This is a genomic window from Fluviicoccus keumensis, from assembly GCF_004217445.1.
Classification (GTDB): Bacteria; Pseudomonadota; Gammaproteobacteria; order Pseudomonadales; family Moraxellaceae; genus Fluviicoccus; species Fluviicoccus keumensis.
Window position 1 is genome coordinate 1 of the sequence record NZ_SHKX01000011.1, and the last position, 113,663, is coordinate 113,663.

104 protein-coding genes, 1 tRNA gene, 1 other RNA gene and 1 pseudogene (1 of these 107 running past the window's edge) are annotated in these 113,663 nt (G+C 61.0%); 45 read left to right on the plus strand and 62 right to left on the minus strand.

Annotation, left to right across the window (positions count from 1 at the left end; translation table 11 throughout):
• The 3 genes from EV700_RS16780 to EV700_RS05395 form a co-directional block, all read left to right on the plus strand.
• On the plus strand, positions 1-230 hold a 230-nt coding region (locus EV700_RS16780), incomplete at its 5' end, for a hypothetical protein (protein WP_165391344.1).
• 152 nt (positions 231-382) lie between these two features.
• On the plus strand, positions 383-2,611 hold the full coding sequence (parC, locus tag EV700_RS05390) for a DNA topoisomerase IV subunit A (RefSeq protein ID WP_130411543.1): 2,229 nt from the start codon (positions 383-385) through the stop codon (positions 2,609-2,611).
• A 134-nt stretch (positions 2,612-2,745) separates the two neighbouring features.
• Positions 2,746-3,267, plus strand: coding sequence for a hypothetical protein (locus EV700_RS05395; protein ID WP_130411545.1), 522 nt, complete (start codon positions 2,746-2,748; stop codon positions 3,265-3,267).
• A gap of 9 nt (positions 3,268-3,276) precedes the next feature.
• On the opposite strand, the gene EV700_RS05400 is transcribed toward EV700_RS05395, so the two are convergent.
• The gene (locus EV700_RS05400) at positions 3,277-4,572 is read right to left on the minus strand and encodes a hypothetical protein (protein WP_130411547.1); all 1,296 of its coding nucleotides are present in this window, start codon (positions 4,570-4,572) and stop codon (positions 3,277-3,279) included.
• A 137-nt stretch (positions 4,573-4,709) separates the two neighbouring features.
• On the opposite strand from EV700_RS05400, the gene serB reads away from it, so the two are divergent.
• Positions 4,710-5,927: a phosphoserine phosphatase SerB gene (gene serB, locus EV700_RS05405; RefSeq protein WP_130411549.1), complete on the plus strand. Its 1,218-nt coding sequence runs from the start codon at positions 4,710-4,712 to the stop codon at positions 5,925-5,927.
• A 6-nt stretch (positions 5,928-5,933) separates the two neighbouring features.
• Here serB and EV700_RS05410 read toward each other — a convergent pair whose 3' ends face one another.
• From EV700_RS05410 to EV700_RS05440, 7 genes are all read right to left on the minus strand, one after another.
• Positions 5,934-6,434, minus strand: coding sequence for an META domain-containing protein (locus EV700_RS05410; RefSeq protein ID WP_165391345.1), 501 nt, complete (start codon positions 6,432-6,434; stop codon positions 5,934-5,936).
• A 14-nt stretch (positions 6,435-6,448) separates the two neighbouring features.
• The gene (locus EV700_RS05415) at positions 6,449-7,660 is read right to left on the minus strand and encodes a pyridoxal-phosphate-dependent aminotransferase family protein (RefSeq protein WP_207224590.1); all 1,212 of its coding nucleotides are present in this window, start codon (positions 7,658-7,660) and stop codon (positions 6,449-6,451) included.
• Between the two features lie 166 nt (positions 7,661-7,826).
• Positions 7,827-9,911 carry a GGDEF/EAL domain-containing response regulator gene (locus tag EV700_RS05420; RefSeq protein WP_130411553.1) on the minus strand — a complete coding sequence of 695 codons (2,085 nt, stop codon included), beginning with the start codon at positions 9,909-9,911 and terminating at the stop codon, positions 7,827-7,829.
• A gap of 70 nt (positions 9,912-9,981) precedes the next feature.
• Positions 9,982-11,844, minus strand: coding sequence for a hypothetical protein (locus EV700_RS05425; protein WP_130411555.1), 1,863 nt, complete (start codon positions 11,842-11,844; stop codon positions 9,982-9,984).
• A 666-nt stretch (positions 11,845-12,510) separates the two neighbouring features.
• A complete protein-coding gene (locus EV700_RS05430; RefSeq protein ID WP_130411557.1) occupies positions 12,511-13,395 on the minus strand; it encodes a LysR family transcriptional regulator in 885 nt (294 codons plus the stop codon).
• Between the two features lie 2 nt (positions 13,396-13,397).
• Positions 13,398-14,246, minus strand: coding sequence for an archaetidylserine decarboxylase (gene asd / locus EV700_RS05435; protein ID WP_130411559.1), 849 nt, complete (start codon positions 14,244-14,246; stop codon positions 13,398-13,400).
• Between the two features lie 57 nt (positions 14,247-14,303).
• Positions 14,304-15,119: a sulfurtransferase gene (locus EV700_RS05440; protein WP_130411561.1), complete on the minus strand. Its 816-nt coding sequence runs from the start codon at positions 15,117-15,119 to the stop codon at positions 14,304-14,306.
• A gap of 108 nt (positions 15,120-15,227) precedes the next feature.
• On the opposite strand from EV700_RS05440, the gene pip reads away from it, so the two are divergent.
• Together pip and dtd are read left to right on the plus strand one after the other, a co-directional pair.
• Positions 15,228-16,178 carry a prolyl aminopeptidase gene (gene pip / locus EV700_RS05445; RefSeq protein ID WP_130411563.1) on the plus strand — a complete coding sequence of 317 codons (951 nt, stop codon included), beginning with the start codon at positions 15,228-15,230 and terminating at the stop codon, positions 16,176-16,178.
• Positions 16,178-16,615 (plus strand): D-aminoacyl-tRNA deacylase, encoded by a 438-nt coding sequence (dtd, locus tag EV700_RS05450; protein WP_130411565.1) that lies wholly within the window; start codon positions 16,178-16,180, stop codon positions 16,613-16,615. The genes pip and dtd overlap by 1 nt, the downstream gene beginning before the upstream one ends.
• Here the strand turns inward: dtd and tatC are convergent.
• The 17 genes and pseudogenes from tatC to EV700_RS05535 all read right to left on the minus strand — a co-directional run bounded on the left by tatC (position 16,612) and on the right by EV700_RS05535 (position 33,035).
• Positions 16,612-17,361 (minus strand): twin-arginine translocase subunit TatC, encoded by a 750-nt coding sequence (gene tatC, locus EV700_RS05455; protein ID WP_130411567.1) that lies wholly within the window; start codon positions 17,359-17,361, stop codon positions 16,612-16,614. The genes dtd and tatC overlap by 4 nt on opposite strands.
• On the minus strand, positions 17,358-17,768 hold the full coding sequence (gene tatB / locus EV700_RS05460; protein WP_130411569.1) for a Sec-independent protein translocase protein TatB: 411 nt from the start codon (positions 17,766-17,768) through the stop codon (positions 17,358-17,360). Before tatB ends, tatC begins: the two co-directional genes overlap by 4 nt.
• Positions 17,768-18,010, minus strand: coding sequence for a Sec-independent protein translocase subunit TatA (tatA, locus tag EV700_RS05465; RefSeq protein WP_130411571.1), 243 nt, complete (start codon positions 18,008-18,010; stop codon positions 17,768-17,770). The genes tatB and tatA overlap by 1 nt, the downstream gene beginning before the upstream one ends.
• A 6-nt stretch (positions 18,011-18,016) precedes the next feature.
• Positions 18,017-18,752, minus strand: a pseudogene (hisIE, locus tag EV700_RS17320) (bifunctional phosphoribosyl-AMP cyclohydrolase/phosphoribosyl-ATP diphosphatase HisIE).
• 75 nt (positions 18,753-18,827) lie between these two features.
• Positions 18,828-20,942 (minus strand): AAA family ATPase, encoded by a 2,115-nt coding sequence (locus tag EV700_RS05475; protein ID WP_130411573.1) that lies wholly within the window; start codon positions 20,940-20,942, stop codon positions 18,828-18,830.
• A gap of 340 nt (positions 20,943-21,282) precedes the next feature.
• Positions 21,283-22,923, minus strand: a complete 1,641-nt coding sequence (locus EV700_RS05480; protein WP_130411575.1) for an AarF/UbiB family protein — start codon at positions 22,921-22,923, stop codon at positions 21,283-21,285.
• On the minus strand, positions 22,923-23,582 hold the full coding sequence (locus EV700_RS05485) for a ubiquinone biosynthesis accessory factor UbiJ (protein ID WP_130411577.1): 660 nt from the start codon (positions 23,580-23,582) through the stop codon (positions 22,923-22,925). The genes EV700_RS05480 and EV700_RS05485 overlap by 1 nt, the downstream gene beginning before the upstream one ends.
• Positions 23,582-24,412: a bifunctional demethylmenaquinone methyltransferase/2-methoxy-6-polyprenyl-1,4-benzoquinol methylase UbiE gene (gene ubiE / locus EV700_RS05490; protein ID WP_341272939.1), complete on the minus strand. Its 831-nt coding sequence runs from the start codon at positions 24,410-24,412 to the stop codon at positions 23,582-23,584. Before ubiE ends, EV700_RS05485 begins: the two co-directional genes overlap by 1 nt.
• A 56-nt stretch (positions 24,413-24,468) precedes the next feature.
• Positions 24,469-25,239, minus strand: coding sequence for a DUF8198 family protein (locus EV700_RS05495; RefSeq protein WP_130411581.1), 771 nt, complete (start codon positions 25,237-25,239; stop codon positions 24,469-24,471).
• Positions 25,240-25,369: 130 nt separating this feature from the next.
• Positions 25,370-25,630, minus strand: coding sequence for a hypothetical protein (locus EV700_RS05500; RefSeq protein ID WP_130411582.1), 261 nt, complete (start codon positions 25,628-25,630; stop codon positions 25,370-25,372).
• 142 nt (positions 25,631-25,772) lie between these two features.
• The gene (locus EV700_RS05505) at positions 25,773-26,297 is read right to left on the minus strand and encodes a hypothetical protein (protein ID WP_130411584.1); all 525 of its coding nucleotides are present in this window, start codon (positions 26,295-26,297) and stop codon (positions 25,773-25,775) included.
• A 121-nt stretch (positions 26,298-26,418) separates the two neighbouring features.
• Entirely contained in the window at positions 26,419-27,771 is a 1,353-nt protein-coding gene (hslU, locus tag EV700_RS05510; RefSeq protein ID WP_130411586.1) for an ATP-dependent protease ATPase subunit HslU, read from the minus strand.
• Between the two features lie 10 nt (positions 27,772-27,781).
• A complete protein-coding gene (hslV, locus tag EV700_RS05515) occupies positions 27,782-28,306 on the minus strand; it encodes an ATP-dependent protease subunit HslV (protein WP_130411588.1) in 525 nt (174 codons plus the stop codon).
• A 127-nt stretch (positions 28,307-28,433) separates the two neighbouring features.
• Complete coding sequence (locus EV700_RS05520; RefSeq protein WP_130411590.1) at positions 28,434-29,213, minus strand: SPOR domain-containing protein; 780 nt, start codon at positions 29,211-29,213, stop codon at positions 28,434-28,436.
• An 11-nt stretch (positions 29,214-29,224) separates the two neighbouring features.
• Positions 29,225-31,006: an arginine--tRNA ligase gene (argS, locus tag EV700_RS05525; RefSeq protein WP_130411592.1), complete on the minus strand. Its 1,782-nt coding sequence runs from the start codon at positions 31,004-31,006 to the stop codon at positions 29,225-29,227.
• A 110-nt stretch (positions 31,007-31,116) separates the two neighbouring features.
• On the minus strand, positions 31,117-31,707 hold the full coding sequence (locus tag EV700_RS05530) for a GbsR/MarR family transcriptional regulator (RefSeq protein WP_130411594.1): 591 nt from the start codon (positions 31,705-31,707) through the stop codon (positions 31,117-31,119).
• A gap of 95 nt (positions 31,708-31,802) precedes the next feature.
• Positions 31,803-33,035, minus strand: coding sequence for a TIGR03862 family flavoprotein (locus EV700_RS05535; protein WP_130411596.1), 1,233 nt, complete (start codon positions 33,033-33,035; stop codon positions 31,803-31,805).
• A 150-nt stretch (positions 33,036-33,185) separates the two neighbouring features.
• Between EV700_RS05535 and EV700_RS05540 the strand changes: the two genes are divergently transcribed.
• Complete coding sequence (locus EV700_RS05540; RefSeq protein ID WP_130411598.1) at positions 33,186-33,779, plus strand: TetR/AcrR family transcriptional regulator; 594 nt, start codon at positions 33,186-33,188, stop codon at positions 33,777-33,779.
• A gap of 6 nt (positions 33,780-33,785) precedes the next feature.
• Here the strand turns inward: EV700_RS05540 and gap are convergent, their stop codons facing one another.
• Positions 33,786-34,784 carry a type I glyceraldehyde-3-phosphate dehydrogenase gene (gene gap, locus EV700_RS05545; protein ID WP_130411600.1) on the minus strand — a complete coding sequence of 333 codons (999 nt, stop codon included), beginning with the start codon at positions 34,782-34,784 and terminating at the stop codon, positions 33,786-33,788.
• Between the two features lie 125 nt (positions 34,785-34,909).
• On the opposite strand from gap, the gene EV700_RS05550 reads away from it, so the two are divergent.
• On the plus strand, positions 34,910-35,866 hold the full coding sequence (locus tag EV700_RS05550) for a hypothetical protein (RefSeq protein ID WP_130411602.1): 957 nt from the start codon (positions 34,910-34,912) through the stop codon (positions 35,864-35,866).
• A gap of 85 nt (positions 35,867-35,951) precedes the next feature.
• Here the strand turns inward: EV700_RS05550 and EV700_RS05555 are convergent, their stop codons facing one another.
• The gene (locus EV700_RS05555; RefSeq protein ID WP_130411604.1) at positions 35,952-36,965 is read right to left on the minus strand and encodes an AraC family transcriptional regulator; all 1,014 of its coding nucleotides are present in this window, start codon (positions 36,963-36,965) and stop codon (positions 35,952-35,954) included.
• A gap of 121 nt (positions 36,966-37,086) precedes the next feature.
• On the opposite strand from EV700_RS05555, the gene EV700_RS05560 reads away from it, so the two are divergent.
• Positions 37,087-38,622, plus strand: a complete 1,536-nt coding sequence (locus EV700_RS05560) for a flavin-containing monooxygenase (RefSeq protein ID WP_130411606.1) — start codon at positions 37,087-37,089, stop codon at positions 38,620-38,622.
• Between the two features lie 111 nt (positions 38,623-38,733).
• Positions 38,734-39,081, plus strand: coding sequence for a hypothetical protein (locus EV700_RS05565; RefSeq protein ID WP_130411608.1), 348 nt, complete (start codon positions 38,734-38,736; stop codon positions 39,079-39,081).
• Between the two features lie 70 nt (positions 39,082-39,151).
• On the opposite strand, the gene EV700_RS05570 is transcribed toward EV700_RS05565, so the two are convergent.
• Entirely contained in the window at positions 39,152-41,131 is a 1,980-nt protein-coding gene (locus tag EV700_RS05570) for a PhoX family protein (RefSeq protein ID WP_130411610.1), read from the minus strand.
• 101 nt (positions 41,132-41,232) lie between these two features.
• Complete coding sequence (locus EV700_RS05575; RefSeq protein WP_130411612.1) at positions 41,233-41,718, minus strand: universal stress protein; 486 nt, start codon at positions 41,716-41,718, stop codon at positions 41,233-41,235.
• Positions 41,719-41,969: 251 nt separating this feature from the next.
• On the opposite strand from EV700_RS05575, the gene EV700_RS05580 reads away from it, so the two are divergent.
• Positions 41,970-42,977, plus strand: a complete 1,008-nt coding sequence (locus EV700_RS05580) for an AraC family transcriptional regulator (protein WP_165391347.1) — start codon at positions 41,970-41,972, stop codon at positions 42,975-42,977.
• A 14-nt stretch (positions 42,978-42,991) separates the two neighbouring features.
• Positions 42,992-43,573: a chalcone isomerase family protein gene (locus EV700_RS05585; RefSeq protein WP_130411617.1), complete on the plus strand. Its 582-nt coding sequence runs from the start codon at positions 42,992-42,994 to the stop codon at positions 43,571-43,573.
• Positions 43,574-43,587: 14 nt separating this feature from the next.
• On the opposite strand, the gene EV700_RS05590 is transcribed toward EV700_RS05585, so the two are convergent.
• From EV700_RS05590 to EV700_RS05615, 6 genes are all read right to left on the minus strand, one after another.
• On the minus strand, positions 43,588-45,345 hold the full coding sequence (locus EV700_RS05590) for a DEAD/DEAH box helicase (protein ID WP_130411619.1): 1,758 nt from the start codon (positions 45,343-45,345) through the stop codon (positions 43,588-43,590).
• Positions 45,346-45,786: 441 nt separating this feature from the next.
• Positions 45,787-47,214: an HlyD family type I secretion periplasmic adaptor subunit gene (locus tag EV700_RS05595; RefSeq protein ID WP_130411621.1), complete on the minus strand. Its 1,428-nt coding sequence runs from the start codon at positions 47,212-47,214 to the stop codon at positions 45,787-45,789.
• A gap of 6 nt (positions 47,215-47,220) precedes the next feature.
• A complete protein-coding gene (locus tag EV700_RS05600; protein WP_130411623.1) occupies positions 47,221-49,389 on the minus strand; it encodes a type I secretion system permease/ATPase in 2,169 nt (722 codons plus the stop codon).
• Between the two features lie 130 nt (positions 49,390-49,519).
• The gene (locus tag EV700_RS05605; RefSeq protein WP_130411625.1) at positions 49,520-50,212 is read right to left on the minus strand and encodes a cytochrome b/b6 domain-containing protein; all 693 of its coding nucleotides are present in this window, start codon (positions 50,210-50,212) and stop codon (positions 49,520-49,522) included.
• A 15-nt stretch (positions 50,213-50,227) separates the two neighbouring features.
• Positions 50,228-50,695 carry a diheme cytochrome c gene (locus tag EV700_RS05610; protein WP_207224592.1) on the minus strand — a complete coding sequence of 156 codons (468 nt, stop codon included), beginning with the start codon at positions 50,693-50,695 and terminating at the stop codon, positions 50,228-50,230.
• A 10-nt stretch (positions 50,696-50,705) separates the two neighbouring features.
• Positions 50,706-51,107, minus strand: coding sequence for a DUF1924 domain-containing protein (locus EV700_RS05615; protein ID WP_130411629.1), 402 nt, complete (start codon positions 51,105-51,107; stop codon positions 50,706-50,708).
• A gap of 187 nt (positions 51,108-51,294) precedes the next feature.
• On the opposite strand from EV700_RS05615, the gene EV700_RS05620 reads away from it, so the two are divergent.
• From EV700_RS05620 to EV700_RS05635, 4 genes are all read left to right on the plus strand, one after another.
• Entirely contained in the window at positions 51,295-52,521 is a 1,227-nt protein-coding gene (locus EV700_RS05620) for an efflux RND transporter periplasmic adaptor subunit (RefSeq protein WP_130411631.1), read from the plus strand.
• Positions 52,522-52,536: 15 nt separating this feature from the next.
• The gene (locus EV700_RS05625) at positions 52,537-55,704 is read left to right on the plus strand and encodes an efflux RND transporter permease subunit (protein WP_130411633.1); all 3,168 of its coding nucleotides are present in this window, start codon (positions 52,537-52,539) and stop codon (positions 55,702-55,704) included.
• A gap of 153 nt (positions 55,705-55,857) precedes the next feature.
• Entirely contained in the window at positions 55,858-56,301 is a 444-nt protein-coding gene (locus tag EV700_RS05630) for a hypothetical protein (RefSeq protein ID WP_130411635.1), read from the plus strand.
• A 76-nt stretch (positions 56,302-56,377) separates the two neighbouring features.
• Positions 56,378-56,671 carry a YkgJ family cysteine cluster protein gene (locus tag EV700_RS05635; protein WP_130411637.1) on the plus strand — a complete coding sequence of 98 codons (294 nt, stop codon included), beginning with the start codon at positions 56,378-56,380 and terminating at the stop codon, positions 56,669-56,671.
• On the opposite strand, the gene EV700_RS05640 is transcribed toward EV700_RS05635, so the two are convergent.
• On the minus strand, positions 56,668-57,552 hold the full coding sequence (locus tag EV700_RS05640) for an aldose 1-epimerase family protein (protein ID WP_165391348.1): 885 nt from the start codon (positions 57,550-57,552) through the stop codon (positions 56,668-56,670). The two genes, EV700_RS05635 and EV700_RS05640, sit on opposite strands and share 4 nt — an antisense overlap.
• Positions 57,553-57,622: 70 nt before the next feature.
• Positions 57,623-58,843, minus strand: coding sequence for a lipase family alpha/beta hydrolase (locus tag EV700_RS05645; protein ID WP_130411641.1), 1,221 nt, complete (start codon positions 58,841-58,843; stop codon positions 57,623-57,625).
• 160 nt (positions 58,844-59,003) lie between these two features.
• On the opposite strand from EV700_RS05645, the gene EV700_RS05650 reads away from it, so the two are divergent.
• The gene (locus EV700_RS05650) at positions 59,004-59,588 is read left to right on the plus strand and encodes a DUF805 domain-containing protein (RefSeq protein ID WP_130411643.1); all 585 of its coding nucleotides are present in this window, start codon (positions 59,004-59,006) and stop codon (positions 59,586-59,588) included.
• A gap of 41 nt (positions 59,589-59,629) precedes the next feature.
• Here the strand turns inward: EV700_RS05650 and EV700_RS05655 are convergent, their stop codons facing one another.
• The 3 genes from EV700_RS05655 to EV700_RS16795 all read right to left on the minus strand — a co-directional run bounded on the left by EV700_RS05655 (position 59,630) and on the right by EV700_RS16795 (position 62,389).
• Complete coding sequence (locus EV700_RS05655; protein ID WP_130411645.1) at positions 59,630-61,234, minus strand: GMC family oxidoreductase; 1,605 nt, start codon at positions 61,232-61,234, stop codon at positions 59,630-59,632.
• Positions 61,235-61,246: 12 nt separating this feature from the next.
• Positions 61,247-61,840, minus strand: a complete 594-nt coding sequence (locus EV700_RS05660) for a hypothetical protein (RefSeq protein ID WP_130411647.1) — start codon at positions 61,838-61,840, stop codon at positions 61,247-61,249.
• A 111-nt stretch (positions 61,841-61,951) separates the two neighbouring features.
• A complete protein-coding gene (locus EV700_RS16795; RefSeq protein WP_165391349.1) occupies positions 61,952-62,389 on the minus strand; it encodes a MarR family winged helix-turn-helix transcriptional regulator in 438 nt (145 codons plus the stop codon).
• 264 nt (positions 62,390-62,653) lie between these two features.
• Here EV700_RS16795 and EV700_RS05670 point away from each other — a divergent pair, with 264 nt between their 5' ends.
• The 3 genes from EV700_RS05670 (at position 62,654) to EV700_RS05680 (ending at position 65,518) form a co-directional block, all read left to right on the plus strand.
• Complete coding sequence (locus EV700_RS05670) at positions 62,654-63,724, plus strand: PAS domain-containing protein (protein ID WP_130411651.1); 1,071 nt, start codon at positions 62,654-62,656, stop codon at positions 63,722-63,724.
• 97 nt (positions 63,725-63,821) lie between these two features.
• On the plus strand, positions 63,822-64,463 hold the full coding sequence (locus tag EV700_RS05675; protein ID WP_130411653.1) for a DUF47 domain-containing protein: 642 nt from the start codon (positions 63,822-63,824) through the stop codon (positions 64,461-64,463).
• A gap of 17 nt (positions 64,464-64,480) precedes the next feature.
• Positions 64,481-65,518, plus strand: coding sequence for an inorganic phosphate transporter (locus tag EV700_RS05680; protein ID WP_130411655.1), 1,038 nt, complete (start codon positions 64,481-64,483; stop codon positions 65,516-65,518).
• A gap of 63 nt (positions 65,519-65,581) precedes the next feature.
• Here the strand turns inward: EV700_RS05680 and EV700_RS05685 are convergent, their stop codons facing one another.
• The 5 genes from EV700_RS05685 to nifJ form a co-directional block, all read right to left on the minus strand.
• Complete coding sequence (locus EV700_RS05685) at positions 65,582-66,916, minus strand: DEAD/DEAH box helicase (protein WP_130411657.1); 1,335 nt, start codon at positions 66,914-66,916, stop codon at positions 65,582-65,584.
• Positions 66,917-66,991: 75 nt separating this feature from the next.
• On the minus strand, positions 66,992-67,552 hold the full coding sequence (locus tag EV700_RS05690) for an HD domain-containing protein (protein ID WP_130411659.1): 561 nt from the start codon (positions 67,550-67,552) through the stop codon (positions 66,992-66,994).
• 15 nt (positions 67,553-67,567) lie between these two features.
• Complete coding sequence (locus tag EV700_RS05695) at positions 67,568-68,569, minus strand: cation diffusion facilitator family transporter (RefSeq protein WP_130411661.1); 1,002 nt, start codon at positions 68,567-68,569, stop codon at positions 67,568-67,570.
• Between the two features lie 30 nt (positions 68,570-68,599).
• Positions 68,600-69,610, minus strand: a complete 1,011-nt coding sequence (locus tag EV700_RS05700) for a dihydroorotate dehydrogenase-like protein (protein WP_130411663.1) — start codon at positions 69,608-69,610, stop codon at positions 68,600-68,602.
• Positions 69,603-73,184, minus strand: coding sequence for a pyruvate:ferredoxin (flavodoxin) oxidoreductase (gene nifJ / locus EV700_RS05705; RefSeq protein ID WP_130411665.1), 3,582 nt, complete (start codon positions 73,182-73,184; stop codon positions 69,603-69,605). Before nifJ ends, EV700_RS05700 begins: the two co-directional genes overlap by 8 nt.
• Before the next feature lie 139 nt (positions 73,185-73,323).
• Here nifJ and EV700_RS05710 point away from each other — a divergent pair, with 139 nt between their 5' ends.
• The gene (locus EV700_RS05710) at positions 73,324-74,196 is read left to right on the plus strand and encodes an SPFH domain-containing protein (protein ID WP_130411667.1); all 873 of its coding nucleotides are present in this window, start codon (positions 73,324-73,326) and stop codon (positions 74,194-74,196) included.
• Between the two features lie 12 nt (positions 74,197-74,208).
• Here the strand turns inward: EV700_RS05710 and EV700_RS05715 are convergent, their stop codons facing one another.
• Positions 74,209-75,912, minus strand: a complete 1,704-nt coding sequence (locus EV700_RS05715) for a cation:proton antiporter domain-containing protein (protein ID WP_130411669.1) — start codon at positions 75,910-75,912, stop codon at positions 74,209-74,211.
• A gap of 198 nt (positions 75,913-76,110) precedes the next feature.
• On the opposite strand from EV700_RS05715, the gene bamJ reads away from it, so the two are divergent.
• On the plus strand, positions 76,111-76,824 hold the full coding sequence (bamJ, locus tag EV700_RS05720; protein WP_130411671.1) for a BamJ family beta-barrel-assembly machinery protein: 714 nt from the start codon (positions 76,111-76,113) through the stop codon (positions 76,822-76,824).
• Positions 76,825-76,900: 76 nt separating this feature from the next.
• The gene (locus EV700_RS05725) at positions 76,901-78,538 is read left to right on the plus strand and encodes a phosphoethanolamine transferase (protein WP_130411673.1); all 1,638 of its coding nucleotides are present in this window, start codon (positions 76,901-76,903) and stop codon (positions 78,536-78,538) included.
• 54 nt (positions 78,539-78,592) lie between these two features.
• Here the strand turns inward: EV700_RS05725 and ssrA are convergent.
• Positions 78,593-78,943: a transfer-messenger RNA gene (gene ssrA / locus EV700_RS05730) on the minus strand.
• Between the two features lie 66 nt (positions 78,944-79,009).
• The gene (gene smpB, locus EV700_RS05735; RefSeq protein ID WP_130411675.1) at positions 79,010-79,486 is read right to left on the minus strand and encodes an SsrA-binding protein SmpB; all 477 of its coding nucleotides are present in this window, start codon (positions 79,484-79,486) and stop codon (positions 79,010-79,012) included.
• Between the two features lie 208 nt (positions 79,487-79,694).
• On the opposite strand from smpB, the gene EV700_RS05740 reads away from it, so the two are divergent.
• The 3 genes from EV700_RS05740 (at position 79,695) to EV700_RS05750 (ending at position 81,146) form a co-directional block, all read left to right on the plus strand.
• Positions 79,695-80,324, plus strand: a complete 630-nt coding sequence (locus EV700_RS05740) for a FecR family protein (RefSeq protein ID WP_165391350.1) — start codon at positions 79,695-79,697, stop codon at positions 80,322-80,324.
• A 66-nt stretch (positions 80,325-80,390) separates the two neighbouring features.
• Complete coding sequence (coaD, locus tag EV700_RS05745; protein ID WP_130411679.1) at positions 80,391-80,885, plus strand: pantetheine-phosphate adenylyltransferase; 495 nt, start codon at positions 80,391-80,393, stop codon at positions 80,883-80,885.
• 3 nt (positions 80,886-80,888) lie between these two features.
• Entirely contained in the window at positions 80,889-81,146 is a 258-nt protein-coding gene (locus EV700_RS05750; protein ID WP_130411681.1) for a YfhL family 4Fe-4S dicluster ferredoxin, read from the plus strand.
• 36 nt (positions 81,147-81,182) lie between these two features.
• Here EV700_RS05750 and EV700_RS05755 read toward each other — a convergent pair whose 3' ends face one another.
• From EV700_RS05755 to EV700_RS05780, 6 genes are all read right to left on the minus strand, one after another.
• Positions 81,183-81,692, minus strand: a complete 510-nt coding sequence (locus EV700_RS05755; protein ID WP_130411683.1) for a TerB family tellurite resistance protein — start codon at positions 81,690-81,692, stop codon at positions 81,183-81,185.
• Positions 81,693-81,772: 80 nt separating this feature from the next.
• Entirely contained in the window at positions 81,773-82,123 is a 351-nt protein-coding gene (locus EV700_RS05760) for a hypothetical protein (protein ID WP_130411685.1), read from the minus strand.
• A gap of 125 nt (positions 82,124-82,248) precedes the next feature.
• Positions 82,249-83,067, minus strand: coding sequence for a bifunctional DNA-formamidopyrimidine glycosylase/DNA-(apurinic or apyrimidinic site) lyase (mutM, locus tag EV700_RS05765; protein WP_130411687.1), 819 nt, complete (start codon positions 83,065-83,067; stop codon positions 82,249-82,251).
• A 70-nt stretch (positions 83,068-83,137) separates the two neighbouring features.
• Positions 83,138-83,293, minus strand: coding sequence for a 50S ribosomal protein L33 (rpmG, locus tag EV700_RS05770; protein ID WP_130411689.1), 156 nt, complete (start codon positions 83,291-83,293; stop codon positions 83,138-83,140).
• 28 nt (positions 83,294-83,321) lie between these two features.
• Complete coding sequence (gene rpmB / locus EV700_RS05775; RefSeq protein WP_130411691.1) at positions 83,322-83,558, minus strand: 50S ribosomal protein L28; 237 nt, start codon at positions 83,556-83,558, stop codon at positions 83,322-83,324.
• 97 nt (positions 83,559-83,655) lie between these two features.
• A complete protein-coding gene (locus EV700_RS05780; RefSeq protein WP_130411693.1) occupies positions 83,656-85,098 on the minus strand; it encodes a coniferyl aldehyde dehydrogenase in 1,443 nt (480 codons plus the stop codon).
• Between the two features lie 122 nt (positions 85,099-85,220).
• On the opposite strand from EV700_RS05780, the gene EV700_RS05785 reads away from it, so the two are divergent.
• Positions 85,221-85,922 carry a TetR/AcrR family transcriptional regulator gene (locus tag EV700_RS05785; protein WP_207224593.1) on the plus strand — a complete coding sequence of 234 codons (702 nt, stop codon included), beginning with the start codon at positions 85,221-85,223 and terminating at the stop codon, positions 85,920-85,922.
• A 164-nt stretch (positions 85,923-86,086) separates the two neighbouring features.
• Positions 86,087-88,702 (plus strand): Ig-like domain-containing protein, encoded by a 2,616-nt coding sequence (locus EV700_RS05790; RefSeq protein WP_165391351.1) that lies wholly within the window; start codon positions 86,087-86,089, stop codon positions 88,700-88,702.
• Between the two features lie 205 nt (positions 88,703-88,907).
• Here EV700_RS05790 and EV700_RS05795 read toward each other — a convergent pair whose 3' ends face one another.
• A complete protein-coding gene (locus tag EV700_RS05795) occupies positions 88,908-89,435 on the minus strand; it encodes a porin family protein (protein WP_130411697.1) in 528 nt (175 codons plus the stop codon).
• A 188-nt stretch (positions 89,436-89,623) separates the two neighbouring features.
• On the opposite strand from EV700_RS05795, the gene purU reads away from it, so the two are divergent.
• Genes purU through tusA form a run of 3 tightly spaced genes read left to right on the plus strand, consistent with a single transcriptional unit; the run spans position 89,624 to position 92,001 of the window.
• Complete coding sequence (gene purU / locus EV700_RS05800) at positions 89,624-90,481, plus strand: formyltetrahydrofolate deformylase (RefSeq protein ID WP_130411699.1); 858 nt, start codon at positions 89,624-89,626, stop codon at positions 90,479-90,481.
• Entirely contained in the window at positions 90,478-91,725 is a 1,248-nt protein-coding gene (locus tag EV700_RS05805) for an MFS transporter (protein ID WP_130411701.1), read from the plus strand. The genes purU and EV700_RS05805 overlap by 4 nt, the downstream gene beginning before the upstream one ends.
• A 33-nt stretch (positions 91,726-91,758) precedes the next feature.
• Positions 91,759-92,001 (plus strand): sulfurtransferase TusA, encoded by a 243-nt coding sequence (tusA, locus tag EV700_RS05810; RefSeq protein WP_130411703.1) that lies wholly within the window; start codon positions 91,759-91,761, stop codon positions 91,999-92,001.
• A 1-nt stretch (position 92,002) separates the two neighbouring features.
• On the opposite strand, the gene EV700_RS05815 is transcribed toward tusA, so the two are convergent.
• Positions 92,003-93,361, minus strand: a complete 1,359-nt coding sequence (locus tag EV700_RS05815) for an MATE family efflux transporter (protein ID WP_130411705.1) — start codon at positions 93,359-93,361, stop codon at positions 92,003-92,005.
• Positions 93,362-93,488: 127 nt separating this feature from the next.
• Here EV700_RS05815 and EV700_RS05820 point away from each other — a divergent pair, with 127 nt between their 5' ends.
• The 3 genes from EV700_RS05820 (at position 93,489) to EV700_RS05830 (ending at position 96,718) form a co-directional block, all read left to right on the plus strand.
• The gene (locus EV700_RS05820) at positions 93,489-94,670 is read left to right on the plus strand and encodes an acyl-CoA dehydrogenase (RefSeq protein ID WP_130411707.1); all 1,182 of its coding nucleotides are present in this window, start codon (positions 93,489-93,491) and stop codon (positions 94,668-94,670) included.
• A gap of 88 nt (positions 94,671-94,758) precedes the next feature.
• Entirely contained in the window at positions 94,759-95,217 is a 459-nt protein-coding gene (locus EV700_RS05825) for a MaoC/PaaZ C-terminal domain-containing protein (RefSeq protein WP_130411709.1), read from the plus strand.
• 151 nt (positions 95,218-95,368) lie between these two features.
• Positions 95,369-96,718 carry a DUF3422 family protein gene (locus EV700_RS05830; RefSeq protein WP_165391352.1) on the plus strand — a complete coding sequence of 450 codons (1,350 nt, stop codon included), beginning with the start codon at positions 95,369-95,371 and terminating at the stop codon, positions 96,716-96,718.
• A 109-nt stretch (positions 96,719-96,827) separates the two neighbouring features.
• Here EV700_RS05830 and EV700_RS05835 read toward each other — a convergent pair.
• The 3 genes from EV700_RS05835 to EV700_RS05845 all read right to left on the minus strand — a co-directional run bounded on the left by EV700_RS05835 (position 96,828) and on the right by EV700_RS05845 (position 99,318).
• Positions 96,828-96,903 (minus strand) — tRNA-Asn (locus EV700_RS05835).
• A gap of 159 nt (positions 96,904-97,062) precedes the next feature.
• Complete coding sequence (locus EV700_RS05840; protein WP_130411713.1) at positions 97,063-97,980, minus strand: glutathione S-transferase family protein; 918 nt, start codon at positions 97,978-97,980, stop codon at positions 97,063-97,065.
• 153 nt (positions 97,981-98,133) lie between these two features.
• A complete protein-coding gene (locus EV700_RS05845) occupies positions 98,134-99,318 on the minus strand; it encodes a pyridoxal phosphate-dependent aminotransferase (protein WP_130411715.1) in 1,185 nt (394 codons plus the stop codon).
• A gap of 79 nt (positions 99,319-99,397) precedes the next feature.
• Between EV700_RS05845 and uvrB the strand changes: the two genes are divergently transcribed.
• Positions 99,398-101,416, plus strand: coding sequence for an excinuclease ABC subunit UvrB (uvrB, locus tag EV700_RS05850; protein ID WP_130411717.1), 2,019 nt, complete (start codon positions 99,398-99,400; stop codon positions 101,414-101,416).
• Here the strand turns inward: uvrB and EV700_RS05855 are convergent.
• On the minus strand, positions 101,413-102,834 hold the full coding sequence (locus tag EV700_RS05855; RefSeq protein ID WP_130411719.1) for a sensor domain-containing diguanylate cyclase: 1,422 nt from the start codon (positions 102,832-102,834) through the stop codon (positions 101,413-101,415). The genes uvrB and EV700_RS05855 overlap by 4 nt on opposite strands.
• A 256-nt stretch (positions 102,835-103,090) precedes the next feature.
• On the opposite strand from EV700_RS05855, the gene EV700_RS05860 reads away from it, so the two are divergent.
• Both EV700_RS05860 and EV700_RS05865 read left to right on the plus strand, forming a co-directional pair.
• Positions 103,091-103,876 (plus strand): GNAT family N-acetyltransferase, encoded by a 786-nt coding sequence (locus EV700_RS05860; RefSeq protein WP_130411721.1) that lies wholly within the window; start codon positions 103,091-103,093, stop codon positions 103,874-103,876.
• 56 nt (positions 103,877-103,932) lie between these two features.
• Complete coding sequence (locus EV700_RS05865) at positions 103,933-104,718, plus strand: lysophospholipid acyltransferase family protein (protein ID WP_165391353.1); 786 nt, start codon at positions 103,933-103,935, stop codon at positions 104,716-104,718.
• Between the two features lie 15 nt (positions 104,719-104,733).
• On the opposite strand, the gene EV700_RS05870 is transcribed toward EV700_RS05865, so the two are convergent.
• Complete coding sequence (locus EV700_RS05870) at positions 104,734-105,555, minus strand: MBL fold metallo-hydrolase (protein WP_130411725.1); 822 nt, start codon at positions 105,553-105,555, stop codon at positions 104,734-104,736.
• 111 nt (positions 105,556-105,666) lie between these two features.
• On the opposite strand from EV700_RS05870, the gene EV700_RS05875 reads away from it, so the two are divergent.
• On the plus strand, positions 105,667-106,479 hold the full coding sequence (locus EV700_RS05875) for an SDR family oxidoreductase (protein ID WP_130411727.1): 813 nt from the start codon (positions 105,667-105,669) through the stop codon (positions 106,477-106,479).
• Positions 106,480-106,527: 48 nt separating this feature from the next.
• Positions 106,528-107,946 (plus strand): DUF945 family protein, encoded by a 1,419-nt coding sequence (locus tag EV700_RS05880; RefSeq protein WP_130411729.1) that lies wholly within the window; start codon positions 106,528-106,530, stop codon positions 107,944-107,946.
• 1 nt (position 107,947) lies between these two features.
• Here the strand turns inward: EV700_RS05880 and dapE are convergent, their stop codons facing one another.
• Positions 107,948-109,081 carry a succinyl-diaminopimelate desuccinylase gene (gene dapE, locus EV700_RS05885; protein WP_207224609.1) on the minus strand — a complete coding sequence of 378 codons (1,134 nt, stop codon included), beginning with the start codon at positions 109,079-109,081 and terminating at the stop codon, positions 107,948-107,950.
• 158 nt (positions 109,082-109,239) lie between these two features.
• On the opposite strand from dapE, the gene EV700_RS05890 reads away from it, so the two are divergent.
• From EV700_RS05890 to EV700_RS05915, 6 genes are all read left to right on the plus strand, one after another.
• The gene (locus EV700_RS05890; protein WP_130411741.1) at positions 109,240-110,421 is read left to right on the plus strand and encodes a branched-chain amino acid ABC transporter substrate-binding protein; all 1,182 of its coding nucleotides are present in this window, start codon (positions 109,240-109,242) and stop codon (positions 110,419-110,421) included.
• A gap of 64 nt (positions 110,422-110,485) precedes the next feature.
• On the plus strand, positions 110,486-110,854 hold the full coding sequence (locus tag EV700_RS05895; RefSeq protein WP_130411743.1) for a hypothetical protein: 369 nt from the start codon (positions 110,486-110,488) through the stop codon (positions 110,852-110,854).
• A 59-nt stretch (positions 110,855-110,913) separates the two neighbouring features.
• Positions 110,914-111,843, plus strand: a complete 930-nt coding sequence (locus tag EV700_RS05900; protein WP_130411745.1) for a branched-chain amino acid ABC transporter permease — start codon at positions 110,914-110,916, stop codon at positions 111,841-111,843.
• Positions 111,843-112,883, plus strand: coding sequence for an ABC transporter permease subunit (locus EV700_RS05905; RefSeq protein ID WP_130411747.1), 1,041 nt, complete (start codon positions 111,843-111,845; stop codon positions 112,881-112,883). The genes EV700_RS05900 and EV700_RS05905 overlap by 1 nt, the downstream gene beginning before the upstream one ends.
• Entirely contained in the window at positions 112,876-113,643 is a 768-nt protein-coding gene (locus EV700_RS05910; RefSeq protein WP_130411749.1) for an ABC transporter ATP-binding protein, read from the plus strand. The genes EV700_RS05905 and EV700_RS05910 overlap by 8 nt, the downstream gene beginning before the upstream one ends.
• Positions 113,640-113,663, plus strand: the 5' portion of a protein-coding gene (locus EV700_RS05915) for an ABC transporter ATP-binding protein (protein ID WP_130411751.1). Its footprint extends 678 nt past the window's final position; only the first 24 of its 702 coding nucleotides appear in the window; its start codon is at positions 113,640-113,642; the stop codon falls past the right edge of the window. Before EV700_RS05910 ends, EV700_RS05915 begins: the two co-directional genes overlap by 4 nt.

The window sequence follows — 113,663 nt, forward strand, 5'->3', positions numbered from 1 at the left end:
TGAAGGACGTGGTCATCAACGATGCCACGCCGCCGTTCACGCTCTTCCACAGCGCGTCCTGCACCAGCACCCCGTCGTCGCTGCTGTGCCAGACGTCGTCCGCCGGCACCGGCACCGCACCGTCGTCAGGAAGCACGGGGAACATCCGCTGGCAGTTCAGCAACAACCCGGTCGGACTGGGTGGCGGGCAGTCCGGGGAGGTTCGCTTCTGCGTCCAGGTCGAACAGTAAGCGCGGTACCGTAACAGGCGAGGGGCGACAAGCGTAACAACTTGTCGCCCCTCGTTTTTTCAGCGCTGGTCATTGCCGGGAGGTGTCGCTACACTTCTGCACCAATGATGATGCGGACACACCGTTCGCCCCTTCCCGAACCAGCCAGATCCATGACTACGACGACCCTGACCGACTTTAGCGAAGCACGCCCCCTGGCCGATTTCACCGAGCAGGCCTACCTCAATTATTCCATGTACGTCATCATGGACCGCGCCCTGCCGTTTATTGGTGACGGACTGAAGCCGGTTCAGCGCCGCATTGTCTACGCCATGAGCGAACTGGGCCTCCGCAACTCCGCCAAGCACAAGAAATCCGCGCGCACCGTCGGCGACGTACTGGGCAAATACCATCCGCACGGCGACTCCGCCTGCTATGAAGCCATGGTGCTGATGGCGCAGCCGTTCAGCTACCGTTATCCGCTGGTGGACGGTCAGGGCAACTGGGGGTCGCCGGATGATCCCAAGTCCTTCGCCGCCATGCGTTACACCGAGGCGCGCCTGTCTCCGTATGCCGACGTATTGTTGAGCGAACTGGGGCAGGGCACGGTTGACTGGGGGCCCAATTTCGACGGCACCATGGAAGAACCGCTAACCTTGCCGTCACGCCTGCCCAATCTGCTGCTCAACGGCACCACCGGCATTGCCGTCGGTATGGCAACGGATGTTCCGCCGCACAACCTGCGTGAAGTCGCCAAGGCTTGCATCGCCCTGATCCGCGAGCCGGGCTTGACGCTTTCCGAACTGCTGGAGTTCGTGCCCGGCCCGGATTACCCCACGCGCGCCGAAATCATCACGCCGCGCAGTGAACTGATGAATCTCTACGCCACCGGTCGCGGCAGCCTCAAGATGCGCGCCGTCTATGAAATGGAAGACGGTGATATCGTCATCACCGCCTTGCCGCACCAGGTATCCGGCGCCAAGGTGCTGACCCAGATCGCCGACCAGATGAATGCCAAGAAACTGCCGCTGGTGGCGGACTTGCGCGATGAGTCCGATCATGAAAACCCGACCCGGCTGGTCATTGTTCCCCGCTCCAACCGCGTCGATGTTGAACAATTAATGGGCCACCTGTTCGCCACGACCGATCTGGAATACAGCTACCGCGCCAACTTCAATGTCATCGGCCTGGATGGCCGCCCGCAGGTCAAGGACTTGCGTTCCTTGCTCAGTGAATGGCTTGTCTTCCGCCGCAACACGGTACGCCGCCGCCTGCAGCACCGCCTGGACAAGGTCATGGCGCGGCTGCACATTCTGGGCGGCTTGCTGATCGCCTACCTGAACATCGATGAAGTCATCGCCATTATCCGTTACGAGGACCATCCCAAGGCCGAGCTGATGAAACGCTTCGGTCTCAGCGACGTGCAGGCGGAGGCCATCCTTGACCTCAAGTTGCGTCATCTGGCCAAACTGGAAGAAATCGAGATCCGGCGTGAGCAGGATGAGCTGGAAAAGGAACGCCAGTCGCTCGAGGCGGTTTTGGGGTCGGAAGAAGCGATGAGCGACCTGCTGGTGAGCGAACTTGAGGCGGATCTGGCCAAGTACGGCGATGACCGCCGTTCACCCCTGGTGCAGCGCGGCGAGGCCCAGGCCCTGAAGGAAAGCGACCTGACCCCGGCCGAGCCGGTGACCGTGGTCTTGTCCGAGAAGGGGTGGGTCCGGGCGGCCAAGGGCCATGATGTCGACGCCGCCGGACTGAGCTACAAGGCCGGGGATGCTTACCTGACGCGCGCCCAGGGACGCAGCAACCAGCCGGCCTATTTCCTGGACACGAGCGGTCGCAGTTATTCGCTGCCCGCCAACAGCCTGCCGTCCGCCCGTGGCCAGGGGGAACCGTTGACCACCCGGTTGAATCCGCCGTCAGGCGCCGCCTTTATCCAGGTCCTGATGGGGGAGCCGACTCAACCGATCATCCTGGCCACCAATATCAGTTACGGCTTCCTGTCCACGCTGGGGGATCTGGATGCGGGCAACAAGAACGGCAAGGCTGTGGTAACCGTTCCGGAAGGGGCGGGCCTGATGCCGGTGCTGACGGTGCAGAATCCGCAGGAAGACTGGCTGGTGGTGCTGAGTTCGGAAGGCCGGTTGCTCATGTTCCCGGTCAAGGACCTGCCGGTGCTGAGCAAGGGCAAAGGCAACAAGCTGCTGGGGCTGGATGAGGGGGAATCCCTCAAGGCCATGGCGGTTTGCCGTACCGGCGACAAGCTGGTGGTGCATACCAGCAACCGCCACCTGACCCTGAAGTGGACCGACCTGGAGCATTACCGGGGTGAGCGCGGCCGTCGCGGCGCCAAGCTGCCGCGCGGCTTCCAGCGAGTCGAATCACTGTCCATCGGTGAGTAAGCGAGGCAGGGTGGTCATCCGCCCGTCCGTAACGCCTCGTTGCAACTTGCCGGTGCTTTTGGTTGAGACAGGTATCCGGCAAGCCTAGTCTTGAAACGATTACAACAATAATGACTCCAGTGAGGAGAACTACCATGACTGCCGCCCCATTGCTGGCAGGCTGCACGCTGGAGGATCTGGCCCGCCGCAGCTTTGCCGAACTGGAAGAAGTCTATCTCGGCGCTCCCGAACCCGTCTCGGTGGTGTCACTCAACGGCAGCCCCAAAGGGCGTATGCTGGCGGTTCGTTATCTGGACAACGGTTTGCCGCACAGCTTTATTGCCGCCATTGCGCGTTTGGGCGTGTTTCCGTGGGAGGGCAAGAGTTTTGAGGCGACGGCGGACCATGCCGGGCAAGGCTCCAATCGCATCAAACTGCTGAAACCTACCCTGAATCTGTTTACCTTCGCCAGCCGCATCGACACTTCGGCGATCGATGGCCGACGCTGCATCGTGCTTGATTATGACCTGCCGGGTAACCCCTGGGTGGTACAGCGCATCAGGGATGAATTGCGGGAAGTGTCGCCGGGCCTTTTTCTGGGACCGGCGATGGTGAAAGTGCGGCGTGGCGCGGCCGAAACCATTCTCTGGTTCGGTATCGACAGCAAGCCTGAATAGGCGGGCCGGTCAGGCGGCGTCCGCCGCCGGTTTCTTGCGTTCCAGAATGTGCTGCTTTTGTTCAAGCACGCGGGCTTCATCCAATTCCGACAGACCGATCACGCGCCACGGATAGATCTCTGAGGGCGGTTCCGGGTTTGTGGCTGCCGGGGTTTCTGCTGCCGAAGGCGCTTCGGCATCCGGCGATTCGGACGGGGAGGCGATATCCGCTGGCGTTGTTTCGTCAGCGGCCGCTTCGCCTTCAACCGGCGCGGACTCAGGGGCCGGAGCGGGCGGCGGAGCCATCGACTCCAGCCGGTGCGCTGCTTTCAGGGTATCCAGGCCGGTCAGGTTACCGGGCAGCAACAGGGACTGGACATCGCCGCGACGGGCCAGTTGCATCACTTCATCCAGCACCACGCCTTCCTCGCGATCGCCCAGCGGGCAAATCGCCGCCTTCACCGGCAGGGCGAACAGCTTGGCGCTGCGACGCTGTTGGTAAGCGGTATCGGCAAGCATCAGAAACAGGCGGCCGCAGGACAGGGCTTGTTGCAGGCAGGCGGCTTCATCATCACCCTCGAAGCGCACGGAAGCCCCTTCCGGACCAAAGGTGTGCTGGACCTTGCCCTGGTAGAGGCGAGCGGCGCGCAACAGCAGTTTTTCCAGAATCACCAGCATCTGGTCGGCGGTGCTGGCGTTGACGCGTTGCAGCAGGCCCTTGCTGTCCTCCAGAACGACTTGCAGGAAAACCGTGGCGGCAGGCGGGACTTCTTCGACGGGGGCGGGTATTTCAAGCGTTGGAGCCGGAGAACGGCGCAGAAGCGGCGGCAAGGGTTGCAGGATCGGCACCTTCACGTTGCGGAACCGTTCCGGCCAGATCAGCCACGAACCCAGCAGTAGGTGCAGCACCAAGGAGCCTAGCAATTCCAGGCCGCTGCCGCGCAGGATCTCGCCGCGGGCGGGGCTGGCCAGCACGACTTCGACATTGCCCAGCGATTTGTCATCCAGCTTGACCGGGGCCTTGAAGGTCAATCCCGACAGGGTTGGCGCATTGCCGCCGGAGGCCACGGCCCGGGCATCCGTCCCCATGACCTTCAGGCTCAGCACTCCCGGAGTCTGTCCGAAGCGGTCAGCCATCAGGCCAAGGCCGACGGAGTCCTGGTTCATCATCAGCGGCGCGGCGTTCGTGGCCAGTTGCGAGGCGAGCAGTTCTCCCACCGGTTGCTGGGCGTGATCCACCTCATGTTTGGCGCTGCTGACCATCAGTGTCGCATGAACAAGAAAACTCACCGCAAGCACGATGACAAGACTGCGTGACTGGATCAATTGGACCCCCTCGCCGAATGGAAGACAGTTAAGGCAAAAAACAAATTATAATCGAGCGCTTGTTGCGGGGAGCATAGCCGATTGTCGGGCAATTCACTATCATCCCCGCCCAATTCGCCGGTTAATTGCGGGACTTTATGCGCGAAATCATTCTGATGTCATTTGCCGGGCCGGATCGTCCCAGCCTGAGCGCCAGCCTGATGCAGGTACTGGCCAGTCATTCCGTGAATATCCTTGATGTCGGCCAGGCGGTCATCCACGACCAGCTGTCGCTGGGGGTGGTGGTGGAGTCGCCGTCGCCCATGGAGTCCGCGTTGCTGATGAAGGCGGTGCTGTTCCGGGCGCATGATCTCGGGTTGCAGGTCCGGTTCACGCCGATTACCCAGGACAGCTATCACCAGTGGGTGGGCGGTCAGGGCAAATCCCGCTATATCGTGACCCTGCTGGCGCGCAAGATTACCGCCGAGCATCTGGCGGAAGTCTCGCGCATCGTGGCGGAGAACGGTCTCAATATCGACGGTCTGGCGCGCCTGTCCGGACGAGTGATGCTGGAAGGCGAGAACAACGGCCCCGGCAAGGCCTGCGTCGAATTCTCCGTGCGCGGCGAACCGGCGAATATCAATCAGATGCGCGCGGATTTCCTGCGTCTTGCGAATGAACTCAGTGTCGATATCGCCTTCCAGCGTGATGACGCGTATCGCCGCAACCGCCGCGTGGTCTGTTTTGACATGGACTCGACACTGATTGAGCATGAAGTCATTGATGAGCTGGCCAAGGCCGCCGGAGTCGGCGAACAGGTCGCCGCCATTACCGAACGGGCCATGCAGGGCGAACTGGATTTCAAGCAGAGCTTCGAGGCACGCGTGGCTCTGCTGCAGGGCCTGAACGCGAATGTGCTGGCCGACATTGCGGCGCGACTGAAATTGAGCGAAGGCGCGGAGCATCTTGTGCGCACCCTGAAAGCCCTGGGTTACAAGACAGCCATTCTCTCCGGCGGCTTCACCTATTTCGGGCAATACCTGCAAAGCAAGCTGGGCATTGATTACGTTTACGCGAACGATCTGGAAATTGTCGACGGCAAGGTGACCGGCCGGGTGGTGGGGCAGGTGGTGGATGGCCAGCGCAAGGCGGAATTGCTGCGCGAAATAGCCTCGCGCGAGGGGGTGCGGCTGGAACAGGTGATTGCGGTGGGGGACGGCGCCAATGACCTGCCGATGTTGTCGATCGCCGGTCTGGGTATCGCTTTCCGCGCCAAGCCGCTGGTGCGCCAGAATGCGCGTCAGGCCATTTCCACGCTGGGTCTGGACGGGATTCTGTACCTGCTGGGAGTGCGCGATCGCGATCTGGAGCGTTAAAACGCCTTAGTTGTCCTTCGGCGGCATTGGCAGCAGTTCGGCCAGGATGGCCTTGTTTTCATCCAGCAACAGCAAATAACCGTTGGCCTTGGCGATCATGCCGAAACGGGTGCGTGACAGTACGTCCAGCATCCGTTTTTCCTGATCGGCCAATTCGGTGCAGAAGCGCCGCGAAATCCCCGCCCCGGTAAACTGTATCCGGGTGTTCTCGCGCTGATAACTGCCGAATACCCCGTTGCAGCCGGTATAGCCGGACATTTGCCCGTCGTTCAGTTCCAGTCGCGCCGGTGCTACTTTGGCGGAGCGGATCGCAGGCACGGTTTCAAGCTGGGCGAACAGCCAGGCGGAACGGTCGAAGTCCTTCGGCAGGTGATTGAACACTTCCACTTGCGAGGTCACGGTGGGGACCGTCGGCACGATTGTCCGCGCGCCTCCGGCCGGGGTGACAGGGGTTTGGCTGCAGCCGGCCAGCGCGACGATCAGGGGCAGCCCGTGAATCAGGCGCATGCCGGCGGCATCCATCAGCGTGCAGTCGCCTGGGCGGCATAAGCCCGGTAGGCGGCAGCAACGGCCGAACCCGGCTCGGCCTTCACTCCCTGCGCCATCAGCACCGACTCCATGGCGTTGAGGCAAGCGATCACGTTCTCGACCCGGCTGGAATAGCCCATCAGTCCAATCCGCCAGATCTTCCCTGCCAGCGCGCCCAGCCCGGCGCCGATCTCGATGCCGTGCTGTTGCAGTAATGCGCCACGCACCTGTTTGTCATCCAGTCCGCCGGGAATGTGGATGGAGTTCACTTGCGGCAGGCGGGCGTCTTCCGCCACCACAAACTCGATGCCCAGTTCGGCCAGACCCGCCTTCAGCGCCAGATGGTTGCTGCGATGGCGCGCCCAGGCGTTTTCCAGCCCCTCTTGCTGCAGGACCCGCAGCGCCTCATGCAGCGCATACAGGCTGTTCGTGGGCGCGGTGTGATGATAGGTGCGAGTGGTTTCACCCCAATAGCCCAGCAGCAGGTTCAGGTCCAGAAACCAGCTTTGGCTCTTGCGATTGCGTCCCTTGACGGTGTCGACGGCGCGTTCGCTGAAGGTGATTGGTGACAGCCCCGGCGTGCAGGACAGACACTTCTGGCTGCCGGAATACACCGCATCCGCCCGCCACTGGTCGACCAGCACCGGGACGCCGCCCAGCGAGGTGACGGTATCGACAATGGTTAGCGCGTCGTGCTCACGCGCAATACGGCACAGCGTATCGGCATCGGAGAGGGCGCCGGTGGATGTTTCGGCATGGACAAAGGCCAGCACGCACGCATCCGGGTGCTGGCGGAAGGCATCGGCAACTTTCTGCGGGTCCACCGGGGTTCCCCAAACATCATCGACGATGACCGGAATGCCGCCGCAACGTTCCACGTTTTCAACCATTCGCCCGCCGAAGACGCCGTTACGGCAGACAATCACCTTGTCACCGGGGTTCACGAGGTTGACGAAGCACATCTCCATGCCGGCTGAGCCGGGGCCGGAAACCGGGAAGGTCAGGGCGTTGCGGGTCTGGAAACTGTAGCGCAGCAGCGCCTTCAGTTCCTCCATCATACCGACGAAGCTGGGGTCCAGATAGCCGATCGTGGGTTTGGCCAGTGCCTGCAGTACGCGTGTGGAAATATCGGACGGGCCGGGGCCCAGCAGGCGGCGTTCGGGAGGGGTATAGCCGCCGGGGGTGATTTCGGGAGACATCAGCATGGTGCGTATTATTCCTGGAGCGGGTTATTGTCGTTGTCGTCCAAGCCTAGCGAGCCGGGACGCAACATGCAATTGCCCTAACCGGCGCATCGTGCGGTTTTTGTGAGTGAGTTTGACGGGCGGGAACTGAAGCACGGAGCGGGCCTTCCGGCCCGCTATTCCCGTGTCAGCTTTGACTTTCGTAGGTCAGGTTTTCTGACGGCGGCTGCAGATAATAGCCCTGGAGATAACGTACGCCCATCGTCCAGAGCTTGGAAACGGTGTTGGCGTTTTCCACGTACGAAACGATCAGCCGTTTGTTCAGGGCATTAACGTCGCCGGCCATTTTCTTGGTCATGTCGAGATGTTCAGGTTGGCTCAGGTCCTGGGTGAACGAGCGATCCAGCTTGATGTAATCGGCATCGACATGCTTCAGCGTATTCATCGGATTGACGGTACAGCCGAAGTTGGTGATTGACAGGGGGCACCCCGCCGCCTTGAGCAACGTGCTGTGCTCCTTGGCCTGCTTGAGGTAGGTAACCACATCATTTTCCGAGAACTGGATGACCAGCGGATGCCCCTTGGGATCAATGGCCTTGGCCAGCTTGCCCGCCAGATCGGCCAGTGATGGATCCTGCAGCGATTCGGCCGTCAGGTTAATCAGCATTCGACTGCCCGGGTGACGCCCCAGGTGCTCCTTCAGGCGCTTGCAGGCATTGATCATGACCCAGCGGTCAATCTTGCTGCCCAGCTGATAGCGTTGCGCCACGGGCATGAATTCGTCCGGGGTCATCAGCTTGCCGTCGGCCAGGGGAAGGCGGACGAAGACCTCAAAGAACTGGGCGGTTTCGTCTTCAACGTCGAACAGGGGCTGGAACAACAGCTTGAACTTGCTTTGCTCCAGTGCTTCAGCCAGCAGTTCGCGCAGGGCGGAGTCGTTGGCGGCGGCATTTTCAGCCGGGTTATACAGATTGATGCCGTTACCGACGCCTTTGGTCAGCAGTTTGACTTTTTCAGCGGCATTGACCGCTCGCGACAGGATTTCCGGAGCATCCGGGGCGGTTTCGCCGATCATGGCGATCCCGATGCTGAGGCTGGTCTGGATGGTTTTGCCGCCGGGGATGTCGAACAGGCGCTCATGCACGGCTTGGCACAATTTCTCGGCGGTAGCCTTGGCGACATCAGCCGAAGTCTCGGGGAGAATCACGGTAAACGCGGTGTCGCTGAAGCGGGCCAGCGTCCCGTCATTGAGGAGATCCTTCAGCAACTGCGCCAGCGAGGAAATGACGTTGTCGGTGCCGACAATGCCGGCGGCGGCATTGATTTGCGGGACATTGTCCATGCTCATGAAGAACAGGCTGCTTTGGCTCTTTTCACGGCGAACCTTGATCAGCGCCTCTTCCAGGTTTTCCTCAAATCGTTGACGGTTTGGCAGGCCTGTCAGGCCATCCAGACTGGTGACAACCTTGAGTTGCTCGGCCAGCATGGCGGCCTTGGCCTTGCCGTCATCGCGGCGAATCACAATCTGCGTGCACTGCTCGCCATCGTAGCTGGCTGCGGAAAGCTGCATCATGGCGTCAATTTTATCGCCATCCGCCCGGACGCCGTGGAATTTCAGATCGGTTGAGATCTTTTCACCCTTGCCGTAAGCGCGCAGGTAATCCTTGAAGCCGGAGAGGTCTTCCTTGGCCACCAGGTCGATGACGGGCATGCCTTCGAGATCTTCGCCGGATTCATAACCGAACAGTTCCACGTACGAGGTATTGGCATAAATGTGCATGCCGTCGTGGACATAGGCGATGGCGTCGCGGGAATTTTCCAGGAGTAGCTGGCAACGCTTTTCCGTTTCCTTGAGGAAGGCCTCGGCAGTGCGCTGGGCGCGGCGGTGGTAAAGGTTCTTGATCTCGCGGCGGATACAGAAAACGACGTGTTGATGCTGGTCAAAGACAATCGCATCGACCGCGCCGGCCTCAAGCGACTCCACAATCATGCTTTCATCGTAGGCTTTGAGCAGGACAATCAGCGGAATGTCCTTGTCGCGATTGCGAATGGTTTGCAGGGCCTCGGAGTACGAGCTGCCGGAAACCTCTTCCCCGGCCAGCACCAGATCCCACGGTTGCGAGTTCAGGGTGTCCTCGAAGTCCTCAAGATTGTCAACGAGCTGCGGACGAGTCGGTGTTCCTGCGTTTTTCAGGGCTTTTACAATTTCTTCAGTGTTATCTGCCGAATTGTGCAGCACCAGAAGGCGCAGGGTTTCACTTTTTGCGGCCATATTGGAAATAGTCCAGGGTCGGGGTTTGAAGCCTCTCAGACGGGGCTATCTGGCAATTCATGGATGCCGGCTACAGGTTGGTCCACAAGGAGTCAAAGTCGTCAGTTTCTGACGGCGCCTTGCTGCGGGCAGCGACAGGCGTATTGGCGGCTGCGGCAGCCTGTATGGTTTCCTGCGATTGTAACAGCGCGAACTCGAACTGGCTAAAACTTTGTGTGGTCAGGTTCTCAGTTGTCAATTGTGCTTTGACCTCCTCGTTGCCCAAACGGATGATAATCCGGTAACCGCTGCGGAATGTCAGGTTCGGGGTAATCAGGGTGGCGGGGCGGTGCAGTGACTTCATTTCGGGTAACAGCAGGGTCCGCATGTATTCAGTGGATTCGCCGGTTTTTTTCAGCACGCGCGCGCCACAGGGTTTGGCGCGGGCAGACAGGATCTCGATGCCGGCTTCCGCGCCCTGGGTGGGCAGCTGTTTGACCCAGCGAATGACGCCGATATTCCAGCTGGTGTCATCGGGCTCGCGCAGAACCAGAATCTCGCCGGTGCGAAGCGACAGCGGCGGTTCACCACTCCAGCGGATGCAATAGCCGCCCGGGCTGATATTGACGATTTCGGCGCGAAGCGGCGGATAGAGATTGCTGGTATCCCGCGGAGCGCGGTTTTCCTTGTTGTAAAAAGAACTGAATTGCGCCTGAACCTTCTGGGAAACCTTGAATTCGTCATCAACCGTGCCGAAGGTAATGCGCCAGGGATCCACTTCCTTGGCTTCCTTGTGCATGGTCGAGTTGTTATGGTCCTGCAGGAAGAAATTGGCTTCCTCCTCGGACATCATCTGGTGAACGTTAATCACCGATTCGAAATCCTGCTCGCCTGCCAAGTGGTAATGCGTGGCTGTAAGCCCCAGACAGACAAGCAATTCCCCCTGATAGCTACGACGGGCGAAGGTCCGTTCGGTCGGGGCGTTCCAGATCCCGATCAGGTGCTGCAGCAGACTGGAGGTCAGGGCCGATTCGGCCCGGCCGATCTGCGCCGGCGGGGTTGTGGCCAGGGTTTGCAGGTGTTGAACCAGCTTTTGGGCATCGATGTAAAACGAATTCGGACTGGTTGTCGCCTTGGTGATGTAGGCCGGAGGGGAGTCTGTCTCCGAGTTGACAATCAGCAGGTCGCCGGTCGCCACCTGGTTTTTGATCTTGAGCAGGTTAACCCAGACTTCGGTGGCATCATAAATCTGGCGGATTTCGGTCTGACGCAACTTGTTGGTGTGTGAGGCGGCCAGAATCAGGGCGCGGATATAGGCATCGCCCGGGCTGAGTTCGCGCACATGGGCAAAATGGGGATCGGCTACCTTGATTTGCGCCAGCCCATGCGTATTGGCGATCTTGTACAGCGAGTGCAGGTCCAGCCATAGCCCGGTTGGCGACGGCAGGTACAGCGTGTTCGACTCCAGAAGCAAGCCGCCCAGCTCGCTGATGGCCCGTTGCATGCTTTGCGCCGCCAGATGCTGTGTTTGCCGACGACCAAAACCCAGCATGCTGAGCTTCGTCTGCAGTTTGTCAACACACTCGTAAACGACGATCTTGTACCCGAAGGCCAAGTGGGCGCGCAACGATTGGGCCAGTGTTGCAACGCGGCTGGCCCGTTCGGGAAGCAGGACGGACTGGTTCAGGTAGTGCTTGGCCAAGGCCTGCAAAATGGTATAGACCGGTGCGCGAAGCACCTCCAGCAATTCGAATCGGGTTTCTTCCGAAGTCTTCAGGCGGGTAATTTCCTGCAAGGTCTGGTACAGGCGTTTCGCGGTCTCCCCGACGTTCATGATCGGCAGGGTGGCGACCCATGCCTCCATCTCCGTCTTGCTGCTGCCGACCAGGCTAAGCCGGCTCAGGTTCTTGTCCGGGATGGATTGACCAATAATGCTGCTCGTTGTTGTTGTCATTGCAGTGCTGACCTGTATTGTCCCGTTTCTGGGTGTCGCATCAAGTGCCGTGTACCCGGGCTCAAGCCTGTATAACATTCAAGCCATCGCTCTTGTTACAGGCTTTTCTCCCTATCCTGCCATGCAGGTCCTTATACGGTAATGCACGTACCCATCAGATGTTTTGATTTTTGTAGATTACTTCCCAAAGCGCAAGCCTTGACGAGGACTATTTGTGACAAGCCGCCAGAGTGTTCGGGAAGCGTTAATACGAGGGGAATCAGGCGGTGTCGCCCGCGCGGCGCCCGCAGTTACGGCACGTTCGGGTGAAGTATCGCTTGGAGCGGCGACCCACAAATACGAAGTCACAGACCGGGCAGCGAATCCTGCCGGCGATAAACATGAAGGAGGCGCCCGCCGCCAGTGAAACCAGGGACAGTTCAAAAAAACGGGAGGCGGTAACGGCAAGTCCCAGGGACAAGGTGGCAATAGATATACCGGCCGATACAAAAGCCAGAAAATACAGGCAGATACTGGTGACCTGCAGGTTGCGTATCCCTTGGATGCTCATTAGAAAGCTAACACTATCAATTGGTTAAAGGTCATAGCCTTGTCACATAATACTGATAGGCGCACCGTTATTCCAATCTGATCATCGGGAAAACACTAGTTATATAAGGGAAAACCCTAGCAGTTCACAAAACAATGTTCCAAAAAGCGCACCAGGCCAAAGGTCCGGTATTTCTGCCGGTGAATCAGCACGAAGAATTGACGGTCCAGATTCCAGAACGGTGTCGGCAGGATTTTCAGGGAGCCGTTATCCAGGCTTTCGCGGAGGGAAAGGCGCGAGGCGCAACCGACTCCGAGTCCGCTGGCGACAACCCGCTGGATGGCTTCGGTGTGCCCCAGCTCCAGCAGGACTTTCACATGTGGCATGCGCCCGAGTACGGCGTTGTCAAAAATCTCGCGCGTGCCGGATCCCGGTTCGCGCAAAACCCACTCCGCATCTGCCAGATCCGTTTCGGTGAGCGATTCTCGACAAGCCAGCGGATGGGTCGGAGCGGCAAACACGACCAGCTCATCGTGTCGCCAGGGAATGACTTCCAGGTCCGGGGCATGGCAATAGCCTTCAATGAAGCCGATGTCCAGCTCAAACTGTCCCAGAGACGTGATGATGTTGCTGGTGTTGGCGATTTCCAGCGTCAGTTGGCTTTCGGGATGCTCGCGCATGAAGGTGGCGATGAGCGGCGGCATCGAATAGTTGCCGATGGTCAGGCTGGCGCCGATTTTGAGGCTGCCGACCTGGCTTCCCCGGCCGCGCGCCAGCTCCTCAATACCCTCGGCATGGGCGAGGGTGGTAATGGCCTTGGGCAGCAGTTGCCGTCCCAGGTCGTTGAGTTGCAATCGCTTGCCGGCGCGATCGAACAGCAGGCAGCCCAGTTGGGTTTCAAAATCCGCCAGCGCCATGCTGGCGGCGCTTTGGGTCAGGTTGAGCTCCTGGGCTGCGCGGGTGACGGTGCCATAGCGCGCCACCGCCGTGAAGACGCCGAGCTGCTTCAGCGTAATCCGCATGCCTAGCGCAACGTCCCGAAGGCCGCGCCCATGCGCACGGCTGCGCCGGCGGTCAGACCGTCCGCCCATTCGACCACATTCGGGCCGAACAGCACGATGGCGGTGGAACCCAGATAGAAGCGGCCCAGCTCATCACCTTTTTGCAGGGTGATGTTCTGGTGCTGGTAGCCCGATACCGTCACGTGACGGCCGTGCGGCTTGATGTCGCCGGCCCAGACGGTGGCAATGCCGGCAACGATCATGGCGCCCACCAGCACCACCGCCATCGGTCCGGCGGCGGTATCGAAGATGCACACCAGGCGCTCGTTCCGGGCGAAGAGGTTGTCTACATTTCCGGCCGTGGCTGCGTTGACGGAATAGAGGTCGCCGGGCACATAGATCATTTCCCTCAGTCTGCCGGTGAACGGCATGTGAACGCGGTGGTAGTCCTTGGGCGACAGGTAGACGGTAGCGAACTGCCCGCCAATGAAAGGCCGCGCCCGCGCGGCATCTCCGCCCAGCAGCGCGTCAACGCTGTAGTCACGGCCTTTGGCCTGGAAGATGCGGTCTTGGGAAATGCCCCCGATCTGGGAAATGGCGCCGTCGGCAGGACAGGCGACAACCTTGGCGCCCTGAGCAATCGGGCGCATGCCCGGCTTCAGCGCACGGGTAAAGAAGGCATTGAAATTCTCATAGGCCAGCGGATTTTCCTCGGCGGCTTCCGCCATGTTGACGTCATAAGCCTGGGCGAAGCGGCTGATGAAAGTGTTCTTGATGGCCTTGATGCGGGTAGCGGCCAGCCAGCCGGTGCCGCGGGACAACAGGTGCTGGGGCAGGATGTGCTGCAGGGCGATAAACAGGGTGTCGGACATGGTGTACTCGTTGTCGGTATTTCAGGCCGGTCGCATCAGGCGCCGGTCGTATGGGAGTCAGCGTTCTATCGGCGTGTCGGGACGATTTCCCCACTCACTCCACGAGCCGTCATAGGCCTTGAGCGAGGGAAAGCCGAGGATGCGGCCGACCAGATAGGTAAAGCCGGAACGGTGATGCGTCTGGCAATGGGTCACTACGGTTTTGTCTGGCGTAATGCCCAAGTCGGCCAGCTCCCGGCGGATGGTGTCCAGATCGCGCAGGCGCAGGGCATCCTCGCGGTTCATGGCGCGGGTCCATTCATAGTTGGCCGCGCCGGGCATATGGCCCGGGCGCTGGGCCAGGATGCGCTGGCCGTGGAACTCGTCCGGCGAGCGCGCATCCCAGATGGCGTGGCGGCCGTCGCCCAGATGCGCCAGCAGGTAATCGGCATCAGCCTGCGCGTCGGTCTGGATTTGAAGCTTCAGACTGGGGTTCGGCGTCGGGGTATTGGCGGTGTTTTCAATGGACAGCCCCGCCGCCAGCCAGCCGTGCAGGCCGCCGTTCAGGTAGGAATAATGCCGGTGGCCGATCATGTCGAGGGTCCAGACCAGCCGTCCGGCCCAGCCGCCGCCTTCGTCATCGTAGACCACCACGTGCGTTTCCGGCGTCAGCCCCAGGCGACCGAACAAGGACTCCAGCCGCTCCAGCGACGGCAGTTTTCCGGCGGCGGGCAGTTCGCCGCCCACCAGTTCCCGGCCACTCAGCCACACTGCGCCGGGAACATGCATCTCGCGATAGACGGATTCCTTGCACAGGTCGAGAATCAACAGGCCGGGCTCACCCAGGCGGGGGGCCAGTTCCCGGGGTTCCAGCAAGAGGGGAAAGCGGCTCATGAAGAGACTCTCGACACGGGTGACAAAAAGGGGATTGTAATCACAGACAGGGCATTTGTCAGGAACGGCTTTAGTCATTACTCTAAAACGTATCACGAGGAGAGCAAGATGCTTGGACTGTATCCCGAAATCCAGCCCTACGCCCAGCACCGCCTGGCCGTGGACGAGCCGCATGTGTTGTATGTCGAGGAAAGCGGGAATCCGCAGGGTATCCCGGTCGTGTTTCTGCACGGCGGCCCGGGTGCGGGCACGCAACCGTGGCACCGCCGCTTCTTTGACCCCGAGGTTTACCGCATCGTCCTGTTCGATCAGCGCGGGGCCGGGCAATCGACGCCCCATGCTGAACTGGCGGGCAACACCACCCCGGCGCTGGTGGCTGACATGGAGGTCATCCGTGAGTTTCTGGGCATTGACCGCTGGCTGCTGTTTGGCGGCTCCTGGGGCTCGACGCTGGCGCTGGCCTATGCCGAAACCCACCCGGAGCGGGTGTCCGGTTTGATCCTGCGCGGCATTTTCCTGTGTCGCCCCGAGGATCTGCACTGGTTCTACCAGGACGGCGCCAGCCGCATCTTCCCGGACGCCTGGGAAGATTATGAAAAAGTGATTCCGGTTGCCGAACGTCACGACTACATTCAAGCCTACTACCGCCGCCTGACCGGTGACGACCAGATTGCGCAGATGGCGGCCGCCAAGGCCTGGTCAGTCTGGGAGGGGCTGTGCTCGACGCTGAAGCCCAATCCCGGCGTAGTCGGGCATTTCGCCGATCCGCATACGGCGCTGGCGCTGGCGCGGATCGAATGCCACTACTTCGTCAATGACATCTTCCTGCCGCCGGGCGACCTGCTGGCGAAAGCTGATCGCCTGCGAGATATTCCCGGCGTCATTGTCCACGGCCGATATGATGTGGTCTGTCCGCTCGATAACGCCTTTGCCCTGCACAAGGCCTGGCCCGCCAGCGAGTTGCACATCATCCGTGACGCCGGGCATTCCGCCGCCGAGCCGGGCATCATCGATGCGCTGGTCAAGGCGACTCACGATTTCGCGCGCAGGCTGGCCTGATGCGCGGATTGATCCAGCGGGTCAGCGAGGCCAGCGTGACGGTGGATGGCAAGGTTACCGGGGAGATCCGCCAAGGCATCCTGTTGCTGCTGGGCGTGGCGCACGGCGATACCGCGGAGCAGGCGGACAAGCTGCTGCACCGGGTATTGAACTACCGGATTTTTCCCGATGTGGAAGGGCGGATGAACCGCAGCCTGAAGGACATTGGCGGCGGCCTGCTGGTGGTGTCGCAGTTCACGCTGGCGGCGGAAACGCACAAGGGCTTGCGACCAGGATTTTCCGCGGCGGCGGAACCGGCGCTGGCGGAGTTCCTCTACGACTATTTTCTGGCGGAGGCCATCAAGGCGCATCCGGTGATCGGTGCGGGTATTTTCGGGGCCGACATGAAGGTGTCGCTGGTCAATGACGGCCCGGTGACTTTCCTGCTGGAAACCTAATTGCCCGCCGCTTCCCGGCGGCTTTCCAGAATGCGTCCGAACAGGACGCCCACCTCGAACAGCATCCACATCAGCATTGCCAGCACGGCCATCGACAGGGCATCCGGCGGGGTGATGAACATGGCGACCGCGAAACACAGCACGACAATGTAGCGGCGCTTTTCGATCAGGCTTGCCGTGCTGATGATCCCCGCCATCACCATCAACAAAACCACGACCGGAATTTCGAAGGTGAACCCGAAGACCAGGAAGAACTTCAGGCAGAAGTCGAGATAGCTGTTGATGTCGGTCATGAAACTGACGTGTTCGGGCGCGACGCTGACGAAGAATTTCAGCACCGGACCCAGCGTCACGAAATAGGCGAAGGCGACGCCGGTATAAAACAAGAAGACACTGGACACCAGCAGGGGTATGGCCAGCTTGCGCTCGTGCTTGTACAGAGCCGGGGCGATAAAGGCCCAGATCTGGTGCAACACCACCGGGATGCCCAGGAAGAAAGCCGCATAGAAGGTTAGCTTGAACGGCGCCATGAACGAGGAGGTGACGTCGGTGGCGATCATTGAGCTGCCGGGCGGCAGCAGCAGGCGCAGCGGCGAGGCCAGCAGGCTGTAGAGATCGTTGCGGAACGCGACCAGGGCGAAAAAAAGAATGCCCAGCGCGCTCAGGATATTGATGATGCGTGTGCGCAACTCGATGAGATGCGATACCAGCGGCATCTCATCCTGCAGTTCGGGTTCCTGGCTCATGGGGCGGGCCGGTGCTCGTGGGTGGTTTCGGGAGGGACGGCGCTTGCGGCTTCGGGGGCCGCAATCTCGGCGTGAGGCGCTGGCTCTATGGTTGCAACCGGGGTGTCAGGCGGCAGCGCGGCGGCTTCCTCCACCGTCTGGCGGATGGTGTTCTCCATCGCGCTGACCTGCTGGTTGACTGCGACTTCGGTGGATTTCAGCCGTTCGATTTCTTTCTGGATGCGGTCGCGCATTTCCTGCGCGGCCACTTCCTTCTCGATTTCAGCCTGGATGCCCAGCACCATGCGGCGGATGCGGCCGATCCACGCCCCGGTCATGCGCGCGGCGTGCGGCAGCTTTTCCGGGCCGAGCACCACCAGGGCGACGACCGCCAGCAGCAGCAGTTCGCTGAAACCGACGTCAAACATCAGGTGTTATCTTTTTTCGGGGCATCCACCGGACGGGCGGTGCTGTCGATCGGCGGATTCTGGTTCTGGGAAATCTGTTGCTGGGGCGCGGCGGGTTTTTCCTCTTCTTCCTTCATGGATTCCTTGAAGCCCTTGATGGCGCCGCCGAGATCCTTGCCGATGTTCTTCAGCTTCGAGGTGCCGAACAGCAGGAAGATGATGACCAGCAGCAGCAGCAGGTGGGGCAGGGACAAACCGGACATGAGAGATTACTCCGCAGTGGTGGATCGGGCCGCTTTTTCGGCGTGGCCGGAAATATGCAAGCGACGGGCCAATTCGGTGACGACGGCCTCGGGCGGCACATTAAAGTGCCCGAGCATGACAAGGGTATGAAACCACAAATCGGCGGTTTCATAAATCAGGTGTTCGGTCTGGCCGTCCACCTGGGCGTCCTTGGCGGCCATCACGGTTTCCGTGCATTCCTCGCCGACTTTTTTCAGGATCTTGTCCAGACCCTTGTGATAAAGGCTGGCGACGTAGGACGAGTCGGGAGACGCCTGCTTGCGCTCGGCGAGGATGCGGCCCAGTTCGGCCAGCACGTCGTTAGTGTTCATGCTTGGGAGACTCGTAGATGGCGTGGGGATCCTTGAGGATGGCGTCCACCACCTGCCACTGGCCGTTGTCGTCCAGGCGGCGGTAGAAACAGGACTCGCGTCCGGTATGGCAGGCAATGCCGCCCACTTGTTCGATTTGCAGGATGATGACGTCGCTGTCGCAGTCGAGGCGGATTTCCTTCACTTTCTGGATATGCCCGGACTCTTCGCCCTTGTGCCACAGCTTGCGGCGCGAGCGCGACCAGTAGACGCCTTCCTTGCGTTCAGCCGTCAGGGCCAGGGCTTCGCGGTTCATCCATGCCACCATCAGCACCCGGCCGGTGACGGCGTCCTGCGCGATGGCGGGAATCAGCCCGTGTTCGTCGAATTTGACGGAGTCTAGCCAGTTCATCAGGGTTCTTTGCGGTAAACGAGGCGGCAACTATAGCACCAACCGCCCCCGCAGGGGCAGGGGTGCCGGCTTCCCTTACAGGAAGCCGATGCTGCGCTGACGTCCGTCTTCCTTGAGATCGCATTCCTCGATCAGCCGCTCCAGCACCTGCGACGCTGACACCAGCGGCCGCAACCGATGCTGGCGGCGCAACGTGGCGAAGTCGCCGGGCGTGAGTACGGTCATCCGTTCCAGCGCGCCGCGCAGCGCCGGTTCCGGCGCCGCCAGCCCCAGGCTGTCGCAGAAGCGCAGGAACAGGGCCCAGGCTTGCGCGGGTTTCAGGTAGCCGAACTTCATCTTCAGGTCAAAGCGGCGCAGCGTTGCCTGATCCAGGCCGTCCAGCCGGTTGGTGGAGGCGATGAAGATGCCGCTGAAGCTTTCCATCTGCGTCAGCATCTCGTTGACCAGCGTCACTTCCCACGATTGCCGCGCTTGCCGGCGGTCTTGCAGGAAACTGTCAACCTCATCCAGCAACAGGATGGCGTTTTCCTGGTCAGCCTCGCGGAAGGCGGCGGCGATGCGCTGTTCGTTCTCGCCGACATAAGCGCCCAGCAGATCCGAGGCGCGGCGCACCAGCAGCGGCATTTCCAGCCGGTCGGCCAGCCAGCGGCCGTAGGCGGTCTTGCCGGTGCCGGGCGGGCCGTAGAAGCAAAGCGTGCCCTGACGGTGTTCGTCCAGTTGCGCGGCCAGCGTCTCCAGTTGGCCGTCAGCATTGATGAACGCCGGATCGTAGTAATCCGGGCGCGCATCCGCATCGGGACCGCCAACGCGGGGGTGGCCCTGCGCCTCCAGCGTCTGGTTGACCAGGTCGGTGAGCGTGCCCGCCACCCGTTGCGCGGGCAGGGTGTCGTGAACGGTGCGGATCACCCGCGCCGCACGCTGGATCACCGCCGGGGTCAGGTGTTCCGACTGCGACAGCCGTTCGATATCGCGTTCCGGCAGCAATTCGCCGCAAGCGCCGCGGATGATGTGCGCGCGCTGCGAACGCGGCGGCACGGTCAGCTCCAGCACCAGGTCGAAGCGGCGGATGAAGGCCGGGTCGAGGCCGCTGACGGCATTGGACATCCAGATGGCCGGGACCGGATTTTCTTCCAGCATGCGGTTCATCCACGCCTTGCGGGTCTGGGCGGTGCTCTTTTGCCCGAAGAGGTCGTTGCCGTCGTTGAACACGTCCTCCACTTCGTCGAAGAGCAGGAAGATCTTGCGGTGGGCGAAGAAGTTCTGCGCGGCGCGGTACGAGCGCAGTCGGCGCTCGCCGTTGACGGGGTCGCCTTCATCATCCTCGCTGGCCACTTCGTAGAGATCGTGACCCTGTTCGTGCGCCAGCACCCGCGCCAGTTCGCTCTTGCCGGTGCCGGGCAGGCCGTGGATGAAGATGTTGACGCCGGTGCGGCGCTCGGCGACGGCGCGCGCCAGATAGGGCTGCAGCACCGCCAGCGACTTCGCCAGATGCGGGTAGTCGGCCAGCGACAGCGTTGCCGCCCGCGACGGATTGACCGTGCCGCGCAGCAGGTGCGCCGGATCGCTGACTTCCTGATGCATCATCTGCTCGGCGAACTCGCCGGAGAGCAGGTCCAGCTTGCCGCGCAGGCACATCATGCCGTTGCGGTCGACGGTGAGCAGGCCGGCGCGCGCCATGACGCTGTTGTTGCTGAGGCCCTGCCGCACCTGGATTTCCGTGAGGCCGAGGATGGTGGCGATGCCCGCGTAAAGGTCGATGCTGTTCATCGGGCCGAGGTAATCGGCCGTATCGTCGAGGAGGCGGTGCGAATGCAGCAGGATGGCGAAGGCCAGGATCAGCCGGTCCGACTCTTCCAGCCCCAGCAGCCCGGAGAGATGGGTCAGGTTGCGCAGCAGGGTGTCCGGCAGCGCGGGAGGTTCGGTGTTTTCCAGGCGGGCGTACAGACTGCGCAGGTCGGCGATGGCCTCGGTCGGCGAGTAGGGCGTATCGCTGTCAAGCGCGGTTTCGAGGCCGAGGAACTGGGCGACGGTATTGTTTTCATAGCTGTCCGCGGCCACGAAGTGGCGATAGCCCTTCAGCGGCACCAGGATGCGCAGCATCCAGCGCTGGACCAGTTGTTCCAGCGCCGTCAGGGCCGGAGGATGCGCGGCGGCCGGGAGCCCGGCGGCGGCAACGGGAGATTCGTTCATGATGCATACCTTGCGTCAACGCAAAAGAAGCAGGCCTGCCGGAACAGGAGGGCAGGACGGGTTTTTACGGTTTCGTGTCAGGTGTCGCGGTCAGCGGAACGCGGGGTTCCGGACCCAAACCCTAAGGGATAGGGGCGCAATCATGAGGGTCTCCTTTTTCATCGGGGTAACGGAAAAAGCGGGTGGCGAACGCCGGATCGCGGCGTAAACCGGGGGACAGGGAGCGGGCGGGTAAGCCACATCCTGTCCAAGGCTTGGGGATTATAGCGCCGGAACCCCGGGTGCAGGCAAGTATCCGGACATGCGGCGGATTAAAGGGATATGCGGCCCGAACCGGGGTTCAGGCCAGCAGCCGCCAGACGACGGACAAGACCATGACCAGCAGGCAGAGAAAGGCGGAGAGGCCGGTAGAACTGACCACCCCGGCCAGCCCCAGCACGAAGCCGGACAGCGCCAGCCAGTCGCGGCGGCGGTCGGCGGCCATGCGGTACTGCAATTGCTGCAGTTCCCGCCATTGCCGTTCCTGCCAGGCGGCGCTGTTGCGCAGGTTGTTGAGGCTGTCCCAGACCAGCCCTGGCAGGTCGGAAAGGCCGAGGATCATGGCCGGAGTCTGCTTCATCAGCGACTTGACGCTTTCCGCCGGATTCATGCGCGCGGCCAGCCAGCTGCCCAGCAGCGGCTTGCCCAGCGACCAGATGTCCAGCTCGGGATAGAGTTCGCGGCCCAGTCCTTCCACATGCACCAGCGTCTTCATCAGCAGCACCAGTTGCGGCGGCACTTCCAGATGGTAGCGGCGGGCGACGTCCAGCACGCCCAGCAGGATCGGCGCGAAGTCCAGCTGGTCCATGCGCTTTTGCAGCATCGGCGTCAGCAGGCGGCGGATCTCGCGGGTCAGGCCGGGAATGTCGGTGGACGGCGGAATCCAGCCCGCCTGGTGGGCGACGTCGATCAACTGGGTGAAGTCGTTCTGCATTACCGACATCATCAGCCGCGCCACAGTCAGGTGATCCTTGTCGCTCAGTTCGCCCATGATGGCGCAGTCCAGCGCGATGTAGCGCGGATTGGCCGGGTCGGTGGTCTCGACAAAGATGTTGCCGGGATGCATGTCGGCGTGGAAGAAGTTGTGGTTGAACACCTGGGTGAAGAAGACGGTCAGGCCCTTTTCCGCCAGCACCTTGCGGTTGACGCCCAGACGTTCGAAGGCGGCGTTGTCGGAAACCGGCACGCCGTAGATGCGTTCCTCGACCATGACGTTGTGGGTGCAGAGGTCATGATGGACTTCCGGCACATAGATCAGGTTCGAACCGGGGAAGTTGTTGCGCATACGGGTGGTGTTCGCCGCTTCCTGCAACAGGTCCAGTTCGCCCAGCAGTACCTGTTCGTAATCGCAGACAATGCGCCAGGCGTGGAAGGCGGCCATGGCGGGTGAACGCGCTTCCAGCCATTCGGCGGCGGCCTTCAAGAAGCCGAAGTCTTCCTGGATGGCCTGTTCCAGGCCGGGGCGGGCGATCTTGACGATGACTTCGCGGCCGTCGAGGCGGCAGGCGGTATGCACTTGGGCGATGGAGGCGGCGGCCAAGGGTTGCTCGTCGAAACGGCTGAAGAACTGGCTGACCGGCCCGCCCAGCTCCTGCTCGACAATCGCCTTGGCGGTGTCGGACGGGAAGGGCGGTACCCGGTCCTGCAACTTGCTGAGCTCATCCAGCAGGCCGGGCGGCAGCAGGTCGCGGCGGGTGGACAGCAGCTGGCCGAGCTTGATGAACAGCGGTCCCATTTCTTCCAGCGCCTTGCGCAGGCGCTCGCCTTCGCTGTAGGTCGCCAGCATGCCTTCGGCCGACCACCAGGCCGGATGCAACCGCACCAGCAGCAGGGCCGCGCGCACAGGCAACGGGATGGGCGCATCGGCGGGAACCAGCTTGTCGAGACGGTAGAAGGCGACAATGCGCCACAGCACCAGCAGGCGGGGAAGGTGGGCCAGCATCAGCGGGGGTCTCCCGGTTCGGAAGGAGTGGCGGCCTGACGGTCTTCCAGTCGTTTCCGGACGACGGCCAGACGGGCTTCAAAGCGTTCGATGTCGGAGCGCAGGTCCTGCACTTCCTCAATATAGTCTTCCACCTGCCAGCGCGGCGGGAACAACTGACCGCTTTCGCGCAGGTAGGTGGTGGTGTTCTTGAAGATGTCCGAGGCGGCCTGCGTGGCGAAGCGGAAGAACCCTTTCAGGCCTTCGCCGATCTGGTGGGCGGCGGCATCGCCGACCAGGCGGCTGAGCGCGGACTCCCAGTCGATATCCAGGGTTCCGGCGATGGCGTGCAGTTCCTGCAACAGGGCGGTGTCGCCGCTGATCTGCAGCTCGCCCACCGAAAACGGCTCGCGCAGTTTCATCAGTTGCCGCAGCAGGACCAGGCTGGAAGCGGCCACCGTGGTGTCCGCCGCCGGGTTCTCATGGCTTTCCAGCGGCGTCAGCCGCACCTTGTCGTGGTCGAGATGGATCAGGATGTCCAACGGCGGGAACTGCACTTTCACCAGCACGCTGCGGCCTTGCAGCGCATTCAGGCGCTGGCGGCTGCCCGGATCGAGGTCCAGCGCTCGGTTGATCAGGTCTTCCAGTCCGGCGACAGCCAGCACCACCGGCATCAGCATTACTTGAATCCCCGGTGCAGGGCGACGATGCCGCCGGTCAGGTTGTGGTAGTCGCAGTTGACGAAGCCGGCGTTGGCCATCATGCCCTTCAGGGTTTCCTGGTCGGGATGCATGCGGATGGATTCGGCCAGGTAACGGTAGCTCTCGGCGTCCTGGGTCACCATCTGGCCCATCGCGGGCAGGATGCTGAAGGAGTAGGCGTCGTAGATTTTCGACAGCGGGGTGTACAACGGCTTGGAAAACTCCAGCACCAGCAGCCGTCCGCCCGGTTTCAGCACCCGGTACATTGAGCGCAGCGCGGCGTCCTTGTCGGTCACGTTGCGCAGGCCGAAGGCGATGGTGATGACATCAAAGGTGTTGTCGGCGAAAGGCAGGCATTCGGCGTTGGCCTGCACGTATTCCACGCCGGTAAAGCCCTGGTCGAGTAGTTTGTCGCGGCCGACATTGAGCATGGAGGCATTGATGTCAGCCAGCACCACGCGGCCGGTGGCGCCGGTTTCGCGGGCGAAGGCGCGGGCCAGGTCGCCGGTGCCGCCGGCAATGTCCAGCACCTGCATGCCGCGCCGGACGCCGGACAGGGTGATGGTAAAGCGCTTCCACAGCCGGTGGATGCCCATCGACATCAGGTCGTTCATCAGGTCGTATTTGGCGGCCACGGAATGGAAGACTTCCGCCACCTTGGTGGCTTTTTCTTCCTTGAGAACAGTCTTGTAACCGAAGTGGGTCAGGTTTTCGTCTTGCGGGGTGGCCATGTCAGCTATCGGGCAGAAATCCGGGAGGCCTGATTGTCGGCTTTCCCCGGTCGGGACGCAAGGCTGAGATGGCGGGATGAACGGCGGCGGCGCGAAGTGACGGGGCGACCTTGATTTAGGTCACCCCGGCGTGTTCAGGAATTGAACGGATCAGGATGGTTGTTGTAGACCTTGTCCATGATGTCCTCTTCCTTGTTCAGGAACAGGTCAAGGAATTCCTGCGCCGAACCCATCGGACGCATCACGGCGAAGCCGCGACCGAGGAAGTCGTAGAGCGCGCCCAGACCGGCCATGTGCGCGGGCTTGTTGGCGATCTTGAAGGTGGCGTAAATCACGCGGGAACGCACGTACTTGTCCAGGCCCGTGCTGAGCTCGCGCAGCAGGGCGATCTGACGCTCGCGCATTTCGCGCGTACCGGCCAGGCGGAAGGCCTCGACCATGGCTTCGTCAGTGATTTCGGTGACGCCCAGCTTTTCGAACAGGATGGAGGCGACGGCTTCGTCCAGTTCGCCGGTCAGGGCATTCAGTTCCAGCGCGACGGCGCTGGTGCGCATGACGGAGTCCGGCAGCAGGCGGGTGGCGATGGGCAGCGCACGCTCGATCTCGTTGGCCAGTTCGGTCAGGTCGAGACCGCCGTACATGTCGCTGAGGAAGAACTGGGTGGCGGCGCGATAGCGTTCGTCTTCCAGCAGGGCGATGTGGGTGCGCTTGAGGCGTTCCACCTGCCACAGTTGTACGGCGACAAACCATTCACGGAATTGCGGTTCCTGATGGGAGCGCCAGGAGCGGAAACGCGCCAGTTCATAGCGCATCAGGTCACCGGTGCTTTTGATGTCTTCACGGTTCATGGGCATACCTGCGGGAAAGGGGATATCGGTCGCGTCCAGGGTGCTTGTCGCTTGCATTCCGTTCTCCAGGGACAAAGGAGTAAATACATGGAAACCGGCCGGATTGTAGCCTGACGGGATGTGTTACGACAGTACCTGCTCGCCAGGGGTGTGATGACGGTCTGAATTTCCGCCATCACGGCCGTGGTCAGCTGAAGTAGTCGCGGATCTTGTTTTCGATGATGGATTGCGGGGCGACAAAGGGCTTGTCGGTGATGGTGATCTCGATGTCCTTGCCGTTGATCACCGCATACCTGCCCTTGACCATGCCGATCGGGGTGACGCCGGCGAAGTTGCCCTGGGAGGTGTCCCCGGAGAATTGGCCGCCCTTGCCGGTGATGGTGGTTTCAACACGCTTGAGGGTGGCTTGCAGGTCGTCTTTAGGGGAAACGGTGAATTTGTGTGCCATGTTTGATCAGGTCTTTGTAGTGAATTACATCAGGATTGTAGCTAATCCGCGAGGGAATAAGGCAGTTCGCATCAAGTTTGGAAACAATTGAAAGGGAATTGAAAGAATGGCTCCCGGAGATGGCCTCCGGGAGCGTGATGCATCAGTTGATGCGAACCAGTTGGCCGGCAAGCTCTTCCGGGACTTGGTCGCGGGTTACCACCAGCAGTTCGCGTGTCTCGCCGTTTAACGAGGGAGTTTCAATACGCAGTGAGGCGGTCTTCGGCGCCAGCGTCAGGTTGATGCCAGGCTGCAGCTTCCACATGGCACCGGTCGCGGGGTCAACAATCAACCAGCCGATCAGGCCGCCAAAGACGATATTACCGATGTACCAGCCGTTCATTGAGGCCTGCAGGGCAAAGGACTGAGACTCAAAGCCTTCCTTATTAATCTGGATGAGGTAGCTGGCGCTGGAGAAGAACCCTTGGGACGCAGGCAGCGTAATGGTGCTGGGAGTGGTGCCGTTGGAAATCTTTTGTCCGGTTTTCTGGTTGGTTACGGTAAAAGCCGCGCCATCAGGCGAAGAGGCGATGGTCACCGGCCAGTTGCTTTGTGAGACGATGGAGGCACAGCCGGGGAGAGTCGCGAGAACCGTAACAGCCGCCGCTGCGATCAATTTTCCTTTCATGTGAGAGTCCTTGAGGTATTTGGGTGGAGCGCGGCATTATTGTTGTTTGTTCATTTAAATCAAGAGGAAACGATGGTTTTTTTCAAGGCCGGGGTTGTGTGTTCCCCAGCCGGCGTAAGGGTCAGAGAATGAACCGGCTCAAATCCTCGTTCTGCACCAGATAGCCCAGATGGGTGTTTACATCCTCCGCTGTGATGTCCAGCGTTTCGCCGTGACGCTCGGCTGCCAGATCGCCCGCCGTGAAGGAAATATCTTCCAGCAGCCGTTCCAGCACGGTATGCAGCCTTCGGGCACCGATGTTTTCGGTCCGCTCGTTGATTTCGAACGCCACCTCCGCCAACCGCTTGACCGCTTCCGGGGTAAAACGGATGTTCAGCCCCTCGGTGGCCAGCAGCGCCTTGTACTGTTCGGTCAGCGAGAAATGCGGTTCGGTGAGGATGCGCTCGAAGTCCGCCGGAGTCAGCGCGTTCAGCTCCACGCGGATCGGCAGGCGGCCCTGCAGTTCGGGAATCAGGTCGGAAGGCTTGGCCAGATGGAAGGCGCCCGAGGCGATGAACAGGATATGGTCGGTCTTGATCATACCGTGCTTGGTGTTGACGGTGCAGCCCTCGATCAGCGGCAACAGGTCGCGCTGCACGCCCTCGCGGGAGACATCGGCGCCTTGGGTTTCGCCGCGACGGCAAACCTTGTCTATTTCGTCGAGGAAGACAATGCCGTTTTGCTCGACGGCGGTCAGGGCGGCCGCCTTCAAGTCTTCCTCATTCAACAGTTTGGCGGCTTCTTCTTCCTGAAGGCGTTTCAGCGCCTCGCCGATTTTAACCCGCTTGCTGCTGGTGCGCTCCTTGTTGAGGCTGCTGAACATTTTCGACAACTGACCGGCCATGTCCTCCATGCCGGGGGGGGCCATGATATCGACCCCGATCGGGGCGGAGCTGAGTTCAATTTCGATTTCACGGTCATCCAGTTCGCCCGCTTGCAGCTTGCGGCGGAAGATGGCGCGGGTGGAGGAGTCGTTTTTGTCGGCGGGAGGCTCATGGCTGTCCCAGTCCGAGGTGCGGGCGGGACGCAACAGGGCGTCGAGGATGCGTTCCTCGGCGGCTTCGCGGGCGCGGAATTCCACCTTCTGCATGCCGTGGAGGCGGGCGTCCTTCAGGGCGACATCAACCAGGTCACGGATGATGGTTTCGACATCGCGGCCGACGTAGCCGACCTCGGTGAACTTGGTGGCTTCCACCTTCAGGAACGGGGCATTGGCCAGTTTTGCCAGACGGCGGGCGATTTCGGTCTTGCCGACGCCGGTGGGGCCGATCATCAGGATGTTCTTCGGTGTCACCTCGTGGCGCTGGTCTTCCGGCAGCTGCATGCGCCGCCAGCGGTTGCGGAGGGCGAGGGCGACGGCGCGCTTGGCGGCGTTCTGGCCGACAATGTGGCGATCCAGTTCATGGACGATTTCACGGGGAGTCATGGTGCTCATGTCGGCGTCCTCAGTACTGGATCACTTCAACAATATGGTTGTGGTTGCTGAACACGCAGATATCCCCGGCAATCGCCAGGCTCTTGCGGGCAATGGTTTCCGCATCCAGGTCGATGTTGTCGCTGAGGGCACGGGCGGCTGCCAGCGCATAGTTGCCGCCGGAGCCGATGGCCAGCACGCCGTGTTCCGGTTCCAGCACGTCGCCGTTGCCGGTGATGATGAAGGAGGCGGTCTTGTCAGCGACGATCAGCATCGCTTCCAGGCGGCGCAGGGTGCGGTCGGTGCGCCAGTCCTTGGCCAGTTCGACGGCGGCCCGGATCAGTTGTCCGCCGTGTTTTTCCAGTTTGGCCTCGAAGTGGTCGAACAGGGTGAAGGCGTCGGCGGTGCCGCCCGCGAAGCCGGCGATGACCTGGTTGTGGTAAAGACGGCGAACCTTGCGCGCGGTGCCCTTGATGATGGTGTTGCCCAGCGAAACCTGGCCGTCGCCGCCCAGGGCAACGCTGTTGCCGCGGCGGACACAGACGATAGTGGTCATGTGAGTGATCCTTGAAGTGACCTCTCAGTAATGGGGAGGTGTGGCAAGGATTTCAAGCAGAGGGATTGTCAGCGAATGTAGCGGGATGTTGCGGTGTTGACCCGGCGGGCGAGTTCGTCAGGCAGGATTATTTCTTTTCCTTGACCATCAGACTGTCGATGCCGCCGCCTCGCAGTTCGCCCTGGGCTTTGTCGGAAGCGGTCTTGCCCTTGAACGGACCGACGATGACGCGATACCAGACCTGGCCTTCCTTGACGGTGACCTGCTGTACACGGGCGGGCAGGCCCTGCATGGCAACCTTGGCCTTACGGCGCTCGGCTTCGGCCTGACTCTTGAATGAACCGGCCTGTAGCGAGAATTTGCCGGTGTCGGCCTCCTTGTCCTTTTCCGGCGGCTTTTCCTTGGCGGCAACCGGCTCCGGCTTGGGCTTTTCCGGAGCGGGCGCTTTCTTGCCCTCCAGGATGGCCTCGGCCCGCTTCTTGTCGGCCTCGTGCTTGCGCGCGTCATCGGCCGCGGTCTTCGCGGTCGTGACAGAGTTGGACGTATCGGGTGAAGCTATCGGCTTGGGCGTGGGTGCGGCAGGAGGAGGCGTATCAATCGGGGCCGGTTCGTTGGGCACTACTTTCTGGCTGGGCAGCAGACGGTAGAAGTCGAAACGCGGCTCGGCGGATTTGGCGGCGGCGGGCGGAGTGTCCGGTGTCGCGGCGGTCGCTGGAGCGATCTCGCGCTTGACCGGTTGCCAGGGTTTCCACAAATAGAGCATGAACGCCAGGAACAGGCCGATCCCCACGCCCAACCCGACCAGCAGCCAGCCGGGCAGGGACGAGCGCACAGTGGACGCCGGTTGGGCTTGCCGACCGAGGTTGCGGGTGGCGCCCTGGGGTTTTTTCTTGCCGTACTTGAACACGTCAGCCTCGGTTACATTTGTTCGGGAGCAGCGACGCCCAGCAGCCCCAATCCGTTGGCCAATACCTGCTTCACTGCCAGGCTCAATAATAAGCGCCCGTTACGGATATTGGTATCGTCATTCAGCACGATGTGATCGTTGTACCAACCGTGGAACTGGGCCGCCAGTTCTTTCAGGTAATTACTGACGTGATGCGGTTCGTAGGCCAGCGCGGCGGCCTGCACCACTTCCGGATAGGCGGCCAGTTTCTTCACCAGCTCGCGCTCCACGTCCTCCTTCAGGCCGGAGAGGGCAGCCAAGCCGTCGGCTTCAGTAAAGCTATGGCCACGCTCGGCCAGCTTGTCGAAGACGCGGCAGATACGGGCGTGGGCGTACTGGATGTAGTACACCGGGTTGTCCTTGCTTTGCGACTTGGCCAGATCGAGGTCGAAGTCGATGTGCTGTTCGCTCTTGCGGGTGATGTAATAGAAGCGCGCGGCGTCGTTGCCCACTTCCTCGCGCAGTTCGCGCAGGGTGATGAACTGGCCGGAACGCGAGGACATCTGCACCTGTTCGCCACCGCGCCACAGGGTGACGAATTGCACCAGCTGCACGTCCAGCTTGCCCGCATCAAGGCCCATCGCGGTGATGGCGGCCTTGACGCGCGGAATGTAGCCGTGGTGGTCGGCGCCCCAGATGTTCAGCACCTTGTCGAAGCCGCGCTCGAACTTGTTGAGGTGGTAGGCGATATCGGAGGCGAAGTAGGTGGCTTGGCCGTTGTCGCGCACCACGACCCGGTCCTTTTCATCACCATAGTCGGTGGATTTGAACCACAGCGCGCCGCCCTTCTCGTAGACGGTGCCGTTGGCCTGCAGGGTCTTGATGGCGCGGTCGATGGCGCCGCTGTCGGCCAGCGACTTCTCGCTGAACCATTCGTCGTAGGTGACGCCGAAGCCGGCCAGGTCGTCCTTGATGTCGCCGAGGATGCTGTCCAGCGCGGCGCGGAAGAACACGTCATAGCCTTCGGGGCCGAGCATGGCGCGGGCGTTGTCGATCAGGCCGTCGATATGCGCTTCCTTGTCGCCGTCAATCACTTCCCCAACTTCGTTCTTCACTTCATCCTTGGGGACGTTGGCGAAAACCTCGGCGGCGGGCTTGACCAGCGCCTTGCCATGGGCGTCAAACACGGTGCGGGCGATGTCGCGCATGTAGTCGCCGCGATAGCCATTCGACGGGAACTTGAAGCTTTCGCCGCACAGCTCGATATAGCGCAGGAAGGTGCTGGTGGCCAGGATCGCCATCTGGCGGCCGGCGTCGTTGACGTAGTATTCGCGTTGCACCTGGAAGCCGGCGGCTTCGAGCAGGGTGGCGACGGTCATGCCGTAGGCCGCACCGCGACCGTGGCCGACGTGCAGCGACGAGGTTGGGTTGGCGGAGACGAACTCGACCTGGATTTTTTTGCCTTGACCGGCATTGCTGCGCCCGAAGGCCAGCTTCTGGCTGAGGATGTTGCCCAGCACGGCGAATTCGGCCTGTTCTTGCAGGAAGAAGTTGATGAAGCCCGGACCGGCGATGTCGGTCTTGATGATGACGTCGTTGGCGGGAATGGCGGCCACGACCTTTTCGGCCAGATCGCGCGGCTTCATGCCCGCCGCCTTCGACGCCACCATCGCCAGGTTGCTGGCCCAGTCGCCATGCGAGCGGTCCCGGGTTCGTTCCAGCGTGCTCTTGTTGGCACAGTCGGCGGGAATGACGCCGGAGGCTTGCAGTTGCTGGAGGGCGAGGTCGAGAAGGTGTTGCAGTTGGCTTTTCATGGCAGCGGGGAGGGTCCGGGGAAAACAGCCCGCGATTCTAGCCGAAAAATCGCGGCTTCTCACCCGCTAAATGGACGGAAGGCCCCTTTGGGCGAGGCCTTGGGCCGGGGTTAGCCTTTAGGCGGCTCGTCCGGGGTGGCGGCCGGCGTTTCCTTGCGCGATTCGCCCATGCGATCGACGAAATCAAGCAGCTTGGCGACCTTGCCGCCAAGGCGCAGCAGGCGCTTCAGCGTTTCCGGCGACAGCTTCTGGATATCGGTCAGCCAGTCCATCAGCAATTGCATCATGTTGTACATTTCGTGCATGCGTTGCTGGGCCACGCGGTCGATTTCGCTGCCGACTTCCTGTTGCAGCGAGTCTCGCAACAGCGTCAGGGTAGGTTCGACTTCGCGCTGGCGGCGCTCCTCAACCAGGATGCGGAAAATTTCCCAGACATCCTGCGGCGCGGAGTAGTAATCGCGGCGGTCGCCGGGCAGGTGTTGTAGCCGTGTCAGCTTCCAGGCCTGCAGTTCCTTCAGGCCAAGGCCCACATTGGAGCGCGACATGGTAAGGGTTTCGGCGATTTCATCGGCATGCATCGGGCGGTTGCTGATGAACAGCAGTGCGTAGATTTGACCGACGGTGCGGTTGACGCCCCAGCGACTCCCCATTTCGCCAAAATGGAGAATGAAACTGGCGGCCAGCGGGGAGTGCGTATGCATATGTAGTACTTCCAGTAATTGCTGGAAAGTCTAGTAAAATTCGCTCGAATTCTCAAGGTTGCCCGTCCGTGCTTTGTAAAGTGGACAAGCATGCATCAGCCGCGATCGAGATAGGCCAGGACGCCACGAGCAGCGGCCAATCCGCTGGCGAAGCAGGCGGTGAGCAGGTAGCCGCCGGTCGGGGCTTCCCAGTCCAGCATTTCCCCGGCGCAGAAGACGCCGGGGAGGGTGGTCAGCATCAGGGCATCGTTCAGCGCCTCGAAGCGGACGCCGCCCGCCGTGCTGATGGCCTCGTCCATCGGGCGGACAGCCGCCAGCCGGATGGGCAATGCCTTCAGGGCCGCCGCCAGTTGTGCCGGGTCGTGCAGGATATCGGCGGGCAGGCACTCGCGCACCAGCGCTGACTTGACGTCCGGCAGGTTCAGGCGGCTGCGCAGCACCGAGGACAATGATTTGCCGTTGCGGGGTTTCGCCAGCTCGGCCTCCACCCGCGCCAGGTCGCGGTCGGGCAACAAATCCACCATGAGTTCGGCGGACGAACCCGCAAGCAGTTGGTCGCGCAGCGGCGCGGACAGGGCATACACCAGTCCCCCTTCCAGTCCGGAGCCGGTTACCATCAGATCGCCCCGCTTGCGCAACCAATCGCCGTCCGGCAAGCGGCAGCTTGCTTCCACCGTCTTGACCGGCTGACCGGCGAAACGCTCGCGGAAGGCGGGCGTCCACGCCACATCAAAGCCGCAATTGGCTGCCTTCAGCGGTGCCACCGTCACGCCCTTTTCCGCCAGCCACGGCAGCCAGGCGCCATCCGAGCCCAGTCGCGCCCAACTGCCGCCGCCCAGCGCCAGCACACAGGCGGCGGGTCGGTCGGTGATTTCTCCGTCTGCGGTTTCAAAGCGCAGCGCGCCGTCTTCGGTCCAACCGGTCCAGCGATGGCGTACCCGGATCTGCAGCCCCAGCCCGCGCAGCCGGTGCAGCCAGGCGCGCAAGAGCGGCGCGGCCTTCATGGCTTCGGGAAACACCCGTCCCGAACTGCCGACAAACGTCGGGACGCCCAGCCCGTGCGCCCAGTCGCGCAGGGCTTGCGGGGTCAACTCGCGGATCATCGGCTCCAGCCGGCTGCAGCTTTCCCCGTAACGGCTCAGGAAATCGTCCAGCGGTTCGGCATGCGTCAGGTTAAGACCGCTTTTGCCCGCCATCAGGAACTTGCGGCCTAACGACGGCTTGGCGTCGTATAGCGTGACTGCCCGGCCCGCCTGCAACAGCGTCTCGGCGGCCAGCAATCCGGCGGGGCCGCCGCCAATGACGGCAATGTGATGGGAAGCAGGCATGGGACACGAACCGGGATGGGAGGCGGGCGATTATAAGCCGCTTTGCCGCGTCAGGCATCGGGTTGGCTGCCCGGTCACGGTTTTGGGCTTGTGATACCTTGGGCATGAACCTATATTCGCATTCATGTTGATACCCCACAGAGCCCCATAATGCGCAAGCAACCGCAGCAGGAACGTTCCCGGCAGATGGTCGCCACCCTGATCGAGGCCACCTCGCGCTGCATCTCGCGGCACGGGCTGGACGGCACCACTACGCCCTTGATCGCCGAACTGGCCGGGGTCAGCGTCGGTTCGCTCTACCAGTACTTCGACAGCAAGGAAGCGCTGATCAAGGCGCTGATCCAGAAGCTGTTGAGCGATGTGACGCAGGCGCTGAAGTCGGTGCCGATCGAGCAGAACGCCACCGTGCGCGATCTGGTCGGCAACACCATCCGGCTGGGTTTCGCACTGCTGCACAGCAATGAAGGGCTGTATCTGGAACTGGTGCGCAACTGGCACCGCCTGCCGACACAGGACGTGGCCGACGCCTTCCAGCAGCATTTCATGGAAATGGCGCGCTTCTATTTCCTGAAGCATTACCGCGAACACCCTATCCAGAACCTGCAGGTGCGGCTGTTCATCATCATCAACAGCACGCTGTTCACCACCGTGCGCCTGCTGAGCCAGGACAATCCCTTCCTCAATGAGGAAGAGGTGATCCAGGGACTGACCGACATGATCGCGGGGTATCTGGAAGCGGCCTGATCCGGCTCAGGCCATCAGCTTCGCCACATCGAGCATGCGGTGGGCGAAACCCCATTCGTTGTCGTACCACGCCATTGTTTTCAGCAGGCGGCCCTGCAAGCGCGTCTGCGTCAGTTCGACAATGCTGGACGCCGGGTTGTGGGCGAAATCCACCGATACCAGCGGTTGCTCGTTGCAGACCAGCACACCCTGCAACGGCGGTTGCGCGGCGGCTTCTTTCAGCGCGGCATGCACTTCCTCCACCGTGGTGTCGCGGGCCAGCAGCGCATAGAAATCCACCACCGAGACATCCTGCACCGGCACGCGCAGCGCCATGCCGTCCAGCTTGCCCTTCAGTTCCGGCAATACCTCGCCCACCGCCTTGGCCGCGCCGGTTTTGGTGGGAATGATGGATTGCGTGGCCGAGCGCGAGCGGTAGGGATCGCCATGCACCTTGTCGATCAGCGACTGGTCATTGGTGTAGGCGTGCACGGTGACCATTTGCCCCTGCACGATGCCGAAACGGTGGTGCAGCACCTGCGCCAGCGGGGCGAGGCAGTTGGTGGTGCAGGAGGCGTTGGACACCAGCCGGTGTTCCGGGCGAAGGCCGGCGTGGTTGACGCCGAAGACGATGGTGGCGTCCATGCCGTCGCCGGGCGCGCTGAGCAGCACCTTGCCCGCGCCCGCGTCGAGGTGCTGCTGGCAGGCGTCGCGGCGGGTGAACAGGCCGGAGCATTCCAGCACGATGTCGATATCCAGTTCTCGCCAGGGCAGGCGGCGGATATCGCGCTCGGCGCTGAGGCGGATGGGGCGGCCGTCGATGATCAGGGTATCGCCTTGCAGTTCGACGGTTTTGCCGAAAGGGCCGTGGGTGCTGTCGAAACGGGTGAGGTGCGCCAGCAGGCTGTAGTCGCTGAGATCGTTGATGGCGACCAGTTCGAGGTCGGGACGGAGCGGGCCTTCGAAGAGGGCGCGCAGAAGGCAGCGACCTATGCGGCCGTAGCCGTTGATGACGAGGCGGGGCATGCCAGATACTCCGGTGGTGTTTTTTTCAGTGTAGGTCAGCCTATGTGGATTGCTCTTAAACAATTCGCCTGCTATAAATTTAGACTTTCTTGTGGCTGAATATTTTTAATAATTAAGGGTTTCTTATGGTCTCCTATAGAGATGACTTCAAACAAAAAACTAAACAAATACTTGCGCAGAGGGCAGCCTATCGCTGTTCTAATCCAAGCTGTAGGGTTGGAACAGTTGGTCCACATGTCGATCCTAATAAGATTGTTATGACTGGGGCGGCCGCACATATTTATGCGGCCGCTGAAGGTGGTCCTCGGTATAATCCCGAACAGTCATCTATGGAACGTGCTGCGATAACTAATGGTATCTGGCTATGTCGTTCATGTGCAGATAAGATTGATGACGATGATGTCAGATATCCTGCGAAACTTCTAAAGAAATGGAAGGATGAGCATGAGAAATGGGTTCGGGATGAGGATTTTTTACCGTCACTGCCGAAAGTCACAGTGGAAACATTGCATGGTTTATCGATACCTTCTGGGCCTCAAACTATTTCTGGTTTTGAAGTGGCAAAATATCGAGAGCATTTGGTTAGGATTTCATGTGAATCAAGGCATGAAGTGTTAAGTCTGCAAGCTCATATTCAGTTTCCAGAATCGATTGTTGATTATTCAAATTTAGGGGTGCCTGTAAACTTATCAATCCCGGAGAGTGATTATAGGGTTGTTGCTTCTGAAGGGGCATCGGTTTCATTTAATGGGCCTATGTCAGCCGGTATACATATAAAAATAATGGCTGACCACCTTCGTCCAAATAGTGATATTCTAATTAAGATCCGGACGGAAATTGGGAAGTCATCGATTGTTTTTCGAGAAATGCGCGAATTAACATCTGAGTCAGAATATAACTGTGATTCAGATAAAAATTTTGATTGGTATGTTTATGGGTGTTATTTGTATCGCGATGCTGGTCAGCTTTTTCCGGTTGATTTTGTTTCTGGCATTATAGAGAGGTCGGATAGGAATTATTCTGCGTTGCCAGCACAACCAGCTGAGGAAGTTTCAATATCAGTGGTTTCATTTCTGGGGTAGTATTTAATTTTTGTGAGGGCACATTAAACCCCATTTTTTCAGAGGAAGATAGCCGCAAGCGAGCATTTGGGCTTTCTTTCTCCGATCAACCCTTCTTCCCCTCCGCCCTGAACACCGCCGGACTCGTCCCCGCCCATCGCTGAAACGCATGGATAAACGCCGCCGACTCCGCATACCCCAACTGCCGCGCAATCGACTCCATCGACTGCGCCGTCTCCGCCAGCAACTGCTTCGCCTTGCGGAAGCGCACCTGATCCAGCAACTTGCGGAACGACGTTTCCTCCTCGCTCAAATGCCGTCGGAACCCCCGCTCCGACAGGCCGAACGCCGCCGCCACTTCTTCCGACGACGGAAAGCGCTCCACGAACAGGTCCAGATAATCCATCACCTGACTGCCCAGCCCCGACAACTGGTTGGCGCGTCGCGCCAGCAACTGGTCGCACTGCTGGCGATACAGGTTATAGGCGGTCGGGTTCGCCGCCGGGAATTTCCGCGACAGGTCCTCGGTGCGGATGGCGAAGCGCGCTACCGGCGCATCGAAGCGCACCGGGCATTGATAGCGTTCCTCGTACCGTTTCCATTCTGTCGGCTTGGGGAAGGGCACCTCCACCAATACCGGCTTAATGTCCAGCCCGATATGGGTCTGGATATCGCGCGTCAGCTGATAGGTGCCGGACATGTCGCGGTCGATCAGGAAACGGCGGCAGGCGGCCGGCAGCGGCATCGGTTTCAGGCACAGCGACGTTTCGCTTTCGCCCGGCTCCAGGAAAAACTCGCCGAAAATATAGGTCAGCTGCTGGAAATGCACTCCGGCGCGAAAAGCTTCCCAAGCGTTGGGGCAGGTCATCAGCAGCATGATGAAGGGGCCGTAACCGGCCAGGCTCATGGCAGTGCCGATCTTTAGACCCGTGGCGGGGTCGGGCAGGGCGGGGACGATCTCGCTGAAGATGCGCAATTCCAGCGATCGGTCAATTTCCGCATCCGGTGACAAACGGTCAAGATCGATACGATAGCGGGCCAGCACCGGGGAAATGTTGGCGCCCATGGCTTTCAGACCTTGCAGGGTATAGACGAATCCTAGTACGGAACGGGTGCTCATTTCCGATCTCTGGCCGGAATTATCAATTCGTGAGTGAAGACTAGCATATCCCTGAGTACTTTGTGGGTTTTACTATCTGTACGTCCGTACCAATAACGAATTACACCCCGAGGTGCCACCCATGACCAGTCGTCCCCCTATTCCCGCCCAAACCGCCGTGCTGGACGTTGCCATTGTCGGCGCAGGCTTTGGCGGCATGTGCATGGCCATCAAGCTGCTGGAAGCCGGCAACCGCAATTTCCTGATCGTGGAAAAAGGTAGCGAGGTGGGCGGCACCTGGCGCGACAACAGTTACCCCGGCGCAGCCTGCGATGTGCAGTCGCACCTGTATTCCTTCTCGTTCGAGGGTAAGGCCGACTGGTCGAAGCGCTATGCGCCGTGGTACGAAATCCAGGATTACATCCTCAAGACCAAGGAGAAGTACGGTCTGGCCGCCTTCACCAAGTTCGATACCGAAGTCACCGGCGCGCATTTCGACCATGAAACCGGCATCTGGACGGTGAACACCAACACCGGCGCGACCGTGCAAGCCCGCCATGTGGTGCTGGCTTCCGGCCCGTTGCATGTGCCGCAGGTTCCCAAGATCAAGGGTATGGAGAAGTTCAAGGGCAAGGTGTTCCATTCGGCGCAGTGGGATCACAGCTATGACCTGACCGGCAAGAACGTGGTGTCGATCGGTACTGGCGGCAGCGCCATCCAGTACTGCCCGGAAATCGCGCCGCAGGTGAAGCAGCTGTATGTGTTCCAGCGCACCCCGGCCTGGGTGATCCCGCGCGACGAGCGTACCTATTTCGGCATCGAAAAGGCGCTGTTCGAGAAGTTCCCGATCATTCGCAAGCTGCACCGCGCCCGTCTCTACTGGAGCAACGAGTCGCGCGTCTGGCCCGCCTTCCGGCCGCAGAACGCTCGCGCCGTGTCGCAACTGGTGAAGCTGTTCATCCGCTTCCAGGTGAAGGACAAGGCCCTGGCCGAGAAGCTGACGCCGGACTACACCTTCGGCTGCAAGCGCGTGCTGATTTCCAACAAGTATTACCCCATGTTCAACCGCAAGAACGTGGAACTGGTGACCGACGGCATCCAGGAAGTGCGCGAGAACAGCATCGTTACCCGCGACGGCATCGAGCGTCCTTGCGACTGCATCATTCTCGGCACCGGCTTCATTGTCGATCCGCGCATCTACATGAAGGATTTCCCCTGCACCGGCCTGCCCGGCCACGAGCTGAACAAGGACTGGAAGGACGGAGCGGAAAGCTATTACGGCATGACTACCACCGGCTATCCCAACCTGTTCCAGCTGGTGGGGCCGAACTCGGCTCTGGGTCATAACTCCATCATTTTCATGATCGAAGCGCAGGTGCACTACATTCAGGAATGCATGCGCCTGATGAAGGAAAAGGGCGTGGATTACATGGATGTGAAGGCATCGGCGCAGCGCCGCTTCAACGAGGATGTGCAGGAAAACATCAAGGGCACGGTCTGGGCGACCGGCTGCGTCAGCTGGTACCAGCAGGAAGACGGCAAGAACTTCACCATCTGGCCGTGGTCGACCTGGAAGTACTGGCTGGAAACGCGCAAGGTGAAGGAAGGCGACTACCTCTTTACCAAATGCCAGAAACCGGCGTTGAAGGCGGTGGCCAAGGCCAAAGCGGAGGCTTGATCCGGTAAACGTGTTGTACCTTGTGAGGCAAGTTGCCCCCGGATTATCCGGGGGCTTTTTTTTGGCCGCCGGAGGTGTATCGTCGGGCTTTACCGTTCCGGATTTCCCGTCATGTATGAACACCGTCGTCAGCCGTTGTTGTCGTTTCCCGCGTTTGTCCGGCGCATGGTTCGTCACGCGCTGGCGGTAATGGCGTTGATGGCCGCTTCGCTGCTGATGGGGATGGGCGGATATGTGTACTTTGAACATCTGGGCTGGCTGGACGCTTTTCTCAATGCGGCGATGCTGCTGGGCGGCATGGGGCCGCTGGCGCCCTTGACCACGCCGGGCGGGAAGCTGTTTGCCGGTTTATACGCCTTGTATGCCGGAATGGTGTTTCTGGTCGGCGTGGGTGTGCTGTTCGCACCGGCATTGCACCGGATGCTGCATCACTTTCATCTGGCGGAAGGGCGGGACTGACGCACTGGGATTCCCGCCCGGGAAAAAGCAAAGCCCCCGGCAGAGCGGGGGCTTTGGCAGGGGTGATGGCTTATTTCGCCAGTTTCACCTGAGACACATCACCGGTCAGATAACCGACTGCCGCGCCGAACTTGTCCTTGTAGTTCGCCTTGATCAGCGGGTCCAGCGTCGGCTTGACGATGCCGTGGATGCCGCCCCAGTCGCCCGGATGCTGGAAGTTGCTCATGATGTAGGTCCAGCCGTTCAGTTCGTCCACGGCATGCAGGCCGGTGGATTCGCCGCCCGCCGGGATCGACATGATGCGCGACAGTTGCTTGGTGTCGATGTTGTAGGCCCACAGGAAGTTGTTGACGTGCTGGCTGCTGTCCTCGCCGATGAACAGGGTGCGCATCTTTTCAGAGAACTTCAGGTTGTCCGGGTTGCCGATCTTGTCCGGGTTGGCGGTATTGCCCAGCGCGTCGGCGGTGATGTCTTCGCCGGTCAGGATGGCCTTGGTGGCCGAGGGCATCCAGTCGCTGTTGATCGCGCCGCCCATCGTGTCGGTCAGGCCGCCTTTCAGGGTGTGCTGCAACACGGCTCCGGCCTTCAGCGCGGCGGGCAGGTCAATGCCGATGCCGGCCTGATAGCCCTTACCGCCGATCACCATCGAATCAATGCAGTTCTGCAGGGCGGAATAGGCGACCTTGTCCTTGATGTTGACGGTGGTGCCTTCCATCTTGGTGAAGCCCAGGCTGGCGCCGACATAGGCGGCGTAGCGGTGGGTTTCGAGGAAGGCGGCGGCCTTTTCCATGCCCGGCTTCAGCTTCAGCCATTCCGCTTTGCCGCTGATGAAAATCTTGGTGTAGCTCGCATCCATGGGATCGGCGGTAACACGGTCAAAGATGTCGGTGGCGAGGGTGATGTTGGCCAGCTTGTGGATTTCAGCGCTGGTGGCGGAGCCCAGCTTGATCCAGGTCAGCGGCGTCGGGGTGGCGGTGGTGTCCAGCGTGAAGCCGGCGCCGATTTTGGCGACATACAGCGTGCCGGCGGACAGGTCCTTCTCGGTGTTGGCGACAAAGCAGAACAGGCCGCCGTTGGTGGCGTCGTCACCCATCAGCACGGTGCGGTTGTCCGGCATCACTTGCACCAGCTCGTGCGAGATGCGGCCCAGGCAGTAGTGCTTCTTGATCGAGGCGGTGCCGTCGGTGTTGACGGTCACTTCCGGCAGGTGGCCGTAGTGGTAGGGGATGGCGGCGGTTTCGCTGCCATAGAGGTTCTTGCTGAAGGCCTTCAGTTGGCTATTGGCGGCGGCGGTGAAGGCGTCCGGCTCGTATTCTTCACTGGACAGGTGCGTGCCCCACGGCGACAGGCTGGCGCCGCAGGTGATCCACAGGCCGTGCACGCCGCTGGTGTCGACGTTGTGGTATTTCACCAGCTTCAGCTTGCCGGTGGCGGGGTCCTGATCCAGCGTCAGCACGGCGATCGGGGAGGGCAGCTTGCCATACATGTCAGTCACACCGTCCTGCGCCCAGGTGGTGTATTCGAACTGGACCACGGCGAAGACAGTGTTGCCCTTGACGCCGTCCACCTTGGCGCCCGGCACGGTCAGCAGCGAGGTGCCGTCCGGCGAGTCGGAGAAGAACTGGCGCTCCTTGCCCGCCACCGAGGCGTCAATGATCGGCTGGTTGTAAATATCGTAGTAGCCGCCTGCCAGGATCTGGCCGCCCTTGCCGTCGGCCACCAGGTCGCCGGTGATGAAGAAAGGCTGGTAGGCCAGCTTGACGTCAATCTTGCTGCCGTCGCTGAAATTGGCGGTCATGGTCGAGCCGATGGTGGTGGTGGCCATGGCGGCGGCGTTGGCCAGTGTCGGGGCGGGGGTGGATGTGAAACTGACGCCGGTCAGCGTGGCTGTGGAAGCGGCGGCGGGCGCCGGATCATTGCTGCTGTTGCAGGCGGCCAGGAACAGGCTGGAGCCGGAAGCGGTGGCCAGCGGCAGCACCGGGGCGCTGGCCAGCAGTTGCAGCAGGCGGCGGCGGGAAGAATGGAACGAGCTGAGTTTGGTGTCGATCATGGTCATGTACCCGGCTGAGTGGTGGACAAGGAAATGTCCACGCATCCTCGGCCCGGCAAATGACAGCTTGCTGAAAACCGGATGAAGCTTTTGTGACGCGATCAGGTGTTGGCGGTGGATTCCACGACCGGCACCATCACCACCGGCACGGTGGCGTGCTGCAGCACTCCGGCGCTGGTGCTGCCCAGCAGCAGTCGCGCCACCACGCCCTTGCGGTGCGTGCCGATCACGATCATTGCCGCTTCATGCTTGGCGGTTTCATCCAGAATGCTTTGCGCATGATTGGCCAGACCGTTCACCAGCAGGGCGGTGCACTCCACGCCGTCGTTGCGCAGGGGCAGGCTCAGCGCCTGGATCTTGTCGTGTTCTTCGCGGAATCGTTCGGCGATGCTGTCGCGGATCAGCTTGGGATCGGGAAAGTTGCCGAAACTCTCGTCCGTGACGATGTCATAGCCGGTCAGTTCCGGGCGGATGTCGGTTACGTGCAGCAGGATCAGCTTGGCGTCAAAGGCCTTGGCCAGTTTGCCGGCATGCGCCAGGATCACATCGCAGGATTCGTGCAGGTCCACGGCAACCAGAATCTTCACGGCTCACTCCTTCGTTATCAACGGTATATCTTATTAGGTTCCTCCAGCGGGGCGGCTTTGTCCAGTGAAGAGTTAATGACCTTTCCGCCCCTTGCCGGCCTCCGTTTGGCAAAGACCAGTTGACCCGCCGCGTCATGGCACTATGATGCAGGTAGCAGGAATGAATCCGCGACCGCCGCCGTTCGACAAAGCTGACGGACCGGACGTTTCCCCGAACAAGAACAATGCAATACCTCACGAGAGAAAAAATCATGCAGGGTCATATTTCCGGGACCTATGTGCGCTTGTTGTTCGAATGGCTGGATGAACAGGGGATGGAGGCCGAAAAGGTCCTGCAGCGTCCCTGCCCGGAGCTGGACGAGCGTGTACGCATTCCCTTCGACGACTGGCGCGCCATGCTGGAGCGCGTCTACCGGCTGACCAATGATCCGGTTTTCGGCTTGAAAGTCGGCAAGCGCATCACCGCCCGCCATCTGGGCGTCCTGGGTTATGTGACCTATTCCTGCAACACGCTGGGCGAGGCATTGCTGCGCCTGCAGCGCTTCGAGGATCTGGTGCATGCGGTCAACGACCTGCACGTATCCTTCGAGGGCGAACTGGTGCTGCTGCAATGGGGCGCCGAGCTGGGCGCGACCGGCCAACTGGCCGACCAGACCGCCCAGGCGGTGCTGGTCAGTTATCTGCGCCAGGTGGTGGGCGCCGACTTCAACCCGGTGTACATGAGCTTCATCAACGAGAAGCCCGCCGATATCCGTCCCTATGAAGAGTTTTTCGGCTGTCCGGTGCACTTCGAGGCTGCCTATACCACCATGGCCTTCCCGGCCATCTGGCTGACCAAACCGCTGAACAAGCCCGATCCGGTGCTGCGCGACATCCTCGACCGCCAGGCCGAGAACCTGTTGCAGCAACTGCCCGCCAATGATGAGTTCATTACCGCGCTGCGTCAGTCGATCCACGCCGCCATCCACGCCGCCACGCCGAATCTGGATGTGGTGGCGATGCGCATGTGCTGTTCGCCGCGTACGCTGCAGCGCCGTCTGGACGAGCGCGGCCTGAAATTCCAGATTTTGCTGGATGACGCCCGTTTACAATTGGCCAAACGTTATTTGAGCAAGGTTTCAACACCCTTGAGTGAAGTGGCCCTGCTCTTGGGCTATGCTGAACAGAGTGCCTTCAATCACGCCTTCAAGCGCTGGACCGGGGTGACCCCCAAGGTCTGGCGTGAAAAGAACGCTGCCTTGGGGGCCACCCCCTGGTAAGCGAGGTTTGAAGCATGCGGAAAATATCATCAGTGCTGGCCGGGGCCTGCCTGACGCTGTTCCTGGCGTCTTCTCCGGCCCTGGCCCTGGATGTCGAGGGTGTTCGCCTGCTTGATACGGTCCGGGTTTCGGGTCAGCCGATGTTCCTGAACGGGGCCGGTGTCCGCAGCAAGTTCTTCATCAAGGTCTATGTCGGGGCGCTCTACCTGTCGGAGCGCGCGTCCTCGGCGGAAGCCGTCGTCAATTCCCGCAAGGCGCGCCGCATCGAGCTGCACATGTTGCGAGACATGCAGGCGTCCGCTGTTCACGAAGCCATGATGAAGGCATTGAAGGACAATGTCAGTCCGCCGGAGCTGGCGCGGATTTCGCCGCAACTGGAGCGGTTGAAACAGGCGATGAATTCGATTGGCGGCGTGCGCGAGGGCGACGTCATCCAGTTTGATTTCCTGCCGGGGGTGGGGACGGTGGTGCGGATTGGCGGGGATGTGCGGGATACGATCGAGGGTGACGACCTGGCGCGGGACCTGCTCAAGATATGGCTGGGTCCCGAACCGGTTCAGGAGGATCTCAAGAGCGCGATGATGCGCGGCTCCTGAGTCCTCCGCGCGCCTTAGCGGCGGTCCCAGTCACCCGTCTGGCGACGGGGACGGTCCTGCCAGTTGCTGTCACGGCGCGGGGCATCGCTGCGAGGAGCGCCGAAACCGCCGCCTTCACGACGCGGCTGGGCATAGCCACCGGCGCCTTCGCGACGGCCTTCCGGACGGTTGCCGAAGCTGTCATCACGACGCGGGGCGTAGCCGCCGCGATCATCGCCGCGCGGGGCGCGGTCGGCATACGGACGGTCGCCGGACGGAGTCGAAGCGCCGCGATAGCCGCCACCTTCGCTACGGTAGCCGCCATCACGACGGAAGCCGCTGTCATCAAAACGCGGAGCGCGGTCATCGGTGCGCGGACCGCTGCGGTCGCCGCTGCGCGGGGCCGGACGGCTGTCCTTGCGATCGCGGCTCCAGCGCTCCTTGCTGCCGCCGCCGAAATCACGGCCGCCGCTGCGGTAGCCGTCGCCGGGACGGCCGCTGCGGGGCTTGGGCGCGCGTTGCGGTTCCAGGCCTTCCACTTCGCTCGGATTGACGCGGGCGGGCAGCATGCGTTCGATCTTGACCCACTTGTAGCGGTCACCGTGGTGCACCAGGTTCACGGCGATGCCGGAACGACCGGCGCGACCGGTACGGCCGATGCGGTGGATGTAGTCTTCGCTGTGACGCGGCAGTGCGTAGTTGACCACGTGGCTGATGTTCGGCACGTCAATGCCGCGAGCAGCGACGTCAGTGGCGACCAGCACCTTGATTTCGCCGCGACGCAGGCCTTGCAGCGTGCGGTTGCGATGCGACTGCTTCATGTCGCCGTGCAGGGCGCTGGCGGCATAGCCCTGTTCCACCAGGTCGTCGGCCAGTTCATCGGCTTCCAGCTTGGTGCCGGTGAAGATGATCGCCTGCTGGAGGCTTTCATCGGCCAGCAGGTGGGCCAGCAGCTTGGCCTTGTGCTGGGCGTCATCCACAAAGTGCAGGCGCTGTTCGATGCGGTCGTATTCCAGCTGCTGCTGTTCGATGCTGATGCGCACCGGATCCTTCAGCAGGTCGGAGGCCAGTTCGGCGATGCGGCCCTGCATGGTGGCGGAGAACATCAGCGTCTGGCGGGTTTCCGGGGTCTGCGCCATGATGGCGTCGATGTCTTCCGAGAAACCCATGTCCAGCATGCGGTCGGCTTCGTCAAACACCAGCATGGACAGGTTGCTGAGGTCGATGCGGCCGGAACCCATGTGGTCCAGCAGACGGCCCGGCGTCGCCACCAGGATGTCCGGCATCTTCGCCAGCATGTCCAGCTGGCGCGGATAGGGCATGCCGCCGACGATGCTGGTGCAGACGATGCGGCGCATGTACTTGGTGAAGGAGGTTGTGGCCGAGGTCACTTGCTGCGCCAGTTCGCGGGTCGGGGTCAGCACCACCAGCGTCGGGCGGGCGGGTTCAGGACGCGGACGGCGGCCGTTGGTGCGCTCCGGGCGGCCGGAAGTGCGGGCCGGGGCGGGCATTTCGGAAATCTTTTGCAGCGCGGGCAGCATGAAGGCGGCCGTCTTGCCGGAGCCGGTCTGGCTGGAGACCAGCAGGTCGCGGCCTTGCAGCGCCACCGGGATGGCTTGCGCCTGCACCGGGGTCGGGGTATGGATTTTCAGGTCCGCCAGCGCGCGGCCCAGGGCTTCATGCAGGCCCAGATTGATGAAAGCGGAAACATCGACAGGAGCCGAATCGGCAGCATTCGAATCAATAGCAATAGAAACAGACAGGTCGGAACCGGTTTGGTCAACAGTGGTCATTAAATTCACTTTTTCAGAGAGAGCCCGTCAAGGGCATCAAGCCGGCGCAAGGGCACGGCAACTATGCGGCATCGGCGCCAATCGGACCTGACCACGGCGGCAGTCGATGCTGGCACAGGGGTCTCTGGAGGTAGCCGGGAAAGGAGGGTTGCAGGTTTTTGTCTGCATTGACCCGGCAATGATCGGTGGCGAGGCTTCAGGCGTTACAGTTGGTAACGCGGGGCGGATTCTAGCAGAAGCTTTCCCCGGAAGGGGAACTATTTTTGGCTAAATTGTGAGCTTTTCAGGGGCGGGAGGCGGAAATGATCGAATTAGCGGCATTGTTGCTGGTATTGGCGCCGGTAGCGCTGGCGGTGATGAATACCCGGCGCAACCGGCGCCGCGAGGCGGAGGAGCAGGGCCGGGAGCCTCCCGCCTGAGTCAGGACGGGAGGCATCGGGGTCAGCGTTCGCGCAGGCTGTCGTGGCGCACCTGCAGCAGCGGGTTGAGGAAAAATTCGATCAGGCGGCGCTGACCGGTCTTCACTTCCACGGTCACGGCCATGCCGGGCGTCAGGTTCACCGTGCGTCCGTCAATATTCATGCTGCGCTTGGCCATGCGGACGCGGGCGGAATAGATCAGGCCTTTCTTGTCGTCATTGATGGCGTCGCTGGAGACGCTGGTGACGGTGCCGTGGATCAGGCCGTATTTGGTGTAGGAGAAGGTCTGGATCTTGATTTCGGCATTCTGGCCTTCGCGGATGAAGCCGATGTCCTGGTTATCGACCATCGCCTCCACCTCCAGGGCATCCTCGTCCGGCACCACCGCCATCAGCGCCTGGGCCTCCGTCACCACGCCGCCGACGGTGTGCACCGCCAGTTGCTGCACCGTGCCATCCACCGGCGCGGTCAGCTTCATCAGGCTGTTGCGGGAGTCGGCCTTGACCAGTTCCTGCTCCAGGCCGGATATCTTGCGGGTGGCCTCGTCCAGGCTGTCGAGATGGGCGCGGCGGGTTTCGGCCATCAGGGCGGTCTTCTGTTCCCGGGCGGCCACCAGCGAGGCTTCAATTTCCTTGAGCTTGCTGCGGTTGGAGGCCAGATCGCCCTCCATGTCCAGGCGCGCCTGTTCGCGTTGCAGGAACAAGTCCTGCGGCACGTTGTCGGCTTCCGAAAGCTTGCGGAAGTTTTGCGCCCGCTGCTGCACGATCGGCAGGCTTTTTTCCAGTTTTCTCACCACTTCCTGGGTGGAGCGCAGCGAGGCCTGCTTTTGCAGGATGTCGGCGTCCAGCAGGCTCATCTTCGAGCGGTATTCACGGAAATGGCCTTCCAGTTGTTGCAGTGACTCCAGCCAGTCCGTTTCGCTGGTGCCCGCCGGGCGCGACATGACCGGTTTGCGGTCATCATCCACCGCTTCGATCATGGCGCGGGCAAGGGCGGCATCCAGCCGGGCCGATCCCAGTTCGTTGCGGATACGCATGCGGTCGGCTTCAACCGAGGTGCCGTCCAGCTCAATCAGGACCTGGCCAGCCTTGACGTGCATGCCGTCGTGGACATGAATGGCCTTGACCGAGGAAGGTTCGAAGGACTGGATGACCTTGGTGCGGTCGCTGGGAACAATCTTGCCTTGGGCGACGGCGACGATGTCGATCCAGCCGAAATAAGACCAGGCCAGCGCCAGGATGGCGAAGCTCATGATCAGCCACATCGCCAGCCGCGGGGCCGGGGAAACCGGTGTCTCCTGCAAGGCCAGTGCGGCGGGCAGGAATTGCGCTTCATGCGGCTGCAGTTTGCGGCCGTCGGTCGCTTCGCGATTCGCCCAGGCGTGACGGAAGACGTCGCCATAATGACGCCAGAGGTCGGCCCAGGCCTGTAGACGGATTTTCAGGGACATGGCGGCTTACCCCTGCTGCATCTGGAAGAGGTGGGCGTAGAGTCCGTCCGGGCGGGCGACCAGTTCCTGATGCGAGCCTTGCTCGATGATCTGTCCGCGCTCCATGACGACGATGCGGTTGGCCTGGCGGACTGCCGTCAGGCGGTGCGCGATGATCAGCACCGTGCGCCCCTTGCAGATGGTCTGCATGTTGTTCTGGATGATGCGTTCCGACTCGTAGTCGAGGGCGCTGGTGGCCTCGTCAAAAATCAGGATGCGCGGGTTGGTGATCAGGGCGCGGGCGATGGCGATGCGCTGGCGCTGCCCGCCGGACAGGGTGGAGCCGTGTTCGCCGACCATGGTGTCGTAGCCTTCCGGCAGCTCACTGATGAATTCGTGGGCCCCGGCCATGCGCGCGGCTTGCATTACTACCGGCAGGGGAATGCTGGGGTCGGCCAGCGCGATGTTTTCACGAATGGTGCGGTTGAACAGCACATTGTCCTGCAGCACCACGCCGATCTGACGGCGCAGCGAGGTGGCTTCCGCCATGGCGATATCGATCCCGTCGACCAGGATGCGGCCGCGCTCCGGCAGGTACAGCCGTTGCACCAGCTTGGTCAGCGTGCTTTTACCGGAACCGGAGCGGCCGACAATGCCGATCACTTCGCCCGGCCTTATCGACAGGCTGAGGTCGCGAATGACCTCGGGCGCGTCGGGGCGGTAACGAAAATGGATGTGGTCAAAGTCGATCTGCCCCTTGATCGCCGGCAGCGTGGTTTTGCTGGAGGCGATCTCGGTACGGGTGTTGAGGATGTCGCCCAGACGCTGCACCGAAATCGAGGTTTGCTGGAATTCGGTCCACAGTTGCGCCAGCCGCATGATCGGATTGGTGACCTGTCCGGACAGCATGTTGAAGGCGACCAGCTGGCCGACGGTCAGCTTGCCCTCAATGACCAGCTTGGCGCCGAAATACATGATGGCCAGGGTGACGAGCTTGCTGATCAGCGTAATGCCGCCGTTGGCGAAGCCGGACAGGGTGGTGGTGCGAAAGCCGGCATGCACGTAGGCGGCCAGCTGGTTGTCCCATTTACGGGTCCATTGCGGTTCGACGGCGGCGGCCTTGACGGTGTCGATACCGTTGATGCTTTCCACCAGGAAGGCCTGGTTTTCAGCGCCCCGGTTGAATTTTTCGTGCAGGCGGCCGCGCAGCAGGGGCGTAAACACCAGCGACAGCAGGAAATAGCATGGCAGCGACGCCAGCACCACCCAGGTCAGGACCGGGCTGTACAGGAACATCACCGCCACGAAAACGAAGGAAAAAAGCAGATCCAGCACCACGGTAATGGCGTTGCCGGTCAGGAAGCTGCGGATGTTTTCCAGCTCGCGCACCCGCGCGACCGAGTCACCGACGCGCCGGGCCTGGAAATAGGCCAGCGGCAGCGCCAGCAGGTGGCGGAACAGCCGGGCGCCCAGTTCCACGTCGATGCGGCTGGTGGTATGGGCGAAAACGTAGGTGCGCAAGGTGCTGAGCGTCACCTCGAAGACAATGACGACGAACAGGCCGACTGCCAGCACATCCAGCGTGGTAAAGCCGCGGTGCACCAGCACCTTGTCCATCACGACCTGGAAGAACAGCGGCGTCACCAGGGCGAACAGTTGCAGCACAAAGGAAACAAACAGCACTTCCAGCAACAGCTTGCGGTATTTGACCACGGCCGGGATGAACCAGCTGAAGTCGAACCGGGCCAGTTCGCCCGCCAGCGAGGCGCGGGACGTAAACAGGATCAGCTCTCCGGTCCAGCGGGCGGTCAGCGTGTTGCGGTCGATGATCTCCGGGCGTTCCACATGCGGGTCGTGGATCAGGATCTTTTCACCGTCCATCTTGGCGATGATGAAGTAGTTGCCGTCCTTGCCTTGCGCCATGGCGGGCAGCGGCGTGGTGGCCAGACGTTCAAGCTGCACGGAGACGTGCTTGCAGATGAGTCCCAGTTTTTTACCCGCCAGCAGGATTTCTTCCTTGCCGAAGGGCTGGGCGGGTTTGCGGAATTCATGAGCCAGCTGTTCGCCATCCACGGCGACCGCATGGAAGCGGGCCAGCATGATCAGGCAGGTCAGTCCGGTATCAATACGCGGGGCGCCGGGCGGGGTATCAGCCGGGGCGGCTTTGGCGGGCTCTTGGGTTTCGTTTTGCGACATTCTGTTTATTGTTCCGCTCAAGAAAAACGCCTTCCGGAGAAGGCGTGCCAAGAGTAAAGGCTACAACAGGGGGGCGCAAGCAAGTCACTGTTGGCATTTTGGTTAACGCCGGGATTGCGGGGCCTCCGGCTCAGTCATCGTCGCCATCGCTACCCCGTGCGGCCGCACCGGTGGTCTCGGCGGTTTTGGCCGCCGTCAGGCCGATAGCGGCCGGTTGTTGCCAGGCGACCAGCCAGAATCCGCCGACCACCGCCGCCAGCAGCAGGCCGGGTATGACGCGGTTGCCGGGAATGGCTTCCTCCGGTTCACCGGTCTTGCGGCCGGTGACCATGCCGCGCACCAGGTTTTCCTTGTGCTTCAGACTGGAAATCACGACACCGGCCACATGCAGGATCACCAGCGCCAGCATGCCGTTGGCGGCCAGTTCGTGGGCCTCTTCCAGCCAGTCCTGATCCTGTTGCAGATAGCCGTAGCCGGACGCGGTGACGATGATGCCCAGCAGCAGCAAGGCATAAACCGCCAGTGCGCCCAACGGGTTGTGGCCGGTATAGTGCTTTTCCGGAGCCTTGCCGATCAGCGCCTTGGCATAGTTGATGGCGGCGGAGGGCGACGGCAGGAAGCTGCGGAAACGCGCCCAGCGGGTGCCGGTGACGCCCCAGACCAGACGGAAGGCGATCAGCCCGGCGACGGTGTAGCCCAGCGTCACATGGATCAGCTGCAGCCGTTCGGATTCGGCGGTCAGCCAGGCGCCGGCGAAGCTGGCGACCAGCAGCCAGTGGAACAGTCGGGTGGGCAGGTCCCAAACCCGGATCGAAGTTTTCATGATGTCATCTCCGGTTTATTGACGCGGAATGCGTACATCGTCTTCCGAAAAGCCGCCCTGTTCAGCACCGCCGTGGCAGGCGGCGCAGTTCGAAGCGGACTTCACCCACGGCTTTTTCCAGACGCCCGCGCCGATTTCGCGGTGCTCGCGGATGAACCAGCGGGTTTCCGTGATGCGCGGCAGCTTGCCGGCCGCAGGGGTGGCGCGGGCCTGGGTGGCCCCGTTGGCGTTCAGGAACGCGTTGATTTTCTTCAGCGCCGCGTCGTCCAGGGTGGCGTCCGCCCCGAAGTGCTGGTCCAGTTTGCCGGTAATCTGCTGCCATTCCGTCCGAGACAACAGGCGTGGCGGGTAGGGGACGTGGCAGCTGCCGCATTCGGCCTGATAGGTCGGATCCTTGTGGCCGTGGTCAATGCTGTCGGCCATGACCGGCGCGGCGAGCAGGCCGAAGCCCAGGGTCAGTAACAGTGTCGTGGCGATTTTCATGGTCATGTTCCTATTTCAGTGACATCAGCCAGGTCAGGATATCGCCTTTCTCAGCGGCGGTACATTCGCGGCCAACCACATCCTTGCAATTGCGGCGGAACCATTTGGCGGTCTTGGCGGCGTCGGTGAAGCGTTCGGGATTGGCGGCCGGCGCCATCGGACGGATGACCTTGCCGGTCACGTCGTGCTTGCCGGATTGCATCGGGTTAACGGTATGACAGCTGGAGCAGCTCCAGTCGTTGCCATGGCGGGTGGTGAAGAATTGCTGGCCGCGCGCGGCGCTGAATCCGGCGAAACCGGGGTTGGCGGCTTTGGCCTCGGCGGCCAGCTGTTGAACCTGACCGGCGGCGGTATCGGCCAGCGCAGGGGTCAGCGGGGCGGCCAGAGCGAGCAATACAAGCAAGCGCTTCATGATCTTTTCCTCAATGCTTCGGGACAGTTCACACCATACGCCCCATGCATTAAGGCAGTATTAAGTCCGGACTGTTTCCCCAGTGAGAACGCAGGTTAGCATTAAAGTGTACTAGTCATAACACTTGCAAGCGGATAGGATCGAGAACTATTTGCATCAGACCCGGTCCGCACCGTCAGGAGATTCCATGCGCCCGCCCGTTCCCGCCGCCTTGCTTGCCCCCATGGCCCTTGCCGTGACCGCTGTCCTGTCCCTGACCGCCTGCCAGAAACCCGGTAACGGGCAGGGGGCGGGCGGAGGCATGCCGCCCGCCCAGGTCGGCGTGATCAAGGCCGCCCCCGCCGATGTGGCGGTGGACTATGAATATGTCGGCCAAGTGGCCGGTTCGCGCGAGGTGGAAGTCCGTGCCCGCGTCAACGGCATTGTCGAGCAGCGCCTGTTCGCCGAAGGCCAGCCGGTTAAGGCCGGTCAGCCACTCTACCGGCTGGATGCCGCCACTTACAAGGCGCAGCAGGCGGCCGCCGAGGCCGCGCTGGCGCAAGCGCAGGCCCGCGTCAAGCAGGCCGAGCGCGATGTCGCCCGACTGAAGCCTTTGGTGGAAAGCCAGTCAGCCTCGCAGCGCGATCTCGACAACGCACTGTCGGCCCAGGACATCGCCCGCGCCGATGTGAAGGCCGCCGAGGCGCGTATTGCCGAAACCCGCATCAATGTCGGTTACACCGATATCCGCGCTCCGATCAGCGGCATTGCCGGACGGGCGTTGAAGGTCGAGGGAGCCTTGGCCAGCGCGGGCGGCGACAGCCTGCTGACCACGATTGCCCAGGTTGATCCGGTCTATGTCAATTTCGGCATCGGCGAAGCGGAATACCTGCGCTTGAAGCGTGAACAGGCGGAAGGCAAGTTGCGCATTCCGGCGGGGGGCTATCAGGTGCAGTTGCTGACCTCCGACGGCGCGCCGTTGAAAAGCGCCGGCCGCATCGACTTCCAGGATTACCGCGCCGATGGCGTCACCGGCAGCTTCGCCATGCGCGCCAATGTCGCCAACGGCAACCGCGAACTGTCGCCCGGCCAGTTCGTGCGCGTGCGCCTGAGCGGCGCGCTGCGTCCGCAGGCGATGACCGTACCCCAGCGCGCGGTGATGGACAGCGCCCAGGGCAAGTTTGTCTATGTGGTGTCGCCCGGCGAGAAAGGCGGCACCGTGGCGTTGCCGCGTCCGGTGCAGGTCGGGGAGTGGGTGCACCTCAGCACCGGGCCCGACCAGAACGGTTGGGTGATCCGCGACGGCCTGAAGCCGGGTGATGAAGTCATCGTCGATGGCACCGCCCGCATCTTCTTCCCCGGCGCGCCCGTTGTGGCAGCTCCGCTGGGCGCCGCGTCAGCCCCCGCGGCCGGCCAACCCGCCGCTGCTCATTAAGAAGGGAGTCACCCCATGATTGCCCGTTATTTTATCGACCGGCCCATCTTCGCCTTCGTGATCTCGATTTTCGTCACGTTGGCCGGGCTGGCCGCGATGCGCAACCTGCCCATCGCCCAGTATCCGGAAATTGCGCCGCCGGTGGTGCAGGTCACCGCCACCTATCCCGGAGCGTCCGCCGAGGTAGTGGCCGAGACGGTGGCTTCGCCGCTGGAAAACGCCATCAACGGTGTCGAGGGCATGATGTACATGTCCTCTTCCTCCGGCTCCAATGGCGCGACCACCATCAAGGTCACGTTTGAAATCGGCACCGATGTCGATCAGGCCGCGATCAACGTCAACAACCGCGTCAAGCAGGCCGAGGCACGGCTGCCGCAGGAAGTGAAACGTCTGGGCGTGACCGTTGCCAAGGGCTCTTCCTCGTTTCTGCAAGTGCTGGCGTTCTATTCGCCGGACGGACGTTTTGACGATGTCTACACGTCCAACTATGTCAGCCTGAACGTGCTGGATCGGCTGAAGCGCATCCCCGGCACCACCAACGTGCAGATTTTCGGGGCGAAGGACTATGCCATGCGTATCTGGCTGCAGCCCGACCGCATGGCGCAGCTGGGCATCACCGCCGGAGATGTCTCCCGGGCGCTGACCGAACAGAATGCCCAGTTCGCGGCGGGCAAGATCGGACAGACGCCGATTGCCGATCAGGAGATGGTCTATACCATTACCGCCAAGGGCCGCCTGAGCACCGTCGGCGAGTTTGAAAACGTGATTGTTCGCGCCAACAGGGACGGCACCACCCTGCGTCTACGGGATGTCGCCCGTGTCGAACTCGGCGCCAAGGATTACGATTTCAACGGCACCATCAACGGCAAGCCTGCCACGCTGGTGGGTATCTTCCTGCAGCCGGGCGCGAACGCCCTCAGTGTCGCCAAGGACGTCAAGTCGACGCTGGCCGATATTTCCGCAGGATTCCCGGAAGGCCTGACCTACAAGGTTCCCTACGACACCACCCGCTTTGTGGAAGTGTCGATCAAGGAAGTGCTGAAGACCCTGGGCGAGGCGATGCTGCTGGTGTTCATGGTGGTGTTCCTGTTCCTGCAGAACTGGCGCGCCACGCTGATTCCGACGCTGGCGGTGCCGGTGTCCTTGCTGGGAACCTTCGCCGGGCTGTATCTGCTGGGGTATTCGATCAACACCCTGACCCTGTTCGGCATGGTGCTGGCGATCGGTATCGTCGTGGATGACGCCATCGTGGTGCTGGAAAACATCGAGCGGATCATGCACGAAGAGGGCATGCCGGCCAAGGAAGCCGCCTTCAAGGCGATGCACGAGGTCAGCGGCCCGGTCATCGCCATTGTGCTGGTGCTGTGTGCGGTGTTCGTGCCCATCGCCTTCATGGGTGGGCTGACCGGCGAGCTCTACCGGCAGTTCGCCATTACCATCTCCATCGCCGTGGTGCTGTCGGGCATGGTGGCGCTGACGCTGACGCCGTCGCTCTGTGTGTTGATCCTCAAGAACGAGCACAAGCAGACCGCGCGCTTCTTCCTCTGGTTTAATGACTGGTTCCACCGCATCACCCACCGTTATCTGGGCGGCGTGAAATTCCTGTTGAAGCGTTCGTTCCTGAGCGTCTTCCTGTTCGGCGGCATGATCGCCATCACTGCCGGCTTGTGGAACAAGACGCCGGGCTCGCTGGTGCCGGATGAAGACCAGGGCTTCTACATCGCCGCCGTGTTCCTGCCGGACGGCGCGTCACTGGAGCGCACCGGCAAGATCGTCAACCAGGTGGTGGATATCATCAAGTCCAACCCCAACAACAAGGATGTCGTTGCCTTTACCGGTCTGGATTTCCTGGGCGGCGGCTTCAAGAACAGCGCCGCAACCCTGTTCGTGACCCAGAAAGACTGGAGCGAGCGGCAGATGCCTGTTGGCGCGCTGGTCGGCGACTTCTTCGCCAAGACCGGCGGCATCAAGGAGGCGCTGGTGCTGGCGTTCCCGCCGCCCGCTATTTTCGGTTTGGGGGCGACGGGCGGCTTCGAGGTCTATATCCAGAACAAGGGGGAGGGCGGTCCCCAGAAAATGGCGGAGGTGAAGGACGCTTTCCTGGGCGCGGCGCACCAGAATCCGCAACTGGGCATGGTCAACACCCTGTGGCGTCCCAATACCCCGCAGTTGCATGTCGATGTGGACCGGGAAAAGGCCAAGGCGCTGGGCGTGAATATCGACGAGGCGTTCAACACGCTGTCGGCGACGTTGGGCACCTATTATGTCAACGACTTCAACAAGTACGGCCGCGCCTGGCAGGTGCTGATGTCGGCGGATGCTCCTTACCGCAAACGGCCCGAGGATATCGGCAGCATTTATGTGCGCAGCAGCACGGGGGCGATGGTGCCGATGTCGGCCATCGCCAACGTCAGCTTCAGCTCCGGACCGGACAGCCTGGACCGGTATAACAACCTCCCCGCCGTCAAGCTGATGGGGTCGGGCGCGCCCGGCATCAGTTCCGGTCAGGCGCTGGCGGCGGTGGAAGCAACCATGAAAAAGGTTTTGCCGCCCGACTTCCAGTATGAGTTCACCGGGGCGTCCTATCAGGAAAAGCAGTCCGACGGCAGTTCCGCGATTGCGCTGGGGCTGGCGGTGGTCATGGTGTTCCTGATCCTGGCGGCCTTGTATGAGCGTTGGGCTTTGCCGCTGGCGGTGCTGCTGGCGGTGCCGTTCGGCATCTTCGGCGCGCTGGCGATCATCTGGGTGCGCAATCTGGTGTTCATGGCGATGGGCATTCCCGCACCGCCGCTGACCAACGACGTCTACTTCCAGATCGGCATGGTGACGCTGATCGGGCTGGCGGCGAAGAATGCGATCCTGATCGTGGAATTCGCGGTGCTGAAGATGGAAGAGGGCATGTCGGCGGCGCAGGCGTCGCTGGAAGCCGCGCGCCTGCGTCTGCGGCCGATCATCATGACCTCGCTGGCGTTCATCCTGGGTGTGCTGCCGCTGGCGCTGAGCCACGGCGCGGGCGCGGGGGCGCGGCAGTCGGTCGGCACCGGCGTCATGGGCGGCATGATGGCCGCCACCTTCCTGGCCGTGTTCTTCGTGCCCTTGTTCTTCAAGCTGATTGTGGACGGTCATATGCGAACCGACCCCAAGGAGCTGGATTCGTTCAAGGAAAAGGAGCGGAAGTACTGATGGTGAGAAAGCCCCCGCATGGGGGCTTTTTTATAGCCCATACCCTACCGTGGGAGGGTTACCCGGTCTCCGTGTGGCTTATACAGTAGGGAAAAAGCCGGGACATTATCCCTGTCGCGTGCTTGCCAATCCTTAGTGCTCCGGAGATACATCATGAAAAAGCAGCTGCAGGCGGTAATCGGTTTGGGTTTTTGGGCGCTGGCCGGCCTGTCGGCGGCCCGCGCGGATGAAGCCCCCGCGCTTCCGGAAGCCACCGACCAGTTTCTGGAATGCCTGTCCATTGCCGAAGACCAGCGCCAGTCCGATCCCGATCCGAAAATGCAGGCGCACTGGGCGCAGTACAGCGATATCTATGGCGCCAACATCTATGCCCAGACCCAGTCGATCCAGCTGATTTTCGACAACATCCAGGCCAAATTCGACAAGTGGACCAACATGCGCCGGTTCATTCCCGCCCAATCCGTCAATAATCTGGCGCTGGCCGTGCTCAACAAGTGCGACGAGAAGGCGCTCAGCGCCATGGTGCCGCTGGATCCATACCGGGATGCGCTGGATGCCTACCTGAAAGCCCGCCCGGCTGCGGCGCCCGCCCAGTAAGGCATTGCCCGGCAATCCCCCTGTTGTCCCGCCGGCGGTGTAATATGCCTCTTTCGCCGCCAGCCTTTTCCGACTGATGAAGATTGAAACCAGCCCGATAGCTGACCCCGCCATCACCTGCGCCACATGCCGCGCCTGCTGCTGCAAGCTGGAAGTGATGCTGATTACCGAAACCGGGGTTCCGGAACGTTATATCGACATTGACGCCTGGGGCGGCGAAGTCATGTTGCGGTTGGAGGACGGCTGGTGCGCGGCGCTGGACCGCGACACCATGCTCTGCATCATTTACGAGAACCGGCCATTCATTTGCCGTGAATTTGCAGCCGGCTCCTACGAATGCCTGGAGGAGCGCACCGCCGGGGGGCTTTAGAAGAAGCGCATCGTGTAAGCGGCTTCGAAAGTTTCACCGGCCGGAAGCCGGCGGATACCCGGCTTCCGCGCCAGCTCAAACGGGCCATCCTGGGTATCGGCATGGCCGAACCACGGCTCCACGCACAGGAAGGGCGAGCGCTTGCGCTTGCCGTCCGCCGTCCACAGCGCCACAACCGGGAAGCCCTCAAAGCCGACGTGAACGCCGTGGCCGTGCTTGCGGCTGCGCAGCGTCACCGCCGACAGCTGCCGGTCCGGGAACACCAGCGCATCGACTTCAAAATAGCGGTATTCCAGGCTGAAACGATCCAGCGGCTCCCGGAACGGAATCCGCGTATCCACCAGTTGCCCCCGGTCGTTCAGCGCCCAGAGGTAGTATTGCGCCTCGTGGTCGAGCACCACTTCGTAATCCTCGAATACATCGCCGCTTTCCAGCGCCGTCGAGAAGCCGGGATGCGCACCAATGGAAAACGGCATGACCACTTCGGCGGGGTTGATCACCGTCCAGCCGGTGCGGACGGTATCGCCGTCCAGGTCATAGCGGGTGCGCAGGATGAAGTCGAAAGGGTAGGCGGCGCGGGTGGCGCTGTCTGAGCGGAGCTCAAACGTCAGGAAAGCCGGCCCTTGCTCCACCAGCGTGAATTCGCGGTCGCGCGCCAAGCCGTGCTGCGGCATCGACCATGGTTGGCCGTCCACGAAACAGGTCTTGCCGGTCAGGCTGCCGACAATTGGAAACAGTACCGGCGAGGTGCGGTTCCAGTAGGCCGGGTCGGCCTGCCACAGGTATTCGCGGCCGGTTTCGGCGCTGCGTACGCTTTTCAGTTCCGCGCCAAGAAGGTCGATTTCAAGGCGCAGATGGGAGTTGCTCAGGGAGTAACGCATGAAAATGCCCGGATTCGTCGTGAATGCCGGGCACATTAACCGAAGGCGTCAGGGCCTGCAATGCGGGAGGTCAGACGGCCGGAGCAGTCGTTTCTCCATCACGGGTTTCCTCGATCAGAGTCGGCGCCGCGTGCGCGGGTTGCGGGATCCCCAGCCATTCGCGCAGCAATTGGTAGACCCGCGCATCCGACATGATCGGGATATGCGACAAGTCGTTGATGAACTCGCGCTGCACCTTCGGCCCCGAGAGCAATTCGGTATTGTCCTTCATCGCCAGGGCGCTGCTCACCGGCACCCAGCCGTCACCCACCAGGTTGTCGCGATGGCTGTCGTTGATGGCGCAGGCCAGCATCAGCGTTTCCGGATGCTGCGGCAGGGCGGGCATGCTGTGGTCCGGGGTGATCCAGCCGTGGCGCAGGTCCTTGATGCCGCGGCTGCGGATATTGCCCAGCCGCATCAGCGGTTTGGTGTAAGGGGTCAGGCCGAGAATGGAGTTGGCCTGATTGCCCAGACGCTCCAGCGGCGCACCCAGATGCGGGGTGCCCAGCAGGGCGATATGGCTCAGGTTTCTCGTCCAGCGGTGGCCTTCCTTTTCGGCCCAGTAGCAGGCGCTGCGGATCAGCAGGCCGCCCATGCTATGTCCGATCATCAGTAACGGCTTGTCCGAGTCGGCAAAGAAGTCCTCCAGCCAGGCGTCCAGTTCCTCGCCGTTGGCGTGAATGGCCTTGCCGGTGTTGTAGCGAAGCCAGCCGACGGCATAGCCGCGGGCCTGCAGCTCCTGCGCGAAGGCCGCGCCTTCCGGGTTCTGCCACTCGATCTCGCTGCAGCACAGGCCGTGCAGGATGAAAACATGACCGACACTGGAAGATTGCCGCCAGGCCTCCCAATCCAGCTCGGCCCCCTGGGCGTCGCGCAGGCTCATCGGGATGGCCAGCGGACTGTCCCAGCGCGCCAGCTTGTCGCCGCTGACGCCGTTCAATGCCGCCTGCACGCGCAAGGGCATCGGCCCCTCGAACTCGGCGGTTTCCGGGGCCAGCGCCCCGGCCAGCTTAGCCACCCAGTTGAAGGCGCCCGCCACAATCCGGTAGGGAAAAGGCGCATGGCTGATATCCGCTTCGTGGCTCCGGTTCAATGGCGAGGGCAGCCGGGTTATGGTGCCGTGGATTTCCGCCACCAGGTGAGTCAACTCGCGTGCACTGAGGCTGGCGGCATGAACGATCGCCCCGGCATGCTGGAGATTTTTGACCAGGCCGGATTTAGCGGTGGGCAGTGCTTTGGCGTCATCTGACATGAAACTATCTCGGTGTACATTTGTACACAAAGATTAGGGGGGATGTAGAGTGGTGTCAAGGTGAAATCCCGCCAGAACCGTACCGTCTGTCGGGGTTCAGGGGTATGTATTTTTACCGTAAACTTGCCTTCCCTACTGATCGAGACTTCAGGTAATTCTCATGGATGTGCAAAACCCCTACCAGTCGCCGGCAGGCGATACCTCCCCTGTTTCCTCGGATGAAACCTACTTGCCGCAAATGTTCGCTCTGAAGGGGCGCATTGGTCGCCTCCGTTATATGGCTTATTCCTTCGGAACATCGTTCGTCCTGATGATGATCGCCGCCATTCTGGCGATAGCCGCCAGTGCGATCAAAGCGGACAAGTTGATGCTGCTGGTGGTCATCGCCATGTATGCAGGGATTGTCGTCTTCACCATTGCGCTGACAGTGCGCCGTCTGAATGATATGGATCGGAGCGGGTGGTTGAGCCTGCTTTTCATGGTGCCTCTCATCAACCTGATACTATGGCTGGTGTTGATGTTGGCGCCGGGAACGCCGACCGCCAACCGTTTCGGCCTGAAGCCTGCGCCCAATACCCGGGGAATCGTGATTGCCGGCCTGATGGTGCCCGTAGGAATTTTCCTGATAGGCGTGCTGGCGGCGATTTCGATCCCGGCGTATCAGAACTATGTCACCCGCGCCAAACAACAGCAGCAAATCAACCTGCAGATGCAACAGATCCAGCAACAAGGTGATATTCGTTGAAGACCATGTCCGGGGAGGTTGCCTCCCCGGACATCGCCGGGTCAGACCGGCTTTCCTCCCAATTCCGTCGCCAGCGCCGTGGCGTTCTGGGCGACCAGGCCGTAGATGGATAATTGCGGGTTGGCCCCGATACTGGTCGGGAATACCGAGCCGTCAAAGACAGACAGGTTTTCCAGCTGGTGGTGGCGACCGCGACTGTTGACCACACCCTTCTTGGCGTCTTCACTCATGGTGCAGCCCCCCATCAGGTGGGCGGTGAACAGGGCGGTGCGGAACTTCTTGTAGCTCAACTGGTTGATCTGCGTCTGGGCTTCCTTCCAGGTCTTCACCCAGGCGGAGTCCAGATGCGCCATCTTCACTTCACTCGCGCCGCCTGCAAACTGTGCTTCCGCCATGCTCAGGTAGGCGCGTTTGGCTCCGTTCCAGAGGGCGTCGGTGACATCGTAGTCAAGGATGGGGTCGCCCTTGTCGCTTATCCGCACCACGCCGCCCTGACTGTCCTCGACAAAGCCGTCGCGCATCAGCGCCAGCATGGCGTTGGTGTTCGGCAGTTTGGCCATTTCATCCATCAGCGTGTTGCCGAAGGTGCCGAAAATACCGCTGGCGATGCCGGGATACATGGGCGGCACTTCCAGCTTGTAGCCGATGGGCCCGGTAGCGCCATCCTTCCACTGGAAAAAGTCGGAGGCGATGGACTGCGGCGCGCCATAGAACGGATTGGTCGGCTGGGGCATGTGCGCCATGCTCAGCACGACCGGGTGGATGCAGGTGCGCTTGCCCAGCCTCTCGTGCGGATCGGGAGCCTTTGAACGCAGCAGCAGCGCCGGGGAGTTGATGGCCCCCGCTGACAGGATGTAATGCTTGGCCTTGACGCTGACCTTGATACCGGTCGGCTTGCGGGCGTCGGTATCCAGCGCCATGGCTTCCACGCCCGTCACCTTGCCGCCGGTAATCAGCAGCCGGGCCACATGCAGCTTGTGCAGCAGGGTGGCGCCGCCCGCCAGCGCGGCGGGAATGGTGGAAACCAGCATGGATTGCTTGGCGTTGGCGGGGCAGCCCATGCCGCAATAGCCGCTGTTCCAGCAGCCGTTGACGTTGCGAGGAATGACATGCCATTCCCAGCCCAATTTCTGCGCGCCGGTCTGCAATACCGTGTTGTTTTCGTTGGGCGGCATCGACCAGGGGGCGATGTTCAGCCGCTTTTCCATTTTCTCGAACCAGGGCGCCATCTCCTCGGGGCTGTGGCCCTTGACATCGTGGACGTCCGCCCAGTGCTTGAGGGTATGGGACGGGGTGCGGAAACTGGCGGTCCAGTTGACGACGGTGGTGCCGCCGACGGCGCGACCTTGCAGGATGGCGATGGCGCCGTCGCCGGTGGCGCGCCCGGCGCCTTCCTGGTAAAGCTCGCGGTAGGCGCGGCCTTCGTCCATGTCCTTGAAGCTGGCGGAGGTCTTCAGCGGGCCTTCTTCCAGAATGACCACGTTCAAACCGGCCTGGGTCAGGATCTCGGCGGTGGTGCCACCGCCCGCGCCGCTACCGATGATGACCACGTCGGTTTCAATAACACGGTCCTGGGTCAGGGTGGAGGAGTCGGTGACTTTCCAGCCGTTGGCAATGCCTTTGGTATAGATATCATCAAATGCCATGATCGGAATTCCTCAGGCGTTGGCGGCTTGGTAAAGGGAAGGCAACGGACCGGGGTAACCGGAGAAGCGCCAGGATTCGTGCAGGCTGTAGTAGGACACCACGACCAGTTTGGTCAGCACGCGGTAGCCGGCGTTGAACGGGCCGACCGAACTGCCTTGCCAGCGTTTGAGGAATGACCGGAGGTCGTCTGCCGAGGCGTCGTTCCAGTTGGCCCAGACCCCGGTGGTCAGCCAGCGGGTGGCGCGCAGGTGCAGCAGGTCGAACAGTTTCAGCAGCTCGCCCTGGGCCGGCTTGCCCAGATTGGCCAGGGCGCCGTCAATGTTCTTCAGGACATGGGTCTGCAGCCCCTGATAGTGGCTGTCGCCGGTCTTGACCACATCGCCCAGCACAATCGGAATCAGTGCCCTGAACAGGCTGACATCGGCGTCACGCAGGAAGGTAAAGCCTTGGGCGGCGGCCTCCTGACGACTGCTGCAGCCGGACAGGGTGGCGACCATGCTGGTCGATGTCAGGGCGACCGTGCCGACGACGCCCAGGCGCAACAGCGAGCGCCGGGTCAGCAGCAGGGAATCTTCCCCGGAGGGAGGCGTGGAAGTGGGTTGCATGGAAAGACCTCGTCGGGACACGGGGCTCGGTGCACAAGTGTCTTGTTGTTGTCAGGTCTTTCACATAAACATAAAGGGGGAGCAGGGGTCAAGAGCGACCCGAGCGGCTGGTCAGCGCAGACGCTCGGCAATATCGCGCACCCGGTCCAGCAAGGCGGTGGCTTCGGCCAGCTCTTCCTTGCCGAAGCCGGTAAGCAGGTCCTCGCGCGCGGCATCGGCGACCTGCTTGAGGCGGGCATAGAGCGCCATGCCTTCCTCGGTCAGGCTGACCAGCTTGATGCGGCGGTCAACCTGATGGGACACGCGCTGCACCAGCCCGGCTTTCTCCAGGCGATCCAGGGTAGTGACCATGGTGGCTCCTTCCACCCCGATAAACGTGGATATTTCCACCTGTGACAGCGGCGACTCGGCTCGTGCTATCACGGAAATGGTCATCCAGCCGGACCGTCCCAAGCCCAGATCGCGCAGCCGCCTGTCGAGCGCACGCCGCCAGGAGTGTGCGGCCTGGTGCACGGAAAGGGTGAACTGTTCTTCAATACTGTACGTCATGGAGGAGTGGCCCGTATTCTGTTTGGTCTGAGACTGCCCTGCGGAATACCCGGGATGTGATCCGGACGGTATAACTTGGAGCAGCGTTGTGCCATTATCTGCCATCCATGGGATTTGCATGATTCGACGCCATGTTGTCCTAATACTTAATGTTACAAAGGGTATTGTTGGTGCAACGTTAATGCGGCGGCCGGAATCGGGCGGCAAAATCAGAATATTCAACAGACCGTGAGCGGGCTGTACGGGTGGGAGCATCGCTGAGCAATGGGTTATCGAGTATTGTCCAGGATTCTGGCGCTGTTGTTTTTGCTGACAGCGGGAGGCGCCCGGGCGCTTGAGCCGCCCCTTCCTTCTTCACCTTCGACGCCGGTAAGCGCCCCCGCGCCTGATTGTCCCCGCCGCTTTCCCGATCTCCATCAACTGGAAGGGATTATCGCCAGCCGCACCAGCGAGCTGAATGCCTCGCACCAGCAAGTCCAGCAGCACATGCTGGCCACCATCCTGTTCCAGTTGGGCATCATCCTGCTGCTGATCGTGACCCTGTTGTACCGGCGGCAGGTGCAGAAGGCGCTGCTCAAGGAAAAACAGATGATCAGCGCCATGCTGGACAGCAGCCTGCAATTCATGGGGCTGCTCGATCTGGAAGGCCGGCTGATCCATGTCAACCATACCGCGCTCGGCCGGTTTTCCTCGCGGTCCGAGGACGTTCTGGGACAGGTCTTCTGGGAAACGCCGTGGTGGCGGCATTCCGAGTATGACCAGGATCGTCTCCGTCGCGCCATCCTGCTGGCCGTGACCGGCGAGGAGTCGCGGTTTGAACTGAACTGCCCGTTGCAGGACGGGGAGTCCGTGGATGTCGATTTTTCCGTACGGCCGGTGCTGGATCACCGCATGAAGATCATCAACCTGCTGATCGAGGGCCGCGATATTTCCGCGCGCAAGCAGGCCGAGATGCAGGTAGCCGCCCGTCGCCGCGAGCTTCAGGAAGCCAACAGTTATCTGCACACCCTGATCGGGGCGTTGCCGGACACCTTGATGGAACTGGATATGGACGGCCGCATCTATCAATTCCATTCGCCGTCCGCGGACTTTCCCGCTCCCCCGGAGGCCGGGCAAGTCTGGGCCATCCGTGATTTTCTGCCGGAAGAGGCATGCCACGGTATCCAGTCGCTGATTGCCCAGGCAGCCCTGAGCGGAATGGCGCGGGGCGGCGGAATACGCCTGAACGACCGGCAGGGCCGGTCTCGCGACTATGAACTGTCGGTGACGTCCCTGCCGGAAGCCGAGGGAGCCGCCCGCCGCTTTGTCGTGCTGGCCCGCGAGGCGGGACTGTAGTGCGCCGGGGCGCATTTTCATCATTCTGACATAATACTGTCACGATCCGTGTGACTACTGATAAACTTAGCGCCCCTTGTTTGACCGGATTTACGTCATGTTTGGACGTTTCATGCCCAAAGAGGCCAAATTCTTCGACCTGTTCACCGCCCATGTCAAAGAGGCCGTGCAGGGTGCTGAAGCACTGGAAGCGTTGATGGATGCGCTGAAGCGGCGCTCCCCGGGCGAAGCCAGTGAAATGGTTCAGGCCATTGATGATATTGAGTCCCGCGCCGACGTGATCACCCGCGACACCATTTCGCTTTTGCATGCAACCTTCATTACGCCGCTTGACCGCAATGAAATCCACCAACTGATTTCCCGCCTTGATGACGTGCTGGATAACATCCAGGACGCCGCCCAGGCCGTCACCATGTACGACATTCAGTACGCCACGCCTGAAATGCAGCATTTCGCCAAGCTGATCACGGCCTGTGTCAAAAAGATGCATGAAGCCTCCAGCCTGTTGAGCAGCATGGATAACAGCGCTTCCATCCTGGCCACCTGCAAGGACATCTATCGCCTGGAAGCCGAGGCGGACGTGCTGCTGCTGGAAGCCATGTCCAAGCTGTTCCGGGAAGAGCAGGATGTGCGTGAACTGATCCGCCTGAAGGCGATCTATGAAAAGCTGGAAGAAGTGACCGACCGTTGCGACGGTGTCGCCAACATTATCGAAGCCATCGTTCTGGAAAATTCCTGAGATAGAGGAGTCCCTCCATGGACGCCATGCAGATAAGTTTCGGGGTCGTGCTGCTGCTGATCCTGTTGGCGCTGGCCTTCGATTTCATGAACGGCTTCCACGATTCCGCCAACTCGATCGCGACCGTTGTTTCCACCGGGGTGCTGAAACCGCAAACAGCCGTGCTGTTCGCCGCCTTCTTCAACTTCGTGGCCTATTTCCTCTTTCCGCTGAAGGTGGCCGCCACCATCGGCAAGGGGACGATTGATCCCGCGATTGTGGATCATTACGTGATTTTCGGAGCGCTGGTCGGGGCGGTGGCGTGGAATTTCATTACCTGGTATTTCGGCATTCCTTCCAGTTCCTCGCACGCGCTGATCGGCGGCCTGTGCGGCGCCGCCATCGCCAAGGCGGGCACCGGCGCGGTGATTTCCTCGGGCCTGATCAAGATCGTCACCTTCATCGTGGTGTCGCCGTTGCTGGGGTTCCTGTTCGGCTCGTTGCTGATGGTCATGGTAGGCTGGATATTCTTCAAGACCAGCACCAAGAAGGTGGACAAGTATTTCCGCAAGTTGCAACTGGTCTCGGCGGCGCTGTACAGCTTGGGACACGGCGGCAATGACGCGCAGAAGACCGCCGGCATCATCTGGATGCTGCTGATTGCCGCCACGGCGTCCAGCGCCCATGTGTTGCCGCACTGGATGGAAGCCCGGCCGGACCATCTGCCGGGCTGGATCGTCATCATGTGCTACGTGACCATCGGTCTGGGCACCATGTTCGGCGGCTGGCGCATCGTCAAGACGATGGGACAAAAGATCACCAAGCTGAAGCCGGTCGGCGGTTTCTGCGCCGAAACCGGCGGTGCGATCACGCTGTTCCTGGCGACCAGCATGGGCGTGCCGGTTTCAACCACGCATACCATCACCGGCGCCATTGTCGGCGTCGGCTCCACCAACCGCATGTCGGCGGTGCGCTGGGGCGTGGCGGGCAATATCGTCTGGGCCTGGATCCTGACTATTCCGGCCAGCGCGGCGATTGCCGCCGTCGCCTGGTGGGTAGGACGCCTGATCCTCTGACCACCAGTCGTACGGGCATAAAAAAACCGGGGCATGCCCCGGTTTTTTTATGCCGCCATTCCGTCAGCCGCGAGAGCCGGAGGAGTGGAAGCGCGGCTTGCCGCCGCCGGAATTGCCGCCACCCGCGCCCGGCTTGCGGGGAGCGGGTTTACCGCCGCTGCCGCCGGGCTTGGCCGGGGCCGAACCGCGACCGCCCTGGGGATTGCGCGGGTTGCGCGGCGGCTGCGGCTTGCGCAGCGGTTCGGGCTTGGCGTTGGGGTCCGGCTCAAAGCCGGGAATGACGATGGATTGCAGCTTGCGCTTCATCAGGCGTTCGATGTCGGCCAGCAGCTTGTGTTCGTCGACGCAGACCAGCGAGACGGCTTCGCCGCTCATTCCGGCGCGGCCGGTTCGGCCGATGCGGTGCACGTAGTCTTCCGGGGTGTTCGGCAGTTCGTAGTTGACCACATGCGGCAGGGCGTCGATGTCGATGCCGCGCGCGGCGATATCGGTGGCGACCAGTACCCGCAGGCGACCGGCCTTGAACTCGCCCAGCGCCTTTTCCCGCGCCGACTGGCTCTTGTTGCCGTGGATCGCCATGGCCGGGATACCGGCATCGCCCAGCTGGTCTGCCAGACGGTTGGCGCCGTGCTTGGTGCGGGTGAAGACCAGCACCTGCGTCCACTTGCCGTCCTTGATCAGTTTTTCCAGCATCGGCCGTTTCTTGTCGCGGTCAACCGGATGCACCACCTGCGCCACCAGTTCGGTGGGAGTATTGCGCTTGGCGACTTCAATGCTGACCGGGTTCTTCAGGATGCCGTTGGCCAGCTCACGGATTTCATCCGAGAAGGTAGCGGAAAAAAGGAGGTTCTGGCGCTGCGCGGGCAGCAGGGGCAGGATGCGGCGGATATCGCGGATGAAGCCCATGTCCAGCATGCGGTCTGCTTCATCCAGCACCAGCGTTTCAATGCCACTGAGGTCGATGGTCTTCTGGCCGATATGGTCCAGCAGGCGACCGGGGGTCGCCACCAGGATATCAACACGGCGGTTGAGGCGCTGGATCTGCGGATTGATGTTGACGCCGCCGAACATCACCATCGACTTGATGTCGAGGTGCTTGCTGTATTCACGGACGCTTTCTTCCACCTGCGCCGCCAGCTCCCGGGTCGGGGTCAGGATCAGCACGCGAATCTTGGCCTTGTGGTTGACCCGCGAAAAGTCGATCAGCGACAGTCGCTGCAGGATCGGCAGGGTGAAACCCGCCGTCTTGCCGGTGCCGGTCTGGGCGGCGGCCAGCAGGTCCTGGCCGCCCAGCACGGCGGGAATGGCCTGGGCCTGGATGGGGGTGGGTTCGGTGTAGCCGCGCTCCAGCAGGGCGCGCACCAGTTCCGGCGCAAGGCCGAGTTCAGCAAATGACATGTAAAATCCGGATCAGGGAGGGGAAAATCGGGTAGGGCGCGGAGTATAGCGGAAGGCGGAAGGCTCCGCCCGTTTTTACGACAGCGGGCAGGCGCGCAATTCGCGGCGTCGCGCGTACACCTCGTCGAAGAGGGCTTCCAGTCCGGCATGGGTGCCGCGCACGCCGGCAATCACCTTCGCCGCCCACTCGAAATACTCCTGCTGACGCTGTAGCGGCCAGCCGGCGGGCGGGGAATGCAGGATGTCGCGCAGGTTGCAGATCTTGTCCGCCAGCTTCACCAGCTTCGCTTGCGGCGAGACATGCGGCGCGTGGTCGATCTGCTGCTGCTTGCGTTCCGCCTTGGGCAGGTGCTTGTCATCGGTGACTTCCAGCACGATGGCAGCGATGCGTTCCCCGAAATGGGCCTCCAGTTCCGCCACCGTGGTTTCGGTATCTTCGATGGTGTCGTGCAGCAGGGCGGCGCACAGCACTTCCGCTTCGGTCACGCCCTGCGAGGCCAACAGGTTGGCCAGCGCGATCGGGTGATTGATGTAGGGCGAGGCTTCCGGGTCCTTGCGCCGCTGGTCGCGGTGCTTCTCGGCGGCAAAGGCGGCGGCCTTGAGGATCAGGCCAGTGGTCAGGTCGAAGTGGCTCATGAAGATTCCGGAACCTCAGGCGGTCGGGTGGAGGCAGGTGCTGCCCAGGGCGCACTGGCGGGCAAAATCCGTAGACTCCAGTTGCAGCGTCACGTGGCGGATGCCGAAGTCTTCCTGCATTTCGGCGATGGCGAATTGCAGCAGGCCTTCGCGGTCCGGGTGATTGTCCGCCACCACCAGATGCGCGGTCAGCGCCAGTTCCGAGGAGCCCAGCGCCCAGACATGCAGGTCATGCACATCGGCCACGCCTTCGATCGCCATCAGGCACTGGCGCACGGCGGGCAGGTTGATCTGTTCCGGCACGCCGTCGAACAGCAGGTGCAACGACTGCCGGAACAGCGACCAGGTGCCCCAGACAATCACCAGCGCAATGATGATGCTGACCAGCGGGTCGATCCAGTGCCAGCCCTGCCAGAGATAGAGCGCCCCCGCCAGCACAACGCCCACCGACACCAGCGCGTCCGCCGCCATGTGCAGGAAGGCGCCGCGGATGTTGATGTCGTCGTGGCTGCCGCGCATGAACAGCATGGCGGTCAGGCCGTTGATGACCACGCCGATGGCCGCCACCACCATCACCGTCACGCCGCCCACCGGCTGCGGCGACTGGAAGCGCTGGATGGCTTCCCACAGCAGGAAGCCCATCGCGCCCAGCAGCAGCACGGCGTTGATGAACCCGGCCAGGATGGAGCCGCGCCGCCAGCCGTAGGTGTGACGGTTGTCCGGCTGGCGGTTGCCCGCCGCGATCGCCGCCCAGGCCAGCAGCAAGCCGCCGACATCGCCAAGGTTGTGCCCGGCATCGGCCAGCAGCGCCAGCGAGGACGATTTCCAGCCGTAAAAGGCCTCCACCGAAACGAAAGCGATATTCAGCAGGATGCCTATCGCGAAGGCGCGGCCGAAACTGGCGGGAGCGTGGTGGTGGTGGCCGTGTCCGTGGCTGCCATGACCGTGATGGCCGTGGTCGTGGTGATGATCACAATCGTGGTGGTCGTCGTGCGAATGATGGTGATGGCCGCCCAAGACGGGACTCCGCAGGTGAAAGATGCGCCATTATCGCCGACCGGCGCGGGATTGCCAGCCCTGAAGCATGCGCATGTAGTTCAATCGTTCCCAGGTGGTTGGATCAGGGGCGTTTTCCAGCGACATGATGCCGCGGGCCTCATTCACCGAGGCATAGCCGTTGCCATTCAGCCAGCCCAGCAATTCCGCCAGAATGGAAGAAAGCGCCGCCGGGCCGCCTTCCAGCAGGGCCGAGGCCAGCTGCACCACATCCGCCCCGCAGAGAATGGCCTTGGCGGCGTCGCGGCCCGTATGTATGCCGCCGGTGGCCGCCAGCGCCAGTGGCACCCGGCCGTGCAGCAGCGCCAGCGCATGCAGGCGCGACGGCAGTTCGGCTGAAGTGGAGAGATGCAGCCGCGTGTCGAGGTCGAGGCTGTCGAGCAGCACATCGGGCTGGTAGAAACGGTTGAACAGCACGACGCCGCTGACCCCGGCCGCCGCCAGCCGCGCCGCAAAGGCGGGCACGGAAGTATAGTTCGGCGACAGCTTGACGCTGACCGGCACCGAGACCCGGCCGACCACCTCGCACACCGTGGACACCTGCCAGTCTTCCACTTCCGCGCCGCTCATGGCGGGGTCGGTACAGATGTCATAGAGGTTCAGCTCGATCGCCGCTGCCCCGGCGGATTCCAGTTGCGCCGCCAGATCGGTCCAGCCGCCCGGCGTCACGCCGTTCAGTGAGGCTAGCACCGGCACGCCCAGCCGGCTGCGCAGGCGCTCCAGCTGCGCCAGATACGGTTCGACGCCGACTGGGAACAGGTTGCGGTCCGGCAGGAAGCTGCGCGCCTCGGCGTTGGTGTCCACCCAGCTATCGATGTGACGGTGCACCGCCATTTGTTCGACGGCAATCTGCTCTTCAAACAGCGAGCGCATCACCACCGCGCCCGCTCCGGCGGCGACCAGCTTTTCCAGTTGCGGCAGGTCATCGGACAGCGGACAGGCGGCCACCACCAGCGGTGATCGCAGCGACAGGCCCATCCAGGTCGTGTTCAGGTCAGTCATGGGGCACCTCGGTCACGGGTATGCGGATTCCCGCCAGTTGATGATAGAGCGCCCGCCGTTCGGCGGTGGCGTGTTCGGCGGCCTGCACCAGTGTGCGGTAGCGTTCGGGATCGCGCAGTTCCACCATGCGGAAGCGGGCTTCCTGTTCCATGTACTGCTGCATCGGGATGCGGTCGTCGTGTGCATCGAGTTGCAGCGGCGGCAGCCCGGCGTCAATGCGTTTCGGGTCGAAGCGGTACAGTGGCCAGGCGCCGCTGTCGACAGCGCGCTTTTGCTGGGCGGGGGAATGCAGCAGGTCATAGCCGTGGGCGATGCAGGGGCTGTGCGCGATGATCAGCGACGGCCCCGGATGTGCCTCCGCCTCCAGGAAAGCTTTCACGGTCTGGTGGCTGCGCGACTGCATCGCTACCGAGGCGACGTAGACATGGCCGTAGCTCATCGCCAGCAGCCCCAGATCCTTCTTGCGCGTTTCCTTGCCGGCGCTGGCGAACTTGGCTACCGCGCCCAGCGGCGTAGCCTTCGATTGCTGGCCGCCGGTGTTGGAATAGACCTCGGTGTCCAGCACCAGAATGTTCGCCTTGCGGTTGGACGCCAGCACGTGATCCAGCCCGCCATAACCGATGTCATAGGCCCAGCCGTCGCCGCCGATGGTCCAGACGCTCTTCGGAACCAGATAGTCCGCCAGTTGTTGTAGTTCGGCGGCTTCCGGGGAGGTCAGGCCGGTCAGCTGCGCCTGTAGGCGGCTGACGGCGTCGCGAGCGGCGGCCATGTCGCTTTCGTTGGTGGTGTCGGTCCGGGCAGACAACGCTGCCAACAGGTTTTCCGGCAGTTGCGGGGCCAGGGCATCCAGCAATTGCCGGGCGTGGTCGTGCAGCCGGTCGACGCCCAGCCGCAGGCCGAAGCCGAATTCGGCATTGTCCTCGAACAGCGAATTGTTCCAGGCCGGGCCGCGTCCGTGGGCGTCGCGCGTGTAGGGCGTGGTCGGCAGGTTGCCGCCGTAGATCGACGAGCAGCCGGTGGCGTTGGCGATCAGCAACCGGTCGCCGAACAGCTGCGTCAGCAGCCGGATATACGGGGTTTCGCCGCAGCCCGCGCACGCGCCTGAGAACTCGAACAAGGGCGGCAGCAGCGCCAGGCTCTTGGCGTCGCGGGGAATGCGGGTGCGCTCGATCGGCGGCACCGTGGTCAGGAAAGCCCAGGCCTCGCGTTCCCGCTCCCGATGCTCCGCCACCGGCCGCATGTTGATCGCCTTGCGTTTCAACTGCTTGCGGTCCTTGGCCGGGCATTCGTCAACGCAGAGGCCGCAGCCGGTGCAATCGTCCGGGGCCACCTGCACGGTATAGGCCAGACCTTTCAGCTCCGGCGTCGCCGTTTCCGGCACATGGCGGAAGGCGTCCGGCGCGTTCGCGGCGGTTTCCGGCTCGAAGACCACGGTGCGGATGGCGGAATGGGGACAGATCGTCGAGCAGCGGTTGCACTGCACGCAGACATCGGGTTCCCAGACCGGAATCTCGTGGGCAATATCGCGCTTTTCCAGTTTGCTGGTGGCGGTCGGCCAGGTGCCGTCCGGGGTGAAGGCGCTGACCGGCAAGCGGTCGCCGTATCCTTCCAGCAACAACCGGGTCACGCGCTGTGCGAAGGCGTCAGCATCGGCGGTCACCATCGCGCGCCGTTGCCGCGTGCTGTCGGCAATCGACGGCAACGACACCTCATGCAGACCCGCCAGCGCGCCGTCAATCGCGGCGTGATTGCGGCGGATCACTTCGCTGCCGCGCTTGCCCCAGACCTCGGTCACCGATTGCTTGATCCCGGCCAGCGCCTGATCCAGCGGCAGCACTTTCGCCAGCGCAAAGAAGCAGACCTGCATGACGGTGTTGATGCGGTTGCCCAGTCCGGCGTCGGCGGCAATGCGCGAGGCGTCGATGACAAACAGGCGGCAGCCCTTGGCGATCAGCCCGCGTTGTATTTCCTGCGGCAGTGTCGTCCAGACCGTTTCGGCCGGGGCAGGGGTATTCAGCAGCAACGTCGCGCCGTCGGCGGCGCGCTCCAGGACATCGTATTTATCCAAGAAACCGGCATCGTGGACGGCAATGAACGGCGCATGCCGGATCTCGTAGGTGGAACGGATCGGCTTCGGCCCAAAGCGCAGGTGTGAAACGGTGGTGGAGCCGGATTTCTTCGAGTCGTAGACGAAGTGTCCCTGGCAATAAAGTTCGGTCTGGTCACCGATCAGCTTGATCGACGCCTTGTTGCTGCTGACGGTGCCGTCCGCGCCCAAGCCGTAGAAGACGGCGCGGGTCACGTCCGGGCTCTCAATATCCAGCGTCTCGTCATAGTCCAGCGAACTGTGTGAAATATCGTCACGAATACCGATGGTGAAGCGGCGGCGCGGCGCCGGACGCGCCAGTTCGTCGAACACCGCCTTGGCCATGCCGGGCGTGAACTCCTTGGAAGACAAGCCGTAGCGGCCACCGATCACTTTCGGCAGCCCGGCGAACGGCAGGTCGCCCGCCGCCAGACCGTCCATCAATGCCGCCACGACATCGAGATAGAGTGGATCGCCGGTGGCTCCGGGTTCCTTGGTGCGGTCCAGCACCGCCAGCGCGGTAACGCTGGCGGGCAGGGCATCCAGGAAATGCCGGACCGAGAACGGCCGGTACAGCCGGACGCGCAGCACGCCGACCTTCTCGCCGCGCGCCAGCAGCCAGTCCGCGGTTTCATGGGCGGTTTCCGCACCGGAACCCATCAGCACCAGCACCCGTTCCGCTTCGGGATGACCGTGGTAATCAAACAGCCGGTACTGCCTGCCGGTGATGCCGGCAAAGCGTTCCATGACGGTGCTGACCGTCTCCGGGCAGGCGCGATACCACGGCTCGGCGGCTTCACGGGCCTGGAAGAAGGCGTCGGGATTTTGCGCCGTGCCGCGTAACACCGGGCGGTCCGGCGTCAGCGCCCGCTCGCGGTGAGCCCGGACGGCGGCGGGGTCGATCAGCGCGCGCAGGTCTTCGTCCGCCAGCGTGCGGATTTTCTGCAATTCATGCGAGGTGCGGAAACCGTCGAAAAAGTGCAGGAAGGGGATACGCGACTCCAGCGTGGCGGCATGGGCAATGGCGGCCAGATCCTGCGCCTCCTGCGGCGACCCGGATGCCAGCAGCGCGAAGCCGGTCGGGCGCATCGCCATCACGTCGGAATGGTCGCCGAAGATGGACAGCGCATGTGTGGCGACGCTGCGCGCGGCCACATGCAGGCAGAAGGCGGTCAGTTCCCCGGCAATCTTGTACAGGTTCGGCATCATCAACAACAGGCCTTGCGAGGCGGTGAAGGTCGTGGTCAGCGCCCCGGCCTGCAGCGCGCCGTGCACGGCTCCGGCCGCGCCGCCTTCCGACTGCATCTCGATCACCGACGGCGCTTGTCCCCACAGGTTCGGTCGTTGGCCCGCCGCCCAGTCATCGGCATGCTCGCCCATGGCCGAGGCCGGGGTAATCGGATAGATGGCGATGGCTTCGCTCAGCCGGTAGGCGACCGAGGCGACGACTTCATTGGCGTCCAGAGTGGCGTGACGGCCTGTCGTCATGGAGGATTGTCCTCACGTTTTTATGGGTACTCCTTACTATAGCGCCAGACCGCCCGGTATTGGCGGCGAATTCCGCGTCTTGTGAGTGTCATGGGGCAGGGCTAGACTGTTTCTCCAATAATGATCCGAGGAACCCGGCATGAAGGCGCAAAGTGAAGAGGGAAATGTTTCCGGGCTGTCCGGCTGGCTGGCGCTGCCCGTGTGGCTGGCGCTGTTTGGCACCGCTATCTGGCACATTGTCGGCGTCCCGGTAACCGGGCAAGGCATGCCGTCCATTACCGCCATCATCGCCATCCCGCTGCTGATGTTCATTTCCAAGGGCTTCAATATCCTTCAGCCCAATCAGGCGGCGCTGTTCACCTTTTTCGGCCAGTATGCGGGCACCATGAAGGAATCGGGCTTCTTCTGGGTAAATCCGTTTTACGCCGGGCAACGCATCTCGCTGCGGGTTCACAACCTGACAACACCGACGCTGAAGGTCAACGACCGCGCCGGGAATCCGGTGGAAGTGGCGGCGGTCGTGGTCTGGCGGGTGGCGGACACGGCGCGGGCGCTGTTCGATGTCGAGGATTACGGTACCTACGTGGTCATCCAGAGCGAATCCGCCGTGCGCGCCGTGGTCAGTTCACGCTGGTATGACGGCGACAGCCACGGCTTGAACTCGCTGCGCGGCGACATGGATGCGGTAGCGCGTCTGCTGGCGGAAACCATTCAGGAACACGTGTTGCTGGCGGGTATCGAGATTGTTGAAGCCCGCATCGCCCATCTGGCCTATGCCCCGGAAATCGCCAGTGCCATGCTGCGCCGCCAGCAGGCGGAAGCCGTGGTGTCGGCGCGCGGCCGTATCGTGGAAGGCGCGGTCAGCATGGTGAAAATGGGGATTGAGCAACTGGAAGCGGAAGGTGTGGTCAAGCTGGCCGATGCCGACCGGGTCAAGCTGGTCATCAACCTGATGACGGTGCTGGTTTCCGACAACGAAACCCAGCCCGTGCTGAACGTCGGCAAGGACTGAGCGCGGCGGTGGTCAGGCGCGGTTGCCGAAGGCGTCGAGGATGCGGCGTCCCATGCTCTGCGCCAACACACCCTCGCTGAAGAAGACCGTTCCCAGCCCTTCCTTTTCCAGCATCCGGGCTTCTTCCTCGCTGTGGGTGCGCAGCAAGACCTGCACGCCGGGATTCAGTGCCCGGGCAATCGCCACCATTTGCCGGGCATGCAGGCTGTCGGGGGTGGCGATCACCAGCAGCCCGGCGCGATGGATGTGCGCTTGGATCAGGACCTCGGCTTCGGAGGCATCGCCGGAAACCGCCGGAATGTCCCGTTTCCGGAGTGTTTCCACCAGTTCCCGGTTCTGTTCCGCGACCACATAGGGAATGCCCGCCGCCTCCAGTTGCGCGGCAATGCGGCGGCCGACGCGGCCATAGCCCACCAGCACCACCTGTCCGGTCAGGCGTTCCTGATCAATCGACATCGGTAGCTGCGCCAGCGGGTCGTCACGGCGCTCCAGTCGTCGCGCCAGTTCCGAACGCCCGCGAATCCAGGCCAGCGCCGGTTCGACCGAGGCGAACAGCAGCGAGTTCAGTGCGATGGAAATCAGCGAACCCGCCAGGATCAAACTGTTGGCCTCCACCGAGAGCAAGCCCAGCGCCATGCCTAACCCGGCCAGAATGAACGAGAACTCGCCGATCTGCGCTAGGCTTGCCCCCACGGTCAGCGCCGTATTCAGCGGATAGCGGAACAGCAGCACCAGAGCCATCGCCGCCAGCGTCTTGCCCAGCATGATGATCAGCACCACGGCCAGCACCTTCAGCGGCGCATTCACCAACACTTGGGGGGCGAACAACATGCCCACCGAGACAAAGAACAGCACCGAAAAGGCATCGCGCAAGGGCAGGGATTCATCGGCGGCGCGGTGGCTGTATTCGGACTCCCGCATCATCATCCCGGCGAAGAAGGCTCCCAGTGCGAAGGACACATCAAACAGCTTGGCGGAACCGTAGGCCACTCCCAGCGCCGTGGCGATCACGCACAGCGTGAACAGCTCGCGGGAGCCGGTGCGCGCCACCAGCCACAACAGGCGGGGGAACAGGCGTTTTCCCACAACCAGCATGAAGACGATGAACGCGCTGATTTTCCCCAGCGTCACCAGCAGCGTTTGCAGCATGTGTCCGCCCGCATCCTCATGACCGGGCAGAGGCTTGCCGCCCAGCAACCCCGCCAGCGGCGGCAACAGCACCAGCGTCAGCACCATCACCAGGTCTTCCACCACCAGCCAGCCGACGGCAATCCGGCCGTTGATGCTGTCCAGCAGGCCGCGATCCTCCAGCGCCCGTAGCAACACCACCGTGCTGGCGACTGACAGCGCCAGCCCGAAAACCAGCGCCTGTCCGAACGGCCAGCCCCACAGCAGTCCGGTCAGGGCGCCCAGGGCGGTGGCGGCCGCGATCTGCACAATCGCGCCGGGTACGGCAATGCGCCGCACCGCCATCAGGTCCGCCAGCGAGAAGTGCAGGCCGACGCCGAACATCAGCAGCATGACGCCGATTTCCGCCAATTGGCCCGCCAGACCGACATCGGCGACAAAGCCCGGCGTCGCGGGACCGATCGCCACGCCCGCGAGCAGGTAGCCGACCAGCGGCGGCATTTTCAGGCGGGAGACCAGATAGCCGAGGACCAGCGCCAGCGCCAGGCCGACAGCAATCATCGAGATCAGGCTGATATCGTGGGGCATAGAAAATGAAGTCCTGTTTTCAAATCCAAAAGAGAAAGCGCGAATGCGTCTCAACACTATAAGTAAGGTGCGGGCAACGGCGTAGACGCGCTTTGTAATTGCCCTTTACAGGCCGGTTGTGAACCGTAACTGGCGCTTTGGCGCGTTAGGGTGTAATTTCGTGGTCTTTTTCGCGCCCACTTTATTCAGGACACCAACATGAAGCGTCACTTCAAGATCGCAGGTATCGTCATCGCTGTCGCAGCGGGGCTGGCAGCCTGCAACAAGCCCGGCCAGTCCAAGGCTCCCAAGCTGGAAACCGAAGATGCCAAGGCGGCCTACAGCATTGGCTACATGACGGGCAAGTCCATGGAAGCACAGGTACCGAAGCTGGACCTGGACGGCTATGAGGCCGGCCTGCGTGACGCTTTCGCCAAGAAGCCCGGAGCGCTGACGCCTGAGCAAATGAAAGCGACGCTGATGGCCTTTGACCAGCGCATGAAGAAGGAAATGGAAGAGCGGATGACCAAGGCTTCCAGCGAAAATGTCGCCAAGGGCGAGAAGTACCTGGCGGAGAACGCCAAGAAGCCCGGTGTCAAAACCACCGCCTCCGGCCTGCAATATGAGGTCCTGACGGAAGGCAAGGGCGCCAAGCCCGCCGCGACTGACGAAGTCAAGGTTCACTACGAAGGCAAGCTGCTCGATGGCACGGTTTTCGACAGCTCCATCAAGCGCGGCGAGCCGGTCACCTTCCCGCTGAACCAGGTGATTCCGGGCTGGACGGAAGGCGTGCAACTGATGACGGTCGGCTCCAAGTACCGCCTGACCATCCCCGCCAAGCTGGGTTATGGTGAGAACGGCAGCGGCCCGATTCCCCCCAACTCCGTCCTGGTGTTCGAGGTAGAGTTGCTGGATATCGTCAAACCCAAGTAAATGCTCCTCCATCGCCGCGCGTCCGCTGTAACGGTCGCGCGGCGAATGTCGCTAACCTGTGTCGTGAATCAAGCGTATGAAAGCCCGTCTAAACGCCGCCCTGAGCGCCTTTAACCGCTGGAGCCCGGAGGTGTCAACCACCCGCCTGGCGTTGTATGCCAGCCTGTTTTCTTCCCTGCTCTGCAATGGCAGCCTTTGGGCGACCTTACAGAAGCAGGCGGTCTCGGGGCCTGCCGGATGGTTCTTCCTGACGGCCATGTTCTTTGTCGTCACCGCACTGCAGTTCATCCTGCTCAGCGTGCTTGTCAACCGCTGGACCGCCAAGCCTTTGCTGGCCGTCATGGTTTTCCTGAGCGGAGCCTCGGCTTACTTCATGGCTCGTTTCGGCATTTATATCGATGCCGCCATGGCGCAGAATTTCCTGGAAACCGATATCAGGGAAGTCCGTGACCTGCTGGCTTTCGACATGATCCCCTTCATTGCCTTCTACATCATTGTGCCTTGGGTGTTGTTGTGGAAGATCCGCATCAGTCGTCCGCCGCTGCGGCAGTGCTGGTACAAGCGCCCCCTGGCCATTCTCGCGGCTGTCGCGGTTACGGTAGTGGCGGTGTTGCCCATTTCCAAGCAGCTGGTGCCGATGATGCGCGAGCACAAGTCCATTCGCTATCTGATTACGCCCGGCAATTACACGTACGCCCTCATTCGCGTCGGTTTACTGAAAAACCAGGTAATGAACCGTCCGCGGGAGGTCATCGGCGCCGATGCCGTCAAACCGCCTCGCGCGGATGGCCAGAAGCCGCTGCTGATGGTAGTGGTGGTCGGAGAAACGTTGCGCGCGGCCAACTGGGGCCTGAATGGCTATGCCCGCCAGACCACGCCGGAGCTGGCGACACGCCAGGTCATCAACTTCCCGGAAGTCACCAGCTGCGGCACCAACACGGCCACCTCCTTGCCCTGCATGTTCTCGGTATACGGACGACGTCATTATGACGAGGACAAGATACTGGGGACGGAATCGGTACTGAACGTTTTGCAACATGCGGGTTTACGCGTTTTGTGGCGGGACAACCAGTCGGGCTGCAAAGGCGTCTGCAAGGGGGTGGAGGAGCAGGTCATGATCACCCGCAAGGATCCGGCCCTCTGTCATGGAGATGAGTGTTTCGACGAAATCCTGCTGGCCGGACTTGATAAGGAGGTGGCTGGCACGGAAGGGGATATGGTGGTTGTATTGCATCAGATGGGGCAACACGGACCAGCTTACTTCCAGCGCTATCCGGACGCTTTCCGCCGCTTCACGCCGACCTGCGACACCACCAAGCTGGAAACCTGCGAAAAGCCGCATATCGTCAATACCTACGATAATGCCGTTCTCTACACGGATCATGTCGTGGCCAAGACGATCGACTTCCTGAAGTCCGTGGAGTCCACGCATCGCACGGCCTTGCTGTATGTCTCCGATCATGGTGAATCACTGGGCGAAAACGGCATGTACCTGCACAGCATTCCGTATTCGATTGCACCGGATGAACAGAAGCACGTACCGATGGTCATGTGGTTGTCGCCGGATGCCGGAGTGAACCTGTCGTGCCTGCAACAGCGCGCCCGTCAACCGGCCTCGCATGACAACCTGTTTCATACCCTGCTGGGCGTGGCCGGAGTCAAGACCTCGGTCTATGATGCGCAAATGGACTTGACGGCCGGCTGCCGCCAATAAGTCCGGCGCCGGAAATAAAAAAGCCAACCATCAGGTTGGCTTTTTTATTGGGTTTGGTGGAGGTGGGGGGAGTTGAACCCCCGTCCGACGGCACTACGCCCCTGGATCTACATGTTTAGCCTATTCTATTGCTCTAGCCGGTTGCTACCCGAAAGGCAGGGCGCAACAAGCGATCCTCTGGGTTTTAGCTTAGTGCCGCGAGGCGAGACATTAAGCGAGCCTGTGTAGCGTACGCGCAAATTCCCCGACCACAGACATTCAGGTTCATTGCTTCGCCGTTAGGCGGCGAGTGCGTAAGTTTCGTCGTTTGCGACTATTTGTTTGAGATTGGTATTTACGAGAGACATCTCACTCTCGACATGCACCACAGAGTTTCATCACCGGCGTCGAAGCCAGTACACCCCCGTTGGTTCATCCATTATACCTGTATTTGCGGTCGACAGGGCGGAAATCAAGTGAGGTGGGGGGAGTTTAACCGCGATCCCGCATCAGGCGGCCTTTCTCGCGCTGCCAGTCACGATCCTTGTCGGCGTCGCGCTTGTCGTGCAACTGTTTGCCCTTGGCCAGCGCAATCTCGCACTTCACCTTGCCGTTGTGCCAATAGAACGACAACGGAATGCAGGTATACCCCTTTTGTTGCACCGCGCCGATCAACCGGTCCAGCTCCCGCTTGTTCAGCAGCATCTTGCGGGTGCGGGTGGCTTCCGGAACGTAATGGGTGGAGGTGGACAGCAGCGGGGTGATATTGGTCCCCAGCAGGAAGGCCTCGCCGTCCTTAAGCAGTACATAGGCGTCGATCAGGCTCAGGCGCCCGGCGCGCAAAGCCTTGACCTCCCAGCCCTGCAGGACCAGTCCGGCCTCAAAAGTATCTTCAATGAAGAATTCGTGGCGCGCCTTGCGGTTTTGCGCAATGGAGCCGCCGCCGGATGTCTTTTTGTTACTGCTCATCGCCAAATATCTATGAATGTATAGGTCTCTATTTTGCCTGAAATCGTGCGCAGTAGGGCAGTAGGGAACGGTTAATTAACCTTAGTTTTGTCATGGGGTGGGATTGAAAAAAATGTGTTATCAGTAGCGTCTGAAACGCGAAAGTGCTCGTATTTACAACAGTAAGCAAATGAGCTTCGGCAAAACACAAACCTTTGGGGAACGCATCATGAAGAAAATCATCCTGCTGGCGGCGATGTTGGCTTCCGGAGCTGCAACCGCCGCCAACAATCCGGCGCATTGCCGCGTTGGTGAAGTGGCCAGTATCAAGGGGACGGTGGAAATGGTCCGCAACGCACAGACAGTTGCACCCGAGGTGGGCGCCAAGATTTGCCGTGGCGACCTGTTTCGCACCAAGGCGGGCAGCGTGGCCGAATTGAAGCTGCGTGACGGCACCAAGCTGACGGTTGGCAAGGATAGTGAAATGGTCATCCGGGATTACCGGATTTTCCGCAAACAGCCCAATATTGCATTGTTTGACTTGTTGAAGGGCGCCTTCCGCAGTATTTCGGGTTCGATCACCACCCGTCCGCACCGGTTTGAGGTCACGACCTCGGTTGCGACCATTGGTGTGCGTGGAACAGACTTCTGGGGCGGTTTCGGAGTCACGCCGGATGGGGCGCTGGATGTGATCATGCTGGAAGGACATGGTGTGTATGTCAAAAACGCCAAAGGGCAGGTTGAGCTGGATAAGCCCGGTCTGGGAACGACCATCTCGGCTGACGGCTCCCTGGCAGATCCCAAGGCCTGGGCGGCGGAAAAGCTGAATCGCGCCGTAGCGACCATTACACCGGATTAAGGACTGTCTGGCGTCGCGGCTCCGTGTTGGGTACCATTGCACCCGAGCGACACGGAGCCTCATGACATGATGAAAACCCGCGTGATCTATCCGGGCACATTCGACCCCATCACCAATGGTCACAAGGATCTGGTTGAACGGGCCTCCTGCCTTTTTGACGAGGTTGTTGTCGCCATCGCCGCCGGCCATCACAAGAAACCACTGTTTAGCCTGGAAGAGCGCGTTGAGTTGGTGCGCAATGTGACCGGTCACCTGCCCAATGTCGAGGTTTGCGGCTTTAGTGACCTGCTGGCTCGCTTCTTTGTCGAGCAAAAGGCAACAGCGGTTCTGCGAGGCCTGCGCGCCGTTTCTGATTTTGAGTATGAATTCCAGCTGGCCAATATGAATCGCCAATTAGTGAGCGATTTCGAGACCGTCTTTTTGACACCTGCGGAGCATCTTTCCTTTATTTCTTCCACCTTAGTGCGCGAAATAGCCCGTTTGGGCGGTGATGTGTCCAAATTCGTCCCGGCGGAAGTGGTGACGGCGTTCGGTCGCAAATTCGCCGAGGAAGGTCTGTAAGGCATGGCGCTGAAAATTACGGACGAATGTATCAACTGTGATGTCTGTGAGCCCGTATGTCCAAACAAGGCCATTTTTCAAGGGCCGGACATCTACGAGATCGACCCGGGTAAATGCACCGAATGCGTCGGGCATTTTGAGGAGCCGCAGTGCCAGAAAATCTGTCCGGTCAGTTGTATCCCGCTGGATCCCCGACATCCGGAAACCCGTGAAGAACTGTTGTTGAAATCACAACGCCTGCAAAGCAAAGGCCCCGATTGACGGGGCCTTTGCTTTAGGATTTTGCGAACCGCCTGCTTACAGTTTGGAGAGGTTGACCTTGTAGCCGGCTTGATTCTTGGCGTGATTCTGGTTGGTGAAGACAGCGCGGTCATTCTTGAGCACGATAACTTCAAAGAAAGGACGGAAACGGTCTTCAGAAACGTCGAAAGCCTGGAGGAATTTGCCGAACAGTGCCTGCTCTTCGCGCTCAGCCTGTCCGTCGGCCAGCGACGAATCAATCAGGTTGACCAGAATGCACATGCGTTGGGCGTCGGTCAGGAGCGGTGTCGCTTCAGCCAGGAATTGATCCAGAGAATGCTTCTTGCGGTAACGCATGGCGCTATCCAGCAGTTTCTGGTTCTGCGCGCCGACACCGATAGTGCCGCGACCGTCATCCGAACCGCCGATGACACTGAGCAGATGACCGACTTCCTCGGCATCCATTTCGCCATCTGCAGCCATCATGTAAAGCAGGGAAGTGACAAAAGCCAGATGCGGTGTCATCTGTTCGCCGCTATCGCCCCGAAACATATCAAACAGACCCATGATAACTCCTGTTCTTGATCGTTGTAGTCAGGGCGAATGATGCCATCCCGTCCGTGCGTCGGGGATGGCTGCAGAGGGGATTATTGTTGCTCGTTGGTAGTCGGCTTGTTCTTCCACGAGTCCTGCATGGCTGTACAGCCCAAGCAGCGGGTAAAGGTGGATTTGGCCAAACCAACCACAAGCGTGTTGGCTGCTTCTTCAACTTTGCCGCCCAACGCGGAGAAGGGCAGGGTGGCGACAAAGAGGGCGGTGCCGCCCAGCGTGCCGGCAAAGAGCATGGGGCGGGCGATGACAGCATCAATCGTCATGGCGGCCGCACTCGGCCTTTGGTTGAGCTGGTCATCCAGTTCGTCGGCCACGGAAATATTGGCGGTCAAGCCTGCGGTCAGAAGCAGTAAGCCGGCAATGGCGCGACGTGTTGTAAAAGTCATTATTGTCTCCTTGCAGGTGTCAGGCGCGGATTGGAGTGTAATAGCCGTGACCGGTTAATATCCATGGCCGCTTGATAGTTCTAATGTTGCTGAATCTAAACGGACTTCTCGCCGGATGCAAGCGTTTAGGGGCGTACGGGTTGGCAAGATGGACAGAAAACCGTACTGCGTCCCGCTATTCGCACCAACTGAAGTTCAGAACGGCAAATACGGCAGTTTTCCTTCTCGCGCCCATAAACCATAAGCTCTTGCTGAAAATATCCCGGATTTCCCGAACTGTTTACAAAGTCTCTCAGCGTTGTCCCGCCGCGCCGAATGGCCTGACCCAGAATATGCCGGATAGTGGACCGCAGCATGGCGCAGTCGAGAGCGGTCAGCCGGTTGGCGGGCATCATGGGGTTCAGGCCAGTCAGGAAAAGACTTTCGCTGGCGTAGATGTTGCCCACGCCAACCACGACATGGTTGTCCATGATGAAACTCTTGACCGGAATGCTGCGTTTGCGACTTTGTGTGAACAGGTAGTCGGCGCTAAAGCCGTGCTCAAAGGGTTCGGGACCCAGCGTCGTCAGCAGGGGGTGAGTTTCAGCGCCATCCTGAAGCCAGAGAAACAACCCGAAACGGCGGGGATCATGGAAACGCAGCGACAGGCCGCCCGATAACTGAAGCAGGACATGGTCATGTTTCCGGGGCGTCTCATCGGCTGGGCTTAGCCGCAGGCTGCCTGACATGCCCAGATGTACCAGGAACAAGCCCTTGCTCGTCTGGAACAGCAAGTATTTGCCCCGACGGCGGATATCCAGTATCGCTTGACCGGGCAGCTCCTGTATTTCGGGAGAGACCGGCTGGCGAAGCGAGGCATTACGGATTTGAACGGATCGGACCGCCTGGCCAACAACAGGTCTCAGTCCCAGCCGGGTGGTTTCGACTTCGGGCAATTCAGGCATCTGCATTCTCCAAATGCAAAAAGCCCGGCCGGCTTGCGCGCGGTCGGGCCTTGAGTGCCATGATCAAGGGTTACTTGATCTTGGCTTCCTTGAACACAACGTGCTGGCGAATCTTGGGATCAAACTTCTTGATCTCCATCTTGCCAGGCATGGTGCGCTTGTTCTTGGTGGTGGTGTAGAAGTAGCCGGTACCGGCAGAGGATACCAAACGAATCTTGTCACGCATGATGCTTAACTCCGGGCCAAATCAGGCTTTAGATCTTTTCGCCGCGGGCACGGAGATCGGCAACGACCGCTTCAACGCCCAGCTTGTCGATGGTGCGCATACCCTTGGAGGAAACACGCAGACGCACAAAACGCTTTTCGCTTTCCATCCAGAAACGATGGTAATGCAGGTTCGGCAGGAACCGGCGCTTGGTTTTGTTGTTGGCGTGGGAAACATTGTTACCAGTGATGGGACGCTTCCCGGTAACTTGGCAAACTTTAGACATTAGGAAACTCCGCAATGCAATCAGAACCGCCGCCATGAGCGGCAGACAGCAAGGGGCGCATTTATACCAAAATGGCCCCCTGACAGCAAGTGCTCTGTTATTTCAGAAGCACTTTTTCAATGATTTTGTGCGTCGGCTTGTTGAATGGGGCGCCCAGGAAACGCAGGGTCCAGAATTTCGGCTTCACCAGCACCGAGCGGGCGTTGGAGAAGGAGGCGAAACCTTCCTTGCCGTGGTACTTGCCCATACCGGAGTGACCGACGCCGCCGAAGGGCAGGTCTTCAATGGCGACGTGCGAAATAACATCGTTGACCGAGAATCCACCGGACTGCGAATTGCGCAAGACAAAATCGGCGCGCTTTTCGTCATAGTCAAAATAGTAGTAGGCGAGGGGGTGCGGACGTTCGCTGATATAATGGATGGCGTCTTCGAGACGATCGTATTCCATCATCATCAGCACCGGGCCGAAGATTTCGTTCTGGGCGATCAGCATGTCCGGGCGGACGTTGCCGACCAGCATGACCGGTAGCTTGCGGGTGCCGGCGAAGGACTCGCCGGCGGGGTTGATCTCGTAGACTTCCGCACCCTGGGCCTTGGCGTCTTCTATATATGAAGTCACGCGCTTGTACTGCTTGTCATTGATGATGCTGGTGTAGTCCGGATTGTTGACCAGGCTGCTGTACATGGTGGTGACAGCCTTGCGCATGGCGGCAACAAACTCGGCGGTCTTGCCGCGCGGAATGAACACATAGTCCGGGGCCACGCAGGTTTGTCCGGCGTTCCAGGTCTTGCCGAAGGCGATGCGCTGGGCGGCATCAGCCATCGGGTAAGACTCATGGATGATGCAGGGGGACTTGCCGCCCAGCTCCAGCACGACCGGTGTCAGGTTCTCGGCGGCGGCGGCCATCACGGTACGGCCGACATTGGTGGAGCCGGTAAAGGTAATCTGGTTGAACGGCAGGCGGCTGAACGCATCGGAAACCACGCCGCCGCCGGTAATGACGGCAACCTGGTCTTCGCTGAAGGCCTCCGCCAGGGCACGCTTCAGTACTTCACCGGTCTTCGGGGTGAAGCTGGACATTTTCAGCATGGCGCGGTTGCCGGCGGCGAGCGCGCAGATCAGCGGGCTGACAGCCAGCAGGACCGGATAGTTCCAGGGGGTAATGATGCCGACAACACCCAACGGCTGGTATTGCACCCAGGCCTTGGCGGGCTGGTGGGTGGCCGGTACATGGCGCTTCTCCGGCTCCATCCACTTGCGCAGGTTCTTGCTGTAATACTTGATGTTCTCAAGCGATGTCAGAATTTCAGCAAACTTGGTTTCATGGTGCGAGCGGTGGCCGAAGTCAGCGGCAATGGCTCGGCACAACTCGTCCTGATACTTGATCAGCGCGCCGCGCAGATTATCCAGCATGGCCAGGCGTTCGCTGGCCGAGGTGCCCGGACGCAGGCGGAAAGCTGTCCGCTGGGTGTCAAACACGCGCAGCATGGTGACAACTTCGGGGTGATCGGTATGGAGTGGGGAGACGCTAGCGGTCATGATTCGGCCTCGGCAGTCGGTGTAGGAAATCTGCTTCATGGAAAACTGTTGTTGTTTTAGAGTATTTGCTCTAATGTGTCAAACACTAGATTGAAATTTCCGCCGGATGGCGGGTGAGGGGCGTGGAATTGAAGACAAAAGACCGGATTTTGCTGAAGAGCCTGGAGCTGTTCAATGCCGACGGGGAGCGTAATGTCACGACCAATCATATTTCAGCGGCGCTGAATATCAGCCCGGGCAACCTTTACTATCATTACCGCAGCAAGGAAGACATCATCTTTGCCCTCTTCCAGGCATATCAGGCGTCCATGCTGACATCGCTTGGAGTCCCGACCGACCGGGTGCTCACCTATGAAGACAAGATGGGCTACCTGGAGGCGATCTTCAATCAGTTGTGGGAGTACCGCTTTCTGCACCGTGACCTGGGTCATCTGCTGGAAGAGAGCCAGCGCCTGCGTCGGGCCTACCGGGAGTTTGCGCGCGAGGTCATGGCGCAGGCCTACCGGGTTTACGCGGGGCTTCGGGAGGCTGATCTGGTCATTCTGGAGGAGCACGAGGCCCGGGCCTTGATCGTCAATATCTGGATAATTACGACGAACTGGGCTTCATTTGTGACGAGCAGCGGCTTCTTCGGCGATGAGGTGGCGCTGGATCGGAACCACCTGCGGCGGGGTCTTGTACAGATACTCAGCCTGGAGGCGCCCTACCTGAAAGGCGTGGCCCGGGAGAAACTTCCAGAGCTTTGGCGGCGTTATGAATTGGGTGAGGATGAATCGCGGCCAACTCCTTCACAGTCTGTTGAGTTGGGCGGCTTAACTGATTGATGTTTTGATTGTTATCCAGTATAAGTCAGCAATGGTGCGTCCTGCCTGTGATCGCGCCCGGGCCTACCGGGTGGTGTTATATGGGTTTTAACGCATATGGCAATAATAAATGAGGGCTTATAACAATGCACAATAGGAAGCGCACCGTCCGGCTATCGGCGTACATGCTATCCGCATTAATGGTTGTGTCCTGTGGGAACGACTCCATCACCTTGCCTGGCTTTTCCACCGACCAATTGCAGTTGCTGACTTCTTCTGGAGTAGCTCAAACTGTTCCCTTGGATGGAAGCCTTGATGTGAAGTTCTCCATCAAGGACAGCACAGGCGCGCCTTTGGGAGGCAAGTCAGCGACAGTATCGGTATTATCCGGCAAGGCCGGGCTGCTGGATGTTGCAGGCACGCTGACTTCAGCAGTCAGTTCCCTGTCCGTGACAACCGCCGCTGACGGCACCGGAACATTCCTGGTGCGCGGACTTGAGCTCAACAGCACCGGCATTATCGAAGTCCGCTATATCGACGAAAAGTCCAACGCTCGTGTCCAGACATTCACCTACGTTGTCGGGGCAAATGCCAATAGCGTGAATACGCTGGACCTGACAACCGCGTCCGGGGTGGTTTCGACTAGTGGCTCTAATTCCGAAACAAAAATTACAGCACTCCTGAAGAAGAAGTCCACAGGTGAGTTGCTTGCCGGTCGTACGGTGACCTTCACCAAAACCAACGGCTTCGGACAACTGTCCGCCACTTCGGCGGTTTCCGATGCAGACGGTAAGGCGACAGTGACCTTCTCGGGGAATAACGCCAACCCTGGGTCCGGCATTGTTGAGGCATCCTACACCGACAGTCGCGGCAACGTCTCCAGCAGCAGCATTTCTCTTCAGATTATCAAGACTTATTCCATGAGTCTGACCAGTCAGACGTCTACGGTTCCGACCGGTAGCAATACCGCCGTAACACTGTCGGCATTTGTTCTGGATAGCGGTGGTACAGCTATTAAGGGTTCCACTTCCGGACTTAAAGTGACGTTCAGTAATCTTAGCACCGTGGGAGGAAAGCCTGACGGTGTTCTCGATCAGCCAAGCGATATCTCTGATACCGGGCTGGCTACCGTGAAGTACTACCCTGATGGCAATAATATTGTGGAGCGCCAAGTTACTCTGCGTGCTGCCTTGTCGGGTGCATCCCTGCCGTCGCCGATTCAGCAGGATGTTGTTCTTACTATCGGTGGCAACGCCATCAGTCTGCTGAGCAACCAGAATAACGTTCTGGACGGTGATGTTGTGCAATTCAACGGCAAGCTGGTGACAGGCCAAGGTAATCCAATTTCCGGCAAGACCATTAACTTGACTCCCTCCGGATTGACAGGCGTTCCTGCAACGGCAACAACCGATACCAAGGGTGAGTTCCAGATCTCCAATGTAACCGTGAATACGGGCGGCGCCTCTGTAGCAACCTTGAAGTCTTCGGTTTCCGGCTTGGCAGCTACACCCATTGAGGCCACGTCTACTCTCAGTGTTTCGCAAAAGAACTTCCGGTTGGAGTCCACGCTGAGCGACAACATTCCGATCGGGACTCCGCAGCCCGTGACGGTACGCATGCGCGATACCTCTGATGTGAATGGGCGAGTCATTAATCTGGCCAGCACCTTGGGCGCTGTTCAGGATCTGGCAGGCAATCCGATTCACGCTGTGACCCTGGTTGATGCAACCCCAGGTGATACGGTGTTTGAAGGTACGGCCACTTTCCAGTTGGTTGCCGGTTATCCCGGTACTGCGCTGCTGGAGGCTGAAACTACCGACTCCGATTCGAACCTGGTAAAAATTTCCAAGCGAATCACCTTTATTTCCGTCACGCCATCCAAACTGACGATTCAGGCCGTGTCTCCTAATCTCTCGGCGCTGCAAGCCACGAATGTTACAGTTCGCGCGTTTGATACCAAGGATAATCCGGTCAAGAACGTCGTTATCAGCTTCAATGCCAATGACCCTTCTCATGGTGACCTTTCTGCAGCATCGCTTCGTACGGATGCAAACGGTCAAGCGACAATCGTTTTTACGGCCGGTAGTGTTACCACCGCCAAAGATGCTGTTAGTGTGACTGCAACAGCTCCGGATTTCCCGGCGGTTGCTCCAATGACGCAATACATGACTGTGGGTGGTAAAGCTTTGTTCCTCAGTATCGGTACTGGTAATGTTATTGGGACATTGCCTTCGGCACCGACTACAACCTACAGCTTGCCTCATCAGGTTGTTGTTACCGATGCTAATGGTGCGCCTATTGCCAATAGCGATGTCCTGCTTTCCATCATTCCAATTAGCTATATGAAAGGGCGTTATGTTGCTGGACCGACGACATGGGGTGCAGTCGTGGATGGCGAGTGTCTTAACGAGGATGCGAACCTGAACGGTATCCTTGAGCCCATTGAAAATGATGGTGTTGGTGGCGTAGGAAATGTCATGGACAATGCGGATGGTAAGCTGTGGCCTGGCAATCCTGTCACGTTGAGTGCCAAGACCATTCGTACGGACATCAATGGTGTGGCCTCCTTTGATGTGATTTATGCCAAGAGCTACTCCAACTGGTTGCGTGTCAAGATTGTGGCGACAACAACGGTTGAAGGCAGTGAAACACGTGCGGATCGTTCGATGATATTACCGGGACTGACAGATGACTTTAAGGTCACGACATTACCGCCTGGCGGTACGATCAGCACATATGGCACGTCGAATCCAGCCAGCGCAGCTGACATGTGTTCCTATGTGTACTATCCTCCCTTCTGATATACAGTAAGGCGGCCTGCGAAAGCAGGCCAATAAAAAACCCGCAATGAGAATTGCGGGTTTTTTATTGGGGCGTAAAGTGAGCTTGGCGTCTTATGGTGAACAGGTAGGAATGGGGGGAGAGGGGAGGGGGGGAAGGCGGGGCAAAAAAAAGAGAACCCGACGCGGATGGCCCGCGCCGGAGAGAAGAGTCAGAGGACCCGAATCAATTCAGGGGGATACGGATGCCAACGCTAACGGCATCAATTTGCTTGGTGTAGCTGACAAAGTCAGCATTGAGGCGGATGCCCTTGTAAACATTCACGTCCACGCCTGCTCCATAGGAAGTGTTGTGCATGAACTCGTCAATGGTCGGAAACAGCGCCGGATTGGAGGAGGCAAAGGTCCGGTCAATATAGACGCCGCCGAGCAAGGCATAGACGCTGGCATGCTCGCCCAAACTCAGTTGCGGGCGAAGATACAAGGCATAGTAACTGTTCACTTTGGCGTTGTAAGTGACGCCGCTGCTGGTGATCGAGTCATCACCAACGCCAAAGCCCAAGTGGGCTTCCAGACCAAAATAAGGGTTGATTTCCGTGCCGCCGCGGAGTCTCACCATTGTCGGCTTGGCGGAACCGCCTTGAGAGGCATCGAAAGTGGCTTGTTGGTAGTCAATGCCAACATACGGTTTTTCCAGAGCATAGCTGCTGACAGAGCCAAGAGCGGCCAGAATGGCGAGCGTAAGACGGTTCATTATGCTTCCTGTGTTTTGTAAGAGGAATTAGTTCCACGGATACTCGCAGATGATTTTTCAAAACACGAGTCCTGTCAAGGTGCGAAGCCGTTAAAAAGCCAGTAATAAGCAGTTATCATGGGCTTAACCATTTCAGGAGCGCCAATGATGGGAGTATTTCCCTCCGGCGCTCTGCAACCGAGAGCATCATGACTTCACGTACCGCCCGTTTACTGATTACCTGCCCCGACAAACCTGGGATTGTCAGCGCTGTTTCAAGCTTCCTTTATAACCATGGGGCCAATATTACCGACCTCGACCAGCATGCGTCGGCTCCGGAAGGCGGAACCTATTTCATGCGTCTGGAATTCCAGACGCCGCATCTGGATATGTCCCGGCAATTGCTGGCGCAAACCTTCGAGGAGCGGGTTGCCCGTCATTACAACATGGATTGGCGGATCAGTTATGCCGACGATGTCAAGAAAATGGCTATTCTGGTTTCGAAGGTGGATCATGCCTTGATGGAGTTGCTGTGGCGTTGGTCCAGTGGCGCGCTGCCTTGTGAAATTACAACGGTCATCAGTAATCATGATGCCTTGGCGGAAGCGGTAGGCCGTTTTGGAGTTCCGTTTCATGTCGTGCCGGTCAATAAGGACAACAAGGTTGAGGCGGAGGCCAAAATCCAGGCTCTTTTACAGGGGAACGACTTGGTGGTGTTGGCCCGCTACATGCAGATTCTGAGCGGAGACTTTGTGACCGGTTGGCCCCATCGCATCATTAATATCCATCACTCCTTCCTGCCGGCCTTTGTCGGCGCCAACCCATACCAGCAGGCTTATGACAAGGGAGTAAAGCTGATCGGGGCGACGGCGCATTATGTAACAGCCGATCTGGATCAGGGGCCGATTATTGAGCAAGGGGTTGAACGGGTTTCGCACCGGGAGTCCGTCGAGACGCTGCGTGAGCTGGGGCAAAACGTCGAGCGCAATGTCCTGGCGCGCGCCGTACGCTGGCATCTGGAGGATCGCGTCATTGTGCATGGCAACAAGACTATCGTGTTTGCATGACGGCCTCACTGCCATCCCGGTTGGCCATTATTGGAACCCTGTACATAGCACAGGGTTTGCCTACCGGTATCTATAACCAGGCCCTGCCGGCCATTTTGCGTTCGCATGGGGTATCGCTGCAGGTCATCGGCTTTACGGCGCTGCTGGCATTGCCTTGGGTACTGAAGGTGTTCTGGTCGCCGTGGGTGGATCGCTGGCATCATCCCCGCTTGGGCAAGGCCCGAAGCTGGATTCTCCCTTTGCAGCTGTTGTGCGTGATCCTCGTGTCGTCAGTTGCCATGTTCGATCCCGAGCGGTTGTCAACAACAGCGGGACTGACTGTATTTTTCCTGATGATGTTTCTGTTGAATCTGCTGGCGGCGACACAGGATATTGCGACCGATGGTCTGGCGGTGCGTACGCTGGCGCGGCACGAGCGGGCTGCGGGCAACAGTGTGCAGGTTGCCGGCTATCGGTTGGGATTATTGGTGGGCGGCGGCTTTCTGCTTTACCTGCTGGGGGCCTGGAGCTGGACGGGCGCCTTCCTGCTGGTTTCCGCACTCTTGCTGTTATTGACGCTCCCCATCGCGATCTATCGCGAGCCGGTTTCGGAGCCTGCCAGCACCCTGATGTCCTCCGGATACCTCAGCACGTTTCGTGACTTTGTCCGCGTCCCGGGTTTCAAATCCTGGCTGGGGGTGCTGCTTACCTACAAAGTGGCGGATGGCTTTGGTTCGGCCATGGTTAAGCCGATGCTGGTGGATATGGGGTTTAATTTGAAGCAGTTGGGGCTGCAGATCACCATTATCGGCTCGGCGGCCACGATTGGCGGCGCAGTCCTGGGCGGGTGGTTGACGGCGCGTTGGGGGCGTTACCCCGCCATGATGGCCTTTGGATTGCTGCAGGCGTTGGGGTTGGGCGCATACGCCTGCCTGTCCTTCGGGTGGCGGCATGGCGGAGGGGTGGAGCCCTTCCTGGTATACGGCATCAATGCGCTGGAGCATCTGGCGACCGGGCTGGCTACCGTGGCATTGCTGACGGTCGTCATGGATCACAGCCGTCATCAGCATGCAGGCGCTGACTTCACGCTTCAGGTAAGCATTCTGGCGATGTCCGGCGGCTTGGCGCATTTGTTGGCGGGTTTCGTGGCGGCCCAGGCGGGCTATACGGCCTACTATCTCTTGGCGATGACGATCGGGATCCTACTGTTGTGGCCGGTAGTGCAGTGGGGAAGGGATGTCGAACGCGCGGGGCGGGCGGTATAATGCCGGCTGTCCCATCTGAGCCGTAATGACGCCATGACCGCCACCGACGACAGCGTAAACCACACCCTGGACGCCCGCGGGCTGAATTGCCCGGAGCCGGTGATGTTGCTGCATAAGACGGTGCGCGGCATGAAAAGCGGTGAACTGGTTGAGGTCCTGGCGACCGATCCGTCCACCGAGCGTGATATTCCCAAGTTCTGCAACTTTCTGCGCCATGAGCTGGTTTCGCAGTCCCGTCGCAATACGGAATACATTTACGTCATCCGCAAGGGTTGAGTCAGGACCAGCGTTTCTCCAGCTGGCGCAGGCGTTTGGCCAGTTGCCAATTCAGCAACAGGCAAGCCGTCCCCAGGCCCACCACCAGGCCCGTCCAGAAACCATGAGCCCCCAAGGGGGCATCTGTCCATAAACGGGTCATTCCCAGGCTGTAGCCAACCGGCATGGCTATCACCCAATAGGCGATCAACGTCAGCACCATGGGGCTGCGGGTATCCTGTATGCCGCGCAGACAACCTGCCGCCCCGACTTGCAGGGCGTCAAAGACCTGATACGCCGCGGCATACAACAACAGGCCCGCCGCAAGCTGACGCACCGCCGGGTCAGTGGAATAAACGACGGTGATGTCATCCCGAAAACTCACAATCAACATCGCTGACAGGCAGGCCATGCCAGTGGCCAGCATCAGCCCGGTCTGGCGGACCTGACGGATGGCCGGCCAGTCATGACGGCCAAAGGCTTGTCCGGTGCGAATGGTCATGCTGATGGCCAGGCTGAGCGGCACCATGAACAATAGCGAGGTCACCGACATACTGACCTGGTGCGCCGCAACAACCTGTTCCCCCAGCGGGCTGACCAGCAGGGCGACCAGCGAGAAGACACTGACCTCGAAAAAAATGGCAATGCCGATGGGCAGGCCCAAGGCAAAGATATGGCGGATACGCGGCCATTCCGGACGAGGACGTTCCTGCAGGATGCGGAAGCGTTCGTACGGCTTGGCGTACATGACCCAGCTTAACAGCACCAGCATCAGTGCGAACATGACAACTGCGGTAGCCCAACCGCAGCCGGCGCCGCCCATGGCGGGCAGGCCGAATTTGCCATGGATGAAAACATGGTTGACCGGGATGTTCAGCAATACGCCCAGGACGCTGATAATCATCACGGGCCGGGTTTGGCCCAGCGCCTCACTGTAATAGCGCAGGGCGCAGAATATCGCCACCGGCGGCATTCCCCAGGCTATCCCCTGCAGGTACAGGCGGGTCGGGGCTTGCAGATGGGCCGGAACCGCCAGCAAGTCAAAAGCCATCGGCGTCAGGCGCAGCAGGATCATGCCGATAAGTCCGCAGATCAGGCCGACCCAAAGGGATTGATGGACAATGTGCGCGACCTCCGGATGCCTGCCCGCGCCATAGGCGGCGGCGACCAGCGGCGTTGTGGCCATGACGGTGCCTGAAATGAGCAGGAACACCGGGAGCCATAGACCCGAGCCGATGGCGACTGCCGCCAGATCGAGCGGAGAGACCTGCCCGGCCATGATCGTGTCGACAAAGCCGTAACCCGCTTGCGCCAGTTGGGTGATCAGGATGGGACCCATCAGGATCAGCAGTTGCTTGAGTTCGTGTTGCCAGCGCGCCATGCCATGCTCCGGAGAAGGTCGACAGTGTACCAAGAAGACCGGAGTTGTCATCGCGGCGACATCCCAATCTTGGTAATCGGCGCAACGGGCGCTAGACTGCGAGCCTGACTGACGGAGGGTAACCGACATGGCGACGCACAAGCTGGCTCTGGGCCAATGGGACGATGTACTGCAGCTCGATACGCTGCTGACCACGGAAGAGCGGCAAATCCGCGATGCCGCCCATGCGTATTGCCAGGAGCGATTGGCGCCGCGGGTGCGCGAGGCCTTCCGGCACGAGGTATTTCATCGTGACATCATGACGGAAATGGGCGCGTTGGGTTTTCTGGGCTGTACGCTGGACGGTTATGGCTGCGCGGGCCTGAATTATGTCAGCTATGGCCTGGTGGCGCGTGAAGTGGAGCGGGTCGATTCCGGCTACCGTTCGGCGATGAGCGTGCAGTCCAGCCTGGTGATGTACCCGATCCATGCTTTTGGGTCCGAGGCGCAAAAGCAAAAATACCTGCCTCGGCTCGCCACAGGTGAATGGGTGGGGTGCTTTGGTCTGACCGAACCTGATCAGGGCTCTGACCCGGCGGGCATGAAGACCCGCGCCCGGCGCAGCGAAGGCGGCTGGGTGCTTAACGGCAGCAAGATGTGGATCACCAACTCCCCGATTGCCGATGTTTTTGTGGTGTGGGCGCGCAATGAGGACGGCAAGATCAATGGCTTCATCCTGGACAAGGGAATGAAGGGGTTGTCTGCTCCGAAGATTGAGGGGAAGTTCAGCCTGCGCGCCTCCGTCACCGGCGAGATCGTGATGGATAATGTGTTTGTGCCGGAAGAAAACCGTCTGCCCGAGGCCAACAGCATCGCCGCGCCGTTTGCCTGCCTGAATCGCGCCCGCTATGGCATCGGCTGGGGATCGATGGGAGCGGCGGAGGCCTGTTTCCATGCTGCCCGACGCTACACTGTCGAGCGCTTGCAGTTTGGCAAGCCGTTGGCCGCCAACCAGCTGGTGCAGAAGAAACTGGCCGATATGATGTCCGAAATCGCTCTGGGCCTGAATGCGGCGCTCACGGTCGGTCGGGCGATGGATAACGGAACGGCCAGCGCCGAAATGATATCCCTGATCAAGCGTAACAACTGCGGCAAGGCGATCGAGATCGCCCGTGTCGCCCGTGACATGCATGGCGGCAACGGGGTTTCCGATGAGTACGGCGTCATCCGCCATATGCTCAATCTGGAGGCGGTCAACACATACGAGGGTACGCATGACATTCATGCCCTGATTCTGGGGCGGTTGATCACCGGTATCCCGGCGTTCTAATCTTCAACGCCGGCCATGCCAAGCTCGTGTCCTCTGCCATTCCGGCCGGGTAGCCGGCCCCATTCTTACAATAACAGGCTGAAAAATAATGACGGATATGCTGGAAAACCTGACGTTTGACGAGCTGGCCGTTGGCCAGGGCGGTTCCCTGTCCCGAACGCTGACCGCGGCCGATATCCATGACTTCGCCCGCGTATCCGGTGATGTCAATCCCGCGCATCTGGATGCGGCCTATGCCGCCGCAACGCCCTTCAAAGTCGTGATTGGCCACGGCATGTGGAGCGGGGCGCTGATCTCCTGCCTGCTGGGCACGCGGTTTCCCGGGCCGGGCACCATCTATCTGGAACAGACCTTGAAGTTTCACCGGCCGGTGCATGTCGGTGATACGGTAACAGTCACCCTGACCGTCCTGGAAAAGGAAGAGCGCCGGAAGAAAGTCGTCCTGGATTGCCAGGTCGCCAATCAGGACGGTGTCGTCGTGGTTAGTGGTCAGGCGACGGTCATGGCGCCAACCGTGAAAGTCGTGATCCCGCGTCCCGAGCTCTGATTGCACTCCTGATACGGTGTACTCTGGCCTTTTTCTTGCTTCCCTGACGATAAGCCCGTAAATCCGGGATTGTCCGGCCAATGTCTGCGGTTTTTGCGGCGGGCATGATACGATTTCGCCCCGTTTTTGTGCATGTCTCATGGAGAGTCCCGTGACGGTCTACGTTCCCCCGGCTCCGAACGCCCCCCGCAACGAAATCCCGTCTGTCCGTATGGAGACCGGTAGTCTGTTGTTGCCAATCCATCCCGAGCGCGACCGGTTGTTCAACGAACTGCATACGCGGCCGTTCCCGGTGCTGGAGCAAGGCTCCCGGGTGTCACAGGTCGCTTTGCTGCATGGTGGGCGGGATGTCTCGGCTGAATATGCGCATATCCGCATTCTCTGCGAACGGTACTCCATTTTGCCGCCCTCGCCGGGGTCGTCCTGCTATTACCAGAACTTCGGCGGTTTCGAGCTGCGTTGGGAAAGGCATACCGAATTCTCCACCTACACCTTCATTCACCGTGTTGACGGGCCCGAGCCGTTCCAGCGCACTGGGCTGTCGCTGCTGCCGCCAGGCTGGTTGGCGGAGTTGCCGGGGGAAGTGATCAGCGGCCTGCATATCGAAATCCACGCCATGCCGGAGCCGGAGCCGGTTGCCGATGTACTGCGGCATTATTTCGAAGGGCAACGCCTGGTCAGTTCTTGGGTGATCGACAAGAAGGCGCGGCTGTGGACAGCCTACCGGATCCACAACGACGGTCTGGGGCGAATTCTGGTGCTGAACAAGGGTCTGAACCCCTGCCAGCTGGGCCGTCTGGTGCGTCGTCTGCTGGAGCTGGAAACCTACCGCATGATGGTGTTGCTGGCTTTCCCGATGGCGCGTTCCATCGCTCCCGAAGTGGCAGGCATGGATTCGCAACTGGCGGTGATCAATGAACAGATCAACGCCATTCGGGGCCTGGATGACGAACGTCGGCTGCTGGGGCAATTGTCCACATTGGCAGCCCGGATCGAGCATCTGCGTTCCGAGACCAATTTCCGTTTCTCCGCAGCCCGCGCCTATTACGAGTTGGTGCTAAGCCGTCTGGAAGAGCTGCGCGAGCAGGAAGAGCCGGGCATGCAGACCTTCAACGAGTTCTTGCCCCGTCGTCTGACCCCGGCTTTCCGCACTTGCGAGGCGGTCAGCGGCCAACTGGATAACTTGTCCAAGCGGATTGACCGCGCCAGCGAACTGCTGCGCACCCGCGTAGACCTGACACTGGAGGCGCAAAACCAGGATCTCTTGCAGTCCATGAATCAGCGCAGCCAGATGCAGCTGCAGTTGCAGCAGGCGGTGGAAGGGCTGTCGGTGGTGGCGATCAGTTATTACCTGGTGGGACTGGTGAAATACATGGCCGGTTCGTTGGCGGAAATGGGCTGGCTGAGCCACCCGGAACTGGTGGTGGGGTTGTCGGTGCCGGTGTGTGCGGGGCTGGTCTGGCGCGGTGTTCATCGCTTGCGCAAAGGTTTGCAAGGCTGAGGAAGATGGAGTGCGCCCGTCAGCCGCGTGGCGCACGACTTTCGCGAGTGGACGAGTGGAATTGCCGGCAATAAAAAAGCCGCTTTGTTAAAAGCGGCTTTTTTGGATTTGGCTCCCTGACCTGGGCTCGAACCAGGGACACACGGATTAACAGTCCGTTGCTCTACCGACTGAGCTATCAGGGAATGCTTCGGTAGGGCGGTATTCTAGAGGTTTTTTTTCAGGGGTCAAGGGCTGGAACTGATTGATTGCCCGAATTATGTGCACATGGATGCGGTCGCGGATTATTCCCACCGGCAAGCCCGGATCGGGTGGAGTCGGCTCCGTGCGATCCGGGGAAAAGCTTATTGCGTGGTCAGTTGAAAACCCTGCTTGGGAAAGTGCAAGTGCAGGTTGCCCAGCTCGGCGTCGTGGCGGGCCAGAATCCAGGTGGTAGCGGTAGCTCCAGCCAAAATGCCGTCCGTGGGGATCTGCCCGTAATCATTGGGCGCGATGCGCATGCGGCTGCCGATCAGCGGATCCTGGCGGTGCTCGGCGGGGATGGGGCGCGGCGCAGCCTTTCCGGCGATCTCCAGTGCGGCTTCGGCGGTGATCTCCCAACGGTCGCCATGCCCAAAGGCTTTCATCCGTTCCATCCATGCCAGCGTGCGCGGGTAGCCGCGCAGCAGCGGCGACTCTGCCAGTTCGTGGATAAACCACAAGCTGTGGTAGGTAGAGAAGTCGGCATGCGTAGGGACGGTGCCGAACAGGAAGTCGCCGGAGAGCTTCTGTTCCACATCGGCGAGATGCTGTTTGACACGCGGCTTTGCCTGCAATGGGCTGATGGCGCGGACGCGGGCTTTGCGTCCCATGTTGATGCGGTCCCAGAGGAAGCGGCCAATATCCACCAGCGACATGGACTCCCAGACCTTGCGGTTCAGTGTCGGCGTGCCGGCGGCGAACAGGCAGGCGAAGAAAACGGTCAGGTCGACCTCGGCGACATAGGCCTGCATCTCCGGCGTGCCGTTTTCCAGCGCCAGTTCCGGCTTGCCGGAGAGGGAGGCGATTTCAGCGGTAATGGTGCGCGAATCGCAGAAGATGTCCGCGCCGATCTGCGCCACCGGAATCTTGCGGTAACCACCCGCCAGCCGCGCCAGCAAGGGACGAGGCGGCATTTCCCGCGTGATGACGGACTGCCAGCTGAGGCCGGTATAGCCCAGCATGGCGCGGATTTTTTCCGAGAAGGGGGACATGGGGTAATGATGCAGGATCAGGTCGGCCATCACGGCTCCGGGAATGGGGATGGAAAGGAATTATAGGAGGAATGGTAAGGGATACCGCTACTGGACAAGCCGGAAAAACGTCGGTCTGTTCCGGATACTGAGACAGCTAATAAAAAGGGGCCATCCGGCCCCTTTCAGCGAGCAGCGGCGTGATCAGCCCTCGATCGCCTTCTTGATGCGGCCAATGGCGTCTTCCAGCACCTTCATGCTGGTGGCGTAGGAAATACGCATATGGCCGTCCAGACCAAAGGCGGAACCCGGCACCACGGCGACACCGACGGTGTTCAGCAGCAGGTCGGCGAATTCCAGGTCGTTCTTCAGGCCCAGCTTGGCAATGGCGCCTTCGACGTTGCAGAAGGCGTAGAACGCGCCGTCAGCAGCGGAGCAGGAGACACCGGCGATCTGGTTCAGCGCGCCGACCACATAGTCATGACGCTCCTTGAAGGCCTTGACCATCGGCTGCAGCACGTCCTGCGGACCGTTCAGCGCGGCTTCGGCGGCGACCTGGGAGATGGAGGTCGGGTTGGACGTGGACTGCGACTGCACGTTCTTCATGGCGCCGATCAGCTTGGCCGGACCGGCGGCGTAGCCGATGCGCCAGCCGGTCATGGCATAGGCCTTGGACACGCCGTTGAGGACGATGGTGCGGTCGTACAGGTCCGGGGCGACGGTGACGATGTTCTCGAACTTCTCGGCGGTCCAGATGATGTGTTCGTACATGTCATCGGTGGCGATCAGCACTTGCGGGTGCTTGCGCAGCACTTCCGCCAGCGCCAGCAGTTCGGCCTTGCTGTAGACCATGCCGGTCGGATTGGACGGCGAGTTCAGCACCAGCAGCTTGGTGTTGGGGGTGATGGCCTTTTCCAGCTGTTCAGCGGTGATCTTGTAGCCCTGCGACTGCGGGCACTCGATGCACACCGGGGTGGCGTCGGCGATCAGCACCATGTCCGGGTAGGACACCCAGTACGGCGCGGGGATGATGACTTCGTCGCCCTTGTTCAGGAAGGCGAGGGCGAGGTTGAAGAAGCTCTGCTTGCCGCCGCAGGACACCAGGATCTGGTTCGGGGCGTAGTCGAGGCCCTGGTCGCGCTTGAACTTGGCGATGATCGCCTTCTTCAGACCGGGGGTGCCGTCGACGGCGGTGTACTTGGTGAAACCGCTCTCGATGGCCTTGATGGCGGCCGCCTTGATGTGTTCCGGGGTATCGAAGTCCGGCTCGCCGGCGCCCAGGCCGATAATGTCCTTGCCGGCAGCTTTCAGTTCAGCCGCCTTGTTGGTCACGGCCAGGGTGGGGGAGGGCTTGATGCTCAGTACGCGGTCGGAGAGACGAAGTTCCACGGGTCAACCTCTTGTTCATGATGATGTGACAACAGGTCTGGCATAATACCCGAAAATCCCGCCCGAAAAGAGTGAAAAGATGACAACTCCGCGCCCCTTCGAACTGGTGACCGACTACCAGCCCGCCGGAGACCAGCCGACCGCCATTGCCGGTCTGGTGGAAGGGGTGCGCGACGGCTTGCAACACCAGATGCTGCTGGGCGTGACCGGCTCCGGCAAGACCTTCACCATCGCCAACGTGGTGCAGCAGTTGCAGCGGCCCACCATTGTCATGGCGCACAACAAGACGCTGGCGGCGCAGCTGTACAGCGAGTTCAAGGCCTTCTTCCCGCATAACGCCGTCGAGTATTTCGTTTCCTACTACGATTACTACCAGCCCGAGGCCTATGTGCCGTCGTCGGACACCTATATCGAGAAGGATTCGGCGGTCAACGACCAGATCGACCAGCTGCGGCTGTCCGCGACCAAGGCATTGCTTGAGCGTCGCGACGTACTGATCGTGGCCAGCGTCTCAGCTATTTACGGTCTGGGCGATCCTGACGCCTACCTGAAAATGCTGCTGCATATCAGTAAGGGCGAGCGCGTTGACCAGCGCGCCATCCTGCGGCGGCTGGCGGAAATGCAGTACCAGCGCAATGATGTCGACTTCAGCCGCGGCGCTTACCGGGTGCGCGGCGAGATCATCGACATCTTTCCGGCGGAATCGGATGACGAAGCGATCCGCGTCAGCCTGTTCGATGATGAGGTCGAGGCGATCACCTACTTCGACCCGCTGACCGGCGCCACCCTCCGCAAGGTCGCGCGCGTCACCATTTACCCGAAGACGCACTATGTGACGCCGAAGGACCAGATCCAGAAGGCGATCGACAGCATCAAGGCCGAGCTGGAAACGCGGCTGCAATGGTTTCTCGACAACAACAAGCTGGTGGAGTACCAGCGCCTGAAGGAACGCACCAAGTACGACATCGAGATGCTGCAGCAACTGGGTTATTGCAACGGCATCGAAAACTACTCGCGGCATCTGTCCGGGCGTGACAGTGGTGAGGCACCGCCAACCCTGTTCGATTATTTGCCCGATGATGCCTTGTTGGTGATCGACGAATCGCACGTCACCATTCCCCAGATCGGCGCGATGTACAAGGGCGACCGCGCGCGCAAGGAAAACCTCGTTAACTACGGTTTCCGCATGCCCTCGGCGCTGGATAACCGGCCGATGATGTTCGAGGAATGGGAGAAGATCAGCCCGCAAACCATTTTTGTGTCCGCCACGCCCGGCCCCTACGAAATCAAGCATTCGCAGCGCGGCGTGGAGCAGGTGGTGCGTCCGACCGGCCTGGTGGATCCGACCATTGAAATCCGCCCGGCCTTTACGCAAGTGGATGATCTGCTGTCGGAAATCCGGTTGCGGGTCAAGGTGGATGAGCGGGTGCTGGTGACGACGCTGACCAAGCGCATGGCGGAAGACCTGACCCAATACCTGTCCGAGCATCAGGTGCGGGTACGCTATCTGCATTCGGATATTGATACCGTGGAACGGGTGGAAATCATCCGCGACCTGCGCAAGGGCGTGTTTGACGTGCTGGTGGGCATCAACCTGCTCCGGGAAGGTCTGGACATGCCGGAAGTCTCGCTGGTGGCCATTCTGGATGCCGACAAGGAAGGTTTCCTGCGCTCCGAGCGGTCGCTGATCCAGACCATCGGCCGGGCGGCGCGCCACGTCAACGGCAAGGCCATCCTCTACGCCGAGAACATGACCGGCTCCATGCAGCGTGCCATTGATGAAACCGACCGTCGCCGCAACAAGCAGATCGCCTTCAATCTGGAACACGGGATTACGCCGCGCAGCATTTCCAAGCCGGTGGTGGATATCCTGGATGTCTACCTGCCTGATGCCGACGAGCCCGCGTTCCTGAAGGCCTCGGAAAGCGGGCCGGCCATCTACCGCGCCACCGATCCGAAGGCGCTGGCGCGGCAGATCAAGGCCGTGGAAACTGAAATGATGGCCAAGGCCCGCGAGTTGCGCTTTGAAGAGGCGGCGCGTCTGCGGGATGAACTGCATGTGCTGAAGGAACAACTGCTGATGGTCAGCGGAAGTTAGGCTTGGCAGACCCGGTTCCGGCCTTCCCGTTTGGCGGCATAAAGCGCCTGATCGGCATGCTGCAGCAGGGTGGCCAGCGTTTCGACGGGATACGCCGGTGAGGCGATACCTATGCTGATGGTCAGATTGACCTGGCTGCCGCCATCCTGCACCAGCGGCGCGGACTCAATGGCTTGCCGCAGCCGCTCCGCTACATCGTGAGCCTGCTCCGGCGGGGTTTGCACCAGCAGGATGGCAAATTCTTCGCCGCCGATCCGTCCCGCCAGATCGGTATCGCGCAGGCTGGAGCGGATGATGTCCGCCACCCGGCACAACGCCCGGTCTCCCACCGCGTGGCCAAAAGTGTCGTTGATATGCTTGAAGAGGTCGATGTCGCACATTAACAGCGACAGCGGCTCGTTGTAGCGGCGGCTGCGGCTGAGCGTGGACTCCGCCTGTTCGAGGAAGTGGCGCCGGTTGCTCAGGCGGGTCAGGTCGTCGGTGGTAGCCAGCCGCAGCAGTTCATCCTCCAGATGCTTGCGTTCAGTGATGTCCGTCGACATGCCCAGCATGGCGTACATGGTTCCGTTTTCACTGAACAGCGGCATTTTCACCGACCAGTAAAAGCGGTCGCGCCCGTCACCCAGCCGGAATGTTTCCATGCCTTCGACCTTGCTGCCGGAAGCCATGGCCTGGGCATCCAGATGCCGGAAATGTACCGAGGCTTCGATAGTGAACAGGTTTTCATCGCGCAGCCCGATCAGCGAGGCCGGATGCCGCTGCAGCAGCTCGCCCAGTGCTTGATTGGCATAAAGATAGCGGCCGTCCGGGGCTTTCATGTAGATACAGGCGCGAATGTTGTCGAGGACGGTCGCCAGCAGCGTCTGGTTGGCGCGCAGCGCCTCTTCCATGCGGATGCGGTCAGTGATGTCGGTGGATATGCCGCAAAGCCCGCGTATGTTCCCCTTGTCGTCGTGCAAGGGCATCTTCACCGTCCAGTAAACCCGCATTTCGCCCCGGCCGTTGGGAATCAGGCGCTCTTCATCACTGATGGTTTTACCGTGTTGCAGGACTTCGCGGTCGTGGCGATAGATATCCGCCACCGTGTCCGCGGAAAAAAAGTGGCTGTCGTCACGGCCGAGAATCTCCTCCAGAGAGCGGTTGAGCAGTTCGCGCGCCAGCCGGTTGGCGTAGGTGTAACGCCCCTGCAAATCCTTGATGAAAACATAGGCGCCGATATGGTCCAGCACGTCGGACAGATCCTTGACCCGTGTTTGCAGTTGATGCAGCACTGCTTCCGAATCCAGGCGGTCCTGGGCGCGAACGATCTCCAGCCAGTGGTTGATCTTGTCCGGATCAATGCCGGTATGGCGCGAAAAGGCCTCGGCCGGGCCGCCGGACGAAGGAGGGAGGTTTTTCTTTGAGGGTTTTTTGGGCATTGTCCGTATTTCCTGCCGTCACACAATCCGTCGGATGAGGTCTGTGAAGCAAGACTGCCTGATCGGGACAGTCCGTGACGCCGTGATGTTTTTCGGACTCACAGATGGAATATAGATCAGGATTGGAGCGATCGCTGTCCTTTGCCGTGAAAATGTGCGCAAGCAGCCTGTCGTCATTCTGTCATCCCTTATTCATCACATCTAAACCTCTGGCTTTCATGCTGCGCGCATCATCTCAGTACAAAGGTGTGATGCCATGCAGACCGTTTCAATGTCCGCCCAGACCGCGATGCCGCAACCGGAAGCGTCAGGCATCCGGACTCCCCGGTTTGTCGCCCGCTTTGCCCAAGGGCCGCGTGAAGTACAAGCGGCGCAACGCTTGCGGGCCGAGGTGTTCAGTGCGGAATACGGTGTCAGCTTCGCCCATCCCCAGGGCCTGGATTGCGACCGCTTCGATCCGTACTGCCGTCATCTCAATGTTTTCGATACCCGCAACGGCCAACTGGTGGCGACCACCCGTCTGCTGCCGGGTGAAGCGACGGCGCGAACCGGCGGTTTTTATTCGGCGGCGGAATTCGACCTGACTCCGTTGTTGCCCAATTTGCAGGGCCGGGTGCTGGAGATCGGTCGTACGTGTGTCCACCCCGAATACCGTTCTGGCGCGGCGATCACGGTCATGTGGTCGGCGCTGGCGGAGTTCCTGATGGAAGAAGATTTCGCCTACCTGATCGGCTGCGCCTCCATTGGTCTGGCCGAGGACGCCACCCGTTATCACGCGATTGTCGGTTCTTTGCAGGAAGAACAGTTCGTGCCGCCGGAATGGCGGGTGCGCCCGCGTCAGCGCATTCCGGCGTTGCCGACCCTGTGCGGCGATGTCAGCGCCAGCCTGCCGCCCCTGCTCAAGGCCTATTTGCGCATGAATGCCAAGATTGGCGGCGAAGGCAGCCTGGATCCCGAGTTCAACTGCGCCGACATGTTCATCGTCCTGGATGTCTCCGCGCTGGCTGGCCGTTATGCCCAGCGTTTCCTGAAGGCTGCCTGATGACAACCGGCGCAATCACTTCTACCATGCCCGCATTACGTTTTGAGGAGAGGGGCATGTCAGCGGTCAAGTCTTCCGTGGGGCGGCTGCAGGTGGCCGGGCGGATCACCCGGCTGGGCGCGCATATCGGCGCCGGTTTTGTGCTGGGTGTCGCCAGCGGGGCGTTGTTCGTGCAGCATCTGCCGTTTCAGCGTCCTGTCATCCGCTACTGGCATCGCCGCATGTGCCGGGTGCTGAACCTGGATATCTGCGTCCATGGCACGCCCGATCCTCGCCCGGCGCTGTGGGTCAGCAACCATGTGTCCTGGATGGATATCCCCGTCATCGGCGCGCATTTCCCGGTCAGCTTCCTGTCCAAGGCCGAAGTGGCGGACTGGCCGATCGTCGGGCATCTGGCGCGGGCGGCGGGTACGCTTTATATCAAGCGCGGCTCGGGCGACGCCAACAGTGTGTCCACGCAGATGGCGGCGCACTTGCAGGCCGGGCGTTCAGTCCTGTTCTTTCCCGAAGGCACCACGACCGACGGCCGCCAGCTGAAAGCCTTCTTCCACAAGCTGTTCCAGGCGGCCTGCGTCACAGGCGCGGATATCCAGCCGGTAGTGCTTTGCTATCGTGACGAGCAGGGCGAATTGCATTCGGTCGCGCCATTTATCGGCGACGATGAATTTACCGATCACTTGATGAAGGTGCTGAAGGAAAAGCCGATGCAAGTGGAGTTGCTGGTGCTGCCGCGCGTCTCGGTGGACGGGCGGGATGCGCGGGCGCTGTCGAAACACCTGCGGCAGTTAATGGCGGACGGTCTGGAGCGGTTGCATCGCGGGGAAGTGCAGGCCGGGGAGTGACCCGGCCTCACGTTTTTACTGGTATCGAGCCAGTTCCAGCGCGTCGTGGGCGCTGAACAGCTGCACATCGCCGGTCGAGTTCTTGGCCAGGGCCTGCAAGCGCTGCAGGTTATGCACGCGGTCGGCGTTGTTCACCGCCATCAGCCGCTGGAAAACCTCCAGGCCCGGTGGGCAGGAGGGGCGTTCCGCCATCTGGTTGTGATGGAAGTAGGCGTCGCCGCAATGCAGCAGCCAGCCGTCGCCGGTATTCACCGCCACGCCGCTGTGACCGCGGGTATGCCCGGTCAGCGGCACCAGCAGGACTTCATCCTTCAGTCCCGGAATGGCCCGGATGCTTTCAAAGCCCTGCCAGGTTTCCCCTTCGGTGCGATAGGTTTGCCATTTCGGGTTGTGCGCCCATTGGTGGGCCTTGTAGCGCTGGCTCTCCCGGAAAGTGGGGTTCATCGCCGCCTGGAATTCCGGTTCGAACACATGCACCTGTGCATCCGGAAAATCCCCCAGACCGCCCGCATGATCCAGATCCAGATGCGTCACGACAATGTGGCGCATATCTTCCGGGCTGAATCCCAGTCCCTTCACCTGCATCAACGCGGTTTCCCGCCAGTCGGCCACCGGCCGCACCGCCGCCATGAAGCCCAGCCCCAGGCGTTTGGCCGGATGACGCACATCTTCCACACCCATACCGGTGTCCACCAGCACCAGGCCGTCATCGCTTTCGATCAGCAGGCAGTGACAGACCATATGGCCATTGTCCAGCAGCGAGCCATGCCCGTTAATCAGCGGCGCGCCGTGGGGACACATCGTACCGCAGTTCAAGTGGTGAATCCGTAATGCCATGAAGCTGTCTCTCCGGTCGGGAATGGGGCTGGCCAACTATAGCATTGTCGTGCCATATTAGGCAGTTAAGAGAAATTAGAGTATTTGTTCTATTTTTGGGGGAAGGCTGCAATGAAGCAGTTTTACGGGAAAAAAGTCGTGGTGACCGGCGCCGCCGGCGGAATCGGCCGATTGATGGCGCTGGCGTTTGCCGGCCGCGGCTGCGATGTCATTGTGACGGATCTCAATCAGGAAGGCGCTGAGAAGGTGGCGGCGGAAATCCGCGCCGTGGGGCGTCAGGCCTGGGCCTATCGGCTGGACATTTCCCGGGTCGAGGACATTCAGGTTTTCCGGAGCCGCATCCGCAAGGAAATCGGCCGCATTGACGCGCTGGTGAACAATGCCGGGGTCGTTTATGGCGGTGTGTTCGAAATGGTGCCGATCGAGAAGCACCTGATGACCTATGCCGTTAACGCGGCCGGGCTGGTGGCGATGACGCATGCCTTCTTTGCCGATCTGCTGGAAAGTCCGGAAAGCCATATCCTCAATATTGCCAGCGCTTCCGGTTTTGTCGGCCTGCCCTTTGGTGCAACCTATGCTTCCAGCAAATGGGCGGTTATCGGTTTTTCCGAGTCCATCCGTCTGGAGTTGCAGGAGCGGGGATTTGATCATGTCGGTGTGACCACGGTCTGCCCGGGATACATCGCCACCGGCATGTTTGATGGCGTGCGCACGCCCAAGTTACTGCCGTTCCTGGAACCTGATAAGATCGTTGCCAAAATCATGGACGGGGTGGAAAAGAACCATCCCTACGTGAAAGAGCCGTTCATGGTGAAATCGGTCGACCTGCTCAAGGGTGCGTTGCCGCAAAAGCTGTGGGACAAGGCGGCGCAGGCGTTGGGCATTACGTCCAGCATGATGCACTGGAAGGGTCACGGTCGCTAACCTGGGCCCGGAAGATTGATTTTTTCAAGAGACGGGCGTGTGGTGTAGATGAAGTCATGGAAGTGGGGGCTGTATGCGTTGCTGGCGACTTGGGCGTTGATGACCTGGTATTCCGGCGGCAAGATCGAGCGGATCTACACGGAGCAGCTCTCCAAGATATCCGGACGCGAGTACACCTTTATCACGGTGGGCAAGGGCAAATTTGAGCGCGGGTTCTTCACCAGCAATGCCGAAACCATTGTGCAATTGCGTCCGGACCCCTGCAAGCCGCCTGTTGAAATCGTGGTTCGCGAAAAAATCCGTAATGATCCGTTGCTGGGCGGCGGTGTCATCAAGTCGAATATCACGCTGGATTTTCAGGATGATGCGCTCTCCAGCGCCTTGAAGAAGGCCTCGCCGGACTTGCCCCCTTTAACCCTGACGGGCATTTACCACCTGTCCGGACGACGGGAGTATCAGGGCCAAAGTCCGGCGATGGTCATTACCGACAGCGATGGCAGCAAGCTGGACTGGAAAGGCATGACCCTGACCGCCGTCCTGGATCGTGATGATGAATCTTTTGACTTCCAGTCCGGCGGCATTCATTTGACGTCAGGCGACATGGACATGGCTTTTGACACCATCCATGTCAATTCAAGCATTCGCCCGACTGCGATCGGCCTGGATGTCGGCGAGTCGGAATTCAGCCTGGGTTCGGTCAGCCTTAACAGTACGCATCTGGGGATTGTTGGCAACATGTCCGCTGGCGGGCTGGGTTTCAAGACCAGTCTGGCGCTGAACGCCGGAAAAGCGGAGTCTGAAAGCAGCGTCCGGTTTGCGGATCTTAAAATTGGCAAGGACAAACTCAGTTTCGCGGCAACCTTCGCCCTCAATCATATCGATACGGAGGCGATGAAGAAGCTGGTGGCGGCCGGGCGCGAGTCCAGAAAGGCCTGTCATCCGGATGTGGGTGAGTTGGCGACGCGCTTCGGGGCGATATTCGACGGCACGGCGGAATTGACGTTGAAGCAGCTCGAATTCAAGTATGCCGACAAGACATTGCACATGGACGGCGTGGTCAAGGGCCTGAGCCTGCCGGTCAATTCCAGCGATATCGGCATGCAGATGCTGGCGGACGGCAGCCTGCTGCATGATGTCGACATGCAGTTCAAGGTCACCATGAATGAGGCCATGCTGGTCGATGCCCCCGGGGCGAATTCTCCGCGCATGCTGGCACGCCTGCGTGAGAAGGTGTTGGCCAATGGAATCTTCACCCAGGCGGGCGACAGTTTCATCACCGATGTGACCTATCGCGACGATCAGCTCAGGTTGAATGGAACGCCCTGGAGTCAGTTGTTCCCGTCGGGGTCGGGCGCGTCGCTGTTTTCCGGTCTCTCTTCCGGCGTCGGCGAGGCGTCAGCTCTGGAAGAGGGAGTGGGGGCGGACGAAGTCTCGCCGGCAGATGCTTCCACCCCCTTTGATCGCTGAGTCAGAGCAGCAACCGGGCAAGGATGCCCTCATACATTGCGGTCAGCTTGTCCAGGTCTTCCGCCTTCACGCACTCGTTGACCTTGTGAATGGTGGCGTTGACCGGCCCCAGCTCCAGCACCTGTGCACCGGTGGGCGCGATGAAGCGGCCGTCGGAGGTGCCGCCGCTAGTCGACAGCTCGGTTTCAATCCCCATCACTTCGCGGATCGCACCCACCGCCGCTTCCACCAGTTCGCCCTTGGCCGTCAGGAAGGGGTGACCGCTCAGGCTCCAGTCCAGCCGGTATTTCAGGCCGTAACGGTTGAGGATGGCCTCGGTGCGTTCGCGCAGCTGCGCTTCCGTGACTTCAGTCGAGAAGCGGAAGTTGAACACCACTTTCATCTCGCCGGGAATCACGTTGTTGGCCCCGGTGCCTGCACCGATATTCGAAATCTGAAAGCTGGTCGCCGGGAAGAATTCGTTGCCGTTGTCCCAGACCTCCACCGCCAGTTCGGCCAGGGCGGGGGCGGCGCGATGAATCGGGTTGTCGGCCAGTTGCGGGTAGGCCACATGGCCCTGCACGCCCAGCACCGTCAGGATGCCGTTCAGCGAGCCGCGACGCCCGTTCTTGATCACGTCGCCTACGACTTTACTGCTGGAGGGTTCGCCCACCAGACACCAGGTCATCTTTTCCTGGCGGGCTTCCAGATGCTGAACCACCTTGACGGTGCCGTTGACCGCCACACCTTCTTCATCGCTGGTAATCAGGAAGGCGATTGAACCTTTGTGATCCGGGTGTCTGGCGACAAAGTTCTCGCATGCCACCACCATCGCCGCCAGTGAGCCCTTCATGTCGGCCGCGCCGCGTCCGTAAAGCATGCCGTCGCGGATTTCCGGCTGGAACGGGTCATTCGCCCAGTCCTGTACCGGTCCGGTCGGCACCACGTCGGTATGCCCGGCGAACGCCAGCACCGGTCCGTTGTCGCCGCGCCGCGCCCAGAAATTGTCCACATCGCCGAAGCGCAGGCGTTCAATCCGGAAGCCGATAGCCTCCAGGCGGCGGATCATCTGCTCCTGGCAGTCGGCGTCAACCGGGGTGACGGAAGGGCGGCGGATCAGATCAAGCGTAAGGGCGAGGGTGGGGGACATCCGGATAACCTGAGAAAGACATGAAAATGCACGAAAAAAGGGCGGAAATCACAGCGGATTCCACGCCCCGCAAGCAGGCAAGTTTATCCTGTTCGGGAAATTGCGCAACTTGGCAGGAACCTTGCTAGAATCGCCCCATAATTTTATCCGGAGAGGATTCCGCCATGAAAAAGACCCTGACCCTGGGTGTGCTGGCTGCGGCCATCGCCCTCAGCGCCTGCAGCAAAAAGCCCGAAGAGGCTGCCAAGGCCGACGGAGCCGCCCCGGTTGCCGGCAGCGGTGAAATGATCGTCCGCATCGGCCATGCCGCGCCGCTGACCGGCCCTCAGGCCCACCTCGGCAAGGATAATGAAAACGGCGTCCGCCTCGCCATCGACGAACTGAATACCCAGGGTCTCACCATCGGCGGTCAAAAGGTCAAGTTCGAGCTGGAGTCCGAAGACGACCAGGCCGACCCGCGCATTGCCACCACCGTCGCCCAGAAGTTTGTTGACGACAAGGTCAACGGCGTCATCGGTCACCTCAACTCCGGCACCACCATTCCCACCTCGCGCATCTACAACGACGCCGGCCTAGTCCAGATTTCCCCCTCCGCCACCAACCCCAAGTACACCCAGCAGGGCTACAAGGGCGCCTTCCGCGTCATGGCCAATGACGTGCAGCAAGGCCGCGTCTTGGGCGAATTCGCGGTGAAGGACATGGCGGCGAAGAAAATCGCCATCATCGACGACCGCACCGCCTATGGGCAGGGGTTGGCTGACGAGTTCGAAAAGGCCGCCAAGGCCGCCGGCGGCACGATTGCGGTGCGCGAGTACACCAACGACAAGGCCTCCGACTTCACCGCCATCCTGACCAAGATCAAAGGCGCGGCGCCGGATCTGGTGTTCTATGGCGGCATGGACGGGCAGGGCGCGCCCATGGCCAAGCAGATGCAGACGCTGGGCCTGAAGGCGAAGTTCCTCGGCGGTGACGGCATTCATACCGCCGAATTCATGAAGCTGGCCGGGGCGGCGGCGGAAGGGGTGACCGCCTCGCTGCCAGGCGTGCCCTTGGAGTCCATGCCGCACGGTCCCGAGTTCAAGCAGAAGTTTGAAAGCAAATACGGTGTCATCCAGCTGTATGCGCCGTACTGCTACGACGCGATGATGGTCATGGCCGACGCCATGAAGCGCGCCAATTCGGTGGAACCCGCCAAATACCTGCCGGAAATGGCCAAGACCGATTTTGACGGCGTCACCGCCAAGATCCGTTTTGACGGCAACGGCGACCTGACTGGTGGCGCGATCACCGTCTATCAGGTGGCCAAGGGCGAATGGAAAGTCCTTAAGACCATCGGCGGCCAGTAAACCGCCTGTCTCCGGGACGCCGCCGCGCGTCCCGATTTTTTCCGCATGACTGAGGATAATAACCATGAAACAACTCTTCGACGGCTTCAGGTCGACCAGTCTGGAAGTGCTGCCCAATCTCAAGGAACGCTACGGCCTGCTGCTGCGCCGCGACCTGCTGAGCGTGCAGATCATCCATAATGCCGGGCAGGTGTGGGTGGAATACACCGTCACCGACCAGGACAACTACTCCTTCGACAACAAGAAGACCGTCAAGCGCTTCTGCGACCTCGACAACGAGGCCGGTGATCCGCATTTTTCGGTGAATGCCTCCATTTTCGAGAACGGCCGGTATCTGGTGGAAGAACTGCCGCCGACAATTCTGGCCAAGATGGCCGACATCTTTGACGAAACGGCCGCCGCCGCCATTACCACTTACGCCAAACAAGGCTGAAACCGCTGGCCGGGCCGTGCGCCCGGCCCCGGCTTGCGCTTGCCCGGAGTTTTCCCCGCGTGGATATTTTCGTCCAACAGTTAATCAACGGCCTGATTCTGGGCAGTATCTACGCCCTGATCGCGCTGGGCTACACCATGGTCTACGGCATCCTCGGCCTCATCAACTTTGCCCACGGCGAAGTGGTGATGATCGGGGCGATGGTCTGCATCACCTGCCTTAACCTGCTGATCGGCAACGGCAGCGACATTTCGCCGTTGCTGCTGATCGGCGCCAGCGTGCTGATGGCGGTGCCGGTCTGCGCCTTCCTCGGCTACAGCATCGAGCGCATCGCCTACCGGCCGCTGCGCAAGGCGCCGCGCCTCGCGCCGCTGATTACCGCCATCGGCGTCTCGATCGTGCTGCAGAACCTGGCGATGATCATCTGGGGCCGGCAATACGTGCCGTTCCCCCCCATCTTCGCCAACCAACCGCTGCAATTCCTCGGCGCGTCGATTACGCCGTTGCAGATCAGCATCATCGTGCTGGCGGCGTTGATGATGGGCGGTCTGCTGGTGCTGGTGCAGAAAACCAAGCTGGGACGCGCCATGCGCGCCACCGCCCAGAGTCCGCAAGTGGCTTCGCTGATGGGCGTCAACGTTAATCAGGTGATCGGCATGACCTTTGTCATCGGCTCCTGCCTCGGTTCGGTGGCGGGCATCATGGTGGCGGCGAATTACGGGCAGGCCCATTCCTATATGGGCTTCCTGCTGGGGCTGAAGGCCTTCTCGGCGGCGGTGCTCGGCGGTATCGGCAATATTCCCGGCGCGATGATCGGCGGCTTGCTGCTGGGAGTGATCGAAAGCCTTGGGGCCGGATATATCGGTCAACTAACCCATGATGTGCTGGGCAGCCAGTATCAGGATATTTTCGCCTTCCTGGTGCTGATCACCGTGCTGGTGTTCCGCCCGTCCGGATTGATGGGCGAGAAAGTGTCGGAGCGCCCGTGATGAAAAAGGTCTGGATAGCTTACGCCTTGCTGGCGGTCGGCCTGGCCGTCGCCCCCTTCGCGGTCGGCCTGATGGGGCAGTCCTGGGTGCGGATCCTCGATTTCTGCCTGCTCTACGCCATGCTGGCGCTGGGTCTGAATATTGTGGTCGGTTACGCCGGTCTGCTCGATCTGGGCTATATCGCCTTCTATGCGGTCGGCGCGTATGTGATGGCCATCCTGGCTTCACCGCACATGGATATCCACCTGTCGGCATGGACCATCCTACCCTTGGGAGCCACGCTGGCCTGCGTCGCCGGGGTGTTGCTGGGCGCACCGACCTTGCGACTGCGTGGCGATTATCTGGCGATTGTCACGCTGGGTTTCGGGGAAATCGTCCGTCTGTTCATGAACAATCTGGATCGTCCGGTCAATATCACCAACGGTCCGCAGGGTATCAACCTGATCGATGGCGTCAGCCTGGCCGGGCATAACCTGAACCAGGGGCTGTCCGTCGGCGGCATCCAGGGCGGCTCGGCTTATGCCTACTATTACTTGTTCCTGGCGCTGACACTGCTGACCATCTTCATCTGCGTGCGGCTGGAAAACTCCCGCATCGGCCGCGCCTGGATGGCTATCCGCGAGGATGAATTGGCGGCCAAGGCGATGGGGATCAACACCCGCAATATCAAACTGTTGGCCTTTGCGATGGGAGCCAGTTTCGGCGGCGTCGCGGGCGGACTGTTCGCCAGCTTCCAGGGCTTTGTCAGTCCGGAAAGCTTCAGCCTGATGGAGTCGGTGATGGTGCTGTGCATGGTGGTGCTGGGCGGCATGGGCCACATCGGCGGCGTCATTCTTGGCGCGATCCTGTTGACGCTGGCGCCGGAAGTGCTGCGTGAAGTGATCAATCCCTTGCAGCGCAGCCTGTTCGGACGCATGGTGATTGACCCGGAAAACCTGCGCATGCTGCTGTTCGGTCTGGCGCTGATCCTGGTGATGCTGTTCCGTCCGGAAGGCTTGTGGCCGTCGCCGCGCCGCAAGGAGGAGCTGCATCATGGCTGATCTGCTGGTGCTGGAAGGCATTGAAAAGCGCTTTGGCGGCATTCACGCGTTGAAGAACGTCAGCCTGCGCATTCCCGAGAATTGCATCTACGGCCTGATCGGCCCCAACGGCGCGGGCAAGACGACGCTGTTCAACGTCATCACCGGCCTCTACGAAGCCGACAGCGGCTTGCGCATGTTTCGCGGCAAGGCGCTGCCGCTGACGCTGAAACCGCATGAAATCCTGCAGCGAGGCATTGCGCGTACCTTTCAGAACATCCGTCTGTTCAATGAAATGACGGCGCTGGAAAACATCATGGTCGCCCGCCACAGCAAGTCGAAAGCCGGCGTGCTGGGCGCGATATTCCGGACCGCCGGGGTGCGCGCCGAAGAACAGTCCATCCGTGAGCGCTCCGAGCAATTGCTGGAATACGTCGGCATGGCGGGCAAGGGCGACCGCATCGCCCGCACGCTGTCATATGGCGACCAGCGCCGTCTGGAAATCGCGCGGGCCTTGGCTGCGGAACCGGCATTGCTGACACTGGATGAGCCGGCCGCCGGGATGAATCCCACCGAAACCGCCGATCTGGCCAAGCTGATCCAGCGTATCCGCACCGACCGCACCAATGTGCTGCTGATCGAGCATGACGTGAAACTGGTGATGGGTTTGTGTGATCGCGTGGCTGTGCTTGATTTCGGGCAGGTGATTGCCGAAGGCACGCCGTCCGAGATCCAGGCCAATCCGAAGGTTATTGAAGCCTATCTGGGGGGTGGGGAATGACTCTGCTGAAGATTTCCGGC

Coding starts and splice junctions, on each gene's coding strand:
- bamJ (WP_130411671.1), top strand. CDS start 76,111: ATGAAGCGTCACTTCAAGATCGCAGGTATCGTCATCGCTGTCGCAGCG.
- EV700_RS05570 (WP_130411610.1), bottom strand. CDS start 41,131: ATGATCGACACCAAACTCAGCTCGTTCCATTCTTCCCGCCGCCGCCTG.
- EV700_RS05615 (WP_130411629.1), bottom strand. CDS start 51,107: ATGAAGCGCTTGCTTGTATTGCTCGCTCTGGCCGCCCCGCTGACCCCT.
- EV700_RS05565 (WP_130411608.1), top strand. CDS start 38,734: ATGTATGAACACCGTCGTCAGCCGTTGTTGTCGTTTCCCGCGTTTGTC.
- rpmG (WP_130411689.1), bottom strand. CDS start 83,293: ATGCGTGACAAGATTCGTTTGGTATCCTCTGCCGGTACCGGCTACTTC.
- EV700_RS05820 (WP_130411707.1), top strand. CDS start 93,489: ATGGCGACGCACAAGCTGGCTCTGGGCCAATGGGACGATGTACTGCAG.
- EV700_RS05430 (WP_130411557.1), bottom strand. CDS start 13,395: ATGCGGATTACGCTGAAGCAGCTCGGCGTCTTCACGGCGGTGGCGCGC.
- EV700_RS05855 (WP_130411719.1), bottom strand. CDS start 102,834: ATGCCCAAAAAACCCTCAAAGAAAAACCTCCCTCCTTCGTCCGGCGGC.
- EV700_RS05420 (WP_130411553.1), bottom strand. CDS start 9,911: ATGGCCGCAAAAAGTGAAACCCTGCGCCTTCTGGTGCTGCACAATTCG.
- EV700_RS05660 (WP_130411647.1), bottom strand. CDS start 61,840: ATGCAACCCACTTCCACGCCTCCCTCCGGGGAAGATTCCCTGCTGCTG.
- EV700_RS05905 (WP_130411747.1), top strand. CDS start 111,843: ATGAAAAAGGTCTGGATAGCTTACGCCTTGCTGGCGGTCGGCCTGGCC.
- EV700_RS05620 (WP_130411631.1), top strand. CDS start 51,295: ATGCGCCCGCCCGTTCCCGCCGCCTTGCTTGCCCCCATGGCCCTTGCC.
- EV700_RS05580 (WP_165391347.1), top strand. CDS start 41,970: ATGCAGGGTCATATTTCCGGGACCTATGTGCGCTTGTTGTTCGAATGG.
- EV700_RS05475 (WP_130411573.1), bottom strand. CDS start 20,942: ATGAACGAATCTCCCGTTGCCGCCGCCGGGCTCCCGGCCGCCGCGCAT.
- EV700_RS05685 (WP_130411657.1), bottom strand. CDS start 66,916: ATGTCATTTGCTGAACTCGGCCTTGCGCCGGAACTGGTGCGCGCCCTG.
- EV700_RS05495 (WP_130411581.1), bottom strand. CDS start 25,239: ATGCAAGCGACAAGCACCCTGGACGCGACCGATATCCCCTTTCCCGCA.
- pip (WP_130411563.1), top strand. CDS start 15,228: ATGCTTGGACTGTATCCCGAAATCCAGCCCTACGCCCAGCACCGCCTG.
- EV700_RS05795 (WP_130411697.1), bottom strand. CDS start 89,435: ATGAACCGTCTTACGCTCGCCATTCTGGCCGCTCTTGGCTCTGTCAGC.
- EV700_RS05755 (WP_130411683.1), bottom strand. CDS start 81,692: ATGGGTCTGTTTGATATGTTTCGGGGCGATAGCGGCGAACAGATGACA.
- EV700_RS05675 (WP_130411653.1), top strand. CDS start 63,822: ATGTTTGGACGTTTCATGCCCAAAGAGGCCAAATTCTTCGACCTGTTC.
- EV700_RS05750 (WP_130411681.1), top strand. CDS start 80,889: ATGGCGCTGAAAATTACGGACGAATGTATCAACTGTGATGTCTGTGAG.
- tatB (WP_130411569.1), bottom strand. CDS start 17,768: ATGTTTGACGTCGGTTTCAGCGAACTGCTGCTGCTGGCGGTCGTCGCC.
- EV700_RS05645 (WP_130411641.1), bottom strand. CDS start 58,843: ATGTCAGATGACGCCAAAGCACTGCCCACCGCTAAATCCGGCCTGGTC.
- EV700_RS05595 (WP_130411621.1), bottom strand. CDS start 47,214: ATGTCCCTGAAAATCCGTCTACAGGCCTGGGCCGACCTCTGGCGTCAT.
- argS (WP_130411592.1), bottom strand. CDS start 31,006: ATGAAAAGCCAACTGCAACACCTTCTCGACCTCGCCCTCCAGCAACTG.
- EV700_RS05480 (WP_130411575.1), bottom strand. CDS start 22,923: ATGCTGGCCCACCTTCCCCGCCTGCTGGTGCTGTGGCGCATTGTCGCC.
- EV700_RS05880 (WP_130411729.1), top strand. CDS start 106,528: ATGAAGTCATGGAAGTGGGGGCTGTATGCGTTGCTGGCGACTTGGGCG.
- EV700_RS05870 (WP_130411725.1), bottom strand. CDS start 105,555: ATGGCATTACGGATTCACCACTTGAACTGCGGTACGATGTGTCCCCAC.
- tatC (WP_130411567.1), bottom strand. CDS start 17,361: ATGAGCCAGGAACCCGAACTGCAGGATGAGATGCCGCTGGTATCGCAT.
- EV700_RS05680 (WP_130411655.1), top strand. CDS start 64,481: ATGGACGCCATGCAGATAAGTTTCGGGGTCGTGCTGCTGCTGATCCTG.
- EV700_RS05500 (WP_130411582.1), bottom strand. CDS start 25,630: ATGGCACACAAATTCACCGTTTCCCCTAAAGACGACCTGCAAGCCACC.
- hslV (WP_130411588.1), bottom strand. CDS start 28,306: ATGACCACTATCGTCTGTGTCCGCCGCGGCAACAGCGTTGCCCTGGGC.
- EV700_RS05790 (WP_165391351.1), top strand. CDS start 86,087: ATGCTATCCGCATTAATGGTTGTGTCCTGTGGGAACGACTCCATCACC.
- EV700_RS05425 (WP_130411555.1), bottom strand. CDS start 11,844: ATGACAACAACAACGAGCAGCATTATTGGTCAATCCATCCCGGACAAG.
- serB (WP_130411549.1), top strand. CDS start 4,710: ATGCGCGAAATCATTCTGATGTCATTTGCCGGGCCGGATCGTCCCAGC.
- EV700_RS05630 (WP_130411635.1), top strand. CDS start 55,858: ATGAAAAAGCAGCTGCAGGCGGTAATCGGTTTGGGTTTTTGGGCGCTG.
- EV700_RS05690 (WP_130411659.1), bottom strand. CDS start 67,552: ATGAGCCACTTCGACCTGACCACTGGCCTGATCCTCAAGGCCGCCGCC.
- nifJ (WP_130411665.1), bottom strand. CDS start 73,184: ATGACGACAGGCCGTCACGCCACTCTGGACGCCAATGAAGTCGTCGCC.
- coaD (WP_130411679.1), top strand. CDS start 80,391: ATGATGAAAACCCGCGTGATCTATCCGGGCACATTCGACCCCATCACC.
- mutM (WP_130411687.1), bottom strand. CDS start 83,067: ATGCCTGAATTGCCCGAAGTCGAAACCACCCGGCTGGGACTGAGACCT.
- EV700_RS05600 (WP_130411623.1), bottom strand. CDS start 49,389: ATGTCGCAAAACGAAACCCAAGAGCCCGCCAAAGCCGCCCCGGCTGAT.
- EV700_RS05825 (WP_130411709.1), top strand. CDS start 94,759: ATGACGGATATGCTGGAAAACCTGACGTTTGACGAGCTGGCCGTTGGC.
- EV700_RS05530 (WP_130411594.1), bottom strand. CDS start 31,707: ATGCATACGCACTCCCCGCTGGCCGCCAGTTTCATTCTCCATTTTGGC.
- EV700_RS05875 (WP_130411727.1), top strand. CDS start 105,667: ATGAAGCAGTTTTACGGGAAAAAAGTCGTGGTGACCGGCGCCGCCGGC.
- EV700_RS05860 (WP_130411721.1), top strand. CDS start 103,091: ATGCAGACCGTTTCAATGTCCGCCCAGACCGCGATGCCGCAACCGGAA.
- purU (WP_130411699.1), top strand. CDS start 89,624: ATGACTTCACGTACCGCCCGTTTACTGATTACCTGCCCCGACAAACCT.
- EV700_RS05505 (WP_130411584.1), bottom strand. CDS start 26,297: ATGAAAGGAAAATTGATCGCAGCGGCGGCTGTTACGGTTCTCGCGACT.
- EV700_RS05815 (WP_130411705.1), bottom strand. CDS start 93,361: ATGGCGCGCTGGCAACACGAACTCAAGCAACTGCTGATCCTGATGGGT.
- EV700_RS05650 (WP_130411643.1), top strand. CDS start 59,004: ATGGATGTGCAAAACCCCTACCAGTCGCCGGCAGGCGATACCTCCCCT.
- EV700_RS05485 (WP_130411577.1), bottom strand. CDS start 23,582: ATGCTGATGCCGGTGGTGCTGGCTGTCGCCGGACTGGAAGACCTGATC.
- EV700_RS05625 (WP_130411633.1), top strand. CDS start 52,537: ATGATTGCCCGTTATTTTATCGACCGGCCCATCTTCGCCTTCGTGATC.
- EV700_RS05740 (WP_165391350.1), top strand. CDS start 79,695: ATGAAGAAAATCATCCTGCTGGCGGCGATGTTGGCTTCCGGAGCTGCA.
- EV700_RS05640 (WP_165391348.1), bottom strand. CDS start 57,552: ATGCGTTACTCCCTGAGCAACTCCCATCTGCGCCTTGAAATCGACCTT.
- EV700_RS05840 (WP_130411713.1), bottom strand. CDS start 97,980: ATGGCCGACCTGATCCTGCATCATTACCCCATGTCCCCCTTCTCGGAA.
- dtd (WP_130411565.1), top strand. CDS start 16,178: ATGCGCGGATTGATCCAGCGGGTCAGCGAGGCCAGCGTGACGGTGGAT.
- EV700_RS05670 (WP_130411651.1), top strand. CDS start 62,654: ATGGGTTATCGAGTATTGTCCAGGATTCTGGCGCTGTTGTTTTTGCTG.
- EV700_RS05535 (WP_130411596.1), bottom strand. CDS start 33,035: ATGCCTGCTTCCCATCACATTGCCGTCATTGGCGGCGGCCCCGCCGGA.
- EV700_RS05700 (WP_130411663.1), bottom strand. CDS start 69,610: ATGACTGACCTGAACACGACCTGGATGGGCCTGTCGCTGCGATCACCG.
- EV700_RS05710 (WP_130411667.1), top strand. CDS start 73,324: ATGAAGGCGCAAAGTGAAGAGGGAAATGTTTCCGGGCTGTCCGGCTGG.
- EV700_RS05415 (WP_207224590.1), bottom strand. CDS start 7,660: ATGCTGATGTCTCCCGAAATCACCCCCGGCGGCTATACCCCTCCCGAA.
- EV700_RS05440 (WP_130411561.1), bottom strand. CDS start 15,119: ATGAGCCGCTTTCCCCTCTTGCTGGAACCCCGGGAACTGGCCCCCCGC.
- rpmB (WP_130411691.1), bottom strand. CDS start 83,558: ATGTCTAAAGTTTGCCAAGTTACCGGGAAGCGTCCCATCACTGGTAAC.
- EV700_RS05910 (WP_130411749.1), top strand. CDS start 112,876: ATGGCTGATCTGCTGGTGCTGGAAGGCATTGAAAAGCGCTTTGGCGGC.
- EV700_RS05540 (WP_130411598.1), top strand. CDS start 33,186: ATGCGCAAGCAACCGCAGCAGGAACGTTCCCGGCAGATGGTCGCCACC.
- EV700_RS05605 (WP_130411625.1), bottom strand. CDS start 50,212: ATGAAAACTTCGATCCGGGTTTGGGACCTGCCCACCCGACTGTTCCAC.
- gap (WP_130411600.1), bottom strand. CDS start 34,784: ATGCCCCGCCTCGTCATCAACGGCTACGGCCGCATAGGTCGCTGCCTT.
- EV700_RS05635 (WP_130411637.1), top strand. CDS start 56,378: ATGAAGATTGAAACCAGCCCGATAGCTGACCCCGCCATCACCTGCGCC.
- EV700_RS16795 (WP_165391349.1), bottom strand. CDS start 62,389: ATGACGTACAGTATTGAAGAACAGTTCACCCTTTCCGTGCACCAGGCC.
- tusA (WP_130411703.1), top strand. CDS start 91,759: ATGACCGCCACCGACGACAGCGTAAACCACACCCTGGACGCCCGCGGG.
- uvrB (WP_130411717.1), top strand. CDS start 99,398: ATGACAACTCCGCGCCCCTTCGAACTGGTGACCGACTACCAGCCCGCC.
- EV700_RS05890 (WP_130411741.1), top strand. CDS start 109,240: ATGAAAAAGACCCTGACCCTGGGTGTGCTGGCTGCGGCCATCGCCCTC.
- EV700_RS05550 (WP_130411602.1), top strand. CDS start 34,910: ATGGTCTCCTATAGAGATGACTTCAAACAAAAAACTAAACAAATACTT.
- EV700_RS05655 (WP_130411645.1), bottom strand. CDS start 61,234: ATGGCATTTGATGATATCTATACCAAAGGCATTGCCAACGGCTGGAAA.
- EV700_RS05410 (WP_165391345.1), bottom strand. CDS start 6,434: ATGCGCCTGATTCACGGGCTGCCCCTGATCGTCGCGCTGGCCGGCTGC.
- EV700_RS05555 (WP_130411604.1), bottom strand. CDS start 36,965: ATGAGCACCCGTTCCGTACTAGGATTCGTCTATACCCTGCAAGGTCTG.
- EV700_RS05715 (WP_130411669.1), bottom strand. CDS start 75,912: ATGCCCCACGATATCAGCCTGATCTCGATGATTGCTGTCGGCCTGGCG.
- EV700_RS05865 (WP_165391353.1), top strand. CDS start 103,933: ATGTCAGCGGTCAAGTCTTCCGTGGGGCGGCTGCAGGTGGCCGGGCGG.
- hslU (WP_130411586.1), bottom strand. CDS start 27,771: ATGAGCACCATGACTCCCCGTGAAATCGTCCATGAACTGGATCGCCAC.
- EV700_RS05590 (WP_130411619.1), bottom strand. CDS start 45,345: ATGACCACTGTTGACCAAACCGGTTCCGACCTGTCTGTTTCTATTGCT.
- EV700_RS05895 (WP_130411743.1), top strand. CDS start 110,486: ATGAAACAACTCTTCGACGGCTTCAGGTCGACCAGTCTGGAAGTGCTG.
- parC (WP_130411543.1), top strand. CDS start 383: ATGACTACGACGACCCTGACCGACTTTAGCGAAGCACGCCCCCTGGCC.
- EV700_RS05780 (WP_130411693.1), bottom strand. CDS start 85,098: ATGACCGCTAGCGTCTCCCCACTCCATACCGATCACCCCGAAGTTGTC.
- asd (WP_130411559.1), bottom strand. CDS start 14,246: ATGTCCGACACCCTGTTTATCGCCCTGCAGCACATCCTGCCCCAGCAC.
- EV700_RS05585 (WP_130411617.1), top strand. CDS start 42,992: ATGCGGAAAATATCATCAGTGCTGGCCGGGGCCTGCCTGACGCTGTTC.
- tatA (WP_130411571.1), bottom strand. CDS start 18,010: ATGTCCGGTTTGTCCCTGCCCCACCTGCTGCTGCTGCTGGTCATCATC.
- EV700_RS05560 (WP_130411606.1), top strand. CDS start 37,087: ATGACCAGTCGTCCCCCTATTCCCGCCCAAACCGCCGTGCTGGACGTT.
- EV700_RS05725 (WP_130411673.1), top strand. CDS start 76,901: ATGAAAGCCCGTCTAAACGCCGCCCTGAGCGCCTTTAACCGCTGGAGC.
- EV700_RS05760 (WP_130411685.1), bottom strand. CDS start 82,123: ATGACTTTTACAACACGTCGCGCCATTGCCGGCTTACTGCTTCTGACC.
- EV700_RS05395 (WP_130411545.1), top strand. CDS start 2,746: ATGACTGCCGCCCCATTGCTGGCAGGCTGCACGCTGGAGGATCTGGCC.
- EV700_RS05805 (WP_130411701.1), top strand. CDS start 90,478: ATGACGGCCTCACTGCCATCCCGGTTGGCCATTATTGGAACCCTGTAC.
- smpB (WP_130411675.1), bottom strand. CDS start 79,486: ATGAGCAGTAACAAAAAGACATCCGGCGGCGGCTCCATTGCGCAAAAC.
- EV700_RS05610 (WP_207224592.1), bottom strand. CDS start 50,695: ATGAAAATCGCCACGACACTGTTACTGACCCTGGGCTTCGGCCTGCTC.